Source organism: Methylobacterium sp. W2, from assembly GCF_020662345.1.
Lineage (GTDB): Bacteria > Pseudomonadota > Alphaproteobacteria > Rhizobiales > Beijerinckiaceae > Methylobacterium.
In genome coordinates, this window is record NZ_VMOA01000007.1 from 56,499 (window position 1) to 146,746 (window position 90,248).

A 90,248-nucleotide genomic window follows, 5' to 3' on the forward strand; every position below is an offset into this window, starting at 1 on the left:
GTGGTGGTGTTCTATGGCGGCTTCGCGGCGTCGTTCGCCCTCGCCCTCCCTCTGGGCGGGATCGCAGGGGCCGCGCTGGCGGCGCTCGCCCTCAACCTCCTCGCCGCCCGCGGGAGCACGACGCTTGGGCTGATTCTCGCCGGTGTCGCCCTGTCGAGCCTCGCCGGCGCCATGACGGCGCTAGCGCTCAACCTGTCGCCCAACCCCTACGCGGCCCTGGAGATCGTGTTCTGGCTGATGGGGTCGCTCGCGGACCGCAGCATGGACCATGTTTGGCTATGCCTGCCGCTGATGGCGGTCGGCTGGGGCCTGATGCTGTCCACCGGCCGCGCGCTGGATGCCCTGACGCTGGGCGAGGACACAGCTGCGAGCCTCGGCTTCCATCTGGTCTCAGTCCGCCTGCGCCTCGTCACGGGCGCGGCGCTGGCTGTCGGCAGTGGCGTAGCCGTGAGCGGTGCCATCGGCTTCGTTGGCCTCGTGGTGCCGCATCTGGTGCGACCGTTGGTTGGCGCGCGTCCCGGCGCCAGCCTGCTGCCGAGCGGACTGGCGGGGGCGGCCCTGGTGCTCGCAGCGGATCTGGGCGTGCGCCTCCTGGCGACGCGCCCGGAACTCAAGCTCGGGGTGGTCACGGCACTGGTCGGGGCGCCGTTCCTGATCTTGCTTCTCCTGCGCGAACGGGGTCGTGGCGCATGAGCCTCGCGACCGCAGCTCTCGATGTCCGCCTCGGCGGGCGTGCCATCCTCTCGGATATCACCCTGTCCCTGGAACGCGGGACCCTCGTCGGTCTGGTCGGTCCGAACGGCGCTGGCAAGACCACCCTCCTGCGCACCCTCGCGGGCTTGGTCGCCCCGACCAAGGGCCGCGTGGATCTCGACGGTATGCCGCTCAAGGGCATCTCCCGCGACGCGCGCTCCAAGCGCATCGCGGTTTTTTTCCACGGCGCGGGGGCCGGTTGGCCGATGCAGGTGCGTGACCTCGTCGCCCTTGGCAGGCTACCGCATCGACGCGCGTTCGGTGGCCTCGATGGCGCCGATTACGCCGCCATAAACCGAGCGATGACACGGACCGACGTCGCGCGCTTCGCCGAGCGGACCGAACCGACCCTGTCCTCGGGCGAGCGGATGCGCGTGCTGCTGGCGCGGGCGCTCGCCGTCGAAGCGGAGTGGCTTTTGGCCGATGAACCGATCACCGCCCTCGACCCGGCCCACCAGCTCGACGCCATGACGCTGTTGCGGAGCGTGGCGCTGGCCGGCACCGGCGTCGTCGCCGTCCTGCACGACCTCTCCCTCGCGGCCCGGTTCTGCGACCGGATCGTGGTCCTCGGCGAGGGACGTGTCGCCGCCGATGGACACCCGGACGTTGCGTTGACCGACCGGCTACTTTCGGACGTCTTCGGCGTCACGGTTTGCCGTGGGGCTGGACCGGACGGAACCGCCTATATCCTGCCCTGGAACCGTTCGGGGCCTCTCACGGAGGAGATCGATGCAGCCTTCCCCAAACAGCCCTGATGCCACCGTCGCCCTTCTGCTCGGTGCACTGGCCGATCCGACCACGGCCTGGAGCCTGGGAAGCTTCGGTGCCATCGCCGAGTTCATGCGCGATCCCGACGAACCCGTCGTGGCGCTGCCGGACGAGCGCCTGGGACTTGCGACAGCGCGCGGGGCCATCGCCCTGACCCCGAGCTCCGACCTGCGGCCCGTCGCCTACGAGACGGTTGTTTCGTCCGGCTGGAACCACGCCATCGCGCTTTGCTTGCCGGAGGCGACCTGCGCGATGAATCGCAGGACCGTGGTGACAGAGCTCGGGCCCGACCGGAACGCCGCCCGGGTCGAGGATCGCGACGGCATCCTGTTCGACCTCGGCCTCGGCCTTCTCGCCGTTGATGCCTGCGTGCGGGTACGCCATCCGGAGGCCGTCGAGCGGCTAAGGGCCGGCGTCAGCATGCCGCTATTCGACCACGCAAACCCCATCGGGCCGCATCTCGTGGCCATGAGCCCGCACCGGGTGTTCCTGGCGCGGGTCGGACGCGTCGAGGTCTATGCCCCGATCCCTGGCCGCGGCGGTACCAGTCCTGAAGGTCCGCATACGCACGTGCTGCCCAAGCTCCTGCGCAGCGGTCGGACCCATGCCGCCACGACGCCAATCCCGGCGGGCTGGGTCCCCTGTGCCAGCCTGCACCCGGCCCATCCCTACAAGGACATGATGGGCGAACGCATCGCCTTCGATACCGGCCGCTACGAAGCGTTCCAGGAGATGCTCGACCAGTGGGGTGATCCGGAACTCGTGGCGATCAAGCGCGGCGGGCCCGAGGCGCCCAACGGCACGGTGTCGACCCGCCACGCCCAGGGCGCACGCCGGGTCGCCGAGGCCCAGGCGCGTTACCGGCGTGGCGAGATCATCGAGGCCACGGCCGGCGACGACGAGGATGCAGAGGCGGCGGCCTGACCGTGACCCGGACGGTGCCCGGCAGGAATCGTCCGGGGGCGCCCCAGAGGGTGGTCGGCCTGATCGGCTGCCCGGGCGCGGGGAAGACCACCTACGCCCGCTGCTTCGACCCCCTCGACGGCTGGGTTCACCTCACCCTCGACGACTTTCGGCAAACACTCTGGCCGCCGCACCGGCAGGTCTACTGGGAACTCAGGCAAGGCTCACATGACGATGCGGCCCGGGACCTCCTGCACCGGGTCAAGGAAGCAGCCCTGGATGTCGCCCTGACGAACGGCTTCAGCGTGGTGATGGCGGACACACATCTCACCAGACCCGTGTTCGAGCGCGAGCTCGGGATCGTCGCCCGACACGGGCTCACCGTGGAGTGGAAAGTGTTCGACGTGCCGTGGGAGGTCCTGAAAGCCCGCAACGCGGAGCGTGGTCGGGTGGACCCGTCGCATCGCCAGCCGGATGAAGTCCTCCGGTTCACCTACGAGGTTTTCCAATCCCCGGACGCTTGGTGGCGTAGCTTGCCGCCGCAGCAGGTCGAGGTCCTGACCTGACGGACGCAGCGAGCGATCCGTGTTCCCGAGTGTTGCCGGCAGGGCATAACCCCTCGTGTATTGCACTCGGTCCGTTGACGGGCATGGGCGTCGGCATGTTAGCTCGGCCGTGACGGTTCCTCCCCGGAGGATCAAAAGGGAACGCGGTGCGGGGGTAGCCCCAACGCCGTGGCTGCCCCCGCAACTGTAAGCGGCGAGCCCTTCGCCACCGACGTCACTGAGCGGCCTCGCTCGGGAAGACGGTGAAGGGCGATGACCCGCGAGCCAGGAGACCTGCCGTCAGTCGTGGTCACACGCGAGACACGCTGGGCGGGGTGCCCCGGCGGGTGCGGAAGCATGCGCGTTGCGCGTGGTTCGGCCTCGTTCGCGGTGACGTGCCACTGCCGTCGCCCGAGGCCCATCAACGTGTCCCGTTCACCGTCCATCCCGCTGATGTCCGTGCTGGCCCTGTCCTGCGCGATCCCCACCGCCGTCGCAGCCCAGGGGGCGCCCTCGGGCGAGACCGCCGTGGTGCTCGACGCGCTCTCGGTCGAGGGTACCCTTACCGCCATGCCAACCTACCGGGTGCCCGAGCTCTACAGCGGCACCAAGACGGTGACGCCGCGCCGCGACCTGCCGCAGCAGGTCGACGTGGTGCCCCGGGAGGTTCTGGTCGACACCGCCGCGACCCGGGTCGAGCGCGCCCTCGACTACGTGCCCGGGGTCGGCAAGCAGAACGACTTCGGCGCCCAGAACCTCGCCCTGTACTCGGTGCGCGGCTTCGCAACCCAGGACATCTTCCAGAACGGCTTCAACATCGCCCGCGGCTACAACGGCGCGCCCGACACCCAGAACGTCCAGTCCATCGAGGTCCTGAAGGGCCCGGCCGGAGCCCTCTACGGCCGCAGCGATCCGGGGGGCACCGTCAACATCCTCACCAAGCAGCCCGTAGCGCGACCCTTCGTCGAGATGGGCACGCTGTTCGGCAGCTTCGGCACCGCCCGCACCACGGTCGATGCCGGCGGTGCGCTGAGCGAGGACGGCAGCGTCCTCTATCGCTTCAACGGCGCGCTCGCCCGCCAGGACAGCTTTCGCGATTACGTCGACGGCGACCGCGTGCTCCTGGCGCCGGTGGTGAGCTGGCAGGTCACGCCCGATACCAAGATCACGTTCGAGGCGCAGTACCTGCGCAACCGCCAGACCTTCGACCGGGGCACCGTCGCAGTGAACAATCGCCTCGGCCTCGTTCCGCGCTCGCGCTTCTTCGGCGAGCCCGGCGACGATTCCGTGTCGGAGGCCGGGATCCTGCAGGTCCGGTTGGAGCACGCCTTCAACACCGACTGGCATTTGCGCGTCGCCACCCACCTCAACACCGGTAGCCTCACCGGCCTGCAGACCGGCGTGACCGGGATCCTCGATGACGGGCGCACGCTGCTGCGCGAGTTCCGCCAGCACGACTTCACCTGGGGCGTCGCCATCGGCCAGGCCGAACTCGTCGGGCGCTTCGAGACCGGGCCCATCGCCCACACCTTGCTGCTCGGCCTGGAGCACGAGCGCTATAACAGCACCGAGAACCTGCTGCGCTCGACCCCGCGCTTCGACCCCTTCGCCATCGACCTGTTCAACCCCGTCTACGGGCAGGCCAAGCCCCCTTTCACGCGCCGCTACAGCGCCAGCGAGAACGTCGGCAACACGGCGGTCTACCTCCAGGACCAGATCGCCCTGAGCCCGGAATGGAAGCTGCTGCTGGGAAACCGCACCGACTTCTACAACCAGACCTTCCGCGACAAGGTCGCGAACGAACGCACCGAGCAGGACCGCACCGGCTTCTCGCCGCGGGCCGGTCTCGTCTACCAGCCGCTGTCGTTCCTGGCGCTCTACGGCAACGTCGCCGCCTCGTTCCGCCCCAACACCGGCTTCGACAGCGCGTCCCGGCCCTTCGCGCCCGAGACCGGGTTCGCCTACGAGGTCGGGACCAAGCTCGACCTGTTCGACGGCCTCAGCGTGACGGCGGCCGCTTTCTACATCGAGAAGGAGAACGTGCTCACCACCGACCCGGCGGACTTCTTCTTCCAGATCGCCGCGGGGGCCGTGCGAAGCCAGGGCTTCGACGTCAGCCTGATTGGGCAGGTCACGCCCGAGTTCCGGGTGATTGGCGGATACGCCTTCATCGACGCGGTGGTCACCCGCGACGAGGTGCTGAGGGTCGGATCACCGCTCCTCAACATTCCACGCCACAGCGGCTCGCTGCTCGGCATCTACGAGGTCCAGACGGGCGACTGGAAGGGTTTTGGGATCGGCGGCGGATTCCGCGCCATCGGCTCGCGGCTCGGCGACAGTGGCAACGAGCGCTTCCGCCTGCCGGGCTACGTCCTGACGGACGCCCTGGCCTACTACCGCTACGAGAACCTGCGCTTCGGGATCAACGTCGACAACATTTTCGACGAGACCTACTACGAGCGCTCCTACAACACCTTCTGGGTCGGCGTCGGTGAACCGCGGCGCGTCACCGTCAGCATGACGGCGCGGTTCTGATGGGCGAGCGTTCGGAGCCGCCAGAGGCGTCGGCCAGTCTATCGCCCCTGTCCGCCCGCATCGCCTACATCGATGCCCTGCGCGGGCTGGTGATGGTGCTGATGCTCCTCGATCACCTGCGCGAGACCTGGTTCCTGCACGTACCCGTGGCCGACCCGCTCGACGCCCGGACTGCCCTGCCGGCCGTGGCCCTGGCCCGCCTCCTCGTCAGCCTGTGCGCACCCATCTTCATCGCGTTGACCGGCGTGGCCGCGTACCTGTTCGGTACCAGGCATACGCTGGCGGAGACACGGGCCTACCTGCTGAAGCGTGGGCTCGTGCTGATGGCTCTGGAGGTCATCTACCTGTCGGAACTGTACTGGGGCATCGCCAGTCCGACGCTTTGGCTGCAAGTCATCTGGTGCATCGGCGTCTGCATGATCGTCCTGGCGGTGCTGGTCGGCCTTCCACGCCCTGTCCTCCTCGCGGTCGGACTGCTGGTCGTCTGCGGCCACAACCTCCTCGACCCGATCCACCTCCAGCCTGACCAACCGTTCTTCCCGGTCTGGGCGATGCTGCACCAGCGCGACGTCATCGCGCTGCCGTTCGGGCTGGTCGCCAAGACGACCTATCCGGTGCTCCCGTGGATCGGCGTGATCGTGCTCGGCTACGTAATCGGCCCGTGGTTCCTGCCCACCGTCGCGGCGCAAACCCGCGAGCGCCGGTTTCTGGCCCTCGGCTGCGGGATGCTCGTCGCTTTCATGGTCCTGCGTCTGGCGAACGGCTACGGCGACAAGCCCTGGTTCGTGGTCGAGGGCGACGCGCTTCGGACCAGTTTGAGCTTCCTCGCGCTGACGAAGTATCCCCCCTCGCTGCTGTTCCTGCTGCTGACACTAGGGATCGGGTTGCTGCTCCTCGTCGCGCTTGAACGAATGCACGACGCCCCGGTCGTCGCGGCCCTAGCGGTGTTCGGCGGTGCGCCCCTGTTTTTTTACCTGCTCCACCTGACGATCCTGCGGGTTCTGTATCACGGTGCCGCCGCCATCTGGGGCCCGACACAGGGCACGGTGTTCGGGGTCGCGAGTTATGGCTGGGTGCTGGCCTGGTACGTCGGGCTGGTCGTACCCTTGTACTGGCCGACGGCGTGGTTCTCGCGCTTGAAGGCGGCACGTCGCGATATCGCCTGGCTCAAGTATCTCTAGTTCCAAAGCGCAGCCGGGGACGGTCGTCTCGTTCCTTCTCCGCCGAACCGCTTTATGACAACCTGCGTAATTTATTCCTCAGCACCCGCCATGATCTTTGATTGGTTGCACAGGAACGCGCGGGTCCCAGCCGCCTTTATACGGACGACCGCTCTCAAGCATCAACGAAGCTTTAGTGAACGACCAAGTTGGGTCGATAAGAGCCATTCGCCTTACATCATTCGTAAGATCGTGGCTTTGAGCATCCGGTGTTCAGTGTCATCGATGTGGCCGGCGGTGCGGAGATCGCCGAGGCGTTCGAGTTCCCGCACTGCATCGGTCGGCGAAAGGGCGCGCCGCACCTTTCCGCCGCCATCCCCCTGAGGGGCCGCCACGAGGGTGACCCGCCGGGTGTCGTTGACGAACAGATTAAATCCCGACGCACCGCCCTGCGAGGCGCCGTTCTGGTCTGGCTGATGCACTGCGTGTATCGCCCAGACCAATGCCACGACCCAGCCGACGAGCGTTCCACCGAACAGACCGTTGACCGCCAGGATGACCCAGCGGTTGGGATGGCGTCGGTGGAAGGCAATGATCGAGGGCAGGCTGTAGACGGCCACGCAAACGGTGACCGCGACCAGCACCCAGGCCGTGTCGTCGTTCACGCTCCGCGCGCCTGCGACAGGGCCTGCGCCTTCATCACCTCGAACTCGGCCTCCGACAAGCTGCCGCCGGCGCGAAGCTGCGCCAGCCGTTCGATCTCGGCGATCACGTCACGCTGCGGCTGCGCGAGGGGTTGAGCCGGCACGGGGGCTGAGGGGGCCGCGCCAATTGAAGCCGGCACGGCACCGGCTGCCGGGGGCGGCCCGAAACGGTTCGGCCCCGGCGTCCCGGCAAAGCAGGCGAAGACCAGCGCGACGGGGCTGAGCAACAACCACCAGCCCGAATGGTCGGTGTCGTGCATCCGCCGAATGCCGGCGGCCACCTGGGGCACGAGGTGGATCAGGTGGACAAGGCCGATGAACAGGCCGCCATCCTTGTTGCCCGTGGCGAAGGCCGCATCAAGCATCAGGGCGATGACCGCGATGCCAAGGTACACGAGAATAAAGCGCCAGTAGTCGCCGCGCGAGGTGCGGCCGGTGAAGTCGCGAAAGCTCCGCATCGCACTGAGGTACGAGTTCATGTTCGGAATCCTGATGAAGGGGTGGTGACACGGGTGGCGTCGTGGCCAGGGGCACGCAAACGCCGTTTTGGGCGGGTGAGCCGACTGGGCAGCCGGAAGGCACGGCTATCGGTGTCGAGGGCTCAGTATTCCTGAGCCAGCATGATGGTGAGGATGCGCACGGTCACCGCCGGGTTGGCCGGGTCGGGCGAGTGACCGACCATGGCGCGGTCGTAGGTATCGATCTTCCAGAAGCACCGTTGCCCAGCGAGATCGAAGGCGCCGAAATCGTGCTCGCCATACGGGTCGTCGGCGACGTTGAAGGCCGCGAACGATTGCACTGCTGCTTCGGCCTCGCGCCAGCGCTCCTCCGGCAGGGTGGCAACGCCGCGCGACAGCATCACATGGCCGCCGGCAAAGCTCCGGCGGAAGGCGTCGTTCAGGGCACGCACCTGATCGGTGCGGGTGGTCGAGGCGTGATCCGCCTCGACGCTGATGGGTGTCGGCCTGTTCATGCCCCTTGCTTCACGCCTTGAACCGCGCAGGGCGGCAGCAATCCAAGCTCGCTGCGGTGCCGGGTGATCAGCGGGTCGTCCGGCCAATCACGCCATTGAAGCTCGAAGGCGTCGTCGGCTTTGGTGTACATGATGATCGCCTCGAACCAGCCCTCTTGGGGGCCGGCGCAGGCGAGCACGAGGCAGCCCCGTTCAATGCCGGGCCAATCGGCGGGCGCCTTGAAGCGGCCGCCAGGGCCTCCGGCGCCCGAAGCGTCACCGGCACTGCCGCCTGAGGCCGGAGGGGCGCCGGTGGCCTTGGCTGAGGCCCTGACGGGCATGGTGACATCGGGCAGGCCCGCCGCCGCGACGAGCCGGTCGAACACCTCGGCTTTAACGAACGGTACGAAGGCTTTGCCACTCCCGAACAGGCGTCCCTGCGGCAGGCCGGCCGCGAGGCTGTGGTGGGTGTCGTCGCTGATCTCAAGCACATGCATGCCCATCAGGCCAGCGGCGCGCTCGGCCTCGGCCTTGTCACCGGCGGCAAAGCGCGAAGCGTGAGGGCGCTGTCGTTCGTCGCGGCCGAACAGGATCAGGCCGGGCGGTATGGCTGCGGTTGGGCTGGTTGAGGTGTTCAGGGTCATCAAACGGCTCCAGAAACGAGGAAGGCGGCCCGAAGGCCGCCTTGCGTTGAGTGTAATGGGAAGGATGCACCCGCCTGCTGCCGGTGAGGCTCGGGTAGTGGCAGGCGTCGCAACAGCAGGGGCATCGGGGGCATCCGGTTAGCTGCGAAACACCTCGCAGCGACCCTTACATTATAAGATTATCATCCTAATGTCAAGCTTAGGTTGATTTTGGTGCGGCACCCGATGCTGAGTCGCGCTGCTTTTCTTTCGATTGGCTCGCGAAGCGGCGGCAATTGGTAGTTTCCTACTCGTCCAGTTTCGGAAAGAAAAACACAAGAGGCGGAGTTTTACTTGAGGTTTGCTGAAGCATCCTTCGACCTAAAAAGTAACACTTTGCTAAGTCTGATGCATCAGGCTGCAAAAACAAATTGTCGTCGGATAATATCAAGTTTAGTACGGCCGCGCATGCCGCGCTTCAAGCACTTGAGGCGCGCAATCTGCCCTTCGGCCTTCCCACTGCTCTAAGGTAGTTTCAGCGCAGACCAAACGGAGTATCCGTTATGACTGATGCTGGCAGCGAAGCTCTCCACAATGCGGACTCCGCAGGTTGGCGCTTCGACCATGGTCGTCTCCTCCTGTTGTGGTCTTTGACGGACTGGACCCATGCACCGTCGTTGCGGCGCGTGGCGATCCCTTACGTGGGCTCGTCCTGTGGCACCAAACCCATGACGGCGATGCGATCTGTGAGATCCTTCAGCTCCTGACGAAGCGCGCCCAGATCCTTCTCGGGCAATCCGGTCCGGCAGACGACGGCCTGCTGCGCGACCGAGACCTTTTCTTCAAGGCTGATACCGGCCTCAGTGAGGACTACGAATACCACGCGGCGGTCGGCGCCGCGTGCGCGGGTGACGAAGCCGGCCGCCTCAAGCTTGTCGACGAGAGGGGTCACGGCGTTGGACCCGAGTTGCAGCCGCTCGGCCAAGGCGTGCACCGGCGCGGAGCCGTCCTGCCAGAGCGCCAGCATGACGAGGTACTGCGGGTAGGTCAGACCGAGCTCGCCGAGCAGTGGGCGATAGGCGCGCACGACCGCGTTGGTCGCGGCGTAGAGCGCAAAGCAGAGCTGGTCGTCCAACTGCAGTCTGGACTTCTTCAAAGCCATGTTTACAACTCCATTCAGGCCTGAATGACTCACGCATGACGAAACATGTCAAGGCGAAGAGCGCTCGGACCCGATGCCGGGCTCATCGCCCAGCCAGGCCCTAAACCTACCCAGCGAGACCCGGCTCAAGGGTCCGTCACCAAGGAGAAACGCCATGAGGAAGATTCTGACCGCGACCCTCGCCGTCGCGTCCCTGTCCGCCACATCGGCGCTCGCCCTTGACGTGACCAAGACCACGACCGTCGCCGCGTCCCCGGCGGCTGTCTGGAAGACTATTGGCGAGTTCTGCGGTATCGGCGACTGGCATCCGGCCGTCGAGAAGTGCGTGCTGTCCGAGAAGGACGGCAAGAAGGTCCGTACCCTGTCCCTGAAGGGCGGCGGCACCATCGTCGAGCAGGAGGTCGCCCGCGACGACAAGAAGATGGACTACACCTATGCCATCCTGGAAAGCCCGCTGCCGGTCGAGGGTTACAAGTCGACCCTCTCGGTCGCACACGACGGCAAGGGCTCCAAGCTGACCTGGACCGGCAATTTCAAGGCCAAGGGCGCACCGGACGCCAAGGCCGAGGAGGTTGTCGGCGGCATCTACGACGGTGGCCTCAAGGGCATCTCCGACAAGGCCAAGTAGCGCCGCGTTCCCAACCGCGGCGGTTGCCGTCGCGGGCGGGGCGAACTTTAGCGTAGGAGCTCGCATGAGACATTTCGTTCGAACCCCGATCCTCGCGGTCGCGGTTCTGCTCGCCGGCATCGGCTGCGGTACCGCGAAGGAGGGCCACGATGCGAAGAGAATGGTCGCCATCGAAGATGGCTCGGCCGTCGTTTACGGTGCCGGACCGGCGAACCTCCCGAAAGGCATCCAGCTCAGTAAGTTGGCCGGCGATCCGGCCAAGCCCGGCCCGTTCGTGCTGCGCATCAAGGTCCCGGTTAGCACGGTGATCGCTCCCCATACCCACTCCCTCCCCGAGACGCTGACCATCCTCTCGGGCTCGATCTATCACCAGCACGGAGAGACCATCGACAAGGCGCAAGGAAAGGTCCTGAAGGCCGGCGGCTTCGTCTATCTGCCGCAGGACATGCCGCACTCGCTCTGGACTACGGACGAGCCGGTCGAGCTTCAGGTCAACGGCTCAGGACCCTTCGGGCTCAACTACGTCAACCCGGCCGACGACCCGAGTCGCAAGGCCGAATGAGGCCGCACGCCCCCGACAGTCACGCACCAATTTCAGGACTCCCAATGGCCTATCCCGCCCTGACTGCCTTTTACGCCGGACTGTTCGCGCTGATCTACGTCGGGCTTTCCGCCTGGGTCATGGCAAGCCGCGTGACCTCGGACACGCTGCATGGCGATGGCGGCAACAAGGCACTGGAGAAACGCATTCGCACTCAGGGTAATTTCGGCGAGTACGTGCCGCTCGCCCTCATCCTCGTCGCCCTCGTCGAGGCTGGCGGCGGCGGACCGACGCTGGTGCGAACCCTGCTGATCGTCCTGCTGGTTGGGCGCGTCCTGCATCCGTTCGGAATGTTCGCGGCCAAGAACTCTCCGGTGCAGTTCGCATGCCGCGGCGGCGGCATCCTCGCGACCCTCGGCGTCATCGCGGTGGCCGCGGTCGCCCTGCTTTTGCGGGTCGGGTGAGCGCAGCGCTAATCCCAAAGGCCCGGGACAAAGTATTTCGAGGCCATCTCGTGCAATCCGGTTGGGTATCGAACCCCTTCAGTCCAAGCCAGATCGTAATGACGACGACAAGGATCGAGCGATGACCATGGACGGTGCCGAGGTCCTAAGCCGGACCCTCACGGATACCTGCGCGACGTGGAGATAGACCTCGGACCCCAGCTTCGAAAGCTGCACGTACTCGACGAACAGTACCTGCTCAACCAGCGCGTTCATGCCTTCCGCGGCAAGCAGTTCCCGGCCGTGCCGTTGACCATGGGGCGACTGGATAGGACGGCTCCGGTGTCGATGAGAACGCTGGGAGGGATGTCGTTGCGGTGAACTGGAAGAAGTCGGGGCGCCCCTTTTCGCAGCGAAAAAAGGCGGTCAAGTATATCCTTCGAAAGGTGAGCGGGCCGGCCCTCAGATGAAGGTCGACCCGCAACGATGTCGCCATTGCCGCCGGTCATTCGAGCCGGCGGGCGTCAGATCACTTTGCGCCGGTGGAGCCGGTCGCGGTACCACCGAAGGTGGCCTTGAGGTCACCGATGACGGCGGTCTCCGCCTCCTTGGCCTTGGCGACGACGTTGCCCATCCCGAAGAACTCGTGGGTCACGCCGGGGTAGTCGCGATAGGTCACTTGGCCGCCCGCAGCCTTAATCTTGTCGGAGAGCATCTTGCCGTCGTCGTGGAGAGGGTCGATCTGTGCGGTCACGACGGTGAACGGCGGCAGGCCTTTGAGGTCGGCCTTGCCGACGATGTCGAGCCGCGGATCTGCGCGGTCGGCATCGTTGCGCACGGTCTGGTCGTAGAACCAAGCCATCATCGGCTTGTCGAGCGGCTTTGCCGAAGCATTGTCCTTGTAGGACTGTGTGTCGAGGTTGGTCCCTGCCATCGGGTAGACCGCAACGACCTGCAGCGGCTTCTCGACGTTCCCGTCACGGGCCATGATGGCGACGTTCGTCGCTAGATTGCCACCGGCGGACTCACCGAGCAGCGCGACCTTGGACGGGTCTCCGCCGAAGCTCTTGGCGTTGGCGAGCGCCCACTTGTAGGCCGCGAAGGCGTCCTCGTGCTGGGCCGGGAACTTGGCCTCCGGGGCGTGTCGGTATTCGACCGCGACCACGACGGCTTTTGCGCCCTTGGCGATGGCGCGTGGGGTCGCGTCGTAGGTGTCGAGGTCGGCGATGACGAAGCCGCCGCCATGGTAGTAGACGACGATAGGCAGCAGATCGGTGGCATCGTCCGGCGTGTAGATCCGGACCTTCTGAGACCCACCGCCGGTCTCGTAGGCGAGCTCCTTCGTCGTCACGCCTGGCTCGGGTGCCGTCGGCTTACCCTGCTCAGTCAGGAGCGCCTTTACCCCATCGGTCGGGCTCGGCTGCTTGCGGGCATCCTGGGGAGACAGGCCCGGGATCGGCTTCGGGTCGAGCTTCTTCAACGCGTCGAGGACGTGCTTCATATCGACGTCGAGGTTGGCCATCGGCGAGCCGGTCACCGTCGAGACGGCCCCGTCGAGGCGATCCTTGATGGTGGGCTCGGCCTGCGCCCAGGCCGATGGAGCGGTCAGAAGCGCGGTTCCGGCGAGAAGCGCGGCGAGGCGAGTCATCTTCATCGTATTGTGCATTGTACTTCCCGGAAGTTTGATCGGATAGGACTCAAAAGTACGAAACGTCCAGTCTGAGCGACTGCCATTGCCAATGACTGTTCCAAGGGCCTGGAATCGCAGAAGCAACCGAAGGCTGTCGGCGCCGCTGTAGAGCCATCACAGCTCCTGCATATGAGGTTGCCTCAGCGGGCCTCAACCTTCAGGCAGGTGAAGGCGACCGGCAGGGCCTTGCCGCTCTCTGCCTTCCTCGTGAACGAGGCGGCGTTAGCGGTGGTCGAGGCGAAGGCGTGCTCGATGTCCGGGCTGTCGACCGGGAGGACGTAGTCCTGGCCGCTCTGCACGCCCTCGGTCGGATCGAACACCCGGATGGTCATGTTGAAGGGCTTCAGTTCCGTCCTCACCACGCCATCCGCCCGGACCTAGGTTGCGCCGAAAAGGATAAGGGCAGTCACCGCCGCCACGATGGAATTGCGCATGCGGTCTATCCTCAGTGCCCGGCATCGGGCTCGTGGATGGGGCAGCCGTTGAAACGTTCGCGGAACTCCGCCGAGTGCTTGTAAGGGGCATTGCGGGCACGGTTGATGTTGCCGAGCGGCCGATGCGCGGCGAGCCCGGTCCAGACGCTGAAGCGCATGCCTTCGTCGACCGCCTGCACGCGGGCCGGTTCCCAGCTGTCCTGCGGCCGGACTGTGATGAGGCCGACCCGCTGGAACGGCGCCTCCTCCTCGTTCCACTCGACGGTCGGGTCCTCGATGGGCTGGCGTTCGAGGTCGCGGCAGAGCTGGACCCGGAACTCCCACGTCCCCTCGATGCCCACCATCTCGGAACGGACCGTCTCGCGGATCGCATCCGGCCGGCCGGAGGCGTCGATCTCGGTGCCGGTGAGCGCGGTCAGGGAAGGGGCCACCGGGGCAACCGAGAACTTGGCGATGTGCTCGCCGTACCGGAACGGCGTGACGCTGTAGTAGGTCTCGCCGAGCGGATCGACGTTGGGCGCGCCACCGAGGGATCCGAGGGTTGCGCTCTCTATGCCAACCGCAGTCAGCGCCTTGTTCACCCCACGCAGCACCGTCGAGGCCGCAACCTTTAGGCCCTCCACCCGGTCGGTGGTCTTGGCGAGCAGCTTGAGGCTGCCCAGGAACTTCTCGGTGTTCGACGCCTGGAAGACCTTGCCGTTGACCATGATGAAGTTCTGGGTGGTGCCCTCGGCATCGGGCAAGCGTTCTCCGGCGACGTCCAGAACCTTCAGGGCGAGGCCGCGCGGCAGGGAGATGGCATCCGGCAGGATGTCGCCGGCGTTGGTCGACATCCGCATGATGACCTTGTGCTCGAAGGGCGCGGCGAACAGGCCCTGCGCCAGTTCAGGTGGCAGGTCGGCGTCGATTCTCAGCACGCCCTCGAGAATGCCATGCGCCTTAGCGTGGACGGAGCGGACGGCGTGGCCTGAGTCGTCGGCGACCGTTTTCAGGATCGTGTCGAACGTCTCGTTCAGTCCCTCGATGGTTTTCCCCTCGTCGGGCCTCACGACCTCGACGTCGGGGCTGTAGCGGACAGGTGCGTGCAAGGCTCCGGACTCCATTTTCTCCAACTCGAAAATGAACCTCCCCGGCCGTCCTCCGTTCCATCACGCGTGAACGACTTTCGGGATCGACGCCCTGGACGGGGAGTTTCGGCATGCGCCGCGACCCGTCCGGGAGTGGTCTGGCCCAACCGAAACGAGGAGAGAAGACATGAGCCTGCATGGACGGAAGATCGCCATCCTGATCGCACCGCGCGGAACCGAGGAACCCGAGTTCGTCCAGCCGCACGACGCGGTGATGAAGGCAGGGGCAAGTGTCACCGTGATTGGGCTGGAGGCCGGCGAGGCCGAGACGGTGAACGGCGACCTCGACCCGGGCGGACGCTACGCCGTGGATACGACCATCGAGGGGGCCTCGGCGGCCGAATACGACGGACTGGTCATTCCCGGCGGCACGGTCGGCGCCGACAAGCTTCGGGCGAGCAAGGACGTGGTCGCGTTCGTTCGGGATTTCTTCGCCCAGGGCAAGCCGGTCGGCGTTATCTGCCATGGGCCGTGGACGCTGATCGAGGCGGATGTCGTGAGAGGTCGCAGGCTGACCTCGTTCGCGACGGTTGCAACCGACATCCGGAACGCCGGCGGCGAGTGGGTCGACGAGGCGGTCGTCACCGACCAGGGGCTCGTCACGAGCCGTACCCCGAAGGACCTCCCCGCCTTCTGCGCCAAAATCGTCGAAGAGTTCGCCGAGGGTCGCCATCCCGGCCAGTCCCGGAGCGTCTGAGCGCGGCAGGCATTCCGGTGCGGCCCGAGACGGGCCGCACCCCATCCAGGAGACATCATGGGACGCTTTACGAACAAGGTGGTGCTGGTCACCGGCGCCGCATCCGGCATCGGCGAGGCCGCGGCGCGGCGCTTCGGGCTGGAGGGCGCGAGCCTGGTTCTGGTCGACCAGAACGGGGAGGGCCTTCGGAAGGTGGCGGACGGGATCGAGGCGGTCGCCGTCCTAGCGGAGGTCGCAGATCTCTCGAACGCCAGCCGATGCGAAGCTGCGGTAAAGGCTGCGGTCGACCGGTTCGGCTGCCTGGACGTGCTCGTTAACAATGCCGGCAAGGACCATCTCGGCAAGGTCGACGAGGGCGACATCGCCGACTTCTCGACGGTGATTGAGACCGACCTCTACGGCGTCTTCTACATGACCCGCTTCGCGCTGCCGCACCTCCGGGCAAGCCGCGGATGCATCGTCAACATATCTTCGGTTTCCGGGCTCGGCGGCGACTGGAACCACAGCTTCTACTGTGCGGCGAAGGGCGCCGTGACAAACTTCACCCGCGCCGTGGCGCTCGACGAGGCGAGGAACGGGGTGCGCGTGAACGCGGTCAACCCGTCGCTCGTCTACACGCCGTTCACCGCCAACATGCAGGACCAGCCCGAGCTTGTCGCAAAGTTCAACGAGCGCATCCCGATGGGGCGCGGCGCCAAGCCTGAGGATATCTCCGGCGTCATCGCCTTCCTGGCAAGCGAGGACGCCCATTTCGTCACCGGCGTGAACCTGCCGGTCGATGGCGGCCTGACGGCTTCGAACGGGCAGCCACGGCTAAGTTGATCTTGCGTCGCGTCGGTGGCCGGACGCGAATCATTCGGCCCTTCCGCAACTCCATTCCTCATTTTCTGCGAGGCGGACAATGACCTACCTGCGATACGCACCCGACATCGAGAAGCCCGCCGCGGACGAGCAAGAAACGATTGACGGCATCATCAAGGGCATGACGCAGCAATCGGAGACGGTTGAGGCCCGCGAGCACCATGCGGTGCGCGCCAGCCACGCCAAGAGCTCGGCCTGCGTCACCGGCGAGTTGACGATTTCCGCCGGCCTACCGCCCGAACTGGCCCAAGGGCTGTTCGCCACGCCCGGCATTCATCCCGTGGCGGTTCGTTTCGCGCAGGGGCCAGGCGAGACTTTGGGTGACCGCGTATCGACCCACCGCGGCATGTCCATCAAGGTGTTCGACGTGCCCGGAGAGAAGCTGCCTGGCCATTCCTCCGACACCCAGGACTTTGTCCTCGCGACCGGGACCACCTTCCCCTCGGGCACGGCGGCCGGATTCCTGCGGGACGGCACAGTAATCGGCAAGTCGACGGGACTGCCGGAAGGGATCAAAAGCGCGGTCTCGTCGACCATGCGCAACCTCAACCAGGCGCTGCACGCCTTCGGCACCAACAGTGCGATGGCCGACTTCTTCGGCCATCCCTACAGCCATCCCCTGGCCGACAGTTACTTCAGCCAGGCGCCGGTCCGCTACGGCGACTACGTGGCCAAGCTCGGGGCCGTGCCCTCGTCCGAGAGCCAGCGCGCCCTCTCAGAATGGAGGCTCGATCCGAATCAGGACGAGAACGGCTTCCGCCATGCCACCGTCGCCTTCTTCCAGGAGCACGAGGTGGTGTTCGAGTTGAGGGCCCAACTCTGGGCGGACGCCGAGCAGCAGCCCATCGAGGACGCCTCGGTAGACTGGCCGGTGTCCGTCAGCCCCTACCGCACGGTGGCAACGCTGCGCCTGCCCCGTCAGGACGCCTACGCGCCGGACCGCGTTCGCTACTTCGACGAGGTGATGACCTTCCGTCCGGCCCACAGCCTCGCGGCGCACCGACCGCTCGGCTCCGTGATGCGCGCCCGGCTTCAGGTCTACCGCGCCCTGAGCGCCTTCCGTCATCGCGAGAACGGCGTGGCGGAGAAGGATACCGCTCGCATCGACCGAATCCCGGCCTAGGCCGAACGGACCTGCACGCTCGCCCGCTGGGGCGACCCGGCAACGGTCGTCGTCTTGGGACGGATCGTCGAGAGGCAACTCAGATCGCGGTCGTCGCGCGAACGGCCCGGCACACAACGTCATCGGGACTCAAAGAGGCGGACATGAAGCACTCGTTATCGCGCGCCGTCGTCGTCCAGCCCGGAGGCGGCTTCGACCGGGTTGGGTTCGGCGAACGGCCGGTCCCAGAGCCGGGACCCGGCGAGGTCACCGTTCGCCTGCGCGCCAGCTCGCTCAACTACCACGACTATGCCGTCGTCAGCGGCATGTGGGGCCCCTCGGAAGCTCGCGTGCCGATGTCCGATGGCGCGGGCGAGGTCGAGGCGGTGGGGCCGGGGACCAACGAGTTCGCGGTCGGCGACCGGGTGGTCAGCACCTTCTTCCCCACCTGGCTGGAGGGGGCGCCCGAGGTCGAGGGCTTTGCGACCGTGCCGGGCGACGGCGTGGACGGCTATGCCCGTGAACGCGTCACCGTGCCGGCGACCGCGTTCACACGGGCACCCGTCGGCTGGGATCACGCTGAGGCGGCGACCCTTACCACGGCGGCGGTAACCGCTTGGAGGGCCCTGCACGCCGATGCCGGACTGAAGGGGGGCGACGTGGTGCTGGTGCAAGGCACCGGCGGCGTCTCGCTGTTCGCCCTGCAGTTTGCGAAGGCCGCCGGCGCAACGGTGATCGCGACCTCTTCGAGCGGTGCGAAACTCGAACGCTTGCGCGTGCTCGGGGCCGACCATGTCGTCAACCACCGGCAGGATGCGGCCTGGGGCGAGACGGCGCGGCAGCTGACGGGAGGCCGCGGCGTCGATCACGTCCTCGACGTCGGCGGACCGGCGACGCTGGAACAGTCGATGGCGGCCGTGCGGGTCGGGGGCCACGTCTCCGTCATCGGCATCCTCACAGGAGTTGAGGGACTGCTTCCGCTGGTGCCTGCGCTGGTCCGCCAGATCCGGCTGCAGGGCGTGCTCGTAGGCAGCCGGCGCCACCAGATCGAGATGATCCGCGCCATCGACGCCAGCGATCTGAGGCCGGTCGTGGACCGCTGTTATCCCCTCGAAGGCTTGGTCGAAGCTTTCCAGCACCAGGAGAGCAATCGGCACTTTGGCAAGATCTGCATCGAAATCTGATGCGGCAGCGGACGCCTCGGCATGGCCAGCGCCGCCTCGACGTAGCGCCAGCGGGCGGAGACAGCCCAGCCGCTACCCAATGCGAGTTTGGAGGCCAACAATGCGACGGCGAGCGCCACCTGTATCGCCGCCACGAGTAAGATCGTGCCGAAGACCCGGCTGAACAGCACAATCAGCACGCCTGGAAACCTGGGCGCAAACACCGAGCCGGATAAGAGGCGGCACCAAAGGTGGTACTGTGACGCGATAAGCAGGAGGACGGCGTCGCCGGCCTTCAACGCGAGAGGCCACAACACCTGGGCGATTACGTACTGGCTGGGCAGATTGAAGATCAGGTGGAACATGCTCTCATGTCGGCGATGGTGGACCGTTGACGTGGTGTCCATCTGCCATCCGGATTGACCCAGGCCATATCACCGGCCGCGCTTCGAGGGACGCTTCGGACTACGCTCGGCACGGACCACGTGACGGTATCCTTCCATATCTCGGAACATGGCACCGGCAACCCGCAGCGATCCGTTTCGACCGTTGTCACCCTACCCGAAACGACGTCGGATACCCTGGTGCTGATCAAGGCAGCGACGGCGGGCGTGCGGCGGATCTGGAAGGCGGGCTATCGATACTTGAAGGCAGGGGTCATCACCGTCGCTCTTGTGCCCCTGACAGCCTCACAGCGGGCGCTGTTCGACGGTCTCGACCGCGAGCGGGGTTCGGCGCTAATGGACGCTCTTGACGCGTGCAACCGCCGCTGTGGGCGAGGGGCGGTGGTACTCGGCACGGCCGGCTTCGGGCCGCAGCGAACGTGGTCCACGAGATTCGATATGCGCTCGCCGCGCTACACAACCCGGCTCGCCGACATCCCAGTCGTCGGTGCCGCGTAGGCCAAGGAGAGCGGTCGTGGCCTCACGGTCTTCTGGCGGCGACTGACTGGAAAGCCTGCTGGCTCCCAGCGTCGCTGGTAAGCATCAGGGACACGGTGAATGGTTGTGATGACCTCTCGCCCACGACCGCAGACAAAGGCAAGCTCGGCGAGCAGTCCCACCAATCGATCTGCAGATCCTCATATGAGTTGGGGGATGGCTTTCCTTAGCCGAGAATAGCCGCGATTCGACAACGGCCAAGCTGCCTTGTCCCAGGCCCGGCGAAGGCGCAGGCACCCCTGTGGCAGCACCATCGCCGATGGTCCGACCGGGGCCCATGCGGTCACAACCGGCAGGCTATCCGCCCAACCGCTATCAGCGTGGCCAGCCGGGCATCCGAAATGGGCTGCGGCACGAGCCAACACTTCCGCCATCGCAGCCTCATCCAGAGCCCTAACTAAGTCGGACGCGCCGTCCGAATGGGCAACGAGGCCGCCGATGCGCACGACCCGCGCGGCGCCGAGGGGCAGGCTTTCCGGGTGCAAATCGTCGAGGTGCAGGAGAAGTGCGACCTCACCGTCAGGCACCGCGTCGGCCGGCGGCAACGGTATTTCTCGGGGCGGCATCGGCTCGTCGAGGGCGTCGGGGTACTCATCGAGGCCGACCGCATCGAAACGTCCATCAGTGTAGCGCCGGATATTCTCGGCGCGGGCAACGTAGTGCTTGCCCCGAGTGTGCAGGCCGGCGACCCAGCGCCAGGAGAGCGTATTGCTGGCTGGATCGCCATCGACGAGGTGGCGCATGAAGAACTCGGCACCGAGGGCCCAGGGCAGGCGAAGGGTGAAGATCCAAATCGAGGCGAACCACATGCGTGCGTGGTTGTGGAGCCAGCGGGTTTCGACGAGTTCGCTCGCCCAGGCGTCAAAGCAATCGATCCCGCTCCGCCCCTCTACCGCCGCCTCGTAGGTCCGCCGCAGGCCAGGCTCGACAGCGAGCCGCTCATGGCCCTTGGCGGCCAGCGCCAGGTAGCTTGTCCAGGCGGCGGGATGGGTTTCCATGTGACCCTTGAAGTAGGTCCGCCAGAACACCTCGCTGACAAACTTCGCGGCCCCCTCATCACCGAAGGTACCGATGGCCGCAGCGACGACCTCGGCCTCGGTGATAAGGCGCCGGCGCAGGTAGGGCGATAGGGCGGAGGTCGTCGAACGGGCCTCGGGTCCAAGGTCGAAGTTGCGGGAGCCGGCATACTCAGCCCCTCCATCCCTGAGGAAGGCAGCGAGGCGCTCGAGCCCGGCGGCGCGGGTCATGGGGAAAATGCGATCCATAACCGAGAGCTAGCGCGCGGCGGGGAGAAGCCGATGCGACCGATTTTCGAGGATTAAGGACCATCGGTATTAAAACGATACCCATAAGAGCGTCACAGGCGGCCTAGGCCGGCCATCTCAGCCAAAGGCGAGGCTGCCCGCCGAAGGGGGCTCTCGACGCCTGAAGCCGCCTCCAGCGGCGAGGGAAAGGGGGCGCCCCGTAGGAGGGTCTCCGATATACGCGTCGTGGATTTTGGGTGGGGGCCTATCGTTACCGCGCCCCCGATTTCCGCTTGCCTGCATCTTGGTAAGCCCGCCGGCTTTTCCAACGTCCAAGGTCCGCGCCAACTTCAATGCGAATGGCCTTGAGGACTGTCCGCCCGCCGCCGTATGAAACAGGAAGGCCCCCGGCACTGAATGTAAGATCAGCGCCGGGAGCCTTCCTATTTGAACTTAGGCGCGGTCGAGATCGGTGAAGCCACCCGGCAAATAGATGCTGATCGAGTGCTGGCGGGTCCCGTCAGGCCAAGTCACTTGGCGCTGTGCCCAAAGGTTTGAACGGCCGTTGGTCCGCTCCCGCACGTGATCGAGGAACCCTTCGGTATCGAGCCACTCCAGCACCCGACGGGTCCGCAACTTCGATGGGAACCAGTCTGCGAAGACCTGGGCACGAACGACGATTGCATGCCCAGCGTTCTTAGGCGACCGAAAGCCGTCGGTACTCCTCATCAGCCGCAACTGTTTGCCCGTGCACGCTTCCGTATCCACGACAGAGGCGCCCGCAAGCTTGACTTTCATGACCCCCAAATCACGCTTCAGCTCGGCCATCGGATCAGGCAGCTCGGCCAGAGCTGCTCGGCAAGCGCGGATGATTGCTTGCCCGAACTTAAGCTTATCCAACGGCAGCACCCCCGCTTTGATAGCGAGGTATCCACCTGCGTAGAGAACGCCGAACTTGGCCACGATGTCGCGCTTCACGGGAGACATGTCCGCCTGCACAACCGCCGCCTCGAAGCGTGCCACAAGGATACCAACCCATTCTTGGACGAATTCAGGCCGAGCAGTGATCCATTCGACGTGCGCTTTGAAGGCAAAGCCTCGCTGATTCGGTAGCACTTCGCGCAACTGCTTGAACTGCTCCTGCTCCCACGATGCGCGGTCGGTTGCTGCGAGGGTTTTCGGTGCCCTGTCGAAAATCGTCCGGCACCCATTGAAGAGCACCGGAACCCCGATAAGCCGAGCCGTTTCACCCTCGTCGCGGCTTTCGCCCTTGCGAGCTGCCCACGCGTCGGGTGAATGCTCGGAAGACATCAGCGGCAGCACTTGGAAGGTCGCGGCCTCCCCGCCACTGCTACCGGTCCAGCTAGGGTGACGGATGGTGTCCTGCCCGTTCCCGAACGAATAGGTCACGTCGCGAAGGGCATCGTAAACATTGCACTTTCCGCCTCGCGCTGTGCCAACCTCGTTGATCGGCAGCGCATGGTCGTTGAATGCCACGGCAATTGCCATCAGCCCGGCGGGTGTAGCGTTCAGGCTTGGGAGGTCCTCCTCCTGTCCGTAGCCAAGGGCCGATGCACCAGCGAGTTGCGCCGTTGACTTCCCGGATCGGCTCGGGCCGTACAGGACCAAGGCGAAGTTGGGACGTCGCGCTATCTTGAGGATTGGCCCGGCGAATACGGCAGCCAGTGCGAGCATCATCGCCGTCGAGTACTGTGCGATCAGCATCAGCATGCGCCACTCGACGAGGTCACCGCGATCCTGCATGTGACCGGTGCTACCGGCAAAAGCTCCGCTCGGCGGCACAACGACGTCACCGTTTTCGCGCCCCGACACAACGGTACGGTGCGTGACAAAGGTTTTCGCATCGCGCCAGCCGTTGCGCGCGGCACGACGGACGATGGGAGCCTCGCAAGCGATGGCGGTGGTGATGATACCCTGACGCTCGTTGGTCGGGGGCAATCGCGCCCCGCACCGCAGGAGGTGGCGGATGACTGCCCCGACACTTTGGTCTTCACGCGGGACAGTGGCAGTGACAAGAGGGACAGCGATACCCGGCGACTCGTAGACGTCGTACCAAGCCTGTTCGCCCTCGTCGTAAAGCTGATTGATTTTGCGGATGCCCGCGGTGGTCGTGGGGTTGTCGGTTAACATGATGGGTCCTTCGATCTGGTGGTCGGACTGGTTTTTGCTGGTGCTTGGTCAGCTCACGCACGGGATGCACGGGATGCACGGGCTTTTCGCTGACAGGGTGGGGTAGGCGCCGGGCACGCCGGGGAGCACGGCGCCTTGGTCAGGGCGGACGAGGGTTGCAGTTCCCCCTCCTGCCTAGTCGCCCCTAGGGCCCGTCTCTCGCCCAGTTGAAGCCACCCAGAGCCCGCTCGACGGCATCGGCATCGATTCCGCACCCGATGACCCGGCCAGCCAAGCCGAGCTGATGCTCAACCATGGCCAGCTCATCGGCCTGAATTGCTCGGAGCCCGCGACGCTTGGTGTTGGTGCTGGGACCACCGCCGGCGTCTTGTCGGGACTGGTTCAGTTCGGTCACTCGACGGATGCGGTCGGGCTTGAGCGCGTAGCGCTCGGCCTCATCGCTGGCATCGATGGGATCAAACTTGACCGGCCGCTTCACCCACGGGGACGGCGGGAACGCATCTCGGAAGGGCGCCTGCTGAGCCGGGGAGAACCAATCGACCGCGACACCGTGCGGGTGCACGCACCAGTGCGGCGGGGGGCCCTTGCCGGTCAGATCTTCGTTAAAGGAGATGTCGAGGCTGAAGATGCTGGGGGTGATGCCGCTGGCCACAGCGACCGCCCCAACCTCAGCGAGGACCCGCCGGCAAACGGTCACATCGAGCTCACCCGACAGGACGCATCCGAAGCTGGGCACTACCGTGATCATGGTCATCCGGCCGCGCAGTGCGCGTGCGGGCTCGCGAACGTATTGGTCAGCTAGGTCCAGGGCAGCGAGTTGGAGACGACCGCCGCACTCGCTGCAGGCTCCGCTCAGGCAGGGATCGCCTTCGGTGCAGGCAACGAGGGACGCCGCCAGTTGGCGCTGGGCGCCGCTGCCGTGCTCCAGTCGACCGATCAGTCGCCGTCGGTTCTGGCGCCGAGCCGTAAGGTAGGAGGGTTCAGGCATGCGGGATCCTTGGCAAAAGCTGCCCTGCCGGCCGGGAGGCCGGTTGCTGTGTTGCGGGGTGATTTTCGGGGGGAGTGAGGTGGAGCTGCTGGCGGTCTTCGTGACGCCCGCGTGCTCGATGTTGCCTGTGATTTCAGCTTTACGTGGTGGTGAGGCGGATCACTCCGCCGCCACCTTGGTGGCCTCGCGGGCCGCGCGCTCGTAGTCGAGGATGTCCTGAACGCTGAACCGCATCGCTCGCGGGCCGATGCGGACAGGCATCGGCAACTGGTTCTTCTTCTGCTTCAACCAGGAGTGCATCGTGCTGTTGCTGATTTGCAGCCTCGCCTGCACCTGCTTGTAGGTGGCGTAGCCCTCGGCCGGGAACGCAATGGGCTCGGGCTTGGACTTCGGCTTCACCGACTTGTGCGGGGCGGAGCCCGCCTTCACGGTCTTCAACGGTGCCGTCGCGACCTTCGGCGGCTCGTAAACAACGTAGCCGTTGGGTAAGAAACCTTGGGGCTTGGGGTTTTCGGGCTTGGCGTTGTGATCCATCGGACCCTCCAGCTTATTGGACAGGGTCGGACATCAATCACCGCACATGGCGGTTTGCGAGCGAATCCTAGGACACGATTGAGCATGATTTTGATGGCTCATTGTGTCTTCGTTCAGCGTTATAAGCGCTCCTTGCCCTCGCCGCGCCCTTCTGCTTGTTCCTTATCCCACGCGAACCACGCCCTCAGGCCCGTTTTGATTGGAGGTAACTCCAACGTAGGATCAATGGCTTGCATTGCCGCTTGAACAAACAAGGCATCGAGGGAGGCAAACTCGTTTTTTCCGACTGTAAACTTGCTGTTTGCACCACGTTTCGTTTCCCCATAACTGCGCAAGAAAGGTTTGTTTGTAAGCCGCTCTCGAACACTGACGATGCCGCCGCAAGCATTGCGTATTGATGCTTGCGTTCGTTTTGATGCTTTGCGACTGACGAGTAGATCGATACTCGTTTGAATGTCTTTTGCCGCAAGTAAGGCATCATTGAATGATCGCGGGGATAATGGCCGCTTAAGTATCTCACTGACTATTTTGCCGCTAAGCCCTCTTCGGGCAATGGGCGAGAGGCTTTCCATCCCTTGGACCAGGGCATCTGCATGTGCTTTGAGCTTGCCAAGCTCAGCTTTGATGGAGCCGGCAGTTGCCCTGTCATCATGCTCCTTTTCAGACCAATAGCGAGCCGATGCATGACATAAACCTTGCAGGGTTAGCTGTCGATTATCTCGCCATTTATCCTGGGTAGCCGCAGAGTTTTCATAGCTGACAAAACCTCGAAGAACAAAGTAAGCCCGGCGCGTGCTCGCCTTTTCCGCGGCCCTATCGCGAAAGAGCTTGATGCCCAAATTCGGCTGTAGCTCAGGGAACGCATTGCTAAGCTGTTTTTTGTTGGTCATGAGAAATCGTAGCGCCAGCTATGTATGCCGCCCAAGCTTCCATCATCTCGCGCCGCTTAGCCAGCAGATCACCTCGCCGGTAGGCCGCCTCGACCCGGTTCTCCACGGCATGGGCGAGTGCCATCTCAGCGACCTCGCGAGGCAGGTTCGTTGCCTCAGCTGCCCAGTCGCGAAATGACGACCGGAAACCATGGGCCGTAATCGGCACTGCCATCCGGCGTAGCGCCATTAGAAAAACCATGTTCGATAGCGGCTTGGTGCCCGAACGACCCGGGAAGATGAGGGCACTGCCGCTGCCCAGGGCTTTCGACCGTGCCAGCACCTCAACCGCCCGACTGCTGAGTGGAACCCGGTGCTCGCGTCCCGCTTTCATGCGGGTTGCCGGCACCGTCCACAGTGCCTCGCCGTCGTTGACCTCGGACCACGCAGCACCGAGCACCTCACTGGTCCGAGCCGCCGTCAGAATCAAAAACTCGAAGGCAAGTCGGGCGATCTCCCCCTGCTCGCTCGACTCTCACAAGCGCGCAACAAAGGCGGGGACCTCAGCGTAGGGCAGCGCCGCGTGATGCTCTTCCCGCTCGCCTTGCTTCGGCAGTCCTCGGCTAACCCCGTCAATCGGATTGTCGCCGCCGCGATACCCGGCAGCCTTGGCCCAATCGAGCACGGTGCCAATCCGCTGGCGTACGCGGCGAGCCGTCTCAGGCTTCGTCAGCCAGATCGGCGACAGGGCGCGAAGCACATCGGGTGTTTCGACCTGATCCACTCGTCGGCTACCGAAAAACGGGTTGGCGTAGGTTACGAGCGTGGTCTTCCATTGCGCCGCGTGTTTCGCGTTGTTCCACGAGGGCTTGTTGTCCTCGAAGACCCGTACGACCGCTTCGGCAAAGGTTGGGATCGTCTCGACAGGCTTGCGCCGTTCGGCGAGGGGGTCGCCGCCGTCCCGAGCCGTTTTGCGATAAGCGAACGCCTTTTCGCGGGCTTCGGCCAGCGTGACAAGGCTGGCCCCGCCTAATCCGATGTCGCGCCGGGTGCCATGGATAACGATGCGCAGAAGCCATCGCTTCGAACCTGATGGCTCGACAACAAGGTAGAGGCCATGGCCATCTGCATACCTGCCGGGAGCTTTAAGCGCCCGAACCTGCACGGCGGTGAGCGCCCTGTCAGGATGGCGGCCTTTTCGCTTTCCTGTAGTGTCCGTCGAACTCATGGCGCCCACATTTTCACCCACACTTTATGTGGGCTGCAGGCGGATTACAATGGACAAGCTCGCATAAGGTACCTAAGCTAAACCATTGTTATGACGTAGACTTTCGAATGATTTTGGCTAGCGCTGAACATCAGTGGGGCTGACGCTCCCTCCGCCATCAACCTGTAAATCACTGTCGATAAACGGTTTCTAGCTTTCGATCCCAACCCGCGTGCTGACACTGTGTCACCGTGGCCCTGGGGAGCGAAGCTTAAGGTGCGACCTGCCGAGTCTGTGCATCGTCGCCGGGGTCGCTGGTACGTCCGCCTGCGGGTTCCCGCCTATCTCGTCGCCACGGTCGGTCAGCAGCACCTTGTCAGAGCACTCGACACTTCCAGCGAAGCGGTAGCGCGCGAGCGACGCTGGATCGCGCTGTTAATCTCTTTCCGGGTGGCGTCATCGACAACGACCTCGTGATCATCCACGAGCGACGAACTGATGCCCTTCGTAAGCAAGCCTTAACGCTGAGCGGGCATTTTCTCAGACTTGATCGATCAGCCGTTCGGACCAATGGGGTCCGCCCAGGTTCGATGGGAGTCGGACGACCCATGCCTCGCATGCTCGAGCTGTTACGCTGGAAGCTTCAGCTGCTTTTTGCCTGGACGCCAACACGTACTGTAGCGCTGAACCTCATCTTAGGAGTTTACGCCTTTGCAGGATGGGGAGCTTTCGCAAACAAGGCTTCGATCAACCGTGAACTCACTGATCGGGTCAACCTCCTGCAAACGGATAAAGACAGATTGGTAGACCACCAAAAAGAGCTGGAGCAGGCAAACCTCGACCTTTTGCGTGAATGGCAAGCCAAACTCGCCTCTGCCCGAGAGGAACTCAGCCAGACTGCGGCTGCCCGTGACGCAGCCAAGGGTCAGCTTGCCAGCTCCCAACGCGCGGTTGTGGCTTCGAGGAAACGCGTCGAGCAGGCTCGGGAACGGGTATCGGAAACAGGCAGCATCAAGTCCGCGGAGCCGCCGAAAAGGGCTGCGGGTAAGCAGTAGAGCCACTTGGCAGCGCTCTGAACCGCCGTGGGTTTACCGTAGGCCATTTAGTTTGGGGCAATCGACTATTCGCGGGTAACGAACTCAACAGCTTCGAAGCTCCGCCATGGACCACGCCAGTAGATCTCGACCATCATTGCCGCGTCCGAGCGAGCCCGAGCCGGCAACCTGCCGGGATCGACAAATCGTGCAGCATGCGGTTCGCTTCGTCATGGCCCCATCCTCACAAGAGTGGGAGCCTCCGGGAAACCCGGTGCGGTTCAGGGGTCAGGCGCGGGCCTCGTCGTCCGGGGCCCGCAGCCGGTAGCCCACGCCGGTCTCTGTGAGCAGGATGCTCGGACGCTCCGGGTCGGCCTCCAGCTTGAGGCGAAGCTGGCGCATGTAGACGCGCAGGTACTGAGGGTCCGACGAAGTCGAGACCTCGCTCATCAGTTGGGCATGGGTCAGGGCCTTGCCGGCATGCTGGATCAGGACGCGCAGGAAGTCGTACTCGCGCGGGGTCAGTTTCACGTCCGCGCCGCGCACCCGGACGAGGCGGCGCACGAGGTCGACGCTGAGGCCGTCGACCTCGAACAGGGCGCGCTCGCCCTGGACGGCGAGTTGGTGGCGCAGGGCCGCGCGAATGCGGGCCAGGAGCTCACCCATGCCGAAGGGCTTCGTGACGTAGTCGTCGGCACCGAGGTCGAGGGCTTCGACCTTGCCGGCCTCGTCGTCGCGGCTCGACAGGACCACCACGGGCAAATCGCGAAATTCCTTGCGGATGGTGCGGAGCAGGTCGTGCCCGCGCATGTCCGGCAGGCCGAGGTCGAGAATGATCAGGTCGACCGTCTCACGCGAGAGGATATCGAGGGCGGTCCGTCCGTTGGGCGCCTCGAAGGTCTCGTAGCCCTGGGTCGCCAGGCCCACGCGCAGGAGCTTGCGGATCGGCGGCTCGTCGTCGATGACGAGGATGTTGATGCTCATGCCGCAAGATCCGAGTGAACCTGTCCCGCCGGGGGGACGGGCAGGAGAATGGTGAAGACGGCACCCAGGCGGTCGCGGCGGTTGCCCGCCGTCAGTGTGCCGCCCATGGCCTCGACGAAGCCGCGGGCGATGGCGAGACCGAGGCCGGTCCCGGCCCGGACGCTGTCGGACTTGCGGACCCGGTAGAACTTGTCGAACACCCGCTCGACGTCGGCCTCGGGCAGCCCATCGCCCTCGTCGACGACCTGTATCCGGACCCGCCCTTGTTCGGCTACGCCCCTGACCGTGACGGTCGAACCTTCGGGTGCGTACTTGGCAGCATTGTCGAGGAGATTGACCAGCACCTGCTCGAACAGGACCGGATCGAGGCGCAGGGCCGGCAGGGTGGGCGGGAGGTCGAGGCGTACCCGGTGCCCAGCGAGGATCGGCCCCAGGCGACGGAGCGCGGTATCGACGCTCTCGCCGACGTCCTGCGGGGTCAGGCTCGCCGCGACCGCTCCCGCCTCCAGCCGGGTCATGTCGAGGAGGTTGACGATGAAGCGGTTCAGCCGCTCGGATTCCTCGATGATGGTGGCGAGGAGGTCCTTCTTGGCCTCGGCGGCCAAGGCTTCGTTGAGGTCGCGCAGGGTCGTTGCCGCCCCGAGCACCGAGGACAGGGGCGTGCGCAGGTCGTGTGAGATCGAGGTGAGCAGGGCCTGGCGCAGGCGGTCGGTCTCGGCAGCGCGTTCGGCCCGGTCGAGGTCCTCGACCAGCCGGACCCGCTCGATGGCGAGCGCCGCCATGTCGGCGAGCGCATCGAACAGGCGGCGGTTCTCGGGCGAGAGGATCGGTCCGGTGGCGTCGGTATCGAGGCCGATCACCCCGACAATGCCGCGCCCCGTGCGCATCGGCAGGAACAACCGCCTGGCGCCGGGCAGGGTGTCGGCGCCGCGACCGGCGGGCCGTTCGTTGTCGAAGGCCCACTTGGCCGCCCCGAGATCGGCCGCATCGAGGGTATCCTCTGGGGGAAAGCCGGCGCGGACCGAGACGGTCCCCTGCTCCGGCAGCAGAACGACCACCCGGACCTTCAGCATGGCAGCGACCTGCGCCGAGGTCGCCCAGAGCACGTCGTCGAGGGTGGCACATCCGGCGAGCTTGCGGCTGAAGCCGTAGAGCCGCTCCGTCGCCCTGGCACGGCCATGCGAAACCATGGCCTCCCGGCGGGAGCGCGAGGCGAGGTTGGAGACCACCACCGCCACCACCGTGAACAGGAGGAAGGCGGCAATGTTGGTCGGGTCCGCGATGGAGAGGGTGTAGACCGGGGGCAGGAAGAAGAAATTGTAGGAGAGCGAGGCCGCCAGGACGGCGACGAGGGACGGCCCGAGGCCGGATCGCACGGCGACGGCCACGATGGCGGTTAGCAGGATCAGGTCGGCATTCTCCACGCCGAGGTAAGGCTCGACGAGGAGGGCGAGCGCGAGAGCCGTTCCCGTGGCTAGGACGCCGACGATATAGGGAAGGATCTCGAACGGTGACCGATCGGGGGCCGTGGCGACCGTCTTCGGCGGGACCGGGTCGGCCTTGGCCGCCTCGCCGGCGATGACGTGGATGCTGATGTTGCCGGAACGCCGGACGATGTCGTGCACCACCGAGCCGTTGAGAAGCTCGAACAGCGGGGACCGGTCGGCCTTGCCGAGGATGATGTGATTGACGTTGGTCGCGCGGGCATAGGCGAGGATGTCGTCGGCGACGCGTCGGCCGCCCGGCAGGGTCACGGCGTCGCCGCCGAGGCGGTCGGCGAGACGCAGAATGTCGGCGATGCGGTCGCGGGCGGCCTCGTCGAGGGAGAGGCTGCGGGGGCCTTCGACCGTGATGGCGGTCCAAGGGGCGTGCAGCCGGTCGGCGAGGCGCTTGGCATGGCGCACGAGCCCAGCGGAACGTGGATCCTCGCTGACGCAGACCAGCACCCGCTCGCCCGCACCCCAGGGCCCCGCGATGGCGTTGGCCCGCATGTGGCTGAGAAGCTCGTCGTCGACGCGGTCGGCGGTGCGGCGCAGGGCGAGTTCTCGCAGGGCGGTCAGGTTGCCGCGCGAAAAGTAATGCTTGAGGGCGCGCTCGGCGTTGCCCTTCACGTAGACCTTGCCGTCCCTCAGGCGCTGGATCAGATCGTCGGGGTTGAGATCGACCACCTCGATGTCGTCGGCCCGGTCGAGGATGCCGTCGGGCACGGTCTCGCGCACCCGGATGCGGGTGATCTGCGCGACGACGTCGTTCAGGCTCTCGACGTGCTGGATGTTGAGGGTGGTGTAGACGTCGATGCCGGCGTCGAGCAGTTCCTCCACGTCCTGGTAGCGCTTCGGATGGCGGGAGCCCGGCGCGTTGGTGTGGGCGAGTTCGTCCACGAGGGCGAGCGCCGGCTGGCGCACGAGGAGCGCGTCGAGATCCATCTCCTCCAGAATTGCACCGTGATACCCGACCGCACGGCGCTCCACGACCTCAAAGCCCTCCGTCAGGGCTTCGGTCTCGGCGCGCCCGTGCGTCTCGACCAGGCCGACGACTACGTCCGCCCCTGCCTTGAGCCGGGCTCGGCCGACGGTGAGCATCTCGTAGGTCTTGCCGACCCCTGGGGCCGCCCCGAGGAAGATCTTGAGGCGGCCGCGACCACCCTCCTCGCGCCGTGCCGCCTGGAGCAGCGCGTCAGGCGAGGGACGGTCGGGATCGTGGCTCGCGGTCGTCGTGGTCAGGATGCTCATCCGGCGATGTTACTTCGAATCCAAGTCGTCCAGGGCGAGGTTGAGGGCGAGCACGTTCACCCGAGGTTCGCCGAGGATGCCGAGCAGGCGACCCTGGACCTGGGAGTCGACGAGGGAACGAACCTGATCCTCGGAGAGGTGACGCGCCTTGGCGATTCGGGGCACCTGGAACAGGGCGGTATCGGGAGAGACGTCCGGATCGAGACCCGAGCCGCTGGTGGTGACGAGGTCGACCGGGACGGGCTTGCCGGGGTTTTCGGCCTGCCGGGCTGCGACGTCCGCCTTCACCCGTTCGGCAAGGGAGGCGCTGGTCGGACCGAGGTTGGAGCCCGAGGAATTGGCCGCGTTGTAGGGCGACGGGACGGTCTTCGTGGCATCCGTCGGGTCGGCGGCACTCGTGGCTGACGGGCGACCCTGGAAGTAGCGCTCGCTGGTGAAGGATTGCCCGATCAGGCCGGAGCCGACGACCTTGCCGTCGCGCTCGATCAGGCTGCCGGCGGCCTCGGCGGGGAAGATCGCCCCCGCAATGCCGGTCATCGCCAGGGGGTAGGCGAGCCCGGTGATGGCCGTCAGCGCGATCAGCAGCACGAGGGCGGGGCGAAGCTGGTTCAACATGTCAGGCTCCTATGTGGCGGTTCGGGGCGGCTCAGACGAGGTGCAGGGCGGTGATGGCCAGATCGATGGCCTTGATGCCCACGAAGGGCACCAGGATGCCGCCGAGGCCGTAGATCAGGAGGTTGCGGCGCAGGAGAGCGCCGGCCCCGACCGCCCGGTAGGACACGCCCTTCAGCGCCAGCGGGATCAGCACGACGATGATCAGCGCGTTGAAAATGATCGCTGAAAGGATCGCGCTCTCGGGCGAGGCGAGGCCCATGACGTTGAGGGCCTGGAGCTGGGGGTAGAGCACCAGGAACATCGCCGGGAGAACCGCGAAATACTTGGCCACGTCGTTGGCGATGGAGAAGGTGGTCAGCGCGCCGCGGGTCATCAGCAACTGCTTGCCGATGCCGACGATCTCGATGAGCTTGGTCGGGTCGCTGTCGAGGTCGACCATGTTGCCGGCCTCGCGCGCCGCCACCGTACCGGTGTTCATGGCGACCCCCACATCGGCCTGGGCCAGCGCCGGAGCGTCGTTGGTGCCGTCGCCGCACATGGCGACGAGCTTGCCTTGCGCCTGCTCCTTGCGGATCAGCGCGAGCTTGTCCTCCGGCGTGGCCTGGGCGAGGAAATCGTCGACGCCGGCCTCGGCCGCAATGGCGGCGGCGGTCATCGGGTTGTCGCCGGTGATCATCACCGTGCGGATACCCATCTGGCGGAGTTCCACGAAGCGCTCCCGGATGCCGCCCTTCACGATGTCCTTCAGGTAGACCACACCGAGCAACTGCCCATCGCGGGAGACCGCCAGCGGCGTGCCGCCGGCCTTGGCCACGTCCTCGGCGATGGCCTGGATCTCGCGCACGGTCTCGCTGGCGACGCCCGGGCTGTACGCGAGCGCCGCGTTCGAGCCGCGCGTGGCCATCGGCTGCTGGCCCACCGAGGCGATGATCGAATCCACGGCGCCCTTGCGGATGGACGAGCCGTCGAGGTCGACGCCACTCATCCGGGTCTGGGCCGTGAACGGCACAAAGGTAGCGTTCAGGCTCGCCATATCGCGGGCCCGGATGCCGTACTTCTCCTTGGCCAGAACCACGATGGAGCGCCCCTCGGGGGTCTCGTCCGCCAGCGAGGCCAACTGGGCGGCATCGGCGAGGTCCTGCTCGGTGATACCCCTCACCGGGCGGAACTCTGTGGCCTGGCGGTTGCCGAGGGTAATCGTGCCGGTCTTGTCCAGCAGCAGGGTGTCGACGTCCCCGGCGGCCTCGACGGCACGACCTGACATGGCCAGCACGTTGAAGCGCACCAGCCTGTCCATGCCGGCGATGCCGATGGCCGACAGCAGCGCGCCGATGGTGGTCGGGATCAGGGTGACGAACAGGGCAACGAGGACGATGAGCGGGATCGATCCCCCTGCGTAGGAGGCGAAGCTCGGGATGCTCGCCACCGCGAAGACGAAGATGATGGTGAGGCCGGCGAGGAGGATGTTGAGCGCGATCTCGTTCGGGGTCTTCTGACGCGACGCCCCCTCCACCAGGGCGATCATCCGGTCGACGAAGGTCGAGCCGGCGGCGGCCGTGATGCGCACGCGGATCTCGTCGGACAACACCTGCGTGCCGCCGGTCACCGCCGAGCGGTCGCCGCCGGACTCGCGGATGACGGGGGCGGATTCACCCGTAATGGCGGCCTCGTTGACCGAGGCGACGCCGAGGATGACCTCGCCGTCGGACGGGATGATGTCGCCGGCCTCGACCAGCACCACGTCGCCGACCTTCAGGTCGTTTCCGGAGATGGTTTCGTAGTCGCGACCGGCCCCCTTCAGACGCTTGGCCATGGTCTCGGTGCGGGTGCGCCGAAGGCTGTCGGCCTGGGCCTTGCCGCGGCCCTCGGCGATGGCCTCGGCAAAGTTGGCGAACAGCACCGTGAACCACAGCCAGAGGATGATCTGGCCGGAAAAGGCGAGGTTGGCGCCGCCGGTGAGGACGTCACGGATGAACAGGACGGTGGTGAGCGCGGCGACGACCTCGACCACGAACATGACCGGGTTCTTAATCATCTTGCGCGGGTCGAGCTTGGTCAAGGCGCCGACAAGCGCCGGCCCGACGAGGGCGGCACTGAACAGGCGAGTGGAGTTTGGGCGGGCCATTGCGGGTGTCCGATTGGGAGACGTCTCGGGGGGGCGGCGCGATTCCGCGCCGTCGAGTGGGGTTCAAGGCGCGAGCGCACCGCCGAGGAGGGCGGCCCCTGCCACCAGGCCGAGGGCGCCGAGCATGGTCAGGCCGAGCAGGGCGAGGAGGACGTCCGAGAGCCGGACGTCCTTCCGGTCGCGCCCGATCCGGCTCCAGGGCTGGGACCGCGGCCGGTGCCGGGCCAGGGCGCGCCGCATGGCGGCGCGTCTTTGCGTGGGGAGGGGCATGGCGTGCTGCATCTCAGCCCCCCGCCGGATAAGTCTGGCCGAGGCCGCCGGCGAGGTGCTCGACGATGGGTCCCAGCGCCAGGGCCGGGAAGAAGGTCAGGCCGCCGACGATGAGGATCACGCCGACGAGCAGGCCGACGAACAGGCCGCCATGGGTCGGGAAGGTCCCGGCCGAAGCCGGCACGGTCTTCTTCGCGGCGAGCGACCCCGCGATGGCGAGAGCCGGGACGATGACGAAGAACCGGCCGAACAGCATGCCGAGGCCGAGCGTCGTGTTGTAGAACGCCGTGTTCGCCGTGAGCCCGCCAAAGGCCGAGCCGTTGTTCGCCGCCGCCGAGGTGAAGGCGTAGAGGATCTCCGAAAACCCGTGCGGGCCGGCATTGGCTGGGCCTGCAAGGCCCGCCGCAACCACCGTGGCGAGCGCCGTGAAGCCGAGCATCATCAGCGGCAGGCACAGGATGGCGAGCATCGCCATCTTGACCTCGCGGCCCTCGATCTTCTTGCCGAGGTATTCCGGCGTGCGCCCGACCATGAGGCCGGCCACGAAGATCGTCACGATGACGAAGACGAGGATGCCGTAGAGGCCCGCGCCGACGCCGCCGACGATGATCTCGCCGAGCTGCATGTTGATCATCGGGATCATGCCGCCGAGCGCGGTGAAGCTGTCGTGCATCCCGTTGACGGCGCCGCAGGAGGCCGCTGTGGTCACCGCCGCGAACAGGGCGGACGCGACGATGCCGAAGCGGACTTCCTTGCCCTCCATGTTGCCGCCGGTCAGCCCTAAGGCGTTGAGGACGGGGCTGCCCGCGCTTTCGGCCCAGTAGACGACCGCGGTCCCGGCCAAGAAGAGCACGCCCATGGCGGACAGGATCGCCCAGCCCTGGCGCTCGTCGCCGACCATGCGGCCGAAGACGTTGGTCATCGCGGCACCGATGGCGAAGATCGAGACCATCTGGACGAAGTTCGACAGGGCGGTCGGGTTCTCGAACGGGTGCGCGGCATTGACGTTGAAGAAACCGCCGCCGTTGGTGCCGAGCATCTTGATCGCCACCTGGCTCGCCACCGGGCCGACCGCAAGGGTCTGCTTGGCGCCTTCCAGGGTGGTCACCTCGACGGCACCACCCAACGTCTGCGGGATGCCCTGCCAGACGTAGAACAGCGTCAGCCCCATGCAGCACGGCAGCAGCACGTAGAGGGTGGTGCGGGTGAGATCGACCCAGAACGAGCCCACGGTGTTGGCGGAGGCGCGGCTGAAGCCCCGCACCAGAGCAACGGCGAGCGCGATGCCGGTGGCCGCCGAGAGGAAGTTCTGGTGCGTCAAGCCCAGCATCTGCGTCAGGTACGACATCGTCGTCTCGCCGCCGTAGGATTGCCAGTTCGTGTTGGTGACGAAGCTCGTCGATGTGTTGAAGGCCAGATCCGGCGCGACCGCCGACTGCCCGTCCGGGTTGAACGGCAAGACCGCCTGGAATCGCAGCAGAGCGTACAGGGCGAGGAAGCCCATCACGTGGAAGGCGAGCATGGACAGGGCGTAGGCCAGCCAGCGCTGCTCCTGGGCGGCGTTGATGCCGGCGACGCGGTAGAGCCCGCGCTCCACGGGTGCGAGCACGGGGGACAGGAAGGTTCGCTCGCCCGTGAAGACGCGGGTCATGTAGCCGCCGAGAGGACGAGCGAGCGCGAGGACGACCGCGCAGAACAGCGCGATCTGGATCCAGCCGTTGATGGTCATGAGAGGTGTTCCTTCAGAACCGCTCGGGGCGGACGAGGGCGTAGGTGAGGTATCCGAGCAGCCCCAGGGTCACGAGGGCGCCAAGCGTCAGGTCGAGGGTCATGGAGGTGAGGGGCATGGGCGTGCCTCAGAGGCGTTCGCAGAGGACGGCGTAGCCGGCGGCTAGGCCGAAGAAGGCGAGCCCCGTCGCGATGAAGACAATGTCGAGCATGGTCGGTCCGTTTCGGTTCGGGGGCCGATGCATGACCGGTCTCGCCCGTGTCCTATGTGGACGCGAACCGCATTAGGGTTCGAGACGGAAGCGAGGCCAATTATATAAGTATTGTATTAGGATCGCAGCGGTCGCTGCTTGGCCCTGGAACGGCGTTCCTTCAATCCGCGGACATGGCTAGGCGGAAGGCAAGACGGAAATCGCCCCCCCTGGGGCAGCCTGCCTCGGCAGCCTGGGAGCAACCGGTCTTCCACGTCGAACGGTCGGCCTGGACGATGCCATTGCCTCCGAGGTGATGGCCATGGAAGGCGGTCCCGCATCCCCGGCACCGGGAGCGCAGACGCTTCAGGACGCCCGAGGATGAGAAATAACCCATGCCACTGGGTCTATCGGACGGGACAGGCCATGCCGATCCTTGGATGAGCTGAATGGTGAGGTCGCTTGCCTATCGCAAGTGAAGGCCCAGGCGAAAAGCTGGCGTTTTACGTTTGAGCTAGCTGTCTTAATCCGCGCTGGCCAACGTATTTTGAATGCGTGTCACAGGACTGTTATGTCCCCGACCTACTGGCAGGCTCACTGATCCCTAGGGTCCTGAGGCCATCATGTCCGATGCCGTTGCTGCTCCGACTGGCTTGCCAAAGAGCGCCATTGCGCCCGCCGCAGGGCCAAAGCTCGATCACGGCATTCATCCGGGCGGGGTCATCGCGTTCCTGCTCGTCCTGGTCGCCGGATTGGCCTACGCGCTTTACAGCCTCGTGACCGACATGAATGCGGTGGGCCAGTCGCCCCTCGCCATCGGTGCCTTCGTGCTGCTCGGCCTGGCCCTGCTCATCGCTCTGGCCTTCGAGTTCGTGAACGGGTTCCACGACACCGCCAACGCCGTGGCCACCGTGATCTACACCCACTCGATGCCGCCCCTCGTCGCGGTGATCTGGTCCGGCGCCTTCAACTTCCTTGGTGTGATGCTGTCCTCCGGCGCGGTCGCCTATGCCATCGTCACCCTGCTGCCGGTGGAACTGATCCTGCAGGTCGGGTCCTCGGCCGGTTACGCCATGATCTTCGCGCTGCTCATCGCCGCGATCCTCTGGAACCTCGGCACCTGGGCTTTCGGCCTGCCGAACTCGTCGTCCCATGCCCTGATCGGATCGGTCATCGGCGTCGGTCTCGCCAACCAGCTCATGGCCCCCGAGGGACAGGCCACATCAGGCGTTGACTGGGCGCAGGCTCTGGGCGTGTTCAAGGCTTTGCTGTTCAGCCCCGTCATCGGCTTCATCGCCGCCGCCCTGCTTTTGCTGGCCCTCAAGTTCATGGTGCGCCGGAAGGACCTCTACGAGGCCCCCAAGGGCGAAACTCCGCCGCCTTTGTGGATCCGCAGCCTTCTGATCCTGACCTGCACCCTCGTGTCGTTCTTCCACGGCGGCAATGACGGGCAGAAGGGCATGGGCCTGATCATGCTCATCCTCATCGGCGCGGCTCCCACTGCCTATGCCCTCAATCGCACGATGTCGGACGACACCACACCGGCCTTCATCCAGACGTCCCAGAATGCCAGCACGGTGTTCGCCAGCCATGCCGGGAACGCGCCGAAGCCCGATGCCGCAGAGGCCCGCAAGCAGGTCTCGGAAGCCTTGAAGACCAAGGATCTCAACCGACCTGCCGTCTACGGGGCGCTCGCCGCGCTCTCGACCGACATCGCCGACAGCGTGAAGGGCTACGGCGCCATCAAGCAGGTGCCGGCGGCGGCGACGTCGAACCTGCGCAACGACATGTATCTCGCCGCCGACGCGATCCGGCTTCTGCCGAAGAACGGCGCGACATTCTCTGAGGCCGAGGCCGGCACCCTGAAGGCCTATACCGGCCTCCTCAACGACGGGACCCGCTACATTCCCACCTGGGTGAAGGTCTGCGTCGCCCTGGCCCTCGGCCTCGGCACCATGGTCGGCTGGAAGCGCATCGTCGTCACCGTGGGCGAGAAGATCGGCAAGACCCATCTCACCTACGCGCAGGGCGCGTCCGCCGAGATGGTGGCCGCCGGCACCATCGGCCTCGCCGAACTCTACGGCCTGCCGGTCTCGACCACCCACATCCTGTCGAGCGGCGTCGCCGGCACGATGGCGGCCAACGGCTCGGGCCTACAGATGTCCACCGTGCGCAACATGGCGCTGGCCTGGGTGCTGACGCTGCCCGCCGCCATCACCTTGGCGGGCGTCCTCTTCTTCATCCTGCGGCACGTGTTCTAAGCTCGACTTCGGCCGATTGCGGGGGCGTTCGATCGGGGTGCGGTGACGAAGCGGGCGTGCCGCTTGGGCTGGAGGTGTCCTTCCAAAAGACACCGCCATGTCCACTCTGCCGACCCGCTTCCATAGGGTGACCTGACCGGCATTTTGGACCGAGCCGATCAAGAGGCTTCCGCGCGGTGACGCGGCGGTAGCCGTAGCGTCCGGACTCGGACGCCAAGGCGATGATGGCGCGGGTCAGCGCATCCTCGTCGGCCGGTACCGTCGGCACGGAGCGTTGCGTGCCCCGGTGCTGGCCCACGATCCAGCAGGCCTAGCGTTCTGAGAGACCATACTTCTCACGAATGGCGTCGACTGCCTGTCGGCGTCGCTCCAGGGCTCCGAGTCTTGCTGGCGCTGGCCTTCGGCTCCCGCGGCGACGTCCGCAAGCACCCGCTTCTCCCGGGACAAGTCAGCCACGAGCCGGTCCAATCGCGCAGTCTTTCGCTCCAGATCCGTCATCCGACGGGCCCGGTCGACCGGCAGGCCGCCGTACTCCTTGCGCCAGCGTAAGTCGCTCTGCTCCGAGAGCTCTGCCTCCCTGCACGCTATCGCCAAACTCTTATGCTGCGCCGTCTTAAGCGCGATCTGGGGCAGCTTCAGCACCACCTGCTCCGCACCCGTCCTCCGACCTTGCTTCCTGTCCAGCCCCCTCGGTCCTGGCTGATCCTCTCAATCAGCCCGGTCCAAAGCCAGCCGGTCAGGTCACCAGAGCGCCTGCGTCCTCTCGGTTGCCGCCGATGCGCCTGTCTGAGGGTTCCAGCGTGCCTCTTAGCGCCACGCTTGCGACCAATCCGACTTTCGACCGTTGACCGAGCATGAAGGGTGGGCACGCCGATGTGAGCTCGCCATTCGATCCATCAATCGAGGAGACTCTCATGAAACATGCCCTCATTGCTGCGGCCGTCATTCTTTCGCCTCTCGCCCTGGCTGCATCGGCTCAGGCGCAGGGGACGGTACGCGGCGCCGAACGCGGGATCGAGGATGGCAATCGCGCGGCCGGTCCCGTTGGTGGCGTGGTCGGCGGTGCAGTCGGGGCCGCGACGGGCACCGTCGGGGGCGTGCTCGGTGTCGATCCGGATCGGCGTGAGGAGCGGATGGAGCGGCGTGAAGAGCGTGGCACCGTCCGGGAGCGTCGCGAGCGCTAGGTGTCTCTCACAGAACTCCTGCTACGCCGTCGTACTTCGAGGAGAACCGACCGTGGCCGGGAGCTTTGTGAGGCACTTTAAGACGGCGGAGCAGGACGCTCACCCGCCTTATTGGCCACCGCGCGTCGGCGGGAAGGTTGCGGGGATCGTGCCCCGGCCCTACCGTTCCGAATGACCGAAAAGCTGACGACAGCCGCCCTGTGCAACCTGAACCTCATCTCGCATGAGGAGGTGGCGGCTGCCGTCGAAACTTACCTAGCGAACTCCATGGCGCCCCCGTTCGTCTTCAAGGAGGGCTACCGACTCGATCTCGGTAAAGCCGTGCGACGGCATCCCGGGGCGAACGATTTCGTCAACCGTGGCAATACCGGACCACTGATGAAGCGGCCCTTCATTCTGGCGGCCATCCTCGAAGCCCGCCCCTTGCGGGAATGATCTGCTACCGGCGCCGCCGGTGACCCTCCGAGCGGATAGTCGTCGCCGCTGAGCAGAGGCCCGTCTCTCGGCATCTTGCCTGGTCCTTCCGCTCGATCGCTCTGCGCTCGCACCTGAGTGATCGGAACACGATCGCAGTTGCCATCGCGCGGCTGCGCGGGCTCGCTTGAACTTTCCTAACCTTTCGGATTTGGCCCAGCCGCCTTCGCCTCGGAGAGCTGGTTGGAATCGGTCATGCTGGCGGTTGCGCACCCTCACGGTCGCGCCGTCACCATCCCCGCTTGCTTCATTGCCTCAGCAACCTTGCGCCACGCCCTTGACGCTTACCCACGCTCGAATATATTACGATCATCATCTTATTGATGGTGCGGTGGCGGGGGGAATGCGTGATGGATGCGAGGATTGCCCTCGGGATTGTCGGTCTGGCCCTGACGGCCTGCTCGCCCGGTGAGACCGCCGTGTCGCCTCAACCGCCCCTGGTCCAGACCGTCGAGGTCGTGCGGGGCGGCGGTGGGATCGCGCGCTATACCGGCGTGATCCGGGCTCGGACCGAGAGCAACCTCGGCTTTCGCGTGGGCGGCAAGATCTTCGAGCGTCTCGTCGATCCGGGAGATCGGGTGACGCGGGGCCAGCCGCTGATGCGCCTGGACCGGACCGATTTCAGCCTCGCGCTCAATGCCGCCCGCGCCTCGGTGGAGGCGGCTCGCGCCCAGATGATCAAGGCGAAGGCCGATGAGGAGCGCAGCCGCAAGCTCGTCTCCGACGGCTGGACCTCGAAACAAACCTACGACCAGAACAAGGGTGCGGCCGATTCCGCCATTGCGCAATTCGCCAGTGCCGAGGCGCAGGCGAGCCAGATCGCCAATCAGGCCGGTTACTCCGAGTTGCAGGCGGATGCCGACGGCGTGGTGATGGAGGTGCCCTCCGAACCGGGCCAGGTCGTTGCTGCCGGACAGACCATCGTAAAACTGGCGCGCGACGGCGCCCGCGAAGCCGAAGTGTTCCTGCCCGAGGGGAGCCGGCGCGCCGCGCAGGGCGAGGCCTCGGCCATCCTCTATGCCGAGGGCGAGGCGACCTATCCGGCACGGCTGCGTGAGCTCTCCGCCACGGCGGATGCTGCGACCCGGACCTACAGGGCGCGCTACATTCTCTCGGGCGGCGGCGAGACCGCACCGCTCGGCGCCACGGTGACGCTTCAACTCAAATCCACCGACGCCGCACGGGCGGCTGCAGTTGCGGTGCCGCTCGGCGCCCTGTTCGACCAGGGGAAGGGCGCTTCGGTCTGGCGCTACGACGCAGCCACCGAGACCGTCACGGCCCAATCCGTCGCCGTCGCCCGCATGGCCGAGGAGAGGGCCGACATCGTCTCCGGTCTGAATCCCGGAGACCGGATCGTGGCCCTCGGGGCGCATCTCCTCAAGGCCGGGCAGAAAGTCCGGGTCTCTCCCCTCGGCACGACCGGAGTGGCACCGTGAGCGGCTTCAATCTATCCGCGCTCGCCGTCCGGGAACGGGCGGTCACGCTCTTTCTGCTGATCGCGCTCACGGGCGCCGGCTTCTTCGCCTTCGAGAAGCTCGGTCGGGCCGAGGATCCCGCCTTCACCGTGAAGGTCATGGTGGTTTCGGCCGCATGGCCCGGCGCCACCACCGACGAGATGCAGCGCCAGGTCGCCGATCCGCTGGAAAAGCGCCTGCAGGAGCTCGTCTACTACGATCGCGTCGAGACCACGGTCCGACCCGGACTGATGCTGATGAAGGTTCTGTTCAAGGACAACATGCCTCCGGCCAAGCTTCAGGCTGAATTCTATCAGGCGCGCAAGAAGCTCTCCGACCAGGCCTCCAGCCTGCCGCGCGGCGTGCTCGGGCCGCTGTTCAACGACGAATTCTCCGACATCTACTTTGCCCTCTACGCCCTCCAGGCCAAGGATCTGCCGCACCGGCAGCTGGTGATGCGGGCGGAGGACCTTCGTCAGCGCCTGCTGCGCGTCCCCGGCGTCGAGAAAATCAACATCCTCGGCGAACAGGCCCAGAAGATCTTCGTCGAAATCTCCTACCAGCGCCTCGCCACCCTCGGCATCACCGGGCAGCAATTGCTGGCGGCTCTCGCCAACCAGAACGACGTGACCCCGGCCGGCTTCGTCGAGGCGGGGGGACCGCGCGTGTATCTCCGCCTCGACGGCGCCATCGATGGACTCGATGCCATCCGCAACCTGCCCGTCGTGGCGGGCGATCGCAGCTTCAAGCTCGGCGACATCGCCGAGGTGAAGCGCGGCTACGAGGACCCGAAGACCTTCGCCATCCGCAATGACGGCGAGCCCGCGCTGATGCTCGGCCTCGTGATGAAGCCCGGTTTCAACGGGCTGACCCTCGGTGCCGCGCTCAATGCCGAGGAGGTCGCGATCCATCATGAAACGCCCGTCGGCATCTCGTTCACGAAGATCACCGATCAGGCCAAGGTCATCGACGAGGCCATCCACGAGTTCATGGTCAAGTTCTTCACCGCCCTGGGGGTGGTGATCGTGGTCAGCCTCGCCGCCCTGGGATTTCGCGTCGGCATCGTGGTGGCCCTCGCCGTGCCGCTCACCCTGTCGGCGGTGTTCGTGGTGATGATGATCACGGGCCGCGATTTCGATCGCATCACCCTGGGCGCCCTCATCATTTCGCTCGGCCTCCTCGTCGACGACGCAATCATCGCCATCGAGATGATGGTGGTGCGCATGGAGGAGGGCGCCGACCGGATCGAGGCAGCGACCTATGCCTGGAGCGCCACCGCCGCGCCGATGCTGACGGGCACCCTCGTCACCATCGCGGGCTTTCTCCCCGTGGGCTTCGCGGCGTCCACGGCCGGCGAATATGCCGGCAACATCTTCTGGGTGGTGTCCTTCTCGCTGATCATCTCCTGGATCGTGGCCGTGACCTTCACCCCCTATCTCGGGGTCAAACTCCTGCCGAACATCAAGCGCGTGGAAGGCGGGCACGACGCGATCTACGCCACCAAGAACTACCAGCGCCTGCGCCGGATCGTGCGGATGTCCGTCGACCACAAATGGATGGCGGCCGGCATCATCGTGGCGCTGTTCGCCGGCGCCGTGGTGGCCATGGGCAAAGTGGAGCAGCAGTTCTTCCCGAACTCGGAGCGCGCCGAACTCATCGTCGAGGTGACCCTGCCGGCGGGCTCGGCCTTCGCCACCACCGAGGCCAGCGTGAAACGGCTGGAATCCGCCCTGCGCGAGCTGCCGGAAGCCGGTGAGATCACGAGCTATGTCGGTCAGGGCATGCCGCGCTTCGTGCTCTCCTTCGACCCCGAACTGCCCGATCCCGCCTTCGCGCAGATCGTGGTGCAGACCGCCAACGCGGCGGCGCGCGACGCCCTGCGGACCAAGGTCCGCAAACTCGTCGACGAGGGGCGCTTCCCCGAAGCACGGGTGCGTGTCCTGCAGATCGTCTTCGGGCCACCGATCCGCTTTCCCGTGGCCTTCCGGGTGGTCGGGCCGGATATCGACGTGATCCGAGGCATCGCCGCCGAGGTCAGCGACGTCATGGCGGCCAACCCGAACATGCGGATGGTCCATCTCGACTGGGGCGACAAGACACCCAACCTGCATCTCGCCCTCGACCAGGAGCGCCTGCGCCTGATCGGCCTGACACCCAAGGAAGCCGGGCAGCAATTGCAGACCTACCTCAACGGCATGCCGGCGACCCAGGTGCGAGAGAACCTGCGCTCTGTCGACGTTCTGATCCGCAGCCCCGGCCCCGAGCGGCGCTCGCTCGGCGAGATCGGCGACCTGACCCTCGCGACGAAGGACGGACGTCAGGTGCCGCTCTCCCAGGTCGCGCGCCTCGAGAGCCGCAGCGAGGACTCGGTCCTGAAGCGCTACAACCGGGAAAGCTATATCCGGGTGCAGGGCGACGTGCTCGACGGGAAGCAGCCGCCGGACATCCACGGCCAGATCTTCCCCCTGCTGGAACCGATCAAGGCCAAGCTCCCGCCGGGCTACCGCATCGATACGGCCGGCGCGGTGGAGGAAAGCGCGAAAGCGATGATGTCGCTGGTGGCGGTGTTCCCCATCATGCTGATCGTGACGCTCACGGTCATCATGATCCAGGTGCGGTCGTTCTCGACCATGTTCATGGTGTTCGCCACCGCGCCCCTCGGGCTCGTGGGCGCCGCGCCGACCTTGCTGGTCTTCCACCAACCGTTCGGTTTCAACGCGATCCTCGGGCTGATTGCCCTGTCCGGCATCCTGATGCGCAACACGCTCATCCTCGTGGATCAGATCCACCACGACCGGGCCTTGGGACTGTCGGATTACGAGGCCATCGTCGAATCGACGGTACGGCGCGCCCGCCCGGTCATTCTTACGGCGGCGGCCGCCATGCTCGCCTTCATCCCGCTCACCCATTCGGTGTTCTGGGGCGCGCTCGCCTACGTCCTCATCGGCGGCGTCGGGGTTGGCACGGTGCTGACCCTGCTGTTCCTCCCGGCCCTCTACGCTCTCTGGTTCCGCGTGAAGCGGGCCCCAGCGGGAGAGCAGACATCGCACGGCGCGGCTTCAGTGGCCCACCCGGCGGCGTCCTGAACAGGAATACCATCCATGCCCCGCTCTCACGGGCATTCCAGGGATCGCGCGTTCAGACCATGAATGCGCGGTACATCGACCGGCCCGCGATTGTGCCCCCCTCACGCGGGCCGGTTGGTCGTCGAACGCTTCCAGCTATCGGCCGCCGCCGCCACCGGTGTTGGGAATCGCGACTTCCGGCTTGTTGGCGTTGCCCGCCGCGCCCGAATTGTTCGATCGGCTATCCGCACCGGTGGCCCCATAGGCTTCGGTCCCGATCGAGCCCGGACCGCTATTGTCGATGCCGCCCGGCTTGACCACCGGCACATCGGACGTTCCTGGCGACGTCATACGGGCCGGACCCGGCTGCTTGATCTCGGCAGGCCCCGCCGATTGCGCGAAGGCAGGAACCGACGCAGTCAACATCACACCGGCGAGTAACGTGGCGATCTTCGTCATCAAACGTCCCAAAGTTCATAGATGGCTCTTGGGGACATCAACAGATACGGCAGCTGGAAGTTTCAAGCTTCGCAGCGGGGCCTTCGTTCGTCGGCCTGCGACTGATGGCTCTCACCGGCCATGAAGACGGCACTCACGTCAGGCGCACAGGCACGATACTTCCAATGGGCTCGGCGGAGACGCGATCGGGGAAAGGCAGGCGCGGCGCATGCTCGTTCGATGGGAGCCGATCCTCGGACACCGGATCGACATCGCTCGGCTTATCCGGAAATGGGGGCCAAATCGGACGATCGGGTTGTATCGGCTTCGCCATGGAACGGCCTCCCAGCAATCGGCATCAGGACTGCACGACTGGGATATAATATGCCAGATAAGATTGCAAAATGATCCTCCGATCCGTCCTGTCCAAGTCTCCGCGAAAGGGATGTCCCGGGGGATTGGGCGAACCGGACCTTTGAAAGGCTCTGTGTTCCCTAGGAACCGGAGACGCCCCCGCCGGACATTCCCGACATGGGCGTCTCCGAAGCGCGCTAGTCCCACGGCAGTGCCGTGGTGACGTGTCAGCCGCCGCCATCCGCAACAGGGATCGAAGGGCGCCGGGCTTACCGCTCGCCGAAGCCGGACAGAAGCTTCTCGATCTGAGCGAGTCCGTTCTCGCGGGCCTTGGCCTCGCTTGTCAGGCTACGATCCGAGCGCTGGACGAGCTTGCCGCCTTTGCGAATGGCCCACTGATAGGTCGCGCCCTCGGTGCGGGGGCTGAGGATTTCCAGGGTGTAGGGGTATGTCGATGTTTCGGTCATAGCCCCTATATGGCGCAAGGTTCCGGCGCCTTCCACCCTTTTATACCGCATCTCTGACCGGCGAATTACGGACGGAGTGGTCGGTCTCGTCGTCCCAGACGATTGCCCCGTGGTGTACTCCTATTGCGGATCGGGTTCCGCGCTCGCCATCACGTGGCCCGCGATGCCTCCGGCGGTGGTCAGCCAGATGCCGTCGCGCCGGGAGGCGATATGAGCGAGCGCCTCCCGAAGCGGCCGCAGACGGTGCGGCTGGCCGACGATGTAGGGGTGCAGGGCGATCCCCATGACGAGGGGCGCCTGCCGCGACTGCACCAGCATCTCGTCGAACGCATCGACGATCATGGCGGCGAAATCCCGCGCGGAGTCCTTCCTCGCGACGATGGCGGGGATGTCGTTGAGTTCCTGTGGATACGGCACGGAGAGGATGCGACCGCCGTCGCGGGTGGAGAACCAGACCGGCTGGTCGTCATGCGCCCAGTCGAGGAGATAACGGTAGCCCGCCTCCGCCAGGAGGTCTGGCGTGACGCGGGATTGCGAGATCCAGGGGCCGAGCCATCCGGCGGGGGGCCTGCCTTCCTCCCGCGTCAGGGTGGCGGTGGCCTCGGCGATGAGTACCCGCTCGGCCTCCTCGTCGAGACCGCCCTGGCGCTCGGCATTGGTGCGGCCATGCCCGACGATCTCGTCGCCCCGTGCCCGGAAGGCCTCGATCAGGCCGGGACAATCCTCGTAGAGTCGGCTGTTCACCAGCACGCTGGCGGGAAGGCGAAGCTCGTCGAAGAGGGCCTTCATCCGCCAGGCGCCGACGCGATTGCCCCAATCGCGCCAGGCGTAGTTCAGCACGTCCGGCTGGGGACCGCCGGGAGCGAGCTCCGCACCGAGGCCCGAGCCGAAATCGAAGGTCTCGAGGTTGAGCGCCACGTAGACGGCCAGGCGCTTGCCCCCCGGCCAATCGTAGACCGGGCGGTCCGGCAGGGCGCTGTAGGCATAGCGGCCATGGTATTTCGCTGCGTCCGTCAAAGCGTCGCGCTCCCTTGTCGATCTTGTAGGCTCAGGCTGTCACGCAGCACCGAGATAGGCGGCGGCGAGAGCTTCATCGGCGGAGAGTTCCGCCGCCGATCCTGTGGCGACGACGCGGCCCTGCTCCAGGACGTAGCCGCGATCCGCCACGGTCAAGGCCAATGCGGCCATCTGGTCGACGATGAGGATGGTGACGCCCTGATCGCGCAACTCCGCCACCACGGCGTAGAGGGCGTTGATCATGGACGGCGCGAGCCCGAGGGAGGGTTCGTCGAGGAGGAGAATGCGCGGATGCGCCATCATCCCGCGCGCGATGGCGAGCATCTGCTGCTCGCCGCCGGACAGCAGGCCGGCGCGGCTCGTCGCCCGGTCGCGCAGGCGGGGGAACCGGTCGAGCAGGGCCTCCAGCTCGCTCGTGTCGATGGGGGTCCCGCGTCCATGCGCGCCGAGGCGCAGGTTCTCCACCACCGACAGTTCCGGGAAGACCTGCCGGCCCTCGGGCACTAGGGCGAGGCCGAAGCGGGCGATGGCGTGGGCCGGCAGGCTGGCGATGGAGCGGTCCTCCAGGATCACGGATCCTTCCACGGGACGCAGCAGGCCGCTGAGCGCCCGCATGGCGGTGGATTTGCCGGCCCCGTTCGCCCCGAGGAGCGCCACGGTCTCACCGGGTCGGACATCGAGGGAGAGACGATCGAGGACCGGGGCGGCACCGTAGCCGGCAGTGAGGTCGAGGGCCGAGAGAACCGCGTCGGCGGGCCCCTTCCACGGCGATGGACGCGGTCGAGCCGGGGTGTCGGCGCCACCGAGATAGGCCCGCAGAACGGCGGGATCGGCCCGTACCGTGGCGGCGTCCCCCGACGCGATGGGCCGTCCGGCATCCATGACGAGGATATGGTCCGAGATGCCCATGACGAGGGGCATGTCGTGTTCGACGAGGACCACCACGATTCCGCATTCCGCGATGCGACGGAGCAACCCGCCCAGGCGGTCGGTATCGGCGCGGGTGAGACCCGCCGCCGGCTCGTCGAGGAGAAGGACGCGCGGTTGGCCCGCGAGAGCCCGCGCGATCTCCACGAGGCGGCGGTCCACATGCGGCAGTTCGGCGGCGGGCCGGTGGAGCGCTCCGGTGTAACCGACGAAGGCGAGGAGGGCGGTGGCCGCGGCGACGTCGCTTCCTGCGCCCGCCCTGAACAGGCGTCCGGGGGCGATGGCGAGGGCCACATTGTCGATGACCGAGAGGGAGCCGAACAGCCGCGTGGTCTGGTAGGTCCGCGCGATGCCGGCGCGGGCGATGCGATATGCGGGCAAACCGGCGAGATCCTGACCCGCCAGTCGGATCGCCCCGGCACCGGGCCGGTAGAAGCCCGAGACCATGTTGAGCACGGTGGTCTTGCCGGCTCCGTTCGGGCCGATGATGCTGGTGACGGCTCCGGGGGCGGCCGTCACGGAGACGTCCTGCGCCGCCTTGATCCCGCCGAAGCTGATGCCAATCCCCTCCACCACGAGCGCCTCGGGCTGCGGCTGGGCGAGATAGGACACGACGTCTCCGCCGGTCCCGGACGCGGTCCCGGAGAGGCGACGCGGCAGCAGCCGGGCGAGGCTGCCGACGATGCCCGCCGGCACCAGCCACAGCACGACCAGCGTCGCGAGGCCAAAGAACAGCAGGCGGTATTCGGCGAGGCCCGACAGGGTCTCCGGCAGGAGGACGGTGACGAGGGCACCGAAGAGCGGCCCCAGCACCGTGCCGGCGCCGCCCACCACCACCGAGAGTACGAACAGGATCGACTGGGTGAACGGGAACGAACTCGGCGCGATGAACAGCATCAACGGCGGCAGCACCGCCCCGGCGAGGCCGGTCAGTGCCGCCGAGATCATGAAAGCCAGGGTCTTCACCCGCACCGGATCGAAGCCGAGGGACGCGGCGGCCACATCGGCGTCCCGCACCGCCCGCATGGCGAGGCCGAGGCGGCTGCGCGCGAGGCGGTGGAAACCATAGAGAGCGAGGCCGGCGCCGAGCACCGCGAGGATCGCGAGTTCGCGCTCCAGGAACGGGAATTCGAACAGCGTCGGACCGGTGGCGATGACGAGGCCGTTCTGGCCTCCTGTCAGCGCGCCGCCCTCGATCAGCCCATGCTCGACGATGAAGCCGAAGGCGATCGTCACCATGGCGAGATAGGGGCCCTTGACCCGCATGGCGGGGATGGCGAGCACGCCGCCGAGCACCCCGGAGAGCAGGCCGGCGGCGGGGAGCGCCAGCCAGAAGCTGACTCCCGACAGGGTGAGGATGGCGCTCGCATAGGCGCCGATCGCGTAGAAACCGGCATGGCCGAAGGAGATCAGGCCGGTGAGGCCGAGGAGGACGTTCAGCCCCGTTCCGGCGAGCGTCGTCAGTGCCACGAGGGCGATGATGAAATGGCTGTAGCCATCGGTGGCGGCCACGAGGCCGATCCCCGCGATGGTCAGGGCGAGAATGACGAGGGGCAGGGCGGAGCGTCCGGCGCGCATCGGCTCAGACCTTGTTCACGGCGGCCCGGCCGAGGAGGCCGTCGGGACGCAAAGCCAGCGCGAGGATGATTACCGAGAACACGACGATCTGAGTGTAGCCAGAGCCGAGATAGCCTGTGACCAGGGCTTCCACGACGCCGTAGAGCAGCCCGGCCAGGACCACGCCGGTGGCGGAGCCAATGCCACCGAGAATGGCGACGGCGAAGGCCTTGATGCCGAACAGGGTGCCCATCTCGGCCGAGACCGAGAACAGGGGGGCGATGAGGAGGCCCGCCGCCCCCGCGAGCAGGGCGGAGAGCGCGAAGGCGCAAGCCACCGTGCGTCGCACGTCGATGCCCATCAGTCGCGCGGCGTCGGCATTCTGCGCCACCGCCAGGAGAACGCGGCCGAGATCGGTCCGGCGGAACACCGTCCGGATGGCGAGGGCGACGGCGAGGCCGACCACCGGGATCACGATCTGCAGCGGGTAGATTCCGGTGCCGAACAGGTCGATCGGGTCACGCGCCAGGGGCGAGGGCAGGCTGCGCGGCTCCTTGCCGAAGGTGAACAGGATGACGTTGTCGAGCACGACGCCGCCCGCCACCGTGGCCAGCAACCAGGCATCGGAGCCCCGCTCGACGAAGGGGCGCACCAGGATGCGTTCGACCACGATGCCGAGGAGGGCGCAGCCGGCCAGGGCCGCCGCCACCGCCAGGGGCATCGGCCAGCCGAACGTGATGCCGAGCATGTAGCCGAGCACCGCCCCGAGGGTGACGGCGCTCCCTTGCGCGAAGTTCACGGTACCGGAGACGGCATAGGTCACGTGGAAGCCGAGGGCGATGAGCCCGTACATGCTCCCAAGACCGAGGCCGCTCACGAGGGAGCCGGTCAGCATGGAATTCTCACTTTCACCGTATCATGGCGTCCGTCCCACCCGGCCACCTCATCCTGAGGCGCCGCAGCGAAGCGGAGGCCTCGAAGGAGCCCTCCAGTTCGCAGAGTGAGTTTTGGAGACCTCCTTCGAGGCCGCTTCGCGGCGCCTCAGGATGAGGTGGCGGGTGGGATGAGCGGCGATGCCGTTCCCTCAGTTGGACACGGCGACGATCTCGCCGTCCTTGAACCGCGTGAACACGTAATCCTGCGGCCCGAGCGCGTCGTGGCGGTCCGGGGCGAAGGGCTTGTCGTAGGTTTTGATCAGGCCGGGATAGGTGGCGATCTTGTAGAAGCCGTCGCGCACGTCCGAACCCTTTGTGGACTTGGCCTCACCGATCGCGAGAGCCAGCAGATGCGTCGCGTCGTAGGCGTTGGCGATGCCCACCGCCGGAGTCACGTCGGCCATGGACTTGATCGCCGGATACTTCGCCTTCAGGGCATCGAGCACCGCGACGGCCTTGGGCGAAGCGTTGCCGGCGAAGGTGAAGGTCTGGATGAAATGGACCTTGGCCGCGCTCGGGCCGGCGAGTTCGTCGAAACGACCGCCTGCCGGTCCCCAATGCGACACGACGGGAATGGTCCAGCCCATCCGGTCGAGGGATTTGACCACCTGGGCCGAGGGACCGACATTACCGACCATGAACAGGGCGTCGGCGCCGGCCTCCTTCAGCCGGGTCAGCTGGGGCACCATGTCGACATCGGACGCCTCGAACTTCTCGATGCCGGCGGCGGGCAGGCCCGCGGCTTTCAGCGCCGCCGTGAGACCCTGCTGGTTCGACTCGCCCCAGGCGTTGTTGACGAGGATCATGCCCGGCTTCTTGGCCTGGTAGGTCTTGACGGCGTAGGCGACGAGGGCCTCGTCCACGAGGGCGTCCACCGCCGAGACCCGGAACGCGTAATTGTCGGCGGCACCATTGCGCGTGATGCCGGTGCCCGCCGCCCAGGGGCCGAGGAAGGGCACCTTCATCTGGTTGGCGATGGGCACGATCGCCATGGAAACCGGCGTGTCGAGGCCACCGACCAGGGCGGCGACGCCAACACGTTGGATCAACTCCCGGGCGGCGAGCACGCCCTTCGACGGGTTGGCCTCGTCGTCGCGGGCGACGAGTTCCAGGGGCCGTCCGAGGACGCCGCCGGCCGCGTTGATCTCGTCGATGGCGAGCCCGATGCCGCGGGAGATCGCCTCGCCCGATTTCGCCGATTGACCGGACAGGGCGGTGACGAGGCCGATCTTGATCGACTCGGCCGCCTCAACCGGCGCGATCAGCGCAAGCCCGATCAGGGCGGTCGCCCCGAGCGCGAGGCGGCGGGTCATCGGCAATGGGCTGTGTTTGCGCATGGATCGGACCTCCGGGACAATTGCATCCCTGACCGCAACCGCCATGCCATTTGTCAGGCCGCTGAAATAACTGGACTATTTAGTGGAGCGCGAATTCCCCTGCCTGCTTTCACGCCAAACTGCATACACTTATTGCATGCACTTTGGCGGAGCTTCGGGCAGGCTCACGACCGAATGGAGAGAACAGCATGAGTGAAACACTCAAAACCGATACCGGCACCGACGCGGCCATCGTCACCGCCTATCTCGAAGCTTCCATGGTGCCGGATCCGGAGAGGGCGGCGGGCTATATGGCACCGGGGATCGAGATCGTCTTCACCGGTGCCCGAGTCTTCCGGCATCCGCGCGAGGTGACGGCGTTCAATGCCGGCCGCTATGCCTGGGTGAAGAAGCGCATGGAGCGTCTGGACGTGGTGCCGGGGGAGGGGTTCACCACGGTCTACAGCCTCGGCACCCTCTACGGCGAATGGCCGGATGGAACCCCGTTCGAGGGCAACCGCTATGTCGATCGCTTCACCGTCCGCGACGGGCTGATCGTGACGATGGAGGTCTGGAACGACAGCGCCGAACGCTTGCTCACGAAGCACGGCGTCTCGGCATAGGCGAGCGCGCTCAGGCGTCGGCTCCGGCGAGCCGGCGCGTATCGACGAAGGTGCGGCCGTCCGCGAAGCGATAGCTGACGCTCTCCGAGAAGCGGCCATTGGCGCGGACGAGGATGGCGGCGGGGCGGGTGAGCTCTTCGGTCCGCGCGAGGGCCTCGGCGACGGTCATCGGCACGTCGCGCCCCCCGCCGAGCTGACGCCACCATTGCACCGCCTTCTCGCGGCCATAGCCGGCCTGCTCCAGGGCGATCCGCACCCGGTGGCTCGATCCGTCCTCGGTCTGGAAGTCGACGTCGAGGCTGCCGGACGCCGCATGGCGACCGAGCCGCCATCGGGCGATACCCTGCCAGACCGGAACCGTGCGGGACAGGATCGGATGCTCGTCATCGGCCGCGGCCTCGTGGCCAGGCCCCTCCTCGTCGGTCTCGTCCGGCTCGACCCAGCACCCCTCGCAGGTGCTGGCATTGAGGGCGATGAGCGCGCCGCAGCCGGGGCAGGGCTTGGCCCGTACCTCGCCTTCCCGGCCCTTGATGGCGGCCGCACTGCGCGCGGTGACGATGTCCACCGGCCCATGCATCCGCACTAGCCCGGCATAGTCGAGGATCAGCGCATCGGACTTGCCCGGCGCGGTGCGCAGCGCACGGCCCACCTGCTGGACATAGAGCCCCGTACTCTGGGTCGGCCGCAACAGGGCGATGAGATCCACGCGCGGCACGTTGAATCCGGTGGAGAGGACGCCGACCGAGGTGAGGCAGCGCAGGCGCCCGGCGGTGAAGTCGCGCACGATCCGGTCGCGCTGGCGCTTGCCGGTCTCGCCCGTCACCATCTCGCAGCTGAAGCCTTCCGCCCGCACCGCATCGCGCACCGCCTCCGCATGGGCGACGCCGGCGCAGAAGGCGAGCCAAGCCCGGCGGTCGCGGCCGAAACCAGCCATTTCCTCCACCGCCGCGCGGGTGATCCAGTCCTGGTTCACCGCCGCTTCGAGGGCGCTGGGGATGTAGTCGCCGCCGCGCTTGGCGACGCCCGAGACGTCGAGCGCCGTGGCGGTGGCCTTGCAGATCAGGGGGGCGAGGTAGCCCTGGTGGATCAGGTCGCCGACATTGGCCTCGTAGACGATCCGCTCGAACAGGCGGCCCTCGCCCTCGTCAAGGCGGCCACTGTCGAGCCGGTACGGGGTCGCCGTGAGGCCGACGACGCGCAGATCCGGCCGAGCGGCACGCAGGGCCGCGAGGAACCGGCCGTAGCGGGTCTCGGCATCGCGCGGGATCAGATGAGCCTCGTCCACCACCACGACGTCGAAGGCGCCGATGGCATCGAGGCGGTTCCAGACCGACTGGATGCCGCAGAACAGGATCTGTGTCGCGGTGTCGCGCCGGTTGAGACCGGCGGAGTAGATGCCGGCCGGCGCGTCCGGCCAGTAGGCCACGAGTTCACGATGGTTCTGGGCGATGAGCTCGCGGGTATGGGTGACGATGGCGATCCGCGCCTCGGGACGCACGGCCAGCAGCTCGCGGACCAAGGCCGCGATGACGAAGGCCTTGCCCGCCCCCGTGGGCAGGACGATCAGCCCGTCGCCGGTCTCGTCGCGCCACGAGGCATAGAGGGCGTCGAGGCTGGCGCGCTGATAGGGTCTGAGGTCCATCGCCGGCTCTGTAGGGCCGTTTGCGCGGAACCGGAACACCGCCCGGCGGGATACGGCCTCTCCGGACGGTCAGGCCTCTTCGCCGACCACCTCATCGCGCATCACCCGCGCGATACGCTCGACCATGCCCTGCGACAGCCGGACGAACTGCCCGGTGCCATGCCCGCGCCCATCGAGCAATTCGGCGAAAACGGGTTTCGCGGGCTCGCAGACCAGGGCCGCCACCGGCCTCGTATTGCGCCGCTTGGCCCGCAGCCGCTCGGCCAGCGCATCGGGAACGAACGGTTCGCGCAAGGCGGGCTTCTCCTCTCAGGGCCGGCGGTCCGAGGAGAGGGGCCTAGGCTTTCAGGGTTGCCGAGAGATTAAGGCCGGTGGATTGGCGCATGTCGCAAACCGGCCTGGAGACGCCTTAGCGCCGTTTCACCCGGCCCGGCGCCGCAGAGGGCTCTTCTCGGTGACGTAGGGTGCCAGGACCCGGCTGAGGTCCCGCTCGCGCGGAGGCTCGGCGACGATGTGCGCGCGCACCGCCACGGCATCGAGATGGTGATCCATCAGGTGGGTCGCCCGGTCGACGTCGCCGGCCATGAGCGCCGCCACGATCTCGCGGTGCTCGTTGACCGCGCAATCGGACGAATGCGGCCGGCTGTAGAGCGAGAGGGTCAACGCGCAGCGATAGCCGAGCTCGGCCACGTAGCGGACGAGGACGGGGCTGCCGGTCATCCGCGCCAGCAGCAGGTGGAACTCGGTGGCGAGGCGGATCGATGGGGCATCGGGTCCGCCGCGAACCGCGTCCTCCTCGTCGATATGGGCCAGCAGGGTCGCTTCCTGCTCGGTGGTGAGGCGAGCGGCCAGGCGCTGGACCACGAGGCGTTCAAGGGAAATGCGGACCTCGAACGTGTCGCGCGCCTCTTCCCAGCTCGGGGTCGCCACGATGGCGATCCGGTTGCGGCGGAGTTCCACCAGCCCCTCGCCGGCGAGTTGCCCCAGCACCTGCCGCGCGATAGTGCGGCTCACGCCGAAGCGCTCGCCCAGCGCATCCTCCGGCAGGCGATCGCCGGGCGCCAACGCACGCTCGACAATGGCGCGGCGCAGGGACTGGCACATCATCCCCACGCGATCCTTGGCCGCCTGCGTCTCAACTCCCGCCATCGTGTCACACATCCCTCTCTCGAAGCGCTCCGGCCACGGGCGTGTCTCTGGCACACTTTGCGTCGTCGCTCTCCCCTCGCGGACGCGCCATGCATGAGAGAGACCAAAGCTGAGCGGTAAGGACAGACTCGTCCAGAAGTTGCAAGGCCGAAGGAGAGTTGAAACAGCGATCGACTGGACGTCCCCCGGCGTACCTGCCATCACCGCGACACTCCGAACACGCGGCCGGAGACACTCTCGATGGCCCCTCCCAAGCAGGGTCGCATTGGCAAGCTAATACTTCATCTTTCTCAAGTCTTTGACGTGTCGCTGGTTTTGGAACGCAGGACCGGCGACGGCTTTTGCTGAACCTGCTTAGATCGAGCCGCCCGCTTCCCGCCAACCGTACCCCTGCGAGCCACCCTATGCCGATGCTCTCGCTCCTATCGCTGCGTGCCCGTATCGAGGCGGGCTCACTCACCCCCGCGCAGGCCGTGGCACTGACCCGGGACGCGATGGCCGAACACGAACCCTCCATCCGCGCCTTCGTGGCGACCGATCCCAATCCGCACGTCCCCGATGCGGGACCGCTCGCCGGCATCGCGGTGGGCATCAAGGACATCATCGACACCGCCCACCTGCCGACGCAGATGGGGTCGTCGATCTATCCCGGTTGGCAGCCACGCGCCGATGCCCCCATCGTGGCGCGGTTGAAGCGCCTCGGCGCCGTGCCCCTGGCCAAGACCACCACGACCGCCTTCGCCTTCATCGACCCCACCGAAACCCGCAATCCCCGCGCGCCCGGCCGGACGCCCGGCGGTTCGTCCGCCGGTTCGGCGGCTGCGGTGGCCGCGGGCATGCTGCCCCTGGCGCTCGGAACACAGACCGGGGGCTCGGTGATCCGGCCGGCGGCCTATTGCGGCGTGGTCGGCGTGAAACCGTCGTTCAGGCTGCTGCCGACCGTCGGCGTGAAGTGCTTCTCCTGGACCCTCGACACGCTCGGCCTGTTCGCCGCGAGCGCGGCCGATGCCGCCCATGCCCTCGCCCTCATCGCCGGCCGGCCGGAGATCGAACAGCCGGCCTCCGTGCCGCGGATCGGGCTGCTCATCCCGGATTATTGCGACGCGGCCGAACCCGAGGCGCTGCAGGCCCTCGACCGGGCGCGGGCGATGGCGGAGGCAGCGGGCGCCGGCATCCGCGCCTTCACGCTGCCCGACGAGTTCCGCCACGCTTTCGACGCGCACGCGACGATCCAGGAGTTCGAATCCGCGCAGGCCCTCGCCTGGGAATACGAAACCCACTCCGATTCGCTGCCGCCGCTCCTGCGCGCGCATCTCGACACGGCCCGGACTATCGAGGCCGCCACCTACGATGCTGCCCGGCGCGTGGCGCATCATGCGAGGCGCAGCTTGCGGGACATCCTGCGCAGTTCCGACATCGACGTCCTGCTGACGGTCTCGGCCCCGGGCCCGGCGCCGGAGGGGTACGCCTCCACCGGCGATTCCCGCTTCAACCGGCTCTGGACGATGATGGGCGTGCCCTGCGTCACCGTCCCCATGCCGGGGGAGGGGCCCCCGCTCGGCGTGCAGGTCATCGCCCGCTTCGGCGACGATGCTCGGGCGCTTTCGGCGGCGCGGTTCCTGGAGAAGGCTTTCGCCGACAGACCGTGACCTCATCCCCAATGCCCGGCCGCCGGTCCAGGTCGCCGGATCACACAGGCGAAGCGTGAGACAGGGCGAAACCGTAACGCGCCGGGCGTCACGAAAACGCCGGTGTCGCGATGCAAGAGCGTATGAAGCGGCTCCGCGCCGACGATGTCTTCCAGATCGATCCGCCGAACGGTGAGCCACCTCTCCATGCGCCTGCTTCGGCTCTTCGCGATCCTGCCGCTCCTCGTGTCGTCCCCTGTGATCCACGCGGCGGAGGCGCCGCCGGCGAGCGGTTCCACCGCGCCCGCACCCGCGGTGACCATCGTGCCTGCCGCCAACCGCGAGATCGTCGAGCAGGCGGTGGTCACCGGCACCCTGGTCCCGCGTGACGAGATCCTGGTGGCACCCGAGATCGAAGGCTACCGCATCACCGAATTGCTGGTGGAGGAGGGCGCCGAGGTCGAGAAGGGCCAAGTCCTGGCCCGGCTCTCCCTGGAAATGATTGCGACGCAGGAAGCGGCCAACGTCGCCGCCATCGCCAAGTCCCAGGCGGCGATCGTCCAGGCCCGCAGTCAAATCGTCCAGTCCGAGGCGGCGCAGACCGAGGCCAACCTCTCGTTGGAGCGCGCCCGCTCCCTCATCAAGACCGGGAACGCCACGGCGGCGGTGCTGGAGCAGCGGGTCTCGGCCGCTCAGGGCGGCGAAGGCCGGCTCGCCGCGGCGAAGGGCGGCCTGCAACTCGCCGAGGCCGATCTCGCGGCGGCGCGGGCGCAGAGCAACGAGATCGCCCTCAAGCGCGCGCGGACCGACATCAAGGCTCCCGATGGCGGCATCGTCAGCCGCCGCACCGCGAGGATAGGCGCCGCGGCGACGTCCACGGGCGAACCTCTGTTCCGACTCATCGCGCGCGGCGAGATCGAACTCGAAGGCGAGGTGCCGGAAACCTGGATGCCTCGGATCATGCTCGGCAACACCGTCCGCCTCGAAGCGGACCAGGGGCGGATCGTGACGGGTAAGGTCCGGCGGATCGATCCAGAGATCGACAGGCTGACGCGCCTCGGAAAAATCCGCATCAGCCTCGACCGCGACCCGTCCCTGCGCATCGGCGCCTTCGCCCGCGGCAAGGTCGAGGTGGCGCGGCGCGACTCCGTGGCCGTTCCCCTCTCCGCCCTGCTCTACGGGATCGACGGCTCCGCCCTGGTCTACGTGGTGGAGGACGGCACGGTGGAGGCCCGCAAGGTCACCGCCGGCCTCGCGGCGGACGGGTTCATGGAAATCCGCGAGGGGTTGAGATCCGGCGAGGCCGTCGTCGCGCGGGCGAGCAGCTTCCTGCGCCATGGCGACAGGGTGCGGCCGGTCCAGCCGAAGACCGACGCGGCTGCCGCCGCGACGTCGCGCTGAGAATCGGACCCGACAGCCCATGCGCCTCAACATTTCCGCCTGGGCGATCCGCAAGCCGATCACCTCGATCGTCCTGTTCCTCGTCCTGATGATCCTCGGGCTCGTGAGCTTCCGTTCGCTGCCGATCACGCAGTTCCCGAACATCGACATCCCGATCGTGGCGATCCAGGTCACCCAGGCCGGCGCGGCTCCCTCGGAGCTGCAGACCCAGGTGACGAAGGTGGTGGAGGATGCCGTCGCCGGGGTGAAGGGCGTCAAGCACATCATCTCGACGATCTCGGAAGGCGTCTCGGCCACCACCATCGAGTTCCGCCTCGAAGTGAACGTGGATCGCGCCGTCAACGACGTGAAGGACGCCATCGCCAAGGTGCGCGTGACCCTGCCGCGCACCATCGACGAGCCGATCATCAGCCGCGTCGAGATCGCCGGTCTGCCGATCATGGTCTATGGCGCTTCGGCGCCGGCAATGACGCCGGAAGACCTGTCCTGGCTCATCGACGACGTCATCGCCCGGCAGGTCCAGGGCGTGAAGGGCGTCGGCGGGGTCGAGCGCCTGGGCGGTGTCGCCCGCGAGATCCGCGTCACGCTCAAACCCGACCGCCTCCTGGCGCTGGGCATCACCGCGGCGGACGTGAACCGCCAGCTCCGCCTCACCTCGGCCGACATGGCGGGCGGGCGCGGCGAACTCGGCGGACAGGAACAGTCGATCCGGACGCTGGCCGGCGCCGCCAGCCTCGACACCCTCGCCCAGACCTCAATCATCGTCCCTGGCAACCGCAAGGTCCGCCTGGACGAGTTGGCGACGCTGGTGGACGGCTCGGAGGAGCCGCGCACCTTCGCGCGCTTCAACGGTGAGCCCGTTGTCGCCTTCGCGATCTCGCGGGCGACGGGCGCCAGCGATGCCGAGGTCGCCACCGCCGTGGCGCGCAAGATCGACGATCTCGCCGCCAAGCATCCCGGTGTCCGGTTCGACCTGATCGACACCTCCGTCATCAACACGGTAGGCAATTACCATTCGGCCATGCTGAGCCTGATCGAGGGCGCGGCGCTGGCCGTCATCGTCGTGTTCCTGTTCCTGCGGGATTGGCGGGCGACGCTCATCGCGTCGATCGCGCTGCCCCTCTCGGTGCTGCCGACCTTCTGGGTGATGAGCACTCTCGGCTTCTCTCTCAACGCCGTCAGCCTGCTCGCCATCACCCTCGTCACCGGCATCCTCGTGGACGATGCCATCGTCGAGATCGAGAACATCGTCCGGCACATGCGGATGGGGAAATCCGCCTACCGGGCGGCCCTGGAGGCCGCCGACGAGATCGGCCTCGCGGTCATCGCGATCACCGCGACGATCATCGCGATCTTCGCGCCCGTCTCCTTCATGAGCGGCATCGCCGGCCAGTATTTCAAGCAGTTCGGCCTCACCATCGCGGCGGCCGTGTTCATGTCCCTGCTGGTGGCGCGCCTCATCACGCCGCTGCTCGCCGCCTACTTCCTGCGCGATCACGGACCGGACCACGAGCGCGAGGGGCCGGTCATGCGGGCCTATACCCGCGTGGTCGCGTGGTCGGTGCGGCACAAATTCATCACCCTGGTGGTGGGCCTCGCCTGCTTTGCCGGGTCGATCATGTCCACCGGCCTGCTGCCCGCCGGCTTCCTCCCGGCCGAGGATGCGGCACGGACGATCTTCGTGGTTGAACTGCCGCCCGGCGCCCGCCTCGCCGACACCACCCGCGTCACCGACGGCATCGTCGACAGGATCAAGGCGCTGCCCGAAGTCCGCAGCGTGTTCGTGGATGGCGGCCGCCAGCTGCCGGCCAAGAAGGAGGTGCGGCTCGCGAGCTTCACCATCAACCTGACGCCGAAGAACGCGCGCCAGCGCACCCAGAAGCAGCTCGACAAGGTCATCGGCGCGATCCTGCGCGAGGAACCGGACATCCGGTTCTGGTCTCTGCGCGACAGCGGCCAGCGCGATCTCGCCCTCATCGTCTCGGGGCCGGACCTGCGCTTGGTCTCGGAGACGGCGGCGCGGCTGCAACGCGAGGCGGCCTCCGTGCCCCACCTCGTCAACGTGCTCTCCACCGCCCCCCTCGACCGCACCGAGATCCGCATCCGCCCGAAGGCCGGCGTCGCGGCCGATCTCGGCGTGTCCACCGACCTCATCGCCGAAACCGTGCGGGTGGGGACCATCGGCGACATCGGCGCCAATCTCGCCAAGTTCAACGCCGTCGACCGGCAGGTGCCGATCCGGGTGCAGCTGCCGCTCGCCCTGCGCGGAGACCTGTCCCAGCTGGAGAGCCTGAAGGTCCCGGTGAAGGGAGGCGCCTCCGTTCCGCTCTCCACGGTAGCCGATCTCAGCCTCGGGCGCGGACCCACGGCCATCGATCGCTACGACCGCTCGATCCGCGTAGCCCTCGAGGCCGATATGGAGGGCTCGGACGCGCTGGGCACCCTGATCGAATCCGTGATGGCGTTGCCGACCGCGAAAAACCTGCCGCCGGGCGTGAGCATCAGCCAGACCGGCGATGCCGAGATCATGGGCGAGGTGTTCGAAGGGTTCGCACTCGCCATGGGCGCCGGCCTGATGATGGTGTTCGGGGTGCTGGTGCTGCTGTTCGGCAACTTCCTTCAGCCGCTCACCATCCTGTTCTCGCTGCCCCTTTCCATCGGAGGTGCGATCCTCGGGCTGCTGATCTTCCACATGCCGATCTCGATGCCGGTGGTGATCGGCATCCTGATGCTCATGGGCGTGGTCACCAAGAACGCAATCATGCTGGTGGATTTCGCCATCGAGGAGATGGCGCGGGGCGTGGATTGCGCCACCGCCATCATCGATGCGGGGCGCAAGCGCGCCCGGCCCATCGTCATGACCACCATCGCCATGGCGGCGGGCATGGTGCCATCAGCCATGGCGCTCGGCATCGGCGGCGAATTCCGCGCGCCCATGGCGGTTGCGGTCATCGGCGGCCTGATCGTCTCCACCGGCCTGTCGCTGATCTTCGTGCCGGCGATCTTCGTCCTGGTGGACGACCTCTCCCGCCTCTTCGTCCGGCTCTTCGGTCGCTTCATCGGGCGGAAGGACGAACCCACCGAAGGGGCGTTCGCCCTGCCGATCACGCCGGCCAATGACGGAAAGGGTTTTCCGTCACGCTCGGCGGCGGAGTAGCCGCAACGGTCAGCCCTTCTTGTCGAGGGGACGTCCCAGCAGTCGCGCGAACTCGGCCTCGATCTCCTCCACCGAGAAGGGATTCTGGCTCGCGGGCGCAGCCCGGCGCGGGGCGGACGCTTCCTGCGGAGCGAGCGGAGGCGGCGGGGCCGGAAGGAACACGTCCAGTGCCGGCGCCGCCGGCTCGCTGCGTGAGGGTTCGCTCGGCTCAGCGTCTGCGAACACCGGCTTGGCCTTCGACTGGACAGCCGGCGGCTCGTCCGGAACGTTGTCCGCCGGCGCGGCCATGGCGGCCGCCATCGGGTCGATCGGCTGGTCCGCGGTCGCTTTGTCGGCAGCAACCGGTTCAAGACGTGGTTCGGCCTTTGCCGCCGCTTTCGGCTCGGCGGGGGGCGCCTTTGCCGATGTCGATGGAACGGCCTGCGTGGACGGGGAGATCGCGGCCGATGGCCGGCGCAGGGCCTCCTCCAGCTGCCTTGCCATATCGGACAGGATGGCCGCATCCACGGGACGGGAACTCGTCGGCCGGACTAAGGGCGGCGGAACGGGGGGAACCTGCTCCACGACCGGCGCGGGTTTCACCGGAGGTTGTGGCCGCGCCGCCTTCTCCGGGCTCGGCGCCTCGATGGCGGCGGCAGCCACCGGCGCGGGCGGGGCCTCCGGCGCCGTGGCTTGCTTCGGGGGTTCCACGGCAGGAACGGTCGGTTCGACGGCGCCGTCCGGCTGGATGTCCGCAGCCCGCGGCCGGTCCGGGATTTCGGGCTTCAGGTTGGCCAGCGGGGGCGGGTTCCGCCGCGCCGCCTTTGCCGCCAGCAGATCCGCCTTGGTGAAGCGGGACGCCGGCTTCGCCTCGGCGGGGACATCGCTACGAGGCTCGGCGGGCGCGTTGACGGTGGCGGCCGGTTCCGGAGCCGGCGCCCTGGGCTCGTCGAAGATTGGAGGCTGCATGACCGGTGGAGCAGCCGGCGCGGGCGGATCGGCCGGCCGCGCCGGCTCGAAGACCGGCTCTTCGGGGAACGGCTCGACCCTGGCCGCCTCGTCGAGGGGAAGCCGCGCACCGGCGCCCCGGTGGATGTTGCGTTCCACGATGACGTCGTTGGGACCGCCCACCAGGAGCAGATGCTCGACATTGTCCCGGCGCAGAAGAATCAGCTGCCGCTGCCGGTCGAGTTCGTAGATGTCGACGATGCCGAGACGGGGCTGACGGCCGCGCGGACCGGATTTCGACAGGGCCATGCCCCTGCCGGAGAACCGCCGGAAGATCAGGACGATGGCGGCCAGAACGGCGAAAATGACGACGAAAATGATCAGGAACTGGAGCGGAAAGGAGCCGTCCGAATTAAAGAACGCTGACAAGATCGGGCTCTTTCGGGTTTCGGGCCGGAGGCCCTACGCAGCACAGGTTGTCCTGATATCACGGTCGGGGCGGCCGAAGGCAATAACGTTAAGAGTTCGTTTACGCTAACTCGTTGATTTGGTTAACGCACGTTCCTCGGTTCTACGGAATTGCAGGAGCGTCGTTCCCCACAGAAAAAACCGACTGGCATGGTGGCAACGGGCAAAAGGAAACCCGCCACGGCGTGAGCCGGGCGGGTGAAGGACGTTAAGATCTGTCGGGGTGGGTGCGGCGGCTTAGTACCCGTAGCGGTAGGCACGACGGTAGTGCTGCGCTTGGCGGCGCAGATGCGCATCGTAGCGCCGCTCATGAAGGAATTCGCGACGAATGTGTTGCCGGTAGCGGTGCTCGGGCGAGTGGCCGTAGCCGTAGCCGTAGCCGTAGCCGCCGCGCCCGTAGCCGCCTCCATAGCCATAGCCACCGCCGTAGTACTGCACGGTCTCGATCGTTTCATGCGAGTCGTGACTGTCCGCGGCGATAGGCAGAGGCGCCGCTTCGGCGATGGAGGCCAAGCCGACACAGGCCGCGATCGTCAAAAGGATCTTGCTTGAACGTATGCGCACGATTGCCTCCCTGAAATTCAATGTCGCAGTGATGAGCTCCCCAGAATGAACGGGGGATTGCCGAGGCTGCCGCGCTCAACCACGTTTTCGTGAGACGGAGATCGAAACACCCCGCGCCAGCTTCCGCCGGGCGGGGTCAGTTATTCAGAGGAGCCTCGGGGAGGACAGCTCCGGAGAGGGCGATGCACGGGGCGGGCCGTGGTTAGGGCGTCATCCCACGCAGCGAATGTCGCGCACCCTCCCTGTCGCGGTCTGTATCGCTTCCACCAACACGCGATGCACTTGGTGCCGGTCCTCAGCGAGCCGCTATTCGTGAACGCGCCGCTCCTCGAGCAGCTTCTTCTCATGGTCGCGTGTCACCTCGACCTCCTTCTTCCGTACCGCCATCTCGGTCTCACGCATCAGCGCGCACCGGTCGTGCGAGGCGGAGATCCCGCGAAGGCCGTCGATGAGGTCTTGCAGGTCGCCCTGTCCCATGACCATGCCGGCGATCTGCGCCAGACCGGCGCCGCCGACTGAAGGAGAAGCGATGTGCGGCGGCCTCTCCATCTTCGCGCGCATGTAGCCGATCGTGGTCCCGGCGGAAATCGGCCATGTCCCAGAGGAAAAGCGATACGGACCCGTCATCGTTCATCAGCGTCAGGGCAGGCCGTATCGAAGCTATGAGCTGACGCGTTTATGGAGGGCCGTGCGGTCAGAGGCGGGCCTTCCGGTCAGTCTTTGGTGCCGAGACCTGCGTGCAAGCGCCATTACGGTGGTCAGGGACAACGGCGCCTTGACCGACGACGCGAACAAGGTCGCGGGGCACTCGAAGCCTCGGATCACCGCTGCGGTCTACGATCGATCCAGCCTCGAAGCTCACCGCAGCTTTACGGTTGCACGCGGTGCGAAACAGGGCGGGAACGACATGGGGAACCGGTAGGAACGACTGCGAGCAATATCAGCGCGTTACGCTGCGTAGGTGTCAAGAGTTCGTTAACAGGCAGCGTCCGCGCCGAGCATCCGCTGCCGACAGACAGGCTCTTAACCGGACGTTAACCATGGAGGCGGCAGATTTTGCCCATCGCTCCGGGGTCGTCCGGCGGCGCCGAGGGGCTCCGAGCACCGTGTCCGTCACCGATCTCCCGATCCTCTCCATGCTTCGCACGCGGATGCAGTGGCATCAGACGCGCCAGAAGCTGCTCGCCGAGAACGTCGCCAACGCCGATCTGCCGGGTTTCAAGCCGCGTGATCTCGCGAACCCCAGCTTCGGCGGCGGGACCGGCGACCTCGCCCAGCCGTCCGGATCGACGGGAGGCAATTCGGGCCTCGCCGTCACCAGCCCGGCTCACATCGCCCTCAACGGCGGCCCCGAAGGACCGGGCGCGGAACCGCGCCGGTTCAACGGGTTCGAGATCAGGCCCAGCGGGAACGGGGTTAATCTCGAGGAGGAGATGATGAAGGCCGGCGACAACCAAGCCGATTATCAGCTCGCCGCGACGATGTACCAGAAGAGCCTCGACAAGCTGAAGATCGCCATCGGCAAGCGCTGATCGTACCGCCACCCCGAACTTGCGGAGTACGCGCCGTGGAATTCCTGAAATCCCTGACCATCGCGGCATCCGGGCTCAAGGCCCAGTCGGGCCGGATGCGGATCATCGCCGAGAACATCGCCAATGCGGATTCGGCGCCCAGCGGGGTCGGCGCCGAACCCTACCGGCGCAAGATCCCCACCTTCACCCAGCACATCGACCGCGAGACCGGCGCGTCGATGGTCGAGGCCGGGCGGGTGAGGCGGGATCCCTCGCCGTTCCGCACCAAGTACGACCCGGGAAATCCCAGCGCCGATGCGCGCGGCGAGGTGCGGATGCCCAACGTCAACGGGCTGATCGAGAACATGGACATGCGCGAGGCCCAGCGCTCCTACGAGGCCAACCTGAACATGGTCACCGCGACCCGCAAGATGATCAACGCCACCCTCGCCATCCTCAAGGCCTGACGCTCCTCCTCTCCCGAAAGTCCGCCGCCATGCCGACCAACGCCTTCGCCGCAGGAGCCTACGCCGCCGTCCAGAACATCGGCGGCATGAAGGGCGGTGCGCCCAGGATCGCTCCGACCTCGGGGGCGGATAATGGCTTCACCTCGCTCCTCACCTCGGCCATGGACAAGATCGGCGAGAGCGGCGCGAAGGCCGATGCCCAGGCCCTGTCGGTGGCGGGCGGCAAGGCCAACGTCGTCGACGTGGTCACCGCCGTCGCCGAGAGCGAGACGGCCCTGCAGACCCTGGTCGCCGTCCGCGACCGCGTGATCTCCGCCTATGAGGAAATCATGCGGATGCAGATCTAGTCGCCACCGCTTTTCTTTGCCCTCCTTCGAGGCCTCCGCGACGCTCCGGCACCTCAAGATGAGGGCGCGGATGAGAATACAGGCCGACATCGCCGCCGCCCCAATACAATCCGTGAGCTCATTGCCATGACCGGCCTTGCCATCCTCGACGTCTCCCGGGACGGAATCTTCGTCTTCCTCAAGGTCGCGGGGCCGCTGATGATCGTCGCCCTCGTGGTCGGCCTCGTCGTATCGCTGCTCCAAGCGCTGACGCAGATCCAGGAACAGACGCTGATCTACGTGCCCAAGATTGTCGCCGTCTTCGCGGCGCTCCTGTTCATGCTGCCCTTCATGGGCGACGCGCTCGCCGGCTACATGACCCGGATCGCCGCCCGCATCGTGTCCGGCGGATGACGCGCCGGACCGGGCGCTGCTATGCAGGATCATGAATCTGCTCCTGCCCGGCATCGCGGCGGCCTACCTGCTCACCTTCGCGCGCATCGGCACGCTGATGATGCTGCTGCCGGGGCTCGGCGAACAATCTGTCTCGCCGCGCATCCGCCTCGCCTTCGCGCTCCTCGTCTCGCTGATCCTGTTCCCGATGGTGCGCCCGCTGCTGCCGATGCAGGGGGCGGCCCTTGCGGGCCCCGGATTGATCGCGCTCCTCATCGGCGAATTGCTGATCGGGCTCGTCCTCGGCCTCACCGTGCGCATGGTGCTGGCCGCCTTGCAGACCACCGGCGTCATCGTCTCGCAGCAGCTCGGCCTGTCCTACGCGATGACCGTGGACCCGACCCAGGGCGGACAGCAGGCGGCGCTCGGCAACTTCCTGATGATGCTGGGCATCACCCTCATTCTCGCCACCGACCTGCACCACGTGGCCCTCGACGCCATCGGCCGGAGCTACGTGATGCTGCCGCCCAACGGTGTGCTGGCCATGGGCGAGGCGGCTCAGCTCGCGCTCAGGGCGATGGCGCGGGGCTTCCTCCTGGCGGTCCAGATTTCGGCGCCGTTCATCGCCTTCGGCATCCTGTTCAACGTCGGTCTCGGCGTGCTCTCGCGCCTGATGCCGCAGATGCAGGTGTTCTTCATCGCGGTACCGGCCTCCGTGCTCATCGGCATGCTGATCCTGTTCGGCAGCCTCGGCATCATGATGAGCGTCTTCCTCGACGATATCGGCCGCTATCTCGGCGAGTTGACCGGGCGATGACGGCGGTGTCGAACGGCCCGACGATGCGCCGGACAGGGGAGCGCTGAGCCGTGTCCGACGACAGCGACCAGGAAGACAAAACAGAAGAGCCGACTCAACGGCGCATCGAAAAGGCGATCGAGCAGGGCAACGTCGCCAACAGCGTCGAGGTCAACACCTTCTTCATCCTGTCCGCCTTCACGATGGCGCTGCTGCTGGCGTCGGGCACGATCGCCAAGGAGCTCCTCGTCAGCCTGCGCGCCTTCCTGATGAACGCGCATCAGGTTCCCTCCGACCCCACCGCCTATACCGAGATGGGGATGCGGATGCTGCTGATCTGCGGCCAAGCGCTGGTGATCCCCGTCAGCCTCGTGGTCATCGCGGGCCTCGCCGGCGGTTTGGTCCAGCACCCGCTGGTCTTCTCCACCGATGCCCTCATGCCGAAATTCGATCGCATCTCCCCGCTTGCCGGCATCAAGCGCATCTTTGGCATCGAGGCCCTGGTCCAGTTCCTCAAGGGGCTCGCCAAGCTGATGCTGGTGGGGGTCGTCGCCAGCACCATCCTGTGGAACGAACGCGACCGGCTCGAGGTCTTCGCCCGGCTCGATCCGGCGGCGATGCTGCCCGCGATCCTCGGCATCGCCCTCAAGCTTCTCGGCGGCATGCTCGCCATCTTCGTGGTCATCGCCATGGGCGACGCCTTCTATCAGCGCTTCCGCTGGCGGTCGAAGCTGCGCATGACCAAGGAAGAGATGAAGCAGGAGCACAAGGAGAGCGAGGGCAATCCCGAGGTGAAGGGCCGGATGAGGCAGATCCGCGCCTCGCGGGGCAACAAGCGCATGATGGCCGACGTCCCCACCGCCACGGTCATCGTCACCAACCCGACCCACTACGCCGTCGCCCTGCGCTACGAGGCGGGCATGGCGGCGCCAATCTGCGTCGCCAAGGGGGTCGATTCCCTGGCTTTGCGCATCCGTGCCGTCGCAAAGGAGCACGATGTGCCGATCATGGAGAATCCGCCGCTGGCGCGAGCACTCCATGCTACCGTGGAGATCGATTCCGAGATTCCGGCCGAGCATTACCGCGCGGTGGCCGAAGTGATCGGCTTCGTCATGCGGCTCAAGCGCCGCGCGGCGTGAAAGCGCCACGCTTTATGCACCTTTTTTGACGAGACTAGTCCGTAACGTCCGGCGGATACCCTTGCTGCCGACGCGGCCTGGGCGCTAACCGGGATCGCTCGAGGGTGGAATGGCGCCGAGATGGCTGAGGTGAGCGGACCAACGAAACCGGTGTCGAGCGCCATCGACCGGTCGGAGAGGCCTGGCCGGGTCGGGCTGCTCCTCGTCCTGGCCGGACTTCTCGTCGGCGCGGCGGTGGGCCTGTCCTTCGTCGCCAACGAGCAGGCGCAGCCGCTCATCCTCGGGCTTCTCGCCCTGCTCGCCATGGCGGGCGTGTTCTGCCTGTTCGCTCTGGCGATCGGCGCGCTCCAGCTTTCGGGCCAGACCGGCCGCGACGACATCACCAAGGCCATCGTCGACGCTTCGCCTGAGGGCGCCATCGTCGTCGAGGATGGCGGCCGCCTGATCTACGCCAACGAAGCCTATCTGCGGATCTCCGGCGGGGAGACCTTCTCCAACCTGAGGCCGGTGGAACGGGTCTTCGTCGGCTCGCCGGACGTGTCGGAGGCGGTCTACCGCCTCGCCCAGGCAGCCCATGACGGGCGAGGCCATGTGGAGGAGATCCGCATGGCCCCCCCGCCCCGGGGCGAGACCGAGCGCGCCTTCGCCTGGTTCCGCATCGCCGTGCGGGCGGTGGAGCGGCCGAGGCTCCCGGCGACCCTGTGGACGGTCACCGACATCACCCATGAGCGCGAGCGCCAGGAGAACGTCTTCCAGGAGCTTCAGCACGCGATCGATTATCTCGATCATGCGCCGGCCGGCTTCCTCTCCATCGATCCGTCGGGCTCCATCGTCTACATGAACGCGACGCTGGCCTTCTGGCTCGGCTACGACCTCGCCACGGTGGGCTCGGGCGGCCTGCGCCTGGCCGAGATCGCACCGAGCGCCGACGTGCTCACCGCCACCGAAGGCCTGCCCGGCGAGGTCCGCACGGACCGCTTCGACCTCGACCTGCGCCGCCGCAACGGCCAGCCGCTGCCGACCCGGCTCTATCACCGCGTGGCTTTCGGCCAGGACGGCAAGCCGGGGCCGTCGCGCACCTTCGTGCTCAACCGCTCGGCCGGGGCCGAGAGCGACGAGCCGCAGCGCGCCGCCGAGGTGCGGCTCGCCCGCTTCCTCAACAACAGTCCCATCGCCATCGCGACCCTCGACCCCACCGGGCGCATCGCGCGCGCCAACGCGTCCTTCGCCAGGCTGTTCGGCGGAACGCCGCGCCAGGCCGTGCCGGACGGACGCGGCGAACTCGGCACCGAGCCGACCATGTGGGAGGCATTGGTCGACCGCGACCGGGCCGCCCTCGAGAGCGCCCTGGTGAAGGCCGCCGACGGCACCGTCGAGGTGCAACCCATTGAGGTCGCGCTGGCGGGGCCGGGGAACCGCTCGGCGCGGGTCTGGCTCAGCCCGGCCGGCGGCGACACTTCCGCGGCAACGGATGCGGCCACGCCCGCCGACCGCGAGCGGGTGATCCTCTATGCTCTCGACACCACGGCGCAGCGCCAGCTCGAACAGCAGATCGCCCAGACCCAGAAGATGGACACGGTGGGCCAGCTCGCCGGCGGCATCGCGCACGACTTCAACAACGTCCTCCAGGCCATCATCGGCTATTCCGATCTACTCCTGGCGAGCCACAGGCCGACCGATCCGGCCTTCCAGGACATCATGCAGATCAAGCAGAACGCCAACCGGGCGGCCAGCCTGGTGCGGCAGCTGCTGGCCTTCTCGCGGCGCCAGACCCTGCGCCCGGAGGTGATGAATGTCGGCGAGGCGCTCTCCGACCTGACGCTGCTGCTGAAGCGCCTGCTCGGCGAGCGTGTCGACCTCGACCTGAAGCATGGGCGCGACATCTGGCCGATCAAGGCCGACGTGAACCAGTTCGAGCAGGTCATCGTCAATCTCGCGGTCAATGCCCGCGACGCGATGCCGAATGGCGGCCGCCTGCTCATCCGCACCGCCAACATCCTCGAAGGCCTGGAGAACACCGAGCGCCGGCCCGGCGCACCGGCGGGCGACCACGTGCTGATCGAAGTGCTGGATACCGGCGAGGGTATCCCGCCCGACGTGATGGAGAAGATCTTCGAGCCGTTCTTTACCACGAAGGACATCGGCAAGGGGACCGGCCTCGGCCTCTCCACCGTGTTCGGCATCATCAAGCAGAGCGGCGGCACCATCGACGTGCAATCGACCGTGGGCAGCGGCACGGCCTTCCGCATCTACCTGCCGCGTCACGAACCGGCGGCCGAGCCTGCCCCGGAGACCGTCCTCCCATCTGCCCCGCAGAGCAATGCGGAGATCGCCGCCAGCCGACTCAAGAGCACGCGCGACCTCAACAAGCCCGGCGGCGCCGGGCAGACCGCCCCGCGCAAACCCTCGCCCGATCATACCGGACAGGGCGTGATCCTGCTGGTGGAGGACGAGGACCCCGTCCGCGCGGTCAACAGCCGGGCTCTGTCGGCACGGGGCTACACGGTGCTGGAAGCGGCCTCCGGCCTCGACGCCCTGGCCCTCATCAGCGATGTCGACCAGACCATCGACCTCGTCGTCTCCGACGTGGTGATGCCGGAGATGGACGGGCCGACGCTGCTGCGCGAGCTGCGCAAACACCGCCCCGACCTGAAGGTGATCTTCGTCTCCGGCTATGCCGAGGACGCGTTCCGCAAGAACCTCCCCGAGGGCGAGGATTTCAACTTCCTGCCGAAGCCGTTCAGCCTCAAGCAGCTCGTCGAGACGGTGAAGGAGACGATCGCGCGGTAGCAGGTGCCACCGCGTGGAGCGTCCTGTATCGGCTCCCGGATCGCCCTCGGGGGCGGGCAAACACGTACCGCCTCGCGGTGCCTGACGGGCTGGGTCCCGGCTCAACCTTCCGCTTCGCTCCAGGCGGCCGGGAAAGGGAATGATGCTTCGGATAAGCCTTTCCCCACACCTGCCACCAACCCCGGACGGGTGGAGCGTCAGCGGAACCCGATCCGGGGCCAGCGCGACAACCCGCGACGCGAGCACAAAAAACGCCTGCGATTTGCCGTTCCCGTCACTAGCGACCTTGCGCAATGAGAACAAAACAAGTACATCAATCGCATCCGAGGCGCATTGAGCCTTGAGCTCTCCCCATGCATAAGGATGCCGACGAATGGCCCAGCCCGCGCTCAAAGTTGTGGAATCCCCGATGGTGGACAAGGACAAGGCGAAGGCGATCGATGCCGCGCTGTCCCAGATCGAGCGAGCTTTCGGCAAGGGCTCGATCATGCGGCTCGGCAAGAACGACAAGGTGGCGGAGGTCGAGACCGTCTCCACCGGGTCGCTCGGCCTCGACATCGCGCTGGGCGTCGGCGGCCTGCCGCGTGGCCGGGTGATCGAGATCTACGGCCCCGAATCCTCAGGCAAGACCACCCTTGCCCTGCACACCATCGCCGAGGCCCAGAAGAAGGGCGGCGTCTGCGCCTTCGTGGACGCGGAACACGCCCTCGATCCGATCTATGCGCGCAAGCTCGGGGTGCAGCTCGACGATCTCTTGATCTCGCAGCCCGATACCGGCGAGCAGGCCCTCGAGATCACCGACACCCTGGTGCGTTCGGGCGCCATCGACGTACTCGTGGTCGATTCGGTGGCGGCGCTGACGCCCCGCGCCGAGATCGAGGGCGAGATGGGCGACAGCCAGCCCGGCCTTCAGGCGCGCCTGATGAGCCAGGCCCTGCGCAAGCTCACCGGCTCGATCTCGCGCTCGAAGTGCATGGTCATCTTCATCAACCAGATCCGGATGAAGATCGGCGTCATGTATGGCAGCCCGGAGACGACGACGGGCGGCAACGCGCTCAAGTTCTACGCGTCGGTCCGTCTCGACATCCGCCGCATCTCGACCCTGAAGGACCGCGACGAGGCCATCGGCAATCAGGTCCGCGTCAAGGTGGTGAAGAACAAGGTCGCTCCGCCCTTCAAGCAGGTGGAATTCGACATCATGTTCGGCGAGGGCGTCTCCAAGGTCGGTGAGCTCATCGATCTCGGGGTGAAGGCCGGGATCGTGGAGAAGTCCGGTGCCTGGTTCTCCTATGCGAGCCAGCGCCTCGGCCAGGGCCGCGAGAACTCGAAGGGGTTCCTGCGCGACAACCCGGACATCGCCAACAAGATCGAAGCGGCGATCCGTCAGAATTCCGGCCTGCTCGCCGACAAGATCCTCGAAACCGCCAAGCCTACCGAAGACGATCTGGACGAAGGCGAGGCTTGATCGCTTTACAGGGGGCTGAACCCGCGCCCCTCGTTCGCCCCCTCGGCAAGCCGCCGGCCGCAAGGCTCGGCGGCTTTTGTTTGGGGGGCGGCGCGTGGCGGTGTCCGACCTGATCGCCGCGCAAAGCCACCCCCGGGTTCCGACGTCATCGCGCGGTGATGATGGGGATGGGGGCCCGCTGCACCAGGCCGTCCTCGAATCTCGTCAACGAGCCGTCCCACGGACCGCCGGGTCGGACCCGGTCGCAAGCGGTGCGCGCGGCCGCCGAACAGCGATCGCCCTCGCGCCTGCCAGGTGCGATCACTTGATTAAGCAGGATGCGATGACTTGTCTAAGATCGTCATTCTCAGCTGCATTGGATAAGTCCACCGTCCGTGCATGACAAGTGGCGCCTCGAGGCGCCGCATGTTGTCAATCTGTTGTGCAGCCGCTCTATGGCCTAGCCCCCTCCCAATGCGGGAGAAAGGGGTGCATTCCATGACCACACGTGAAGAGTTTTTAACCGACCCGGTCTTGCCGGACTCACGATCGGCATCCCCGCTCGAGAACGACGATGGGCCGCGCTTCAAAGCGGCCGTGTTTCTCGGCTCCGCGACGATCCCGAACAAGACCATCGTGAACGGAACGGTCGTGGGTGGCCTCTCCGGCCTGACGCGGCTACCCGACGGGACCTATGTGGCGATCTCGGACGACAAGGCGAATGCGCGGACTTATTCCCTCGCCATCGACCTGCAGGACGGCCGGCTCGACCAGGGCGACGTCACCGTCGAGGGTGTGACGCGGCTCTAAAATCCGGCGGGATACCCGTTTCCGGTGAGCGATCCCGAATCGATCGTCGCGGCTGCAGACGGCTCGTTCTACATCGGGTCCGAGGGCTCATTTCAGGCCCCCTTCATCAAACACTTCGACGCGACCGGAACCGAGATCGGCACGGTAGCGCTGCCCCCGCACCTGACCGGGGGTTACGAATTCAATCGCGGGATCGAGGCCCTCGCCTTGACGCCGGACGGACGGCGTCTCTTCGCCGGGACCGAGCATCCGCTCGTTCAGGACATGCCGTCGCAATTCGCCGGCGGCCTTCCCTCGCGCATCTTCGCTTTCGACGCCACCGACGGATCCCTCGACCACGAGTACGTCTACACCATCGATGATTTCGGGGCCGACAGACGGACAGACGACAACGGCCTCGTCGAGCTGATCGCCCTCGACGACACCCACCTGTTGGCCCTGGAGCGCGTCTTCGTGAGCGGGCGGGGCAATTCGATCCGCCTCTACGAAGTCGATATCAGCGGGGCCACCGATGTGGCGGGCCTGGACCGCCTTTCCGCAGCCGCGGGCCAGGTGGTCCCGGTCAAGAAGACGCTGCTAGCGAATCTCGGATTCCTTCCGGACTTCCTCGCCGGGACGGACGCCCTCATCTATCCAAACAGCCCCGACAACATCGAGGGCATGGTCCTAGGGCCACGCCTGGAGGACGGCCGGCAGAGCGTCATTCTGATCGCTGACAACAACTTCCGGACCGATTCCCGGCAGATCACCACCGTCGTCGCCCTCGGCCTCGAGCCCGGCGCAAACCATGCTCCGACCTTCTCGGGCCTGGACGCGACCCCACACTTCGTGAGGGGTGGCGCGGCCGTCGTCCTCGATACCGACGCGACGGTGGCCGACCTGGAACTCGACCGCGCCAATGCGGGGCACGGCGATTATCGCGGGTCCAGCCTCACGATCATGCGCCAAGGCGGCGGCGCGGCGGAGGATCGTTTCGGTGCCGGCGGAGCCCTCGGTGCGCTCATCGAGGGCGGCGATCTCCTTTACGACGGCGCCAAAGTCGGGACAGTGGCACGTAACTCCGGCGGGATCCTCACCCTCGACTTCGATGGAAACGCCACCTCGGCGGTGGTCGACCACGTGATCCAGGCGATTACATACGCCAACAGCGGCCATGGACCGGCCGGCACCGTCACCCTCGACTACAGGTTCGACGACGGGCTCGTCTCAAGCGAGGGCAGCCATCAGGTGCAGGTCTCCACCGTCTATGCCCCGATGCATCCGGGCTTCTCCGTCGCCTCGGTCAACGATTGGTACAACCCGGCCTGGGGGGGCGGCTTCAATGCCACCTTCGACTACGTGGTGCAGGCCGGCGATCTCACCGGCGGCGTGGCTCATGCCTGGGAGATCGCGCCGAATTATCATGGCAACGGCACCGTCACCGGCGCCTGGGTCGGCGGGCATAGCGGCCCCGTGGCCGTCGTCCGCGATGCCGATGGCGGTCTCGTCCTGAGCACACAGGGCGAGGCTTACAAGCCGGCCCTTAAGGCCGGCGACGTGATCCACTACACCGTTCAGATCTCCGGTGCCGGCTTCGATAAGGCCGATTTCTCCTCGGCCTTCCACGACCTCGACGCTCCAGCGGTCACGCCGCAGGCCATGATCGATGCGCACCCGACCAATGATTGGGGTGGCGGCCTGACCCAGTCCGTCTCCGTGCATAACACAGGCACCGAGGCCATCGACCACTGGACGACTGTGCTCGACGTGAGGGACGGCATCGACGTCACGGTGACCAGCGTCTGGGGAGCGAACGTGTCGAAGACCGCCGCCGGCGACCTCGTCTTCGAAGCGGTCGATTGGAACACGACGATCGGGGTGGGGAGCACCGCCACGTTCGGCTTCAACGTGACCTATCACGGCGCTCCGGATCTGAGCTTCGCGGATGCCGACTTCGCCTTCCATCACGCAAGCCCCGTTCCGGCCGGATACCTCCTCGACGCCTGAGCGTATCCTCGACGCGAAAAAATGTGGCGTGGCCGGGCAACGCTCCGGCCGCGCCGCTCAGACCTCACGCGCTGTAGGGGAGGATCTTGATGAACAGGCCCCACAGCACGAACAGGATGCCGACAATGGACGCGCCCCAGACGATGCTGCGCACCTTCGGGATGCCGACGTCGTAGAGCGGCAGATAGATCAGGTGCGCGAAGAAGTGGAGGTAGGCGCTCAGGATGACGGCGGTGTTGTGCCGCCCGGTGACGGCGCAGGCCGGAACCGGGGCAGCGAAAAGAGGAAAGATCTGGAAGAAGTTCTTCGATGCCTTTTCGAGGTGGCTGGCCGCACCGGTCACCTCGGGCGTCGTCCCCTCGCGGTTCCCGGCGGCCCAATCGAGCCCGCGGCGCTACTGCAGGCCGCTGGCCGAGGCGGCGATGACGTGAATGAGGCCGAGGAGGCAGGACCAGCCGAGGAGCCGAATTTCAATCGGCATCAGGCGTCCTTTTGGGTCGATGGTGGAGGCGTTGCGCCGTACCGAGCCCGAGCAGTGCGGAAAAGTGAAACGGACGACGTGTTTGCCGGGCGTGACTCGGCGGTCCGGTCTCCGTATGAGAGCGCGAAGCCACGAAGAAGCCCCGGGCGGTCCGTGCGACCGGTCGCGGCGCACGACAGAGTCATTTTACGATGAGCGGCGTCAACGAGATCCGGTCGGCCTTCCTCGACTATTTCGCCAAGGCGGACCACGCCGTGGTGCCGTCGTCGTCCCTCGTGCCGCGCAACGACCCGACCCTGATGTTCACCAATGCGGGGATGGTGCAGTTCAAGAACGTCTTCACCGGCGTCGAGAAGCGGCCCTACAACCGGGCGACCACGGCGCAGAAATGCGTCCGCGCCGGCGGCAAGCACAACGATCTCGACAATGTCGGCTACACCGCGCGCCACCACACCTTCTTCGAGATGCTCGGCAACTTCTCCTTCGGCGATTATTTCAAGCCGCAGGCGATCGAACTGGCCTGGAGCCTGATCACGAAGGAGTTCGGCCTGTCGAAGGACCGGCTGCTCGTCACCGTCTATGCGGATGATGAGGATGCGGCCGGGCTCTGGCGCAAGATCGCCGGCTTTTCCGACGACCGAATCATCCGCATCGGCACCTCGGACAATTTCTGGCAGATGGGCGATACCGGCCCCTGCGGTCCCTGTTCGGAAATCTTCATCGACCAGGGGCCCGGCCTGCAGGGTGGTCCTCCCGGCTCGCCGGACGAGGACGGCGACCGGTTCCTGGAGTTCTGGAACCTCGTCTTCATGCAGTACGAGCAGATCGAGCCGGGCAACCGCCTCGCCCTGCCGCGCCCCTCCATCGACACCGGCATGGGGTTGGAGCGCATGGCGGCGATCCTCCAGGGCGTCACCAGCAACTACGACACCGACCTGTTCAAGGCTCTCATCGATGCGGTGAGCCACGCGGTCGGCCGGCCGCCGGAGCCCGGCACCGTCGCCTCCTACCGCGTCATCGCCGATCACCTGCGTTCGGTCTCGTTCCTCATCGCCGACGGCGTGCTGCCGTCGAATGAGGGACGCGGCTACGTTCTGCGCCGCATCATGCGCCGCGCCATGCGCCACCTCGAACTCCTCGGCTCCCGCGAGCCGGTGATGTTCCGCCTGGTCCCCACCCTCATCCGCGAGATGGGGCAGGCCTATCCCGAACTCACCCGCGCCGAGAGCCTGATCTCGGAGACCCTGCGCCTGGAGGAAACCCGCTTCCGTCGCACCCTCGAGCGGGGCCTCGCCATCCTCGATTCGGAGAGCCGCACCCTAGTCCAGGGCCAGAACCTGTCCGGCGAGACCGCCTTCACCCTCTACGACACCTACGGCTTCCCCCTCGACCTGACCCAGGACGCCCTCAAGGCCCGCGGCATCGGCGTCGACACGGACGCGTTCGGCCAGGCGATGGAGCGCCAGCGCAAGGCCGCCCGCGCCGCCTGGACCGGCTCGGGCGAGGCCGCCACCGAGACGGTCTGGTACGGCATCAAGGAGCGCGTCGGCGCCACCGAGTTCCTCGGATACGAGACCGAAGGCGCGGAAGGCATCGTCACCGCGCTCCTGCGCGACGGGGCCGAGGTGGAGAGCCTGAGGGCCGGGGAGACCGGCCTCGCGCTCCTCAACCAGACCCCGTTCTACGCGGAATCCGGCGGTCAGGTGGGCGATACGGGCCGCCTGACCGCGTCGGGCCTCAGCGCTCGGGTCACCGCCACGGAGAAGAAGCTCGGCGATCTCTTCGTGCATCATGTGATCATCGACGAGGGGCAGCTGACCCTCGGGCAGGCGGCGGAGCTCACCGTCGATCACGCCCGCCGGTCGGCGATCCGCGCCAACCATTCGGCCACCCATCTGCTGCACGAGGCCCTGCGCCAGGTGCTCGGCGATCACGTGGCTCAGAAGGGGTCGCTGGTCTCGGCCGAGCGCCTGCGCTTCGATTTCAGCCATCCCAAACCCCTGGACGAGGCCGAACTTCGCGCTGTCGAGGACATCGCCAATGCGGTGCTCCTGCAGAACACGCCCGTGGTGACGAAGCTGATGGCGCAGGACGAGGCCGTCGCCTCCGGCGCCCGCGCCCTATTCGGCGAAAAATACGGCGACGAGGTGCGCGTCGTCTCCATGGGGCGCCCGGTCGACGACCGGGGCGAACTCGCGGAGGAGGGACGCCTTCCGGCCTTCTCCATCGAGTTGTGCGGCGGCACCCATGCGGGCCGCACGGGCGAGATCGGTCAGATCTCGGTGCTGGGCGAGAGTGCGGTGGGTGCTGGTGTGCGCCGGATCGAGGCCCTCACCGCCGGGGCGGCCCGCCGCCACCGTGCCGAGGAGAGCCGCACCCTCGGCCAGATCGCCGGGCTCCTCAAAGTCCAGAGTGCCGACGTGCCCGAGCGCCTGAGCGGGCTCATCGAGGAGCGCCGCCGTCTTGAGCGCGAGTTGTCGGAAGCCAAGAAGAAGCTCGCCATGGGCGGCTCGTCGGGGAACGACGACGGCATCGTCGAGATCGGCGGCGTCAAGCTGATGGCCAAGGTCGTCGAAGGCGTCGAGATGCGGGACCTGAAGAGCCTCGCCGATGCCGGCAAGAGCCGCATCGGCTCCGGCATCATCGCTTTGGTCGGCGTGTCGCCGGACGGCAAGGCCGGCCTCGTCGTCGGCGTCACCGAGGACCTGACCGACCGGTTCGACGCGGTCGCCCTCGTCCGCGCCGGGGCCGGGCATCTCGGCGGGAAGGGCGGCGGCGGTCGCCGCGACATGGCCCAGGCCGGCGGCCCGGAGGGAACCGGCGCCCAGGCGGCGATCGACGCCATCGCCCAGGCGCTCTCCGTCAGTTGACGCGCTTCCAGGTCTGGCGCTTGCAGAACACGCTCATGACGCAGCCCGCCACCTCGACGACGTTCGGCCCCTTGACCGTGAGACTGCCGGAATAGGTCTTGCCGTCGTTGGGATTGTAGAGCGAGCCCTCGTAGCCGTCCCCGGACGGGGTCGCCGCATTCATGATCTGGACGCCGATCAGGCTGCGGGATTGCAGCGAGGCATCCGGGTTCTTGGAATCGAGGCCCTTGCCCGGCACGCTCACCAGGGTGCCGCAATAGCCGCCGCCGCAACGCGCGATCCGAACCTTCGAATCCCCGTTCTCGGTGAGCCAGACCCCGCTCGGGTCGGCCTCCTTCTGGGCGAAGGCCCCTCCCGTCATCGCGATCAGGGCCATGACGGCCACGGCGGATCGCCACGGCGTCAGTTCGAACGTCATCGTCATCCTTCGTCCTCTCGAACGGTTCCGGCCGCCGTCGGGGCGGCCCCACCTCGCGGGAAGCGGGAGTTAGCCCTCCGGCATGGGAGGGGCAAGCGCAGGGTCGGTGCCAGTACGATATGCCGCCGCATGCCTTGACAGGGCCGCCCGGCACGCGCCTAGAGACCCCCAAAGTTGAAGGGTGGATCGCGATGCGTGTGGTCGAGACACAGATTCCCGCGGTAAAGCGGGTCGTGCCCAATCGCTTCGGCGACGACAGGGGCTGGTTCTCGGAGACCTTCCGGGCCGATGTCCTGGCGGCAGCCGGGATCGCCGACGCCTTCGTGCAGGACAATCAATCCTTCTCCGCCCAGAGCGGAACCGTTCGCGGCCTGCATTTCCAGCTCGCACCGGCGGGCCAGGCCAAGCTCGTGCGCGTGCTGTCGGGCGCCATCCTCGATGTCGCCGTCGACCTGCGGCGCGGTTCCGAGACCTATGGCCGGCACGTCTCTGTCCGGCTCGACGCCGCCGAGGGCGAACAACTCTACGTCCCGGTGGGGTTCGGCCATGGGTTCTGCACCCTGGAACCCGACACCATGGTCGCCTACAAAGTGTCGGCCTATTACAGCCGCGAGCACGACCGCAATCTGGCCTGGAACGATCCGGATCTGGCCATCGCCTGGCCGGTCGGTGAGGACGAGGCCGTCCTGTCGGACAAGGATCGCGTCGCACCGTCCTTCGCCGAACTGGGCGCGGTGTTCTAAGCCACCGTCCGCCCGATCAGCGAAGACCTCGAGGCGCGGCAGGATACGGACCCGCCCATGCGTGACCATCAGGATTTGTAAAATATGGCCAAACCTCTGCGCATCCTGGTCACGGGCGGATGCGGCTTCATCGGCTCGGCTTTGGTCCTGCACCTCGTCCGGGATCTCGGCCATGAGGTTGCGACCCTCGACGCCCTGACCTATGCGGCCAACCCGATATCGCTGGCACCCCTCGACGGCGATCCGCGGCACCGGCTCGTGACCGGCGACATCTGCGATCCCGCCACCGTGCACGCCCTCTACACCGAGTTCCGGCCCGACGCCGTCATGCATCTCGCCGCAGAGAGCCATGTGGACCGCTCGATCACCGATCCCGGCGCCTTCATCCGCACCAACGTCGTCGGTACGCAGGTGATGCTCGACGTCGCCCGCACCTACTGGGAGGGCCTCACCGGTGAGGCGAGGGCGGCGTTCCGGTTCCTCCACGTCTCCACCGACGAGGTCTACGGCTCGCTCCCGCCGGACGAGTTCTTCACGGAGGACAGCCGCTACGACCCGCGCTCGCCCTATTCGGCCTCCAAGGCCGCCTCCGACCATCTGGCGCGGGCCTGGGGCGAGACCTACGGCCTGCCGGTGCTGGTGACGAACTGCTCCAACAATTACGGCCCCCGGCATTTCCCCGAGAAGCTGATCCCGCTGATGATCCTCAATGCCCTCGAAGGGCGGCCCCTGCCGGTCTACGGCGACGGCCTCAACGAGCGCGATTGGATCCACGTGGAGGACCACGCACGCGGCCTCGTGGCGGTGCTGGAACGGGGCCGCCTCGGCGAGACCTACCTCCTCGGAGGCCGATCGGTGCGCAACAACCTCGCGGTGGTGAAGGCCCTCTGCGCCGCCTTCGACCGGCTGCGGCCGGAACATGGGCCGCACGAGCGCCTGATCTCCTTCGTCGCCGACCGGCCGGGCCACGACCGACGCTACGCCATCGACCCCGGCAAGGCCGAGCGGGAGATCGGCTGGACCCCCACCAAATCCTTCGAGGACGCCCTGGAGGAGACCGTGCGCTGGTACCTCGACAACGAGGTTTGGTGGCGTCCGATCCGGGAGGGTCGCTATACCGGCGAGCGCCTCGGCCTCGGCACACCCGATGCGAAAGCCTGAGATGGATATCCTGATCCTCGGCGGGGCGGGCCAGGTCGGCACCGAACTGCAGGCGTCCCGGAACTGGGGCCCGGGCGTGACCCTGGTCGCCCCGACCCGTGCCGAACTCGACATCACCGATGCGGCCGCCGTGGCGCGGATCTTCTCCGAGCGTACCATCGGGGCGGTGGTGAACGCCGCCGCTTATACCGCCGTGGACAAGGCCGAGTCGGAGGTGGTGGAGGCTTGGCGCCTCAATGCCTTGGCCCCCGCCATCCTCGCGGCCGAGACGGCGCGGCGCGGCATCCCCCTTGTCCACGTCTCCACCGATTACGTCTTCGATGGCGCCGGCTCGGGCGCCTACGCGGCCGACGCGCCGATCCGTCCGACCAGCGTCTATGGCGCCAGCAAGGCCGCCGGCGAGATGGCGGTCCGCACCGCCAATCCGCGCCATGCGATCCTGCGCACCGCCTGGGTCGTGAGCCCGCACCGGGGCAACTTCGTCAAGACCATGCTGCGCCTCGCCGCCGAGAGGGATGCGCTGAACGTGGTGAACGACCAGCGCGGTTGCCCGACCTCGGCCGCCGATCTCGCCGCCGCCCTCGCGGACATCGCCCTGCGTCTTTCCGCCGACGGAGACGCGCCCACAGGCACGCACCATTACGTCAATGCGGGTGCGACCACTTGGCACGGTTTCGCGCAAGCCATCGTCGCCGGCTCCGCCGCGCGCGGCGGCCGGAGCGTTCCGGTCAACGGCATCCCCACGAGCGCCTATCCGACGCCCGCCCGGCGGCCCGCCAATTCGGAACTGTCCACCGAGAGCCTGACGAAGGCCTACGGGCTGAGGCCGCGCCCCTGGCAGGCCGCCCTCGACGACATCCTCGACCGGCTGGTCGGCCCCGCGCATCATTCAGCAGAGACACAGTCATGAAGGGCATCGTTCTCGCCGGCGGGTCCGGTACGCGCCTCCATCCGGCGACCCTGTCGATCAACAAGCAGCTGCTGCCGGTCTACGACAAGCCGATGATCTACTATCCTGTCTCGGTGCTGATGCTCGCCGGCATCCGCGAGATCCTGATCATCTCGAGCCCGGAGCATCTCGGCAATTACGAGCGCCTGTTCGGCACCGGTGAGCAGTTCGGCCTGTCCTTCAGCTACGCGGTGCAGCCGCGTCCGGAAGGCCTCGCCCAGGCCTTCACCATCGGGCGCGACTTCGTCGGTTCGGACGACGTCGCCCTGGTGCTGGGCGACAACCTGTTCTTCGGCTCGGGCATGAGCGCCATGCTGAAACAGGCGCGCGAACGGGCGAGCGGCGCGACGATCTTCGCCTATCATGTGGACCACCCCGAGGCTTACGGCGTGGTCACCCTCGACCGTGACGGACGCCCGCTGCGCATCGTCGAGAAGCCCACGGTGCCGGAGAGCCCCTGGGCGGTGACCGGCCTCTACTTCTACGACAATCGGGTGCTCGACATCGCCGCCGCCGTGGAGCCCTCGGCCCGTGGCGAATTGGAGATCACATCCGTCAACCAGGCCTATCTCGACCTCGGCGAGCTTTATGTGCAGCGAATGTCGCGCGGCTATGCCTGGCTCGATACTGGGACGCATGACAGCCTGCTGGAGGCGGGCGAGTTCGTGCGCACGCTGCAGAACCGGCAGGGCCTCCAGGTCGCCTGCCTGGAGGAGATCGCCTATCTCCAGGGCTTCATCGACAAGGCGCAGCTGATCGCCCGCGGCGAACTCTTCGCCAAGACCGCCTACGGCCAGAACCTGCTGAAACTGTCGAAGCTCGACCCGGAATCCCGCCTCGACGAGTGACGGACGTGGCTGAGCAGGTTTCGCAGAACCGGGGGCCACTTCTGCGAAACCTGCTTAAGCGCCACCGTCTGCGAGGATGGCGCCGGTATAGGTCTCGCTGACCTCGCAGATCGGGCGCCCGGACCGGTCCGAGAGGATCGCCTCGATGGCGAAGACGAGATCCGACGGGCCGGGAACACCCGCATCCCGCGGCCACAATCTCAGCAGACGGAGGTTTCGCCGTCTGGGGAACAGCGTGTGGACCACCCGGCCGAAGGGAGCCTCGGTCACATCGAGTGACAGGTTCATCTCCGCCGTCAGACGCGCCGGGACGTACCAGTTCTCGGCCTGCGACAGGACGTGGCCTGCGCAACTCAGGCGGACGTGCCGATACCGAACCGCTTCTCCGTCGGACAGGGCGAGCCGATGGGCCTGCAACGGGCTCGGGTCCCGTTCTGGACCCGGAACCCGCGTCGCCACGAGACGGGCCTCCGACGCGAGCCGACGCTCCTCGCACCAGCCTTCGAGCACCGTCGTCGCGCTGTCGCCGTTCAGGAGCCGTGCGCTCAGGGTCTCGATCAGCGCCTCGGCCGTTTCCGTGGTGGAGGTGGTGAGGGCATGCCGTCCGGCGGGTAGGGTCATGGCTCCGACCTATCATGCGGCCGAAGGCGACACACGCCATCATCCTTCTCCGTGCCCGACCGATTGGGGACCACCGGATCGTCCGCTCACGCCCGGTCCACGGAACCGAATGCCGGGCTCCGCTCCCGGTGCGACCGGAAACGGAGCCGATGGGCAGAGGCGCCCGCGTCAGGCGCCGAAGACGAACAACTCGTTCAGCCCGCCCTGCACGTCTGCGATCCCCACATCGTGCAGGATGATCTTGTTCGAGGAGGCGCCCTCCTTGAAGGTCACCAGCGTGTCCCGGCCGTTATTGAGACCGCGCAGGATGACGTCAGTCGCGTCGACGCCCTCGATATCCACGGAGATGTGGTCAACGTTGGTGTTGAATCCGTAGATGTTGTCGCGGCCGAAGCCGGCTTCGAAGTGGAACGTGGTGTCGCGGCCGCTCGCGATGATCTTGTCGTTGCCGGCCCCGCCTTCGATGATGTTGCTACCCCTGGTGACCTGAATGCGGTCGGCGCCCGACGTGCCGATGATCTCCACGTCGGCTGAGCTCTGCTTCACGATCCTGGCGCCCGTGGTCACCCCCGACATGTCGAGGTCCATATCGCCGCGCAGGTAGACGGCCTCGATACCGGTGAAGTTGCCGTTGGTCAGGCTCACGGAGCCGGCGCCCGCAACGATCAGGAAATCGGTGCCCTCGCCGCCATCCACGTGCTCGGGCGTCTCGCTGATGACGAGACGGTCCTTGCCGCCCAGGCCATAGAGCGTGTCACGACCGCCATTGCCGTTGATGCTGTTATTGCTGGAATCCCCGATCAGGCCGTCGCCGAAGGTGCTCCCGAGCAGGTTCTCGAACCCGCTGAACGTGTCTCCCACCGCGTCGCCACCCTCGGCGAAGTCGTTCACAAGACCGACGCTAACGCCCGCCGTCGAATGGGCATAGCTCAAGGTATCGATACCGCCGCCGCCGGTCAGGCTATCGGCTCCCGCACCGCCCTCGATGACGTTGTTGTTGCCATCGCCGTCTGCAGCATCCTCGAACGCCGTGAGGCGAAGATTGGAAATGTTGCTGAAACTGTCCTGGAGAATCGTTTCGCGTTGATCCAGGCCTCTGCCGCTCGCCATGTCGACGCCGACGCCGAAGAACCGTCCGGGTTGATACTCGTAGGCTGCCGTGAACGAGGCGTAGCTCAGGGTGTTGGTCCCCGCACCGCCGTCGATCGTGTTGGTGCCCAGGCCGGCTTCCAGGATGTCGCTGCCATCGCCGCCAGCGAGGGCGTCGTCGCCATCGCCACCGTTGAGGATATCGTTGCCATCGCCGCCATCGAGGCTGTCGGCGCCGCCGCCACCGTTGAGGATATCGTCGCCGCTTCCGGTCACCAGGACGTCGCCGAGATCACCCCCGGTGAAATCCAACGCGTTGGACGAGTCGCTGAAATCCGCGAAGATGCTCGTATTGGCGACAGACAGCATTTCGGCTGTCTGGATATCCTGCAGATACCCGGCCTCGTTGAGCGTTTCGGCTATGAAGTCACCAAAACTCACTGCTATCTTATAGATTTCGTCTATTGGAACGGCGACCGATGCTACATCACTGTTGATATCACTATAACTTGAATTACGAGTGTATTTGATCGATGACATCGTCAAACCTTGCAGAATTATAGCCTTGCCGCGCGTTCATCGAGAAACCGAGAGGCCTTTTGATCGAACAGCGGCGGCAAGATACAGTCTCTCCGTGAATCGATTGATAATCTTTGACCATTTATCAAATGCATCGTCGCGCTCAACACCTGAGATAGCGCAGAAAGGCGCCGCACCTCGATGCGGGGGTGATGGTATTGCCGACGCAACGGACGGAACGAGCGCGGGCCTGAGCGGAGCCGGCCTCCGCCCTCCCGAACGCGAGACTCCGGCGGGATCACCGGAGGGCGATCGACCGGCGACCGTATGGAAGGACAAGCGGCCAAAGCGCTCCGCTGGAAAGCTCTGGCATCGCGGATCTGGGCGTCAGCGAAGACGGCTCGGCACCGATCCGTCGGCTGAGGCGCCGGGCGGACCACGATGGCCCGATCAGCCGAACGCTTCGGCCGCGCGCCTGCGAGGCTTCACGCCACGCGAGGGCCGAGCCATGTCTTTATGACGATCGAAGAGAGGGATGACCAAGAAGATCCGGACAGGGCCGGCTTGCGGCATCCGGGTCGTCGTCGCGAAGATCGAATGGTGGAGCCTAACGGGATCGAACCGATGACCTCTTCCATGCCATGGAAGCGCTCTCCCAGCTGAGCTAAGGCCCCACATTCCGGGACAACCGCGACGCCGTCTCGCGATTGTCGTCATCATCGGTGAACCTCACCGAGATTGGTCTTGTCCGATTCGTTTGACGGCGCCCCTCGGGGCGACATCCGCGAAACGGATGAAAAGAAATGGTGGAGCCTAACGGGATCGAACCGATGACCTCTTCCATGCCATGGAAGCGCTCTCCCAGCTGAGCTAAGGCCCCACTTCTGGGACCACCGCAACACGTCTCGCGGTGGTCGTTCCGCCAACCTGCCTTGCGGCGTCCGGCGGAGGCGGTTCTATATTCGGGCGCTTGCCCGGACTCAAGCCCCTAATCGCATTCCCCGTCGAGAATTTTTGGCGCTGGGCCTCGGGACATGCAAAGCGAGGCGGGGACGCGCCTCAGCTTTCCTCGTCGTTCTCGATATCGCCGTCGATGAGATCGGCCACGTCGTCGTCGCCGGTATCTTCCTCCTCGAGGAAGGTGTCGTCGGCGTCGGTCGAATCGGCATCGTCGTCGCCGGTCGTGGTGTCCGCTTCGTCCTCGGCGGCCTCGACCTCGTCGAGGGACACGATCTCGGGACCGCCCTTCTCGGCGTCCGTATCCTCGTCGTCGTCAGCCGGGACGGCTGCGGCGCGGGAGGCGAGGGCGGGAGCTGCAATGCGCGAGGTGGCGGCGGCCTGATAGATCGTCCCGCATTTCGGGCAGGTCGCGGGATCCTTGTCGAGATCGTAGAATTTCGCGCCGCAGCTCATGCATTGACGCTTCAAGCCGAGTTCCGGTCTGGCCACGGGCGAACCTCTGATAGGGATTTGGGAGAGGCGCCCCGTTAGTCGGGTGAAACCGTCCTGTCAAATGCTCTCACACAGGCGATCTACCGCGTTCGGCCCAAACCTCGTCGGGATTCGACCGCGCAGAGGCCGCGACGGGTCGGATGACGCCGCCCCGCCTGCGTGGTAACCGGCCCCATGACGTCGCCGCCGGCCGAACGGTCGGATGCGGCGGCCCGACTGCGCCAGAAGCCGAAAAGTCATCATTCCCGTGTCGCATCACTCCGAACCGCAGCCCCTGACCGCTTCCGCCGGCGCGCCCTTGCGCGGCGCGCTGCGGCCGCCGGGCGACAAGTCGATCTCCCACCGGGCGATGATCCTCGGTCTCCTCAGCATCGGCGAGACCCGTATCGAGGGCTTGCTCGAAGGCGACGACGTCCTCCGCACGGCCGAGGCCGCCAGAGCCCTTGGGGCGGGAATCGACCACCTCGGGGAGGGCAGCTGGGTCGTGCGCGGCGTCGGCATCGGTGGGATGACCGATCCGGCCGGCGTACTGGATTTCGGCAATGCCGGCACCGGCTCGCGCCTGATGATGGGCGTCGTCGGCGGGCAGGACGTCACCGCGACCTTCGACGGCGACGCCTCCCTGCGCAAGCGCCCCATGCGCCGCATCCTCGATCCGCTGATCCGCATGGGCACTCAGGTGCTGAGCGAGGAGGAGGGCGGCCGCGTGCCCCTCACCCTTCGCGGGCCGAGGGAAGCCATTCCGATCACCTACGAGACTCCCGTCGCCTCGGCGCAGATCAAATCCGCCGTGCTGCTCGCCGGCCTCAACGCACCGGGAACCACGACGGTGATCGAGGCGGCCGCGACAAGGGACCATAGCGAGCGGATGCTGCGCCTGTTCGGGGCCGAGGTAATGGTGAGTCCGCACGGGCCCGGCGGCCATGGCCGCACCATCGCCCTCACGGGCCAGGCGATTCTGCGCGGCACCGACGTCATCGTGCCGGCCGACCCGTCCTCGGCGGCCTTCCCGCTCGTGGCGGCCCTCATCGTCCCGGGCTCGGAGGTGACGATCCAGGGTGTGATGATGAACCCGCTGCGCATCGGCCTCATCACCACGCTCATCGAGATGGGCGCCGATATCGAGAGGCGCAACGAGCGCGACGAGGGCGGCGAGACCGTGGCCGATCTCCATGTCCGCGCCAGCCGCCTCACGGGCGTGGACGTGCCGGCCGAGCGGGCCCCCTCGATGATCGACGAATATCCGGTCCTCGCCGTCGCCGCCGCCTTCGCCGAGGGCGTCACCCGGATGAACGGGCTGCACGAACTGACGGTGAAGGAATCCGACCGCCTCGCCGCCGTGGCGGATGGTTTGCGCGAGAACGGCGTGACCTACCGGATCGAGGGCGACGACCTCATCGTCGAGGGCGATGGCTCCGCCGCGCGCGGCGGCGGCACCGTGGCGACCCATCTCGACCACCGCATCGCCATGGCCTTCCTGGTGATGGGCCTCGCCACCCGCGAGCCGGTGACCGTCGATGACGGCGCCATGATCGCCACCAGTTTCCCGAGCTTCCTGCCGACGATGCGGGCACTCGGCGGCCGCATCGCGGAGTGAGCCCCATGCCGATGGTCATCGCGATCGACGGACCCGCCGCCTCGGGCAAGGGGACCCTCGCCAAGCGGCTCGCCGCGCATTATGGGCTGCCGCATCTCGATACCGGCCTGCTCTACCGGGCTGTGGCCCTTACCGTGATCGATGCGGGCTACAACCTCGACGATCACGCCGCCGCGGCTCGGGCCGCCGCGACGCTGATCGCCGATCGGCTTGCTGACCCGAGGCTGCGCGAGCGGGCGATGGGGGACGCGGCCTCCCGCATCTCGTCGATCCCGGCGGTGCGCGCGGCCCTCCTCGCCTGGCAGCAGCGCTTCGCCGGTGGCGCCAGCGGCGCCGTCCTCGATGGCCGCGACATCGGCACGGTGGTCTGTCCGCAGGCCCAGGTGAAGCTGTTCATTACCGCCGCCGCCGAGGAGCGCGCCCGGCGCCGGCACCTCGAACTCCTTCGTCGGGGAGAGCCGGCGAGCCTCGGGGCGATTCTGTCCGATATCGTCGCCCGCGATGCGCGCGATGCCCAACGCTCGACGGCCCCCCTCAAGGCCGCCGCCGACGCTGTCCTCCTCGACACCACCGATCTCGACGCGGACGAGGCCTTCGAGGCGGCGCGTGCCGTGGTGGACCGGGCGCGCGTCCACTGACGTCGGCCTATCACTCCGGCTCGGGCCCGTAGCGGTTCGGGCCGGGCGTACCCCGGCGACAGACGGTCTCGACGAAGAACCACAGGTTGAAGCCTGTCATCGCCAGGGTGGCGGCGATCACGGGCACCGGATAGGCGTCGGCGAGAGTCTCGATCGGCGCGAAGCCCGCCAGAGTGACGACCACGTCGGGAAGCATCCACCACCCCGTCCGATCCCGGTCGTGCAGGCGCCGGATCGTCGCCACGACGAGGAATGCAGCGGTCGCGGCCAAGGCGACACCGACAATGGCGAGGCCCGTGAACCGAGCCTCCAGCGACGCGGCCAGGATGGCGACGCTGCCGGATACGCAGAAGAGCAGCAGCATCCCGATCAGCCGGCGATGATAGCGCCGGCGGGACAGCCGGCCTCGCGGATCGAAGAGCTCTGCGAGCGAAGCAAGCCTGTCCATCATGTCCCCCTCGGTTTCACACGTCGGGTCGGCGGCTCGGTGAGCGGATCGTCCGGCCAGGGATGGCGCGGATAGCGTCCGCGCATCTCGGCGCGCACGGCACTCCATGAGCCGCGCCAGAAGCCGGGCAGATCCTTGGTGATCTGGATCGGCCGCGAGGCCGGTGACAGGAGGTGGAGGACCAGCGGCACCCGTCCGCCGGCGATGGCGGGATGGCGGTCGAGCCCGAACAGTTCCTGCACCCGGACGGCCAGGACCGGCCCGCCCTCGGCATCGTAATCGATGGGAATGCGCGAGCCTGTCGGCACCTCCACATGGGTCGGAGCCTCCGCGTCGAGGCGGTGACGCATGTCCCAGGGGAGGAGCGCGCCGAGCGCACGGCCGAGATCGTCGGCCGTGACGGCGTCGAGGTTGGTGCGTCCTTCGAGCTCGGGCGCGAGCCAGTCCTCCACCGATGCGCTCAGCGCCGCGTCGGAGAGGTCGGGCCATGCGTTGCCCTCGGCGGCGCGGAGGAAGCTCAGGCGGGACCGCCATTGGGCGAGGGCCGGCGTCCAGGGCAGGCTGTCGAGGCCGAGGCCAGCGATACCCCGCGCCAGGATGACGGCCGATGCCGCATCCAACGGCACCGGCAGGATGCGCTCGCCGAGGGTCGCGGCACCGAGGCGGCGGGACGCGCGCGCCCTCAAGGACCGGGACGCCTTGTCGAAACTGACCTGGGTGACGGAGTCGATCCGTTCCGCGAACGCGGCCTCGATCTCCTCCAGGGTGATCGCGGCGGCGGCGAGGATGCGCCCGGAGGCTGCCGTGCCGGCGATATCAGCCACCACGAGGAAGGCTTCGCGGGCAAGCGCCGAGGCCGGGTCCACGCGCCCGGCACGGCCATTCGCCATGACGAACTCGCCGTCCCGCCCCCGCGAGCGGGCGACGCGGTCGGGATAGGCCAGCGCAAGAAGCGGCCCGGCCCCGGAGACATCCGCCGTCGTCACCGAGCCCGCGAAACCGGCGGCCTGCTCGGCCCAGCCGCGCGCCAGACGCCGCATGTCGGAGGCGCGGGTTCCGCGGTCGCGTGCGAACCGGTCGGCGCGGACGGAGAGGTCGGCATCGTCGCCGCCGAGCCCGCGCTCCACCAGGATCGCCGCGAGATCCGCCGCCTCCCGCGACCGCCCGAACCCGGCCGCCGCGACCACCATCCGGGCAAGCCGCGGGGGGAGGGGAATGGCACGCAGGGCCCGTCCCGTCTCGGTGAGGCGCCCGTCGGCATCGAGGGCGGAGAGGTCGCGCAGCATCGACCGCGCCTCCGCCAGGGCCGGGGCGGGTGGGGCATCGAGGAACGACAGGGT

The 90,248-nt window shown here is 66.8% G+C and carries 79 protein-coding genes, 2 tRNA genes, 5 pseudogenes and 1 riboswitch (1 of these 87 only partly in view); of the genes and pseudogenes, 42 read left to right on the forward strand and 44 right to left on the reverse strand.

Features of this window, described 5'->3' with window-relative positions:
• The 6 genes from FPV16_RS05625 to FPV16_RS05650 form a co-directional block, all read left to right on the forward strand.
• A protein-coding gene (locus tag FPV16_RS05625) for a FecCD family ABC transporter permease (protein WP_227437018.1) crosses the window boundary here: on the forward strand, positions 1–693 show its 3' portion. 261 nt of this gene lie to the left of the window's left edge; 693 of the gene's 954 nt are visible here — the last part of the coding sequence; the start codon falls outside the window, past its left edge; its stop codon occupies positions 691–693.
• On the forward strand, positions 690–1,508 hold the full coding sequence (locus tag FPV16_RS05630) for an ABC transporter ATP-binding protein (protein WP_227436877.1): 819 nt from the start codon (positions 690–692) through the stop codon (positions 1,506–1,508). The genes FPV16_RS05625 and FPV16_RS05630 overlap by 4 nt, the downstream gene beginning before the upstream one ends.
• A complete protein-coding gene (locus FPV16_RS05635) occupies positions 1,483–2,445 on the forward strand; it encodes a DUF6925 family protein (protein WP_227436879.1) in 963 nt (320 codons plus the stop codon). Before FPV16_RS05630 ends, FPV16_RS05635 begins: the two co-directional genes overlap by 26 nt.
• A 50-nt stretch (positions 2,446–2,495) precedes the next feature.
• The gene (locus tag FPV16_RS05640; RefSeq protein ID WP_227436881.1) at positions 2,496–2,990 is read left to right on the forward strand and encodes an AAA family ATPase; all 495 of its coding nucleotides are present in this window, start codon (positions 2,496–2,498) and stop codon (positions 2,988–2,990) included.
• 96 nt (positions 2,991–3,086) lie between these two features.
• A riboswitch (cobalamin riboswitch) is annotated at positions 3,087–3,286 on the forward strand.
• Between the two features lie 109 nt (positions 3,287–3,395).
• Positions 3,396–5,504, forward strand: a complete 2,109-nt coding sequence (locus FPV16_RS05645; protein WP_227436883.1) for a TonB-dependent siderophore receptor — start codon at positions 3,396–3,398, stop codon at positions 5,502–5,504.
• Positions 5,504–6,685, forward strand: a complete 1,182-nt coding sequence (locus FPV16_RS05650) for a DUF1624 domain-containing protein (protein ID WP_227436885.1) — start codon at positions 5,504–5,506, stop codon at positions 6,683–6,685. Before FPV16_RS05645 ends, FPV16_RS05650 begins: the two co-directional genes overlap by 1 nt.
• A gap of 212 nt (positions 6,686–6,897) precedes the next feature.
• Here the strand turns inward: FPV16_RS05650 and FPV16_RS05655 are convergent, their stop codons facing one another.
• From FPV16_RS05655 to FPV16_RS05675, 5 genes are all read right to left on the reverse strand, one after another.
• On the reverse strand, positions 6,898–7,329 hold the full coding sequence (locus FPV16_RS05655) for a superinfection immunity protein (RefSeq protein WP_227436887.1): 432 nt from the start codon (positions 7,327–7,329) through the stop codon (positions 6,898–6,900).
• On the reverse strand, positions 7,326–7,847 hold the full coding sequence (locus FPV16_RS05660) for a DUF805 domain-containing protein (protein WP_227436889.1): 522 nt from the start codon (positions 7,845–7,847) through the stop codon (positions 7,326–7,328). The genes FPV16_RS05655 and FPV16_RS05660 overlap by 4 nt, the downstream gene beginning before the upstream one ends.
• Before the next feature lie 122 nt (positions 7,848–7,969).
• A complete protein-coding gene (locus tag FPV16_RS05665; protein WP_227436891.1) occupies positions 7,970–8,341 on the reverse strand; it encodes a DUF3768 domain-containing protein in 372 nt (123 codons plus the stop codon).
• On the reverse strand, positions 8,338–8,964 hold the full coding sequence (locus FPV16_RS05670; RefSeq protein WP_227436893.1) for a hypothetical protein: 627 nt from the start codon (positions 8,962–8,964) through the stop codon (positions 8,338–8,340). Before FPV16_RS05670 ends, FPV16_RS05665 begins: the two co-directional genes overlap by 4 nt.
• Before the next feature lie 676 nt (positions 8,965–9,640).
• Positions 9,641–10,105, reverse strand: a complete 465-nt coding sequence (locus tag FPV16_RS05675; protein ID WP_227436895.1) for a MarR family winged helix-turn-helix transcriptional regulator — start codon at positions 10,103–10,105, stop codon at positions 9,641–9,643.
• Positions 10,106–10,259: 154 nt separating this feature from the next.
• Here FPV16_RS05675 and FPV16_RS05680 point away from each other — a divergent pair, with 154 nt between their 5' ends.
• The 3 genes from FPV16_RS05680 to FPV16_RS05690 all read left to right on the forward strand — a co-directional run bounded on the left by FPV16_RS05680 (position 10,260) and on the right by FPV16_RS05690 (position 11,738).
• Positions 10,260–10,733: an SRPBCC family protein gene (locus FPV16_RS05680; protein WP_227436897.1), complete on the forward strand. Its 474-nt coding sequence runs from the start codon at positions 10,260–10,262 to the stop codon at positions 10,731–10,733.
• 64 nt (positions 10,734–10,797) lie between these two features.
• Positions 10,798–11,295 (forward strand): cupin domain-containing protein, encoded by a 498-nt coding sequence (locus tag FPV16_RS05685; protein WP_227436899.1) that lies wholly within the window; start codon positions 10,798–10,800, stop codon positions 11,293–11,295.
• A 44-nt stretch (positions 11,296–11,339) separates the two neighbouring features.
• Complete coding sequence (locus FPV16_RS05690) at positions 11,340–11,738, forward strand: MAPEG family protein (protein ID WP_227436901.1); 399 nt, start codon at positions 11,340–11,342, stop codon at positions 11,736–11,738.
• Positions 11,739–12,246: 508 nt separating this feature from the next.
• Here FPV16_RS05690 and FPV16_RS05695 read toward each other — a convergent pair.
• The 3 genes from FPV16_RS05695 to FPV16_RS05705 form a co-directional block, all read right to left on the reverse strand.
• Complete coding sequence (locus FPV16_RS05695) at positions 12,247–13,365, reverse strand: alpha/beta hydrolase (RefSeq protein ID WP_227436903.1); 1,119 nt, start codon at positions 13,363–13,365, stop codon at positions 12,247–12,249.
• Between the two features lie 182 nt (positions 13,366–13,547).
• Positions 13,548–13,766, reverse strand: a complete 219-nt coding sequence (locus FPV16_RS05700; protein WP_227436905.1) for a hypothetical protein — start codon at positions 13,764–13,766, stop codon at positions 13,548–13,550.
• An 86-nt stretch (positions 13,767–13,852) separates the two neighbouring features.
• Positions 13,853–14,944 (reverse strand): catalase family protein, encoded by a 1,092-nt coding sequence (locus tag FPV16_RS05705; RefSeq protein ID WP_227436907.1) that lies wholly within the window; start codon positions 14,942–14,944, stop codon positions 13,853–13,855.
• A 151-nt stretch (positions 14,945–15,095) separates the two neighbouring features.
• Here FPV16_RS05705 and FPV16_RS05710 point away from each other — a divergent pair, with 151 nt between their 5' ends.
• The 4 genes from FPV16_RS05710 (at position 15,096) to FPV16_RS05725 (ending at position 18,812) form a co-directional block, all read left to right on the forward strand.
• Positions 15,096–15,665 (forward strand): type 1 glutamine amidotransferase domain-containing protein, encoded by a 570-nt coding sequence (locus FPV16_RS05710; RefSeq protein WP_227436911.1) that lies wholly within the window; start codon positions 15,096–15,098, stop codon positions 15,663–15,665.
• A 57-nt stretch (positions 15,666–15,722) separates the two neighbouring features.
• On the forward strand, positions 15,723–16,487 hold the full coding sequence (locus tag FPV16_RS05715) for an SDR family NAD(P)-dependent oxidoreductase (RefSeq protein WP_227436913.1): 765 nt from the start codon (positions 15,723–15,725) through the stop codon (positions 16,485–16,487).
• Positions 16,488–16,566: 79 nt separating this feature from the next.
• The gene (locus tag FPV16_RS05720) at positions 16,567–17,649 is read left to right on the forward strand and encodes a catalase family protein (protein ID WP_227436915.1); all 1,083 of its coding nucleotides are present in this window, start codon (positions 16,567–16,569) and stop codon (positions 17,647–17,649) included.
• Positions 17,650–17,792: 143 nt separating this feature from the next.
• Positions 17,793–18,812 (forward strand): zinc-dependent alcohol dehydrogenase family protein, encoded by a 1,020-nt coding sequence (locus FPV16_RS05725; protein ID WP_227436917.1) that lies wholly within the window; start codon positions 17,793–17,795, stop codon positions 18,810–18,812.
• Here the strand turns inward: FPV16_RS05725 and FPV16_RS05730 are convergent.
• On the reverse strand, positions 18,731–19,156 hold the full coding sequence (locus FPV16_RS05730) for a hypothetical protein (RefSeq protein WP_227436919.1): 426 nt from the start codon (positions 19,154–19,156) through the stop codon (positions 18,731–18,733). The genes FPV16_RS05725 and FPV16_RS05730 overlap by 82 nt on opposite strands.
• A 96-nt stretch (positions 19,157–19,252) precedes the next feature.
• Between FPV16_RS05730 and FPV16_RS05735 the strand changes: the two are divergent.
• Positions 19,253–19,693, forward strand: a pseudogene (locus tag FPV16_RS05735) (DUF4113 domain-containing protein); the annotation flags it as partial.
• Positions 19,694–19,872: 179 nt separating this feature from the next.
• On the opposite strand, the gene FPV16_RS05740 reads toward FPV16_RS05735, so the two are convergent.
• The 6 genes and pseudogenes from FPV16_RS05740 to FPV16_RS05765 form a co-directional block, all read right to left on the reverse strand.
• Positions 19,873–20,979 carry an FAD-binding domain-containing protein gene (locus FPV16_RS05740; RefSeq protein ID WP_227436921.1) on the reverse strand — a complete coding sequence of 369 codons (1,107 nt, stop codon included), beginning with the start codon at positions 20,977–20,979 and terminating at the stop codon, positions 19,873–19,875.
• A gap of 450 nt (positions 20,980–21,429) precedes the next feature.
• A complete protein-coding gene (locus FPV16_RS05745) occupies positions 21,430–23,127 on the reverse strand; it encodes a DUF927 domain-containing protein (protein ID WP_227436923.1) in 1,698 nt (565 codons plus the stop codon).
• Between the two features lie 184 nt (positions 23,128–23,311).
• Positions 23,312–24,115: a hypothetical protein gene (locus FPV16_RS05750; protein ID WP_227436925.1), complete on the reverse strand. Its 804-nt coding sequence runs from the start codon at positions 24,113–24,115 to the stop codon at positions 23,312–23,314.
• Positions 24,116–24,274: 159 nt separating this feature from the next.
• Positions 24,275–24,649 (reverse strand): helix-turn-helix transcriptional regulator, encoded by a 375-nt coding sequence (locus FPV16_RS05755; RefSeq protein ID WP_227436927.1) that lies wholly within the window; start codon positions 24,647–24,649, stop codon positions 24,275–24,277.
• 119 nt (positions 24,650–24,768) lie between these two features.
• Positions 24,769–25,539, reverse strand: coding sequence for a hypothetical protein (locus tag FPV16_RS05760; RefSeq protein ID WP_227436930.1), 771 nt, complete (start codon positions 25,537–25,539; stop codon positions 24,769–24,771).
• Positions 25,517–26,683: pseudogene (locus FPV16_RS05765) on the reverse strand (tyrosine-type recombinase/integrase). Before FPV16_RS05765 ends, FPV16_RS05760 begins: the two are co-directional and overlap by 23 nt.
• 336 nt (positions 26,684–27,019) lie before the next feature.
• Between FPV16_RS05765 and FPV16_RS26375 the strand changes: the two are divergent.
• Complete coding sequence (locus FPV16_RS26375; RefSeq protein WP_413629201.1) at positions 27,020–27,202, forward strand: DUF6538 domain-containing protein; 183 nt, start codon at positions 27,020–27,022, stop codon at positions 27,200–27,202.
• A 131-nt stretch (positions 27,203–27,333) separates the two neighbouring features.
• The gene (locus FPV16_RS05770; RefSeq protein ID WP_227436932.1) at positions 27,334–27,780 is read left to right on the forward strand and encodes a hypothetical protein; all 447 of its coding nucleotides are present in this window, start codon (positions 27,334–27,336) and stop codon (positions 27,778–27,780) included.
• 267 nt (positions 27,781–28,047) lie between these two features.
• Here the strand turns inward: FPV16_RS05770 and FPV16_RS05775 are convergent, their stop codons facing one another.
• The 7 genes from FPV16_RS05775 to FPV16_RS05805 all read right to left on the reverse strand — a co-directional run bounded on the left by FPV16_RS05775 (position 28,048) and on the right by FPV16_RS05805 (position 36,332).
• On the reverse strand, positions 28,048–28,743 hold the full coding sequence (locus tag FPV16_RS05775) for a response regulator (protein WP_227436934.1): 696 nt from the start codon (positions 28,741–28,743) through the stop codon (positions 28,048–28,050).
• Positions 28,740–31,475 (reverse strand): sensor histidine kinase, encoded by a 2,736-nt coding sequence (locus tag FPV16_RS05780; protein WP_227436936.1) that lies wholly within the window; start codon positions 31,473–31,475, stop codon positions 28,740–28,742. The genes FPV16_RS05775 and FPV16_RS05780 overlap by 4 nt, the downstream gene beginning before the upstream one ends.
• 9 nt (positions 31,476–31,484) lie before the next feature.
• Positions 31,485–32,090: a K(+)-transporting ATPase subunit C gene (locus FPV16_RS05785; RefSeq protein WP_227436938.1), complete on the reverse strand. Its 606-nt coding sequence runs from the start codon at positions 32,088–32,090 to the stop codon at positions 31,485–31,487.
• Between the two features lie 31 nt (positions 32,091–32,121).
• Positions 32,122–34,215: a potassium-transporting ATPase subunit KdpB gene (kdpB, locus tag FPV16_RS05790; protein WP_227436939.1), complete on the reverse strand. Its 2,094-nt coding sequence runs from the start codon at positions 34,213–34,215 to the stop codon at positions 32,122–32,124.
• A 63-nt stretch (positions 34,216–34,278) separates the two neighbouring features.
• Positions 34,279–34,485 (reverse strand): hypothetical protein, encoded by a 207-nt coding sequence (locus tag FPV16_RS05795; protein ID WP_227436941.1) that lies wholly within the window; start codon positions 34,483–34,485, stop codon positions 34,279–34,281.
• Between the two features lie 13 nt (positions 34,486–34,498).
• Complete coding sequence (kdpA, locus tag FPV16_RS05800) at positions 34,499–36,214, reverse strand: potassium-transporting ATPase subunit KdpA (protein WP_227436944.1); 1,716 nt, start codon at positions 36,212–36,214, stop codon at positions 34,499–34,501.
• A 13-nt stretch (positions 36,215–36,227) separates the two neighbouring features.
• Positions 36,228–36,332 (reverse strand): K(+)-transporting ATPase subunit F, encoded by a 105-nt coding sequence (locus tag FPV16_RS05805; RefSeq protein WP_227436946.1) that lies wholly within the window; start codon positions 36,330–36,332, stop codon positions 36,228–36,230.
• 695 nt (positions 36,333–37,027) lie between these two features.
• Between FPV16_RS05805 and FPV16_RS05810 the strand changes: the two genes are divergently transcribed.
• A complete protein-coding gene (locus FPV16_RS05810) occupies positions 37,028–38,665 on the forward strand; it encodes an inorganic phosphate transporter (RefSeq protein ID WP_227436948.1) in 1,638 nt (545 codons plus the stop codon).
• Positions 38,666–38,837: 172 nt separating this feature from the next.
• Here FPV16_RS05810 and FPV16_RS05815 read toward each other — a convergent pair.
• Positions 38,838–39,349: pseudogene (locus tag FPV16_RS05815) on the reverse strand (transposase); the annotation flags it as partial.
• A 230-nt stretch (positions 39,350–39,579) separates the two neighbouring features.
• On the opposite strand from FPV16_RS05815, the gene FPV16_RS05820 reads away from it, so the two are divergent.
• The 4 genes from FPV16_RS05820 (at position 39,580) to FPV16_RS05835 (ending at position 44,863) form a co-directional block, all read left to right on the forward strand.
• Positions 39,580–39,849: a hypothetical protein gene (locus FPV16_RS05820; protein ID WP_227436950.1), complete on the forward strand. Its 270-nt coding sequence runs from the start codon at positions 39,580–39,582 to the stop codon at positions 39,847–39,849.
• A 171-nt stretch (positions 39,850–40,020) separates the two neighbouring features.
• Positions 40,021–40,284 carry a hypothetical protein gene (locus FPV16_RS05825; protein WP_227436952.1) on the forward strand — a complete coding sequence of 88 codons (264 nt, stop codon included), beginning with the start codon at positions 40,021–40,023 and terminating at the stop codon, positions 40,282–40,284.
• A gap of 389 nt (positions 40,285–40,673) precedes the next feature.
• Positions 40,674–41,759: an efflux RND transporter periplasmic adaptor subunit gene (locus FPV16_RS05830; protein WP_227436954.1), complete on the forward strand. Its 1,086-nt coding sequence runs from the start codon at positions 40,674–40,676 to the stop codon at positions 41,757–41,759.
• Positions 41,756–44,863, forward strand: coding sequence for an efflux RND transporter permease subunit (locus FPV16_RS05835; RefSeq protein ID WP_227436956.1), 3,108 nt, complete (start codon positions 41,756–41,758; stop codon positions 44,861–44,863). Before FPV16_RS05830 ends, FPV16_RS05835 begins: the two co-directional genes overlap by 4 nt.
• A gap of 135 nt (positions 44,864–44,998) precedes the next feature.
• Here the strand turns inward: FPV16_RS05835 and FPV16_RS05840 are convergent, their stop codons facing one another.
• The 6 genes from FPV16_RS05840 to FPV16_RS05865 form a co-directional block, all read right to left on the reverse strand.
• On the reverse strand, positions 44,999–45,301 hold the full coding sequence (locus FPV16_RS05840; RefSeq protein ID WP_227436958.1) for a hypothetical protein: 303 nt from the start codon (positions 45,299–45,301) through the stop codon (positions 44,999–45,001).
• Between the two features lie 602 nt (positions 45,302–45,903).
• The gene (locus tag FPV16_RS05845; protein ID WP_018042694.1) at positions 45,904–46,101 is read right to left on the reverse strand and encodes a hypothetical protein; all 198 of its coding nucleotides are present in this window, start codon (positions 46,099–46,101) and stop codon (positions 45,904–45,906) included.
• 120 nt (positions 46,102–46,221) lie between these two features.
• On the reverse strand, positions 46,222–47,118 hold the full coding sequence (locus tag FPV16_RS05850) for a polysaccharide deacetylase family protein (RefSeq protein WP_227436960.1): 897 nt from the start codon (positions 47,116–47,118) through the stop codon (positions 46,222–46,224).
• 39 nt (positions 47,119–47,157) lie between these two features.
• On the reverse strand, positions 47,158–49,623 hold the full coding sequence (locus tag FPV16_RS05855) for a branched-chain amino acid ABC transporter ATP-binding protein/permease (RefSeq protein ID WP_227436962.1): 2,466 nt from the start codon (positions 49,621–49,623) through the stop codon (positions 47,158–47,160).
• A 4-nt stretch (positions 49,624–49,627) separates the two neighbouring features.
• Positions 49,628–50,497, reverse strand: coding sequence for a branched-chain amino acid ABC transporter permease (locus FPV16_RS05860; protein ID WP_227436964.1), 870 nt, complete (start codon positions 50,495–50,497; stop codon positions 49,628–49,630).
• A gap of 189 nt (positions 50,498–50,686) precedes the next feature.
• The gene (locus FPV16_RS05865; RefSeq protein ID WP_227436966.1) at positions 50,687–51,874 is read right to left on the reverse strand and encodes an ABC transporter substrate-binding protein; all 1,188 of its coding nucleotides are present in this window, start codon (positions 51,872–51,874) and stop codon (positions 50,687–50,689) included.
• A gap of 188 nt (positions 51,875–52,062) precedes the next feature.
• Between FPV16_RS05865 and FPV16_RS05870 the strand changes: the two genes are divergently transcribed.
• Positions 52,063–52,476: a nuclear transport factor 2 family protein gene (locus FPV16_RS05870; protein ID WP_227436967.1), complete on the forward strand. Its 414-nt coding sequence runs from the start codon at positions 52,063–52,065 to the stop codon at positions 52,474–52,476.
• Between the two features lie 10 nt (positions 52,477–52,486).
• Here FPV16_RS05870 and FPV16_RS05875 read toward each other — a convergent pair whose 3' ends face one another.
• The 3 genes from FPV16_RS05875 to FPV16_RS05885 form a co-directional block, all read right to left on the reverse strand.
• On the reverse strand, positions 52,487–54,118 hold the full coding sequence (locus tag FPV16_RS05875; protein WP_227436969.1) for a DEAD/DEAH box helicase: 1,632 nt from the start codon (positions 54,116–54,118) through the stop codon (positions 52,487–52,489).
• Positions 54,119–54,187: 69 nt separating this feature from the next.
• A complete protein-coding gene (locus tag FPV16_RS05880) occupies positions 54,188–54,412 on the reverse strand; it encodes a hypothetical protein (RefSeq protein WP_027174279.1) in 225 nt (74 codons plus the stop codon).
• A gap of 126 nt (positions 54,413–54,538) precedes the next feature.
• On the reverse strand, positions 54,539–55,267 hold the full coding sequence (locus FPV16_RS05885) for a GntR family transcriptional regulator (protein WP_227436971.1): 729 nt from the start codon (positions 55,265–55,267) through the stop codon (positions 54,539–54,541).
• 410 nt (positions 55,268–55,677) lie between these two features.
• Here FPV16_RS05885 and FPV16_RS05890 point away from each other — a divergent pair, with 410 nt between their 5' ends.
• The 3 genes from FPV16_RS05890 to FPV16_RS05900 all read left to right on the forward strand — a co-directional run bounded on the left by FPV16_RS05890 (position 55,678) and on the right by FPV16_RS05900 (position 61,453).
• Positions 55,678–56,916 carry an amidase gene (locus FPV16_RS05890; protein ID WP_227437020.1) on the forward strand — a complete coding sequence of 413 codons (1,239 nt, stop codon included), beginning with the start codon at positions 55,678–55,680 and terminating at the stop codon, positions 56,914–56,916.
• Between the two features lie 186 nt (positions 56,917–57,102).
• The gene (locus tag FPV16_RS05895) at positions 57,103–58,296 is read left to right on the forward strand and encodes an efflux RND transporter periplasmic adaptor subunit (protein WP_227437022.1); all 1,194 of its coding nucleotides are present in this window, start codon (positions 57,103–57,105) and stop codon (positions 58,294–58,296) included.
• A gap of 19 nt (positions 58,297–58,315) precedes the next feature.
• Complete coding sequence (locus tag FPV16_RS05900; protein WP_227436973.1) at positions 58,316–61,453, forward strand: efflux RND transporter permease subunit; 3,138 nt, start codon at positions 58,316–58,318, stop codon at positions 61,451–61,453.
• Between the two features lie 9 nt (positions 61,454–61,462).
• On the opposite strand, the gene FPV16_RS05905 is transcribed toward FPV16_RS05900, so the two are convergent.
• From FPV16_RS05905 to FPV16_RS05915, 3 genes are all read right to left on the reverse strand, one after another.
• A complete protein-coding gene (locus FPV16_RS05905; protein ID WP_227436975.1) occupies positions 61,463–62,809 on the reverse strand; it encodes a hypothetical protein in 1,347 nt (448 codons plus the stop codon).
• Between the two features lie 276 nt (positions 62,810–63,085).
• The gene (locus tag FPV16_RS05910; RefSeq protein ID WP_227436976.1) at positions 63,086–63,412 is read right to left on the reverse strand and encodes a hypothetical protein; all 327 of its coding nucleotides are present in this window, start codon (positions 63,410–63,412) and stop codon (positions 63,086–63,088) included.
• A gap of 306 nt (positions 63,413–63,718) precedes the next feature.
• Complete coding sequence (locus FPV16_RS05915) at positions 63,719–63,973, reverse strand: hypothetical protein (protein WP_227436978.1); 255 nt, start codon at positions 63,971–63,973, stop codon at positions 63,719–63,721.
• A gap of 545 nt (positions 63,974–64,518) precedes the next feature.
• Here FPV16_RS05915 and flgB point away from each other — a divergent pair.
• The 10 genes and pseudogenes from flgB to FPV16_RS05965 all read left to right on the forward strand — a co-directional run bounded on the left by flgB (position 64,519) and on the right by FPV16_RS05965 (position 75,074).
• Complete coding sequence (flgB, locus tag FPV16_RS05920) at positions 64,519–64,944, forward strand: flagellar basal body rod protein FlgB (RefSeq protein WP_227436981.1); 426 nt, start codon at positions 64,519–64,521, stop codon at positions 64,942–64,944.
• 35 nt (positions 64,945–64,979) lie between these two features.
• Entirely contained in the window at positions 64,980–65,390 is a 411-nt protein-coding gene (flgC, locus tag FPV16_RS05925; protein ID WP_056252364.1) for a flagellar basal body rod protein FlgC, read from the forward strand.
• Positions 65,391–65,419: 29 nt separating this feature from the next.
• Entirely contained in the window at positions 65,420–65,737 is a 318-nt protein-coding gene (gene fliE, locus FPV16_RS05930) for a flagellar hook-basal body complex protein FliE (protein ID WP_227436983.1), read from the forward strand.
• Positions 65,738–65,863: 126 nt separating this feature from the next.
• Positions 65,864–66,130 (forward strand): flagellar biosynthesis protein FliQ, encoded by a 267-nt coding sequence (gene fliQ, locus FPV16_RS05935; RefSeq protein ID WP_027174271.1) that lies wholly within the window; start codon positions 65,864–65,866, stop codon positions 66,128–66,130.
• Positions 66,131–66,161: 31 nt separating this feature from the next.
• Positions 66,162–66,926: a flagellar biosynthetic protein FliR gene (gene fliR, locus FPV16_RS05940; protein ID WP_227436985.1), complete on the forward strand. Its 765-nt coding sequence runs from the start codon at positions 66,162–66,164 to the stop codon at positions 66,924–66,926.
• 50 nt (positions 66,927–66,976) lie between these two features.
• A complete protein-coding gene (flhB, locus tag FPV16_RS05945) occupies positions 66,977–68,044 on the forward strand; it encodes a flagellar biosynthesis protein FlhB (protein WP_227436987.1) in 1,068 nt (355 codons plus the stop codon).
• A 120-nt stretch (positions 68,045–68,164) separates the two neighbouring features.
• Positions 68,165–70,834 carry a cell cycle histidine kinase CckA gene (cckA, locus tag FPV16_RS05950; RefSeq protein WP_227436989.1) on the forward strand — a complete coding sequence of 890 codons (2,670 nt, stop codon included), beginning with the start codon at positions 68,165–68,167 and terminating at the stop codon, positions 70,832–70,834.
• Between the two features lie 373 nt (positions 70,835–71,207).
• Complete coding sequence (gene recA / locus FPV16_RS05955) at positions 71,208–72,299, forward strand: recombinase RecA (protein WP_227436990.1); 1,092 nt, start codon at positions 71,208–71,210, stop codon at positions 72,297–72,299.
• Between the two features lie 477 nt (positions 72,300–72,776).
• Positions 72,777–73,802: pseudogene (locus tag FPV16_RS05960) on the forward strand (esterase-like activity of phytase family protein); the annotation flags it as partial.
• 924 nt (positions 73,803–74,726) lie between these two features.
• Positions 74,727–75,074, forward strand: a complete 348-nt coding sequence (locus tag FPV16_RS05965) for a cellulose binding domain-containing protein (RefSeq protein ID WP_227437024.1) — start codon at positions 74,727–74,729, stop codon at positions 75,072–75,074.
• 64 nt (positions 75,075–75,138) lie between these two features.
• Here the strand turns inward: FPV16_RS05965 and FPV16_RS05970 are convergent.
• A pseudogene (locus tag FPV16_RS05970) lies at positions 75,139–75,426 on the reverse strand (MAPEG family protein); the annotation flags it as partial.
• Positions 75,427–75,746: 320 nt separating this feature from the next.
• Here FPV16_RS05970 and alaS point away from each other — a divergent pair.
• On the forward strand, positions 75,747–78,425 hold the full coding sequence (gene alaS, locus FPV16_RS05975; RefSeq protein ID WP_227436994.1) for an alanine--tRNA ligase: 2,679 nt from the start codon (positions 75,747–75,749) through the stop codon (positions 78,423–78,425).
• On the opposite strand, the gene FPV16_RS05980 is transcribed toward alaS, so the two are convergent.
• Positions 78,418–78,849, reverse strand: a complete 432-nt coding sequence (locus FPV16_RS05980) for a DUF2147 domain-containing protein (protein ID WP_227436996.1) — start codon at positions 78,847–78,849, stop codon at positions 78,418–78,420. The genes alaS and FPV16_RS05980 overlap by 8 nt on opposite strands.
• A 185-nt stretch (positions 78,850–79,034) precedes the next feature.
• On the opposite strand from FPV16_RS05980, the gene rfbC reads away from it, so the two are divergent.
• The 4 genes from rfbC to rfbA all read left to right on the forward strand — a co-directional run bounded on the left by rfbC (position 79,035) and on the right by rfbA (position 82,544).
• Positions 79,035–79,586, forward strand: coding sequence for a dTDP-4-dehydrorhamnose 3,5-epimerase (gene rfbC, locus FPV16_RS05985; protein WP_227436998.1), 552 nt, complete (start codon positions 79,035–79,037; stop codon positions 79,584–79,586).
• Positions 79,587–79,682: 96 nt separating this feature from the next.
• Complete coding sequence (gene rfbB / locus FPV16_RS05990; protein ID WP_227437026.1) at positions 79,683–80,747, forward strand: dTDP-glucose 4,6-dehydratase; 1,065 nt, start codon at positions 79,683–79,685, stop codon at positions 80,745–80,747.
• Position 80,748: 1 nt separating this feature from the next.
• Complete coding sequence (gene rfbD / locus FPV16_RS05995; RefSeq protein WP_227437000.1) at positions 80,749–81,657, forward strand: dTDP-4-dehydrorhamnose reductase; 909 nt, start codon at positions 80,749–80,751, stop codon at positions 81,655–81,657.
• A complete protein-coding gene (gene rfbA, locus FPV16_RS06000) occupies positions 81,654–82,544 on the forward strand; it encodes a glucose-1-phosphate thymidylyltransferase RfbA (protein ID WP_227437002.1) in 891 nt (296 codons plus the stop codon). Before rfbD ends, rfbA begins: the two co-directional genes overlap by 4 nt.
• A gap of 54 nt (positions 82,545–82,598) precedes the next feature.
• Here the strand turns inward: rfbA and FPV16_RS06005 are convergent, their stop codons facing one another.
• The 5 genes from FPV16_RS06005 to FPV16_RS06025 all read right to left on the reverse strand — a co-directional run bounded on the left by FPV16_RS06005 (position 82,599) and on the right by FPV16_RS06025 (position 86,222).
• Positions 82,599–83,165 (reverse strand): hypothetical protein, encoded by a 567-nt coding sequence (locus FPV16_RS06005; protein WP_227437004.1) that lies wholly within the window; start codon positions 83,163–83,165, stop codon positions 82,599–82,601.
• A 168-nt stretch (positions 83,166–83,333) separates the two neighbouring features.
• Positions 83,334–84,623 (reverse strand): calcium-binding protein, encoded by a 1,290-nt coding sequence (locus tag FPV16_RS06010; protein ID WP_227437006.1) that lies wholly within the window; start codon positions 84,621–84,623, stop codon positions 83,334–83,336.
• 748 nt (positions 84,624–85,371) lie between these two features.
• Positions 85,372–85,447, reverse strand: a tRNA-Ala gene (locus FPV16_RS06015).
• A 130-nt stretch (positions 85,448–85,577) separates the two neighbouring features.
• Positions 85,578–85,653, reverse strand: a tRNA-Ala gene (locus FPV16_RS06020).
• A 179-nt stretch (positions 85,654–85,832) separates the two neighbouring features.
• Positions 85,833–86,222 carry a TIGR02300 family protein gene (locus FPV16_RS06025; protein ID WP_026175741.1) on the reverse strand — a complete coding sequence of 130 codons (390 nt, stop codon included), beginning with the start codon at positions 86,220–86,222 and terminating at the stop codon, positions 85,833–85,835.
• Between the two features lie 250 nt (positions 86,223–86,472).
• Here FPV16_RS06025 and aroA point away from each other — a divergent pair, with 250 nt between their 5' ends.
• Both aroA and cmk read left to right on the forward strand, forming a co-directional pair.
• Positions 86,473–87,822, forward strand: coding sequence for a 3-phosphoshikimate 1-carboxyvinyltransferase (gene aroA, locus FPV16_RS06030; protein WP_227437008.1), 1,350 nt, complete (start codon positions 86,473–86,475; stop codon positions 87,820–87,822).
• Positions 87,823–87,827: 5 nt separating this feature from the next.
• On the forward strand, positions 87,828–88,460 hold the full coding sequence (gene cmk, locus FPV16_RS06035) for a (d)CMP kinase (protein ID WP_227437010.1): 633 nt from the start codon (positions 87,828–87,830) through the stop codon (positions 88,458–88,460).
• Positions 88,461–88,470: 10 nt separating this feature from the next.
• Here cmk and FPV16_RS06040 read toward each other — a convergent pair whose 3' ends face one another.
• Complete coding sequence (locus FPV16_RS06040) at positions 88,471–88,911, reverse strand: DUF805 domain-containing protein (RefSeq protein WP_227437011.1); 441 nt, start codon at positions 88,909–88,911, stop codon at positions 88,471–88,473.
• Positions 88,908–90,248 (reverse strand): ATP-dependent helicase C-terminal domain-containing protein (locus tag FPV16_RS06045; RefSeq protein ID WP_319802220.1); only part of this gene is annotated, 1,341 nt, incomplete at its 5' end. The genes FPV16_RS06040 and FPV16_RS06045, both read right to left, overlap by 4 nt.

Bases quoted from the DNA above. Each gene is read 5' to 3' on its own strand.
- FPV16_RS05630 (WP_227436877.1), top strand. From the start codon at position 690: ATGAGCCTCGCGACCGCAGCTCTCGATGTCCGCCTCGGCGGGCGTGCC.
- FPV16_RS05635 (WP_227436879.1), top strand. From the start codon at position 1,483: ATGCAGCCTTCCCCAAACAGCCCTGATGCCACCGTCGCCCTTCTGCTC.
- FPV16_RS05650 (WP_227436885.1), top strand. From the start codon at position 5,504: ATGGGCGAGCGTTCGGAGCCGCCAGAGGCGTCGGCCAGTCTATCGCCC.
- FPV16_RS05660 (WP_227436889.1), bottom strand. From the start codon at position 7,847: ATGAACTCGTACCTCAGTGCGATGCGGAGCTTTCGCGACTTCACCGGC.
- FPV16_RS05665 (WP_227436891.1), bottom strand. From the start codon at position 8,341: ATGAACAGGCCGACACCCATCAGCGTCGAGGCGGATCACGCCTCGACC.
- FPV16_RS05670 (WP_227436893.1), bottom strand. From the start codon at position 8,964: ATGACCCTGAACACCTCAACCAGCCCAACCGCAGCCATACCGCCCGGC.
- FPV16_RS05675 (WP_227436895.1), bottom strand. From the start codon at position 10,105: ATGGCTTTGAAGAAGTCCAGACTGCAGTTGGACGACCAGCTCTGCTTT.
- FPV16_RS05680 (WP_227436897.1), top strand. From the start codon at position 10,260: ATGAGGAAGATTCTGACCGCGACCCTCGCCGTCGCGTCCCTGTCCGCC.
- FPV16_RS05685 (WP_227436899.1), top strand. From the start codon at position 10,798: ATGAGACATTTCGTTCGAACCCCGATCCTCGCGGTCGCGGTTCTGCTC.
- FPV16_RS05690 (WP_227436901.1), top strand. From the start codon at position 11,340: ATGGCCTATCCCGCCCTGACTGCCTTTTACGCCGGACTGTTCGCGCTG.
- FPV16_RS05695 (WP_227436903.1), bottom strand. From the start codon at position 13,365: ATGACTCGCCTCGCCGCGCTTCTCGCCGGAACCGCGCTTCTGACCGCT.
- FPV16_RS05705 (WP_227436907.1), bottom strand. From the start codon at position 14,944: ATGGAGTCCGGAGCCTTGCACGCACCTGTCCGCTACAGCCCCGACGTC.
- FPV16_RS05710 (WP_227436911.1), top strand. From the start codon at position 15,096: ATGAGCCTGCATGGACGGAAGATCGCCATCCTGATCGCACCGCGCGGA.
- FPV16_RS05715 (WP_227436913.1), top strand. From the start codon at position 15,723: ATGGGACGCTTTACGAACAAGGTGGTGCTGGTCACCGGCGCCGCATCC.
- FPV16_RS05720 (WP_227436915.1), top strand. From the start codon at position 16,567: ATGACCTACCTGCGATACGCACCCGACATCGAGAAGCCCGCCGCGGAC.
- FPV16_RS05725 (WP_227436917.1), top strand. From the start codon at position 17,793: ATGAAGCACTCGTTATCGCGCGCCGTCGTCGTCCAGCCCGGAGGCGGC.
- FPV16_RS05730 (WP_227436919.1), bottom strand. From the start codon at position 19,156: ATGTTCCACCTGATCTTCAATCTGCCCAGCCAGTACGTAATCGCCCAG.
- FPV16_RS05740 (WP_227436921.1), bottom strand. From the start codon at position 20,979: ATGACCCGCGCCGCCGGGCTCGAGCGCCTCGCTGCCTTCCTCAGGGAT.
- FPV16_RS05745 (WP_227436923.1), bottom strand. From the start codon at position 23,127: ATGTTAACCGACAACCCCACGACCACCGCGGGCATCCGCAAAATCAAT.
- FPV16_RS05750 (WP_227436925.1), bottom strand. From the start codon at position 24,115: ATGCCTGAACCCTCCTACCTTACGGCTCGGCGCCAGAACCGACGGCGA.
- FPV16_RS05755 (WP_227436927.1), bottom strand. From the start codon at position 24,649: ATGGATCACAACGCCAAGCCCGAAAACCCCAAGCCCCAAGGTTTCTTA.
- FPV16_RS05760 (WP_227436930.1), bottom strand. From the start codon at position 25,539: ATGACCAACAAAAAACAGCTTAGCAATGCGTTCCCTGAGCTACAGCCG.
- FPV16_RS05770 (WP_227436932.1), top strand. From the start codon at position 27,334: ATGCCTCGCATGCTCGAGCTGTTACGCTGGAAGCTTCAGCTGCTTTTT.
- FPV16_RS05775 (WP_227436934.1), bottom strand. From the start codon at position 28,743: ATGAGCATCAACATCCTCGTCATCGACGACGAGCCGCCGATCCGCAAG.
- FPV16_RS05780 (WP_227436936.1), bottom strand. From the start codon at position 31,475: ATGAGCATCCTGACCACGACGACCGCGAGCCACGATCCCGACCGTCCC.
- FPV16_RS05785 (WP_227436938.1), bottom strand. From the start codon at position 32,090: ATGTTGAACCAGCTTCGCCCCGCCCTCGTGCTGCTGATCGCGCTGACG.
- kdpB (WP_227436939.1), bottom strand. From the start codon at position 34,215: ATGGCCCGCCCAAACTCCACTCGCCTGTTCAGTGCCGCCCTCGTCGGG.
- FPV16_RS05795 (WP_227436941.1), bottom strand. From the start codon at position 34,485: ATGCCCCTCCCCACGCAAAGACGCGCCGCCATGCGGCGCGCCCTGGCC.
- kdpA (WP_227436944.1), bottom strand. From the start codon at position 36,214: ATGACCATCAACGGCTGGATCCAGATCGCGCTGTTCTGCGCGGTCGTC.
- FPV16_RS05805 (WP_227436946.1), bottom strand. From the start codon at position 36,332: ATGCCCCTCACCTCCATGACCCTCGACCTGACGCTTGGCGCCCTCGTG.
- FPV16_RS05810 (WP_227436948.1), top strand. From the start codon at position 37,028: ATGTCCGATGCCGTTGCTGCTCCGACTGGCTTGCCAAAGAGCGCCATT.
- FPV16_RS05820 (WP_227436950.1), top strand. From the start codon at position 39,580: ATGAAACATGCCCTCATTGCTGCGGCCGTCATTCTTTCGCCTCTCGCC.
- FPV16_RS05825 (WP_227436952.1), top strand. From the start codon at position 40,021: ATGACCGAAAAGCTGACGACAGCCGCCCTGTGCAACCTGAACCTCATC.
- FPV16_RS05830 (WP_227436954.1), top strand. From the start codon at position 40,674: ATGGATGCGAGGATTGCCCTCGGGATTGTCGGTCTGGCCCTGACGGCC.
- FPV16_RS05840 (WP_227436958.1), bottom strand. From the start codon at position 45,301: ATGACGAAGATCGCCACGTTACTCGCCGGTGTGATGTTGACTGCGTCG.
- FPV16_RS05845 (WP_018042694.1), bottom strand. From the start codon at position 46,101: ATGACCGAAACATCGACATACCCCTACACCCTGGAAATCCTCAGCCCC.
- FPV16_RS05855 (WP_227436962.1), bottom strand. From the start codon at position 49,623: ATGCGCGCCGGACGCTCCGCCCTGCCCCTCGTCATTCTCGCCCTGACC.
- FPV16_RS05860 (WP_227436964.1), bottom strand. From the start codon at position 50,497: ATGCTGACCGGCTCCCTCGTGAGCGGCCTCGGTCTTGGGAGCATGTAC.
- FPV16_RS05865 (WP_227436966.1), bottom strand. From the start codon at position 51,874: ATGCGCAAACACAGCCCATTGCCGATGACCCGCCGCCTCGCGCTCGGG.
- FPV16_RS05870 (WP_227436967.1), top strand. From the start codon at position 52,063: ATGAGTGAAACACTCAAAACCGATACCGGCACCGACGCGGCCATCGTC.
- FPV16_RS05875 (WP_227436969.1), bottom strand. From the start codon at position 54,118: ATGGACCTCAGACCCTATCAGCGCGCCAGCCTCGACGCCCTCTATGCC.
- FPV16_RS05885 (WP_227436971.1), bottom strand. From the start codon at position 55,267: ATGGCGGGAGTTGAGACGCAGGCGGCCAAGGATCGCGTGGGGATGATG.
- FPV16_RS05890 (WP_227437020.1), top strand. From the start codon at position 55,678: ATGCTCTCGCTCCTATCGCTGCGTGCCCGTATCGAGGCGGGCTCACTC.
- FPV16_RS05895 (WP_227437022.1), top strand. From the start codon at position 57,103: ATGCGCCTGCTTCGGCTCTTCGCGATCCTGCCGCTCCTCGTGTCGTCC.
- FPV16_RS05900 (WP_227436973.1), top strand. From the start codon at position 58,316: ATGCGCCTCAACATTTCCGCCTGGGCGATCCGCAAGCCGATCACCTCG.
- FPV16_RS05915 (WP_227436978.1), bottom strand. From the start codon at position 63,973: ATGCGCGCGAAGATGGAGAGGCCGCCGCACATCGCTTCTCCTTCAGTC.
- fliE (WP_227436983.1), top strand. From the start codon at position 65,420: ATGCCGACCAACGCCTTCGCCGCAGGAGCCTACGCCGCCGTCCAGAAC.
- fliQ (WP_027174271.1), top strand. From the start codon at position 65,864: ATGACCGGCCTTGCCATCCTCGACGTCTCCCGGGACGGAATCTTCGTC.
- fliR (WP_227436985.1), top strand. From the start codon at position 66,162: ATGAATCTGCTCCTGCCCGGCATCGCGGCGGCCTACCTGCTCACCTTC.
- cckA (WP_227436989.1), top strand. From the start codon at position 68,165: ATGGCTGAGGTGAGCGGACCAACGAAACCGGTGTCGAGCGCCATCGAC.
- recA (WP_227436990.1), top strand. From the start codon at position 71,208: ATGGCCCAGCCCGCGCTCAAAGTTGTGGAATCCCCGATGGTGGACAAG.
- FPV16_RS05965 (WP_227437024.1), top strand. From the start codon at position 74,727: ATGATCGATGCGCACCCGACCAATGATTGGGGTGGCGGCCTGACCCAG.
- alaS (WP_227436994.1), top strand. From the start codon at position 75,747: ATGAGCGGCGTCAACGAGATCCGGTCGGCCTTCCTCGACTATTTCGCC.
- FPV16_RS05980 (WP_227436996.1), bottom strand. From the start codon at position 78,849: ATGACGATGACGTTCGAACTGACGCCGTGGCGATCCGCCGTGGCCGTC.
- rfbC (WP_227436998.1), top strand. From the start codon at position 79,035: ATGCGTGTGGTCGAGACACAGATTCCCGCGGTAAAGCGGGTCGTGCCC.
- rfbD (WP_227437000.1), top strand. From the start codon at position 80,749: ATGGATATCCTGATCCTCGGCGGGGCGGGCCAGGTCGGCACCGAACTG.
- rfbA (WP_227437002.1), top strand. From the start codon at position 81,654: ATGAAGGGCATCGTTCTCGCCGGCGGGTCCGGTACGCGCCTCCATCCG.
- FPV16_RS06005 (WP_227437004.1), bottom strand. From the start codon at position 83,165: ATGACCCTACCCGCCGGACGGCATGCCCTCACCACCTCCACCACGGAA.
- FPV16_RS06010 (WP_227437006.1), bottom strand. From the start codon at position 84,623: ATGCTGTCTGTCGCCAATACGAGCATCTTCGCGGATTTCAGCGACTCG.
- cmk (WP_227437010.1), top strand. From the start codon at position 87,828: ATGCCGATGGTCATCGCGATCGACGGACCCGCCGCCTCGGGCAAGGGG.
- FPV16_RS06040 (WP_227437011.1), bottom strand. From the start codon at position 88,911: ATGATGGACAGGCTTGCTTCGCTCGCAGAGCTCTTCGATCCGCGAGGC.